53 protein-coding genes are annotated in these 93,383 nt (G+C 73.1%); 16 read left to right on the top strand and 37 right to left on the bottom strand.

The annotated features are described in order from the left end of the window. Positions 1-107: 107 nt before the first annotated feature. The 12 genes from ACZ5ON_RS26840 to ACZ5ON_RS26785 all read right to left on the bottom strand — a co-directional run bounded on the left by ACZ5ON_RS26840 (position 108) and on the right by ACZ5ON_RS26785 (position 14,988). Positions 108-1,565: an MFS transporter gene (locus tag ACZ5ON_RS26840; protein ID WP_465597838.1), complete on the bottom strand. Its 1,458-nt coding sequence runs from the start codon at positions 1,563-1,565 to the stop codon at positions 108-110. A 66-nt stretch (positions 1,566-1,631) separates the two neighbouring features. After that, positions 1,632-2,069 (bottom strand): nuclear transport factor 2 family protein, encoded by a 438-nt coding sequence (locus tag ACZ5ON_RS26835; protein WP_465597835.1) that lies wholly within the window; start codon positions 2,067-2,069, stop codon positions 1,632-1,634. Between the two features lie 205 nt (positions 2,070-2,274). Further along, a complete protein-coding gene (locus tag ACZ5ON_RS26830; RefSeq protein ID WP_465597832.1) occupies positions 2,275-2,709 on the bottom strand; it encodes a VOC family protein in 435 nt (144 codons plus the stop codon). After that, on the bottom strand, positions 2,709-3,407 hold the full coding sequence (locus ACZ5ON_RS26825; protein ID WP_465597829.1) for a putative quinol monooxygenase: 699 nt from the start codon (positions 3,405-3,407) through the stop codon (positions 2,709-2,711). Before ACZ5ON_RS26825 ends, ACZ5ON_RS26830 begins: the two co-directional genes overlap by 1 nt. A gap of 55 nt (positions 3,408-3,462) precedes the next feature. Continuing rightward, positions 3,463-4,272 (bottom strand): ester cyclase, encoded by an 810-nt coding sequence (locus tag ACZ5ON_RS26820; RefSeq protein WP_465597826.1) that lies wholly within the window; start codon positions 4,270-4,272, stop codon positions 3,463-3,465. A gap of 27 nt (positions 4,273-4,299) precedes the next feature. Next, entirely contained in the window at positions 4,300-5,871 is a 1,572-nt protein-coding gene (locus ACZ5ON_RS26815) for a GMC family oxidoreductase (RefSeq protein WP_465597823.1), read from the bottom strand. A 132-nt stretch (positions 5,872-6,003) separates the two neighbouring features. After that, positions 6,004-7,167: a low temperature requirement protein A gene (locus ACZ5ON_RS26810; protein WP_465597820.1), complete on the bottom strand. Its 1,164-nt coding sequence runs from the start codon at positions 7,165-7,167 to the stop codon at positions 6,004-6,006. Between the two features lie 117 nt (positions 7,168-7,284). Further along, positions 7,285-8,484, bottom strand: coding sequence for an IS701 family transposase (locus tag ACZ5ON_RS26805; RefSeq protein WP_465597859.1), 1,200 nt, complete (start codon positions 8,482-8,484; stop codon positions 7,285-7,287). Between the two features lie 57 nt (positions 8,485-8,541). After that, positions 8,542-10,698: an AGE family epimerase/isomerase gene (locus tag ACZ5ON_RS26800; protein ID WP_465597817.1), complete on the bottom strand. Its 2,157-nt coding sequence runs from the start codon at positions 10,696-10,698 to the stop codon at positions 8,542-8,544. Continuing rightward, positions 10,698-12,794: a glycogen debranching protein GlgX gene (glgX, locus tag ACZ5ON_RS26795; protein ID WP_465597814.1), complete on the bottom strand. Its 2,097-nt coding sequence runs from the start codon at positions 12,792-12,794 to the stop codon at positions 10,698-10,700. The genes ACZ5ON_RS26800 and glgX overlap by 1 nt, the downstream gene beginning before the upstream one ends. A 76-nt stretch (positions 12,795-12,870) precedes the next feature. After that, positions 12,871-13,563, bottom strand: coding sequence for an NAD(P)H-binding protein (locus tag ACZ5ON_RS26790; RefSeq protein WP_465597811.1), 693 nt, complete (start codon positions 13,561-13,563; stop codon positions 12,871-12,873). 84 nt (positions 13,564-13,647) lie between these two features. After that, complete coding sequence (locus tag ACZ5ON_RS26785) at positions 13,648-14,988, bottom strand: sugar phosphate nucleotidyltransferase (RefSeq protein WP_465597808.1); 1,341 nt, start codon at positions 14,986-14,988, stop codon at positions 13,648-13,650. A 347-nt stretch (positions 14,989-15,335) separates the two neighbouring features. On the opposite strand from ACZ5ON_RS26785, the gene ACZ5ON_RS26780 reads away from it, so the two are divergent. The 3 genes from ACZ5ON_RS26780 (at position 15,336) to ACZ5ON_RS26770 (ending at position 19,955) form a co-directional block, all read left to right on the top strand. Then, entirely contained in the window at positions 15,336-15,800 is a 465-nt protein-coding gene (locus ACZ5ON_RS26780; protein WP_465597805.1) for an HAD family hydrolase, read from the top strand. A gap of 423 nt (positions 15,801-16,223) precedes the next feature. Next, positions 16,224-18,905, top strand: a complete 2,682-nt coding sequence (locus tag ACZ5ON_RS26775; protein WP_465597856.1) for a SpoIIE family protein phosphatase — start codon at positions 16,224-16,226, stop codon at positions 18,903-18,905. A 366-nt stretch (positions 18,906-19,271) separates the two neighbouring features. Continuing rightward, on the top strand, positions 19,272-19,955 hold the full coding sequence (locus tag ACZ5ON_RS26770) for a Crp/Fnr family transcriptional regulator (protein ID WP_465597802.1): 684 nt from the start codon (positions 19,272-19,274) through the stop codon (positions 19,953-19,955). A 38-nt stretch (positions 19,956-19,993) separates the two neighbouring features. Here ACZ5ON_RS26770 and ACZ5ON_RS26765 read toward each other — a convergent pair whose 3' ends face one another. From ACZ5ON_RS26765 to ACZ5ON_RS26755, 3 genes are read right to left on the bottom strand one after another with little or no spacing between them, the layout of a single operon-like run. Continuing rightward, a complete protein-coding gene (locus ACZ5ON_RS26765; RefSeq protein WP_465597799.1) occupies positions 19,994-22,423 on the bottom strand; it encodes an ABC transporter ATP-binding protein/permease in 2,430 nt (809 codons plus the stop codon). Further along, positions 22,420-23,427: an ABC transporter permease gene (locus ACZ5ON_RS26760; RefSeq protein ID WP_465597796.1), complete on the bottom strand. Its 1,008-nt coding sequence runs from the start codon at positions 23,425-23,427 to the stop codon at positions 22,420-22,422. Before ACZ5ON_RS26760 ends, ACZ5ON_RS26765 begins: the two co-directional genes overlap by 4 nt. Next, entirely contained in the window at positions 23,424-25,001 is a 1,578-nt protein-coding gene (locus ACZ5ON_RS26755) for an ABC transporter substrate-binding protein (protein ID WP_465597793.1), read from the bottom strand. Before ACZ5ON_RS26755 ends, ACZ5ON_RS26760 begins: the two co-directional genes overlap by 4 nt. Before the next feature lie 160 nt (positions 25,002-25,161). Between ACZ5ON_RS26755 and ACZ5ON_RS26750 the strand changes: the two genes are divergently transcribed. Further along, positions 25,162-25,878 (top strand): PIG-L deacetylase family protein, encoded by a 717-nt coding sequence (locus ACZ5ON_RS26750; protein WP_465597790.1) that lies wholly within the window; start codon positions 25,162-25,164, stop codon positions 25,876-25,878. Positions 25,879-25,986: 108 nt separating this feature from the next. Continuing rightward, a complete protein-coding gene (locus tag ACZ5ON_RS26745; protein ID WP_465597787.1) occupies positions 25,987-26,367 on the top strand; it encodes a VOC family protein in 381 nt (126 codons plus the stop codon). 72 nt (positions 26,368-26,439) lie between these two features. Here the strand turns inward: ACZ5ON_RS26745 and ACZ5ON_RS26740 are convergent, their stop codons facing one another. The 20 genes from ACZ5ON_RS26740 to ACZ5ON_RS26645 all read right to left on the bottom strand — a co-directional run bounded on the left by ACZ5ON_RS26740 (position 26,440) and on the right by ACZ5ON_RS26645 (position 78,363). Beyond that, positions 26,440-27,675 carry a cytochrome P450 gene (locus tag ACZ5ON_RS26740; protein ID WP_465597784.1) on the bottom strand — a complete coding sequence of 412 codons (1,236 nt, stop codon included), beginning with the start codon at positions 27,673-27,675 and terminating at the stop codon, positions 26,440-26,442. A gap of 63 nt (positions 27,676-27,738) precedes the next feature. Beyond that, positions 27,739-28,926, bottom strand: a complete 1,188-nt coding sequence (locus tag ACZ5ON_RS26735; protein WP_465597781.1) for a cytochrome P450 — start codon at positions 28,924-28,926, stop codon at positions 27,739-27,741. Between the two features lie 112 nt (positions 28,927-29,038). Continuing rightward, entirely contained in the window at positions 29,039-29,440 is a 402-nt protein-coding gene (locus tag ACZ5ON_RS26730; RefSeq protein ID WP_465597778.1) for a DUF3224 domain-containing protein, read from the bottom strand. A 57-nt stretch (positions 29,441-29,497) separates the two neighbouring features. After that, positions 29,498-29,887, bottom strand: a complete 390-nt coding sequence (locus ACZ5ON_RS26725) for a nuclear transport factor 2 family protein (protein ID WP_344639758.1) — start codon at positions 29,885-29,887, stop codon at positions 29,498-29,500. 145 nt (positions 29,888-30,032) lie between these two features. Further along, positions 30,033-30,782: a thioesterase II family protein gene (locus ACZ5ON_RS26720; RefSeq protein WP_465597775.1), complete on the bottom strand. Its 750-nt coding sequence runs from the start codon at positions 30,780-30,782 to the stop codon at positions 30,033-30,035. 34 nt (positions 30,783-30,816) lie between these two features. After that, a complete protein-coding gene (locus ACZ5ON_RS26715) occupies positions 30,817-32,076 on the bottom strand; it encodes a beta-ketoacyl synthase N-terminal-like domain-containing protein (RefSeq protein WP_465597772.1) in 1,260 nt (419 codons plus the stop codon). Continuing rightward, the gene (locus ACZ5ON_RS26710) at positions 32,073-32,315 is read right to left on the bottom strand and encodes a phosphopantetheine-binding protein (protein WP_465597769.1); all 243 of its coding nucleotides are present in this window, start codon (positions 32,313-32,315) and stop codon (positions 32,073-32,075) included. The genes ACZ5ON_RS26715 and ACZ5ON_RS26710 overlap by 4 nt, the downstream gene beginning before the upstream one ends. A gap of 22 nt (positions 32,316-32,337) precedes the next feature. Continuing rightward, positions 32,338-33,567 carry a hydroxymethylglutaryl-CoA synthase family protein gene (locus ACZ5ON_RS26705; protein WP_465597766.1) on the bottom strand — a complete coding sequence of 410 codons (1,230 nt, stop codon included), beginning with the start codon at positions 33,565-33,567 and terminating at the stop codon, positions 32,338-32,340. Continuing rightward, positions 33,564-33,830: an acyl carrier protein gene (locus tag ACZ5ON_RS26700; RefSeq protein WP_465597763.1), complete on the bottom strand. Its 267-nt coding sequence runs from the start codon at positions 33,828-33,830 to the stop codon at positions 33,564-33,566. Before ACZ5ON_RS26700 ends, ACZ5ON_RS26705 begins: the two co-directional genes overlap by 4 nt. Beyond that, on the bottom strand, positions 33,827-34,801 hold the full coding sequence (locus ACZ5ON_RS26695) for an LnmK family bifunctional acyltransferase/decarboxylase (protein ID WP_465597760.1): 975 nt from the start codon (positions 34,799-34,801) through the stop codon (positions 33,827-33,829). The genes ACZ5ON_RS26700 and ACZ5ON_RS26695 overlap by 4 nt, the downstream gene beginning before the upstream one ends. Further along, positions 34,798-54,924, bottom strand: coding sequence for an SDR family NAD(P)-dependent oxidoreductase (locus ACZ5ON_RS26690; RefSeq protein ID WP_465597757.1), 20,127 nt, complete (start codon positions 54,922-54,924; stop codon positions 34,798-34,800). Before ACZ5ON_RS26690 ends, ACZ5ON_RS26695 begins: the two co-directional genes overlap by 4 nt. An 11-nt stretch (positions 54,925-54,935) precedes the next feature. Then, on the bottom strand, positions 54,936-67,712 hold the full coding sequence (locus ACZ5ON_RS26685) for an amino acid adenylation domain-containing protein (RefSeq protein ID WP_465597754.1): 12,777 nt from the start codon (positions 67,710-67,712) through the stop codon (positions 54,936-54,938). Positions 67,713-67,941: 229 nt separating this feature from the next. Beyond that, complete coding sequence (locus ACZ5ON_RS26680; protein ID WP_465597751.1) at positions 67,942-69,159, bottom strand: alpha/beta fold hydrolase; 1,218 nt, start codon at positions 69,157-69,159, stop codon at positions 67,942-67,944. Further along, positions 69,140-70,087, bottom strand: a complete 948-nt coding sequence (locus tag ACZ5ON_RS26675; RefSeq protein ID WP_465597748.1) for a chlorinating enzyme — start codon at positions 70,085-70,087, stop codon at positions 69,140-69,142. The genes ACZ5ON_RS26680 and ACZ5ON_RS26675 overlap by 20 nt, the downstream gene beginning before the upstream one ends. A gap of 55 nt (positions 70,088-70,142) precedes the next feature. Continuing rightward, positions 70,143-71,948, bottom strand: a complete 1,806-nt coding sequence (locus ACZ5ON_RS26670) for an amino acid adenylation domain-containing protein (protein ID WP_465597745.1) — start codon at positions 71,946-71,948, stop codon at positions 70,143-70,145. A gap of 30 nt (positions 71,949-71,978) precedes the next feature. Then, positions 71,979-72,920, bottom strand: coding sequence for a DUF6039 family protein (locus tag ACZ5ON_RS26665; protein WP_465597742.1), 942 nt, complete (start codon positions 72,918-72,920; stop codon positions 71,979-71,981). An 87-nt stretch (positions 72,921-73,007) separates the two neighbouring features. After that, positions 73,008-75,461, bottom strand: a complete 2,454-nt coding sequence (gene fabD, locus ACZ5ON_RS26660; RefSeq protein WP_465597739.1) for an ACP S-malonyltransferase — start codon at positions 75,459-75,461, stop codon at positions 73,008-73,010. A gap of 11 nt (positions 75,462-75,472) precedes the next feature. After that, on the bottom strand, positions 75,473-76,258 hold the full coding sequence (locus ACZ5ON_RS26655; RefSeq protein ID WP_465597736.1) for an enoyl-CoA hydratase-related protein: 786 nt from the start codon (positions 76,256-76,258) through the stop codon (positions 75,473-75,475). Continuing rightward, positions 76,249-77,484, bottom strand: coding sequence for a hydroxymethylglutaryl-CoA synthase family protein (locus ACZ5ON_RS26650; RefSeq protein ID WP_465597733.1), 1,236 nt, complete (start codon positions 77,482-77,484; stop codon positions 76,249-76,251). Before ACZ5ON_RS26650 ends, ACZ5ON_RS26655 begins: the two co-directional genes overlap by 10 nt. Further along, a complete protein-coding gene (locus ACZ5ON_RS26645) occupies positions 77,485-78,363 on the bottom strand; it encodes a DUF6039 family protein (RefSeq protein ID WP_465597731.1) in 879 nt (292 codons plus the stop codon). Positions 78,364-78,592: 229 nt separating this feature from the next. Between ACZ5ON_RS26645 and ACZ5ON_RS26640 the strand changes: the two genes are divergently transcribed. The 5 genes from ACZ5ON_RS26640 (at position 78,593) to ACZ5ON_RS26620 (ending at position 83,494) form a co-directional block, all read left to right on the top strand. Further along, a complete protein-coding gene (locus tag ACZ5ON_RS26640) occupies positions 78,593-79,351 on the top strand; it encodes a class I SAM-dependent methyltransferase (RefSeq protein ID WP_465597728.1) in 759 nt (252 codons plus the stop codon). 21 nt (positions 79,352-79,372) lie between these two features. Beyond that, positions 79,373-80,881 carry a class I adenylate-forming enzyme family protein gene (locus ACZ5ON_RS26635; RefSeq protein ID WP_465597725.1) on the top strand — a complete coding sequence of 503 codons (1,509 nt, stop codon included), beginning with the start codon at positions 79,373-79,375 and terminating at the stop codon, positions 80,879-80,881. 40 nt (positions 80,882-80,921) lie between these two features. Then, positions 80,922-81,089 carry a Trm112 family protein gene (locus ACZ5ON_RS26630; protein WP_465597722.1) on the top strand — a complete coding sequence of 56 codons (168 nt, stop codon included), beginning with the start codon at positions 80,922-80,924 and terminating at the stop codon, positions 81,087-81,089. Positions 81,090-81,255: 166 nt separating this feature from the next. Beyond that, the gene (locus ACZ5ON_RS26625) at positions 81,256-81,909 is read left to right on the top strand and encodes a TetR/AcrR family transcriptional regulator (protein WP_465597719.1); all 654 of its coding nucleotides are present in this window, start codon (positions 81,256-81,258) and stop codon (positions 81,907-81,909) included. Positions 81,910-82,003: 94 nt separating this feature from the next. Further along, the gene (locus ACZ5ON_RS26620) at positions 82,004-83,494 is read left to right on the top strand and encodes an MFS transporter (protein ID WP_465597715.1); all 1,491 of its coding nucleotides are present in this window, start codon (positions 82,004-82,006) and stop codon (positions 83,492-83,494) included. 106 nt (positions 83,495-83,600) lie between these two features. On the opposite strand, the gene ACZ5ON_RS26615 is transcribed toward ACZ5ON_RS26620, so the two are convergent. After that, a complete protein-coding gene (locus tag ACZ5ON_RS26615) occupies positions 83,601-84,809 on the bottom strand; it encodes a glycosyltransferase (RefSeq protein WP_465597712.1) in 1,209 nt (402 codons plus the stop codon). A gap of 85 nt (positions 84,810-84,894) precedes the next feature. Then, on the bottom strand, positions 84,895-86,037 hold the full coding sequence (locus ACZ5ON_RS26610) for a winged helix DNA-binding domain-containing protein (RefSeq protein WP_465597709.1): 1,143 nt from the start codon (positions 86,035-86,037) through the stop codon (positions 84,895-84,897). A gap of 176 nt (positions 86,038-86,213) precedes the next feature. Here ACZ5ON_RS26610 and ACZ5ON_RS26605 point away from each other — a divergent pair, with 176 nt between their 5' ends. The 6 genes from ACZ5ON_RS26605 to ACZ5ON_RS26580 are packed head-to-tail and all read left to right on the top strand — an operon-like array spanning position 86,214 to position 93,144. Then, the gene (locus ACZ5ON_RS26605; protein WP_465597706.1) at positions 86,214-87,674 is read left to right on the top strand and encodes a cation:proton antiporter; all 1,461 of its coding nucleotides are present in this window, start codon (positions 86,214-86,216) and stop codon (positions 87,672-87,674) included. 46 nt (positions 87,675-87,720) lie between these two features. Next, positions 87,721-89,145 carry an NDP-hexose 2,3-dehydratase family protein gene (locus ACZ5ON_RS26600; RefSeq protein ID WP_465597703.1) on the top strand — a complete coding sequence of 475 codons (1,425 nt, stop codon included), beginning with the start codon at positions 87,721-87,723 and terminating at the stop codon, positions 89,143-89,145. Between the two features lie 25 nt (positions 89,146-89,170). Further along, on the top strand, positions 89,171-90,319 hold the full coding sequence (locus ACZ5ON_RS26595) for an acyltransferase family protein (protein WP_465597700.1): 1,149 nt from the start codon (positions 89,171-89,173) through the stop codon (positions 90,317-90,319). Beyond that, complete coding sequence (locus ACZ5ON_RS26590) at positions 90,316-91,305, top strand: NAD-dependent epimerase/dehydratase family protein (protein WP_465597697.1); 990 nt, start codon at positions 90,316-90,318, stop codon at positions 91,303-91,305. The genes ACZ5ON_RS26595 and ACZ5ON_RS26590 overlap by 4 nt, the downstream gene beginning before the upstream one ends. A 58-nt stretch (positions 91,306-91,363) precedes the next feature. Then, a complete protein-coding gene (locus ACZ5ON_RS26585; protein WP_465597694.1) occupies positions 91,364-92,473 on the top strand; it encodes a DegT/DnrJ/EryC1/StrS family aminotransferase in 1,110 nt (369 codons plus the stop codon). A gap of 59 nt (positions 92,474-92,532) precedes the next feature. Beyond that, positions 92,533-93,144: a dTDP-4-dehydrorhamnose 3,5-epimerase family protein gene (locus tag ACZ5ON_RS26580; RefSeq protein ID WP_465597691.1), complete on the top strand. Its 612-nt coding sequence runs from the start codon at positions 92,533-92,535 to the stop codon at positions 93,142-93,144. The last annotated feature ends 239 nt before the right edge of the window (positions 93,145-93,383 follow it).

Genomic DNA, 93,383 nt, shown 5'->3' with positions numbered 1-93,383 from the left:
TGCCCCCCCCACCCACCCCCCCCCCCCCCCCCCCCCCTCCCCCCCTACCCCCCCCCCCCCCCCCCCCCCCCCCCCCCCCCCCCCCCCCCCCCCCCCCCCCGGCCGGATCAGTGCTGGTGCGTGCCCCACCAGCGGCGCGGCGTCGTGATGACGGCCGTGATCAGGGCCAGCACCAGGGTGTAGGCGAGGCTCGCGGCGAAGGCCCGGCCGTAGTGGCCGGAGGATCCGGCGCTGCCGAGCGTGCCGTAGAAGATGATCCCGATCAGGGCCACGCCCAGCGCACCCGCCATCTGCTGGGTGGTGGAGAGGACACCGGACGCGGAGCCGGCGTGCTCACCGGGTACGCCGAGCAGCACCTGGGCGATCAGCGGCGGGCCCATCGCGCCCATCCCGGCCCCGATCACCAGCATGAGCAGGGCCAGCACTGCGGTGCTCGGGTGGCTGCCGGCCCGGAGCGCGATCAGTGCCATGGCGATCTCACCGATGCCGAGGATCACCGCGCCGAGGGCCAGGGTCCGGTGGGCCAGCGCGCGGACGAGCCGGGGCGAGCCCATCGAGAGAGCGAAGAAGCCGACGCCGCAGGGCAGGCAGACCAGCCCGGACTTGAGCGCCGAGAAGCCCAGCCCCTCCTGCAGGTACAGCGCGAACACCAGGAAGAAGGAGGCCATCCCGGCGTACACGGTGAACATCGTCAGCAGTCCGGTCAGGAAGCTCCTGCTCTTGAAGAGCACCGGCTCGACCAGCGGAGTGCCGCCGCGCTGGGAGAGCTGCCGCTGGTGCCGGGCGAAGGCGCCGAGCACCACCACACTGGCCGCCAGGCACATCCACGACCACAACGGCCAACCGGCCTGTCGGCCCTCGACCAGCGGGATCAGCAGCAGCAACAGACCGGGGGTGACGATGGCGAACCCGACCAGGTCGAGACCGCGGGCGGTGGCCGAACGGCTCTCCGGCACCAGGGACGGAACGAGCGCCAGCACGGCCAGGCCCACCGGGACGTTGACCAGGAAGCAGCTGCGCCAGCCCAGGCCGAGGACGTCCGCCTGGATCAGCAGACCGCCGATCACCTGGCCGCTGACCGAGGCCAGACCGATCGTCATGCCGAAGCCCATGAAGGCCTTCGGCCGGTCCTCGCCGGTGTAGGTGACGTTGATGATCGACAGCACCTGCGGGAAGAGCAGGGCCGCGGCCACACCCTGCGCCATCCGGGCGAGGATCAGTAAGTTGGCGCTGGTGGCCAGACCGCAGCCGGCCGAGGCCAGCGTGAACAGGGTCAGGCCGATGACGAACAGCCGCCGCCTGCCGTACAGGTCACCGAGCCGACCGCCGGTGATCAGCCCGGCCGCGTAGGCCACTCCGTAACCGGCCACCACCAGCTGGATCTGCGCGCCGCTGGCGTGCAGGTCCGACTGGGCCGACGGGATGGCGACGTTGACGATGAAGAAGTCCAGGATCGTCATGAACGTGCCGACGAGGATCACGGGAAGGGCCAGCCAACGGCGTCCGGCCGACCCGGCCGTGGGCGGGGCGAGTGCTCCGGGTGTTTCGGAGACGGTATTGCTCATTGGAGATCACTCCGTTGCTGTGCGAGGGAAACGAGCCCGGCGACGGCCGGACGGTCGGCTGGGCAGCTACAGCGCCGCGGAGCCCGGCATCGGCGCCAGGTCCTCGACGATGTACTCGGAGATCTTCGGTTCGCCGTCGCGGAGGACCACGGTCCAGGTCTGGGTGGCGTCGAAGCCGAGCCACTCGCTCCTGGCGGCCGGCGGATTCCACACCCTGGCCTGCCAGTTGACCACGACCTGGATGTCGGCCCGGCCGTCGGTGTTGGTGCGCACCTCGACCGACTTGACCTCGTGGACCTCGTCGAAGAACCGGTTGGTGACGGCGGCGTACCAGTCATGGAAGTCCGCCGGACCGCGCAGGGTCGCCTCGGGGAACACCATGACCAGGCCGTCCTCGGCCAGGAACGGGGTCACCTGCTCGACGGCGTCGTGCCGGTCGAGCGCCTCGTACCACTCTCGGACGATCTCCTCGATCTGCCCGGTGGTCAACTCCTGCTTCCCCATGGGGATTTCCTTTCCGGAATGGGTGGACAGCGAGCCGCCCGGGCAGTTCCTCTGCCTCAGGCAGCCAGGCTCCCGCACCGTCACCGCCTCACCACGGCGGATGCGGGCACTGCGTGCGCATCTGAGCAGGTTCGCGCTCGTACTACGTCAAGTCGCCGACCGGGCGGGAGTGCACGGCGGCCCGCGCACTCCCGTCGGCCGCGGATCAGGCCAGTTCGGTCGGGTCCTGGTCGACGTACCCCTGGCTGACCTCGACCACCACACCGTCGGGGTCGGTCACCCAGACCGTGCGCCAGCCGGGGATGTACTCGTCGAAGCCCAGCGGTCCGAGGGAGACGTCGAAGCTCCCGTCGGCCGCCGCCAGGAAGGCGTCGAGGTCGTCCACCTGGAACGCCAGGTGGCGTACCGAGCCCGGGTTCTGCGGGCCGTCCCCGCCGGCCCTGGCTGCGGGCTCCGCCTGGGCCGGGAACAGCTCCAGGCAGGCGGCGTCGTTGCGCAGGAAGACCACCCGGACGTCCGGCGTCTCGACCACCCGCGCCCGGCGGAAGCCGAACCAGCGGGTGTAGAACTCCTCGGTGCGCTGCTGGTCCTGGCAGTTGAGGCCGACGTGGGCCCAGCGCAGGCCGTTGGCTCCCGCCATCACGCCACCTTCTCCAGCGATCGGACCCGGTAGGTGACGATCTCCAGCCGGCCGGTCCGGAAGGACCGCCGCACCTGCCAGGACTGCAACCCGCGGAAGGCCGAGCGGGATCCGTCGGCCCGCGCGGTGGACTTCCAGATGACCGCGAGGTCCACGTCCACCGCGCCCGCGAGGTCGCCGGGGGTGACCTTGAGGTGCTCCAGGTCGTGGGTGTGCTCGTGGAAGGTCGCCATGACCGTGGCGTACCACTCGCGCACGTCCTCGACGCTGGTCAGGGTCCCCTCGGGGAAGTCCATCCTCAGCCCGGCCGGGCTGAGGAAGCCCAGCAGCGTCTCGACCGGCGCCTCCGCGGTGATGGCGCCGAACCAGGAGGTGGCGAAGGCCAGCACCTCGTCGGCGCTCGGCCTGGTCGCCAACGGGACCACCTGGCGCAGCAGTTCGGAGCGGGGTTCGTCCGCCAGCGCCGGCAGGAAGGACTCCCACAGCGACTGGTCCTGCGCGAGGTGGGCGTCCAGGTGCTCCTGGCTCTCCCACTGCTCGACCAGCGTGAACCGGTAGGGGTCGGCGTCGTGCTGGAACCAGGTGAACTGCAGGCAGCCGGCGTCCCGCAGCGAGCGGCGTTCGATCGCGCCGAGCGTCTCCAGCGCCTGCTGCTCGTGGCCCGGCTTCACGGTGATGTGCAGTGCGTAGGCGAGCATCGGTACTCCTCTCTCTCGGTGGTCAGGTCGTTCCCGGGTCGGCCCTCGGCCGTCGTCACGGCAGGGTGACGCCGAGCTGCTTCATCAGGCCGGTGGTGTCGGCCTGCACCCAGCGCTCGACGATCTTGCGGTTCTCGATCCGGAACACCTCGATGCTGGTCCACTGGACCTCCTTGCCGGTCGGCTGCACGCCGAAGAACTCCCCGACGTGGCGCCCGGTGAAGGTGAGGTGGATGACGACCTTCCCGCCCTCGGCGGGGTAGATCAGGTCCTGCTGGGAGGTGAACTCCAGCGCGGCCTTGGCGACCTTGAGCAGTTCCTTGAGCTCGGCCACGCCGGTCACGCTCCAGGCCGGGTTGCGGTCCACGAACGACTCGTCGAACAGCTCGTCCATGTCGTCGTAGCGCCGCTCGTTCACCACGTCGTTGAGGCGGCGGATCAGCTCGACGTTCTCCGCGTCCGGCGACAGCTGGTTGCGCAGGCCGAGCAGGTCGTCCTCGGCCCAGCGCTCGACCAGCATGCCGTCGGCGACCCGCCAGATCTCGGTGGTGGTCCAGGAGACCGCCTTCCCGGTGGGTGCGAAGCCCAGCACCGGTCCGACGTGACGGCCGGTCAGCGCGACCCGGGCGATGATCCGGTCGCCGGTGGTCAGGATCTCCTCCAGCTCGGCCCGGATCCGGAGGGTCTGCGCGACCCCGCGCAGCGCCTCCTGGTACTGGGCCACGCCGTGCACCTCGAAGCCCGGGTGGTGGTCCTCGAAGTCGGACGCCATCACCTGGGCGATCCCCTCGTAGTCGCCGTCGTTCAGCGCCTTGAGGAAGCGGTTGTACAGGTCGACACCGGCCTGTTCGGCAGCGGTTGCCATGATCGGCTCCTTGGGTTCGAAGGGTACTCAGCTGTCGGTGGTGCGGATCAGGTCGGCGGCTTTCTCGCCGATCATCACGGTGGGTGCGTTGGTGTTGCCGGACACGATCACCGGCATGATCGAGGCGTCGGCGATCCTCAGGCCCGGGACGCCGCGGACCCGCAGCTGCGGATCCACCACCGCGTCACTTCCGGTGCCCATCCGGCAGGTTCCGACCGGGTGCCACAGCGTGGTGGCCTCGGCCGCGACGTAGCCCCGCAGCTCCTGGCCGGTCCCGAGGGCCGGTCCGGGGGCCAGCTCCTCGCCCCGGAAGGCGTCGAAGACCGGGGTGTGCGCCAGCTCCCGGGCCAGTTCCACGCCCTCCACCAGTACGTCCACGTCGGCCTGCTCACCGAGGTAGCCGGCCCGGACGACGGCCGGCTCGTGCGGGTCCGCGCTGCGCAGGCTGACCCGGCCCCGGCTGCGCGGGGTGAGCAGGATCGGGGCGAAGGTGAAGCCGTGGCCCTCCCCCGCCCGCGCCGGCGCACTCGCGGGCAGGAACTTGACCGTGCCGAAGGTGAACTGCAGGTCCGGCGGCGCGTCCGCCGGTGTGAGCCGGCTGCGGGTGAACAGGCCCGCCTCGGAGATGAGTTCCGCCGACGGATGGGTCTGCAGGGACTGGTAGCAGACCGGTACGAAGACGTGGTCCTGCAGGTTGCCGCCGACGCCCGGGAGGTTCTGGACGCAGCGGATGCCGTGCCGCTCCAGGTCCGCCGCCGGGCCGATGCCGGAGAGCATCAGCAGCTTGGGGGTCTCGAAGGCGCCGGCGCTGAGCACGATCTCGCCCTCGGCCGTCGCCGTGCGCAGCCGGCCCTCGTGCAGGTGCTCCAGACCGGCCGCGCGGCCGTCGCGGAGCACGATCCGGGTGGCGTGCGCACCGGTGCGGATGGCCAGGTTCGGCCGGTCCGCGGCCGGCCGCAGGTAGCCGGTGGCGCAGCAGCAGCGCTCGCCCTCGGCGGTCCGGTTGGTCTGGTAGAGGAATCCGAAGCCGTCCTGCCGGGGGCCGTTGTAGTCCGCCTCGGGTGCGGCGTAGCCCAGGTGCTCAGCCGCGGCCACGAAGGCCTGCGCCACCGGGGTCGGGTCTCGGTGGTCCTGCACGCTGATCGGGCCCGAACTGCCGCGGTCCTGGGCGCCGGTGGGGTAGGACTCGGCCCGGATGAAGTACGGCAGCACCTCCTCGAAGGACCAGCCGGTGTTCCCGAGGGCGCTCCACCGCTCGTAGTCGAGCCGGTTGCCGCGCACCCACATCAGCGCGTTCACCGAGCTGCAGCCGCCGACTCCCTTGCCGCGGGCGATCGGTATGCTCCGCCCCTCGAGGTGCGGCTCCTGCTCGGTGGTGTAGCCCCAGTCGATTCCGCGGCCCCAGGGCTCCGTCCAGAGCGCCGTCAGCGAGGGCACGTCCACCCGGTTGATCTCCGGCCGGGTGTGCCAGTCGCCCGCCTCCACGAGCAGGACCGAGCAGGAGGGGTCCGCACTGAGCCGGCTGGCCACCGCACAGCCCGAGGAACCGGCGCCGACCACGATGTAATCGAAATTGTCGACGGATCGTTCTGCTGACATGGCGTGATCCCCCTTTTCGACTCTTCCGACGCTACCGCCGGAGGAATTCCGCTCGGGACTTCTGCGTTCCGGGATCGGGTGCTTCGCGAACTCCGATCCGACATTGCGTCAGATTCGTTCGCCGGCAAGGGTTCAGAGGAGATCCACGGCCCGGCGGAAGAACAGCGGGATGGTCCTTCCGGTGGTGAGCATCCAGTACTCGATGCCGTTGACCGCGATCAGCACGGCGGCGGTGACGGCCAGGGTGACCAGGCCGGGGACGAGCGGTGCGGCCGGCGCGGCCAGCAGCAGGCACAGGCCCGCGATCACCCTGGTCGAGGAGGCCCCGCCGAACATCCGCCAGCGGGTGTAGCCGAAGGTGAGGGTGAACAGGCCGGCTCCGATCGGCACGAGTGCGCCGATTCCGGTGTGTGGCGCGGCGGTCGGTTCGGACACGATCCGGCTGGTGCCGACGGCGACCAGCAGCAGCCCGACGACCAGGATGAAATGGCCGTAGCTCAGGACGTCGCGGACCACCACGGCCTGCGTCCGGTGGGTGCGCAGCGCGTGCTCCACCGCCGGGGCCACGTAGTGGAAGTAGAGCCACCACAGGGCGCAGCCGGTGACGAAGCTCAGCACCACCGCGCACATCCCGGCGAGGTCGAGGTGCGAGGTCGCGGCGCGCAGACCGGCCGAGAGCACGCACTCGCCCAGCGCGATGATGATGAACAGGCCGAACCGCTCCGGGAGATGGCTGGGTCCGAAGGTCATCCGGTGCAGCCGGTCCCGGTGGACGACCGGCGCGGCGATCTCCGCGAGCACGCCGGTCGCCCACACCAGGCCGCGGATTCCGGCGGGCAGCAGGGCGCCCGCGACGAGTATCGTCGCGCAGACCCAGCCGACGTTGTGGTGGTTGATGCTGTGTGAGATGGCCCGGGTGCACCGGACGCACTGCGCCATCAGCACCCGCAGGCCCAGGTAGGAGCCGGCGAACAGGAGTGCCGCGCCGCGGTGTTCCAGCGCCAGCGGGGCGCTGACGCCCATGGTGAAGGTGGCGAGTCCGGCCGCGAACAGCAGCAGGCGCTGGGTGTTGGTCTCGCTGACCGCGTTCAGCGCGAGCGTCATGCTGACCCACGCCCACCACAGCGGCAGCAGGACCAGCAGGGCCTGGGCCATGCCGCCCCAGCTGGGGGCCTCGGCCAGGATGTGCGCGGCCTGGCCGATGCCGAAGACGAGCACGAGGTCGTAGAAGAGTTCGGCCCAGGTGGCACGGTCACGGGTCGGCGCCGAGGACGTGGTGGCCGGGTTGGCTGTCATGGCGTTGTCCCTCGCTAGGTCGGAGCGGTGAACAGGGTTCGGTGACCGACCCGGCGGCGGGTCGGCGTGCCTCGTCCAAGGTGGTGCGGTCCTTTCGGGAGAGGGGGTGGTGGCGGCCTATCCGAGGCTCACGGGCCGGTCCGGCTCGCCGGGTCGCGACAGCTGCTGCAGGGCGTGGAATCCCCTCGCTGCGGAGACCAGCGTCACGTGGTGGTGCCAGCCGGGGAACGACCGGCCCTCGAAGTCGCCGAGGCCGTAGTCCTGGTGGAGCTGTTCGCAGCACCGGCTGGACTGGTGGCGGAGTTCGGCGAGTGCGACCAGCTCGTTCAGCCGGTCGCCGCGCAGGTTGGTCACCAGGTAGGTGCGCGGCTGCGGACGGCCGAACGGCCACTCCACCACCAGCTGGCGCGGTGCCGACGAGCGGCCGGCGGCGCCGGTGGTGAGCGGGACGAGCATGAACTGCGAGTGCTGGTACCGGCTGTCGGGCCGGTCCCGCCAGGCCGCCACCGACCTGTCGGTGCGCAGCGCGGGGTCGCGGGCGACGGCCGCGGCCGTCCAGCGCCTGGCGGAGGTGCTGCGCTCGGTGCTGGGGTACGAGTGGACCGGCCGGCCGGGCAGCTGGGTGGTGGCGCCGACCTCGACAAGGTAGCCGACGCCGCGCTGTTCGAGTCCGAGCAGCAGCGGTTCGACCTCCGATTCGAAGCTCCAGTTCGCGAGTACCGGTGCCGGGGGCAGGTCCCAGTCCTGGAGCATCTCGTCCACCGAGTCCAGCAGGTAGCGCCATCTCGGCCGGTGCCGCTCCTCGTCGGGCACCCGGGCCTGGGTGCGCAGGTCCTCGTCCGCGTCCCAGTGCCGGGGCATCAGCAGCCGCCAGTTGACCGGCAGGCTGGCCTCCTGGCTCACCAGTGAAGCAGCCAGCGCCAGCTGGCAGTTGACCATCCGGCCCTCGGCCGGCACGAACTGGCGGGCGACGCCGACCGAGCGGGTGCCGTTCTTGCGGAAGACCACCTCGTCGAAGGCCCAGGCCTGCGGCTGGGTGGCCGCGCAGAGCCGTTCGGCGAGGTGCCGCCGCAGTTCCGTCGGGTCCCAGGTGCTCTGGTTGACGAACTGCTGGATGGGCTGGGTGGCCGGCCGGCCGAGCACGTGCTCGGCGATGTTCCGCGGGGTCCTGCGGCCGCTGGCGTGCAGCAGCCCGCTCAGGTAGACCTCGCCCCAGCGGCGCTGGTCGGCCCGCCCCAGCAGTGCGAAGAGCTCCTTGCAGTAGGCGGAGAAGCCGTCCGGCGCCTCGGCCGCTTTCGCCGGACGGACTTGCAGCATCGTGGACACATCGATCCTTCGGGGAGTCGTGACGCCTGGTCAGCCGTGACGCGGCGGTCAGTAGTCGTCGCAGGGGGCGGTGGGGTCGAGCAGGAAGGCGTCGGTGGCCACCAGCGCCTGGGCGACCTCGGGCAGGGCACAGCCGACGATCACGAAGTCGACGTCCAGCCCGATCTTGGTGCGCTGGAAGAGCAGTTCGTTGATCACGGGCCGGGCGAGCTCGGTGACCTTGCACAGGTGGAACTCCACCCGTCGCGGCTCGCAGGACAGCGCCTCCGTGAGGGACCGGCGGAACTTCTCCAGCTCCTCCAGGTCGATCACGCCCTCGCAGTGGATGTGGGCGGTGCGGCCGTCGAAGTCGCTGGAGATCCGCAGCCGCATGTCGGCCGGTTCCAGTTCGACCCGGACCCGCACGGGCCGGCTGGTGACCGGGAGTTTGACCGTCAGGGCCTTGGCGTCGAAGTCCTCGTACGGCTCGTCGTCGATCCACACCCGGCCGATCTGGACCGACCCGGTGGGCAGCAGGTCGGGGGCGACCCGCAGGATCCGGTCCGGGTACGCCTCGGGCCGCGGCCGGAAGTGCAGGGTGAGCGGCGCGGAGTCGTTCAGCAGGCCGGTGTAGACGGCGGCCAGGTAGCACAGCTCCAGGGCGTGGTAGCCGGCCATCGAGTGGCTGCCCTTGAGGCGCTCGGTGCCCACCAGGTAGGGCATGCCGTCGGCGAGCACGTTGAAGTAGACGCCGCCGTCGTCGTAGTCGAGGAAGAACGCGTTGTAGAACGAGGCGGCCTCGCGGGCCAGCCGGCGGTGCTCCGGGTCGCCGGAGACACCGGCCAGGATGAGGTAGGCGAGGATCGCCTGCTCCTGCTGCCACCAGGCCTTGCGGTCGTGCCAGACCAGGCGGTGGGTGCCGCTGTCGGGGTCCGCCTTCCGGTCCACCACGTCGTACCAGCCGCCGCGCTGCTGGTCACTGCCGACCGGCGGCATGATCTCCGCGATCCGCTCGGCCAGGGCGGCGTACTCGGGCTTGTCGTGCAGGGCGCGGATCCGGGTGAGGTTCCAGGCGATCTTCAGGTTGTGTCCGACCACCGCGCGGTCCTGCTGCCAGCCCCAGGTCCGGTCCGGGCTCCAGTCCTCGTGGAAGCGCTCCTGGACGAAGGGGCTGTCGGGCTCGTCCGGGAAGTACCGGACGATGGTGTCGGCGGTCTCCTCCAGCAGGTCGGCGAAGTCCTGGCGCTCGGTGGCCAGGTAGGCGTTGATCAGGTAGGCCGGTGCGTGGTCGCCGATGGAGTTCCAGTTCTTGCGGGCCCGGTTGCGGCCGAGCGCGTCCGAGCGCGGGTCCATGGTGATCGGGTCGAGGTGGGAGAAGAACCCGCCCTTGTCCTCGTCCTTGAAGTACCGGTGGAACAGCTCGACGGTGCGGTCGATGTCCGACATGATCCGCGGGTCGCCGGTGATCCGGTAGGTCTGGGTCGGGCCGGCCAGCGCGTAGATCTGCTCGTACATCGGGACGGCGTCGTAGTCGTCGCCGAACTCCGAGGCGAACACCTTGCGCTGGCCGCTCTCGGCGATGTCGATGCCGTGGTACCAGTAGACGATGCCCTCGCGCTCGTCGGCGACCTGCATGTGCTCGCGCAGGTACTCGGTGCCGGACTCGGCGGCCTGCAGGAAGCGCTCCTCGCCGGTCAGCAGGTAGGCGGTGGCCAGGCCGTAGACCAGCCGGGAGATGGTGTCGGTCTCCTGGCGCACGTCCTCCCCGGTGTCCGGGACGTGGGTGCCGTGCAGGGTCAGCTTGGTGCGGAAGTTGCGCCAGTCGTACACGCCGTCCGGGAAGTGGCCGCGCAGGTAGAAGTCGGCGATCTCGGCGGCCTGCTGGACCCACCAGCCCGGCTTCTCGAAGACGTACGCGCCGCGGCTCTCCTCCGGGAAGGTGATCTGCCGGGCCTCGATCCGCTCCCCGCCCTCCCACTGGTAGAACAGCCCGTGCACGAAGACGTACCGGCCCTCGGCCAGCATGTCCCGGGTGGCGGCGGTGGTGTCGCGGTAGTCGTCGCCGAGGTTGCGGACGATCTGCGAGCCGAGGAAGCCGTCCAGGTGGATGGTGAACTCGCGGCCGTCACAGGTGCGCAGGCCGAAGCGGTCGCGGGTCGGCTCGTACGAGGTCACGTAGCCGGCGATGCAGTCGGAGTAGGTGCGCCGGGTGTCGGGAGTGCTCATCACAGGGTGCCTCCGTCGTCGGGCAGAGCCGTCAGGATGACGATGCTGCGGCCGTGGGCGTGGTAAGTGCGGCCGTGGACCCGCTCTTCGCTTCCGGGCGCGAGGAGGTCCAGCGGGGAGTCCTGGGCGGTGTCCGCGACGCGGTGCCAGGGCCGGCCGGGGATGTGCGGCAGCTCGAAGTCCAGGCCCAGGTGGAACATGTTGAGGATCACGTGCAGGTCGGGTTCCTCACCGAAGCCGGCCAGCGTGAACGACAGCACGCGCGCTCCGGTGTCCTCCCAGCCGGGCTGTTCCAGCTTGGTGCCGTGCCAGGTGACGTCCGGCAGGCCGCGGTCGTTGTGGCGGCCGGTGAAGAAGTGCGGGTCACGCAGGGAGCGGTGGCGCTTGCGCAGCGCGATCATGCCCTGGAAGAAGTGGCGGACCTCGGTCTCCTTCTCGGCCTGGTCCCAGTCCAGCCAGGTGATCGGATTGTTCTGGCAGTAGGCGTTGTTGTTGCCGCCCTGGGTGTTGCGGAACTCGTCGCCCGCCAGGATCATCGGGACCCCGCGGCTGAGCAGCAGCAGGGCGGCGAAGTTCTTTATCTGACGGATCCTCAGCTGCTCGATCTCGGGCGAGTCGCTCGGACCCTCCACGCCGCAGTTCCAGCTGAAGTTCTCGTTCGCCCCGTCCGCATTGGACTCGCCGTTGGCGCTGTTGCGCTTGTGCCCGTAGCTGACCAGGTCGTTGAGGGTGAAGCCGTCGTGGCAGGTGATGAAGTTGATGCTGTTGGTGGGCAGTTCGCCGTCCTTGCCGAACAGGTCGCGGGAGCCGCCGATACGGGTCGCGATGGTGCCGACCAGGCCGGCGTCGCCGCGCACGAAGCGCCGTACGTCGTCGCGGAACGGCCCGTTCCACTGTGCCCAGCGCCGCCCGGGGAACCGGCCGACCTGGTACAGCCCGCCGCCGTCCCAGGGCTCAGCAATGATCTTGGTGTCGGACAGGATGCCCGACAGCTCGATGCCCCAGAGCACCGGCGGCACCTCCATCTCGTAGCCCTCGGCGCCGCGCGAGAGCTCGGAGGCCAGGTCGAAGCGGAAGCCGTCGACGTGGTGCTCGGTGACCCAGTACTCCAGGCACTCGATGATGAACTTGGCCACCGCCGGGTGGTTGGCGTTGATCGCGTTGCCGCAGCCGGTGAAGTCCATGTAGTGCCGGCGGTCCTGCGGCCAGAGGTGGTAGTAGATCTCGTTGGCCTGGCCGCGGAAACTGATCGTGGGGCCGTGCTCGTTGCCCTCGGACGTGTGGTTGAAGACGACGTCCAGGATCACCTCGATGCCGGCCCGGTGCAGCGCCTTGACCATGTCCCGGAACTCGGTGATGTGGGCGCACTGGCAGGGGTTGGAGCAGTACCCGGTGTGCGGGGCGAAGAACCCGAACGGGTCGTACCCCCAGTAGTTGTAGAGCGGGACGCCGTGCGGCCCCATCCGCAGCAGCTGCCGCTCGTCGAAGTCGAAGACCGGGAGTAACTCGACCGCGGTGACGCCGAGTTCCTTGAGGTAGGGGATCTTCTCCACCACCGCCGAGAAGGTCCCCGGGTGGGTGACGCCCGAGCTCGGCGAGGCGGTCAGGCCCCCGACGTGCATCTCGTAGATCACGGTGTCGGCCAGCGGCGTGCGCAGCGGCTCGTCCTCCTCCCAGTCGTAACCGGACAGGTCGACCACCATGCTGCGCATCGAGTAGGCGCAGTTGTCCTCGGGGCCGATCGCCCGGCTGCGGTCCCAGAGGGTGTTGATGTTCGCCCGCGAGTAGGGGTCGAGCAGGACCTTGCGGCGGTTGAACCGGGCACCGGTGGCCCGGGTGTGGTTCGGCCCGTCCATCCGGTAGGCGTAGGTCTGGCCCGCCTTCAGACCGCTCACGTGGCAGTGCCAGAAGTGGTAGCTGCGGTGGTGGTCCGGGTCCAGGTCGATGGTCCTGGTCGGCACCAGGTCGTCGTAGTTGTCGAACAGCAACAGCTGGACGTGGGTGGCGTGTTCGGAGAAGACCGAGAAGTTGACCCCGTTGGCGTCCAGCGTGGCGCCCAGTGGCTGCGAGCGTCCGGGAGTGACCTCTGCAAGCACGACAGGCGACGGCGTTGTGTGACTCACTGTCATTCCCTCATCGTTGTGATCGGCGCGGCTCGAAGGCGGTGCCCGGTCAGGCGACGGCCACCCGGTCGGGCTCCAGCTCGGAAAACGCCCGATCCCAGTCGGACAGCGGCGCTCCCGGCTCGTTGAACAGCTCGAAGGTCACGCCCCTGGCCGCCTCGGTGTAGAGGGCGCGGACACAGGACTCGGCCGCGTCCGTGCGGGAGACCAGGCCGATCCCGCGGTCTCCCTGCTCCAGGCGCACCCGGTCGCCCGCGGACTGGTCGTCGACCAGCCAGCCCGGCCGCACCACGGTGTAGGGCAGCCCGGAGCCGCGGACCGCCTCCTCGCCCGCCCGCCGCCAGTCGAGCAGCCGGCCGTAGGCGTTCAACGGGTGGCCGCGGTGGGTGACATGGAGCTGGCTGACCAGGACCACGTGCGGCCGCCCGCCGTCCGCGGTCGCGGCGGCGAGGACGTTCCGGACACCTTGGTACATGGTGGTCTCCGGCCGGTTCGGGCCGTCCTCGTCCGTCCCGGGCTCGACGCAGTACACCAGCGCCGAGCAACTGCCGAGCGGTCCGGCCAGGGTGTGCGGCACCCGCACGTCGCCCTGGCTGAATCCGGTACCGGGCGGCAGCGGCAAGTGGTCCGACCGGTCGGTACGGCCGATCGCCCACACCCGCTCGCCGCGGTCGAGCAGGCGCTGCACGATGAGCCGGCCGACCCGGCCTGCGCCGCCGACCACCACTATGGGGTTATCCATCGTTCCTCCTCCATTGCCTCGGACTCGTCGCCTTGCTGCTGTTTGCCGCTGGGCACGCCGCCGCCGGCCGGGCCCGGCCGGCGGTCAGACCCAGCGGAGAATGTCGTCGGAGCTGGTGAGAGTGGTCCCGGCCGGAAGACCGGCGATCGCCGGGACGTTGAGCCGGGGGTAGACGCTGACCCCGGAGAGCCGGGCGCCGGCGAAGACCCGCGCACCGTCGCCGACCGCCGAGTAGCCGTCCAGCCGGGCCGGCCGCACCCGGGCCGAGCGGATCTCCGCCATCGGCCCGACGTAACTGTCGCTGATCTCGGCGTACGGCCCGATCACCGCCGAGTCGCCGCAGGAGGCGCCGCTGAGCCTGGCGCCCTCGCACACCTCGGCGCCGTCGCCGATGTCGGTGTACTCCAGGCGGACGTCGGCGCCGATGCTGACGTGCCGTCCGATCCGGACCCCGGGGCCGATCTGCACACTGCCCTCGGCGATCTTGTCGGCCAGGGTGGTGCCCGTGAGGTCGTCCCGGGCCGCCAGGCTCGACTCGTGGATCCAGTACCGCGGATCATCGCTCTGCGGCCGCGGCATCAGCTGGTTCATCCCCAGGTAGTCGCCCGACAGGACGTCGCGCAGGGTCACCAGGTAGTCCTCGACGTTGCCCAGGTCGCCGAGGCGGCCGATCCGGTGCGCGGCCACCCGGTGTCCGTGGCGCACCAGCCAGGGCAGCAGTTCACCGCCCCAGTCCAGCCGCCGCTGGGCCTGGCGCATCAGCGCCGGCTCCCGGGCGGCCCGGCGCAGCCGGGCGCAGTCGACCAGGTACATCCCGGCGTTGGTCGGGATCACGGCCTCGCCGTCGGCCGCGCCCGGGAACAAGCCGTGCAGCCGGTCGAGCGCGGGCTTCTCGACGAAGCCGGTGACCAGACCGTCCGCCCCGGTCTGGATGGCGCCGTACTTCCCGGCGACCTCCCGCGGGCTGCGGGCCACCGAAGCCACGGTCACCACCGCGTCGGCCGCGTCGTGCGCGGCCTCCAGACCGGCCAGCGAGAAGTCGAAGACGGAGTCGACCGGCAGGACCAGCGCCCGCTCGGCGAGGTCCCACTGCTCCAGGTTGTGCAGCGTGGCCGCACCGGAGCCGACGTTGTAGCGGTCGAAGCTCGACCGCGAGTAGCGGACGTCGACGCCGTAGCGCTCGCCGTGGCCGAGCACCAGCTTGATCTGGCTCCGGTTCTCCAGGCCCTGCGCGACCACGTGGAAACGGCGGATGCCCTGCTCCCGGCAGGCGTCGACCACCCACTCGATCAGCCGGCGGCCGGCGAACGGGAGCAGGGCCTTGCTGCGGATGTAGTCGGCGGACTCCAGGGTGAGGGGCTTGGCCCGCTCCCCGCGCCCTCCGGCCAGGATGATCCCGACCGTGCTGGACTCTCCCCCGGTCATGGCGTTCCTCCCCTAGGCAACCTGTCGACAAGATTCAACAGCGGCTGTCAATTCTTGTCAAACAGTTCTGTCAATCTTCCCGTCCGCCCAAGTCGAGCCCTACGGCACCAGTGTCCGATTTATTAACCTTTCCACCTATTTACTATTCAAGATTCGACGGTTTTCATGAGCACGACATAAGCCTTTCAGCCAATTCGCGACCGGGGATTCTCTGAGGATCCGGCCCATGGCTGGCCAATGACCTCGTACGCTACGGTCGGTCCGACAGAAGTGACTGTTGGTGTCAATGAGTCGGTGAAGTCAACCGCCGGACACGCGCGCTCAGGCGAACAGGATGGACGGGGGCCATGGAGACGGAATTACGCCGCGCTGCCTTTTTCGACCTGGGTTCCTGCTGCAGATCCGTGGCCGGCGCGGTGGTCAGCGCGGTCGAGACGCACAGACGTGCCGGAGACCTGCTGATCCTCGTGCTCCCTGACGACGGCATCCCGCCGCACCCCTACCAGCTCCGACTGCGGATGGATCTGGTGGTCTACGCCAGAAGCGCCCGCACCCCGGAGGACATCAACCAGCCGAGCAGCCTCGACAGCGCCAAACTGCAGATCGTCGTGGAGACCATGGCCAGGCTCGGACTGGACGCCTCACGCTGCTTCGCCTACGGCCACCGTTCCAGCGGGCTCGGCACCCTCACCGTGGTGGGCAACCCCCGGGTGATCGCCCCCGATCCGGAACTCACCCGGCATGCACGCTCCCGGGGCTGGCCGTTGATCGACGCGCCGCGGGTGAGCCCGGAGACGCCCTCGTCCTGCTGACCGGACCGCGCCGCCGTGCCGCCGACCCTCCTCCCGCACAGGGCACGTGCACCATCACGGCAGGACCCTGTGCGGCGGAGCCGGTCGAGCCGGCCTCCAGGGCGGCCCGGGCAGACGGGAGAACGCGCCGCACCGGGCCGAGAACCCCTCGAACGGCCCAGTTCCCGGTGGGATGTGCCCGCCACGTGATCGACCGCCGGACGGCCGTTCCCCGGCGGCCCGGCCGCTCCGGACCGGCCCGACCGGCGCACTCCCGCAGGCGTGGCGCGTCAGCACTCGAAGCAGAATCGGGCTAAAACAGGCATATGGCCCGAGTTCTGGGCCGCTGCCTTCGGCTGCCCCCAGCGCCGACCGGGTGGCCGCCGCGGGCGGCGACAGCCGTGCCCACTTCGGAGGGAGCCGTCAGTGAGGCGTCTGCGGTCGATGGCGAGCATCCGCAGCGTCGCCGGGCAGATGTTCCTGCTGCAGGTGCTGATCGTGCTGCTGCTCGTGGTGTCCGCGGTGACCACGCTGGTGCTCAAGGCACGGACCGACAGGTTCCAGTCAGCCCGCAGCCGTTCGCTCGCCGTCGCCGCGACCTTCGCCCAGGGCCCGACCCTGGCGGACATCCTGAAGGGCCCCGACCCCGCCGCGCACCTCCAGCCCTACGCCCAGGCCGCCCAGATGCAGAGCGGAGTCGACTTCGTCGTGGTGATGAACCGGGACGGCATCCGCTACACCGCCCCCAGGCCGGAGGAGATCGGGAAGAAGTTCATCGGCACCATCGGCCCCTCACTGGCCGGCGGCATCACCGTGGAGACCGTCAGCGGCGTGAGCGGCCAGGACGTGCAGGCGGTGGTCCCGGTGACCGATGCCAGCGGGACGGTGGTGGGCCTGGTGTCGTCCGGGCTCACGGTCAGCCAGGTGAGCGGTGTGATCAACCGTCAGCTGCCGGTCATCCTCGGCGCCGGCGCGGCCGCGCTGGCGCTGGCGACGGCCGGTACGGCGCTGGTGACCGGCCGGCTACGGCGGCAGACGCACGGCCTCGGCCCGGCCGAGATGACCCGGATGTACGAACACCACGACGCGGTACTGCACGCGGTGCGCGAGGGTGTGGTCATCGTCGGCGGCGATGGCCGGGTCCTGCTGGTCAACGACGAGGCGCGCCGCCTGCTCGGCCTGCCCCCGGAGTCGGAGGGCCGGCTCGTCGACGGGCTCGGCCTGGACCCCCGGATGGCCGAGCTACTGGGCTCGCGCCGGGTCGCCACCGACGAGGTGCTACCACTCGGAGACCGGCTGCTGGCGGTGAACAACCGGCCCATCGAGCGGGTCGGCGGGCCTCCCAGCAGCGTCGCCACCCTGCGGGACTCCACCGAGCTGCGCGCCCTCGCGGGGAAGGCCGAGGTGGCCCAGAGCCGGCTGCGGCTGCTGTACGACGCGAGCGTCGCCATCGGCACCACCCTCGACGTCCAGCGCACCGCCGAGGAGCTCGCCCAGGTGGCGATCGGCCGGTTCGCCGACCATGTCACCGTCGACCTCGCCGAGTCCGTCCTGCGCGGCGAGGAGCCGCCGACCGGCGTCTACGACGAGGCGCCGGAGCTGCGGCGGGTGGCCCTCGCCGGTGTCCGGGACGACCACCCGCTGTACCGGCAGGGCGGGGTGCACCGCTACCCGCCGGCCACCCCGATGGCGGTCGGCTTCGTCACCGGCCGCCCGGTGCTGGTGCCGGACCTGCGGGCGTCCCTCGACGCGCAGACGCCGGGCGGCGACCGTGCCCAGGTGATGCTGGACCACGGCCTGCGCTCACTGATCACCGTCCCGCTGCGGGCCCGGGGGGTGCTGATGGGGATCGCCAACTTCTGGCGCCGCGAGGGGAGCGAGCCCTTCGACGAGGACGACCTGTCGCTGGCCGAGGAGCTGGCGGCCCGCGCCGCCGTGTCCATCGACAACGCCCGCCGCTTCACCCGCGAGCACGCCATGGCCGTCACCCTGCAGCACAGTCTGCTGCCGCGCGGCCTGCCCGAGCAGAACGCCCTGGAGATCGCCTACCGCTACCTGCCGGCCCAGGCCGGCGTCGGCGGCGACTGGTTCGACGTCATCCCGCTGCCCGGCACCCGGGTCGCCCTGGTGGTCGGCGACGTGGTGGGGCACGGTCTGCACGCCGCCGCGACCATGGGGCGGCTGCGCACCGCCGTGCAGAACTTCTCCACCCTCGACCTGCCGCCGGACGAACTCCTCGGCCATCTGGACGAACTCGTCACCCGGATCGACCAGGAGGCCGCCTCCGCGGAGGGGGAGACCGCGATCACCGGCGCCACCTGCGTGTACGCCATCTACGACCCCACCACCGGCCGGTGCGCTCTGGCCCGGGCGGGCCACCCGCTGCCCGCCCTGGTCCACCCCGACGGCAGCACGGAGTTCCTCGAACTCCCCGCGGGACCACCGCTCGGCCTGGGCAGCCTGCCCTTCGAGGCGGTCGAGCTGGCCCTGCCCGAGGGCAGCAGCCTGGTGCTCTACACCGACGGCCTGGTCGAGGACCGCACCCGCGACATCAGCACCGGCCTGGAGATCCTCACCGACACGCTGGCCCACCCCGGCCGCACCCCGCAGGAGACCTGCGACGCGGTCCTCGACGCGCTGCTGCCCGCACGTCAGACCGACGACATCGCCCTGCTCGTCGCCCGCACCCGGCTGCTGGACCCCGAGCGGATCGCCGAGTGGGACGTACCCTCCGACCCGTCGGCGGTGGCCGGGGTACGGGCCGAGGTCACCCGGCAGCTGACCCGGTGGGACCTGGACGAGGCCGCGTTCGTCACCGAACTGGTGCTCAGCGAGCTGATCACCAACGCCATCCGCTACGGAACTCCACCGATCACGGTGCGGATGCTCTACGACCGCACCCTGATCTGCGAAGTCTCCGACACCAGCAGCACCGCACCCCATCTGCGCTACGCGGCCGCCGAGGACGAAGGCGGCCGCGGGCTGTTTCTCATCGCCCAGCTCGCCGAGCGCTGGGGTACCCGGTACACCCCCGACGGCAAGATCATCTGGGCCGAGCAGCTCCTCCCCGGCGTCGCGGGCGCCGAGATCGTCCTACCCGGTCTCGACCTGGACAACTTGTTCTGATCGCACTGGAGTTGACGATCGAGCGGGGCCGCAGGCCGGCCCCCCTAGGTCGTACGCGGCGCCCCGGAGGCCGCATCCGGTCCGTTCCTCGGCCACCCGTACCGGCACCGGCCGACGCGCTTCGGCTCCGATCACTCCGAACCGAAGGCCGATGCCGCGGCAATCCTCGACAAACCCAAATCCAGGGGGTATAAAACCAGCCACTTACGGCCACAATCGATCAACGATTCGACCCTTGACAAATGTTTCACATGTCCTAATCTCTACATTATACCTTCGTAGACACAGGGGGGAGGAGGGGGCGCACTGGCCGCGGCCTCCGCCGCCGCCTTTCAGTGCGCACGCCCCGCGTTTCTTATGAATCAATTGCAAGACGTCCTGAATTTCACCGACCGCATCGTCGACCGTATTCGATCCGAAGACCGCATCATGCCGACCGTCACCGTCTCGCGGGGGGACCACATCTACAACTGCACCGAGCGGGACCGCAGCGTCTATCTGATCAAGTCCGGGCAGGTCAAAACGGTGATGGTAACGTCCAGCGGCAAGCGATGTCTGCTCGACCTCTACATCACCGGGGATATCTTCGGCGAACTCTGCATGACGGATCCATGTCGTGTCGAAACCGCCATAGCGATGGCCGACACCGAAATCACGAAAATCCCGCGCCGGCGTCTCCTGACAATTCTCGAGGAGGAGGACCTCTTCGAGGGATTCGCGGAGCACCTCACCAGCCGGCTCTCCGAACAGCAACGGATAATCGTCAATCTGGTAACGATGGAGAGCGAATTGCGGCTGGCTGCTAGATTACTCCAGCTGTCGCATCGTTTCGGCCAGATCCACCAGAGCGGGTCCACCATCGGCGCCCGGCTCACCCAGGAGGAACTCGCCGAGATGGTCGGGACGACCCGGTCCCGGGTGGGCTTCTTCCTCAAGCGGTTCCGGGAGGCCGGCCTGCTGGAGTCCAGCCGGGGCTGGATCACGATCCGCAATGAGGCGAGCCTGGCCGACTACATCGACGAGCGCATGGGACTCAGCACCGCCTTCTGACCTCCTCTCCCCCCACTGTGTGGCACCACCCGGGCCGGTCAGGCCGGCCCGGTCACCACGGTGTGCACCAGGCGGCCGTGGGCCACCTCCGCGAGTTCGCCGCCGAGTTGCTCCACCACCAGATGGTCATGGGTCACCACCACCAGGGCGACGCCGAGCTCCTGGCTGATCCGGTCGAGCACCTGCAGCACGGCCAGTGCGGTGGAGCGGTCCAGCGCGCTGGTGATCTCGTCGCAAAGCAGGACGTCCGGCCGAGCCGCCAACGCCCGTGCCAGCGCTACTCGTTGACGCTCACCCCCCGACAACGCCACTGGCCTACAGGATAGATGACTTTCCGCCAGACCGATCCGGCGGACCAGATCCAGTGTCTCTTCGGCAACCCGGTCGGGCGGCACCAGGGCGAACTGCCGCATCGGGCGCCCCACGATCCGGGCCACGGTGTGCCGCGGGTTGAGCGAGTCGTACGGGTTCTGCGGGACCAGCTGGAGCCTCCGGCGCTGGAGTGCCGTACGCTCCCCCACGCTGGCTGCCAACACCTGGCCGGCCAGGGCGACTTGGCCCTCGGTCGGCTGCACCAGCCCGGCCATCGCCCGCAGCAGGGTGCTCTTGCCGCTGCCGGAGGGGCCGACGACGCAGAGCCGGCCGCCGGCCGGAACGCTCAGCTCCACCCCGGCGAGGACCTGCCCGGCCCCCGGCCGCTCCACCGTGAGTCCGGCCACCGACAGGCGGGCGGCACCGGCCGGTTCCGCCGCCAGCAGACCGGGCACCGGCTCCACTGGTCCGGCCTTCTCCTCGTCCACACCGGTGGTGCCCGGCTCGGCCGGACCCCGTCCGGCCGGCCCGGTCTCGGCCAGCACCTCGGCCGCCGGACCCGTCCGCATCACCCGTCCCTCGCGCACCATCACCACCGTGTCGGCGCTGCGGGCCACCGCGGCGAGGTCGTGCGAGATCAGCAGCACCGCGGTCCCGGCCTTGCGGCAGAGTTCGACCACCTCGACCAGTAGCCTGGCGGTGTTCTCCGGATCCAGCGCACTGGTGGGCTCGTCCAGCACCAGCAGGCGCGGGTCGCGGGCCAACGCGACCGCCACGGCGAGCCGCTGGAGCTGGCCGCCGGAGAGCTGGAACGGGCGCCTGGCGAGGAAGGCCGCATCGTACGGGAGGGCGACCCGGCGCAGCGCCTCCTCGGCGCGCGGGCGCCGTTCGGCGGCGGGCACACCGGCCGCGCGCAGTTGCTCGGTGATCTGCTCCGCCACGCAGAGGTTCATCGGCAGCGAGGTCCTGGGGTCCTGGGCGACGTACCCGACGGTCCGCGCGCGGTGGCGGGCCAGTTCGCGGCGCGACAGCCCGTCCAGCACGGTACCGAAGAGGTGCGCCGTTCCGGCGACGCGCTCCAGGCCTGGGGCGGTGTGGCCGAGCAGGGCCAGCGCGGTGCTGGTCTTGCCGCTACCGGAGTCGCCGATCAGGGCCACCACCGTTCCCTGACGGACGGTCAGATCGATGCCCCGGACGGTCTCCCGGCCGGACTCGGTGACCCGCAGGCGCAGATCGCGGACGGCCGCCACGGTGTCCGGGGCCGCACCGCGCCCGGTTGGCGCGGCCCGCCCGGGTGCCGGCTTCCGCACCGCGGTGCGGAGCGCGCGCCGGGGCGCGCGCTCCGCGAGGCCGAGGCTGTCGGCCAGCCGCCCGGCGGCCAGCAGCAGAACCAGCAGCATCGCCGCGGGTGCCAGCACGGCGAGGGGCTGGAGACTCAGACCGCCCTGGTTCTCCATGATCATCAGACCCCAGTCGGGCGTGGGCGGCTGCGCCCCGAGTCCCAGGAAGCCGGCGGTGGCGACCGCGTAGGCGGCGCCGGCGAAGCGCACCGACGCGTCGGCGGCCAGCGTCAGCACCAGGTTCGGCAGCACCTCGCGGAAGAGCACGGCGGCGGTGGACTCACCGCGGGCCACCGCGACCTCGACGTAGTCGTGGGCCAGGATCTGGACGGTGGCGGCCCGGACGACCCGGGTGATGTCCGGCAGCATCACCGCGACCACCGAGATCGCCACCCCGGTCACGCCGGGTCCGGTACCGGTCGCGATCACCGCGATCAGCACCAGCGGCGGCAGGCCCATCAGCACGTCCGCCGACCGCATCGTCAGGGTGGCCACCCAGCCGCCGCGGAAGGCGGCGAGCATCCCGGCCGCGGTGCCCAGCAGGTAGGCGGCCGCCAGGATCACCACGGAGAGCAGGACCAAGGTCCGGCCGCCGGCCAGCACCCGGCTGAGAACATCGGCCCCGAGGTGGTCGGTGCCCAGCAGATGGGCGCCGTCGGCCGGGGCGAACGGCACTCCGACGCCCACCAGCGGGTTCTCGGGAGCCAGCCACGGCCCGCACAGCGTCAGCAGCACCAGCAGGACGAGGACCACCGCGGCCACCGGCCTGCGACGGCCGGACCGGGTCGGGGGCTGCACGGCGTCGGTGGCCTTCACTGCGGCATTCTCCTCAGGGGGTCGACCAGTACGCCCAGCAGATCGCCGAGCAGGTTCACCAGTACGGTCACCGCGGCGACGGTCAGCGCGGCCGCCTGCACGGTGGGCACGTCCCGCCCGGCGGACGCCTGCACCAACATCGAGGCCAGCCCGGGGTAGCCGAACAGCGTCTCGGCCACCAGGGCACCGCCGACGAGCAGCGACAGGTACCGCGCCAGCAGCGGGATCACCGGCGGGATCGCGGCCGGCAGCACGTACCGCAGCACCACCCGGTGCTCGGGTACACCGTTGAGCCGCGCCGTGGCCACCGCGTCGCCCGCGCTCACCGCAACCACGCCCGCGCGCACCAGCCTGGCGTTGTGGGCGATGCACGCCACCAGCAGGGTCGCCACCGGCAGCACCAGGATCTGCGGCCGGTCGGCCAGTTGCTGGTCAGGGCCGAGCACCGAGACGGCCGGCAGCCAGTCCAGCTCGACCGCGAGCAGCAGCACCAGGACCGTCCCGGTGACGAACTCCGGCAACGACACCAGGCTCAGGGTGACCAGTGCGATGACCCGGTCGGCGAGGCCGCCGGCCCGCAGGCCCGCCCAGACCCCGAGACCGAGCGAGACGGGTATCAGCAGGGCGACCGTGACCCCGGCGAGCACCAGCGAGTTCCCGGCCCGTGCCCAGAGCAGGTCGGCGACGGGTGTGCCGGAGACGTAGGAGCGCCCCAGGTCGCCGTGAAGAACGCCGAGCAGCCACCCGCCGTAGCGGACCAACGCGGGCCGGTCCAGGCCCAGTTCGGCCCGGCGGTTGGCGATGGCGGCCGGGTCGGCCTCCCCGCCGAGGGAGACCGACGCGGCGTCGCCGGCGGCGGCCTCGGTGGCCGCGAAGACGATCGCCGAGACCGCCAGCAGCACCAGAGCGCCGGACAGCAGCCGGCGCAGCACGAACCGCCACGGCGTCCACCGGCCGCCACCCGCGGTCGCGGTGGCGGTCGCCGTCGGATGGGTGGCCGTCATGCGAGGTAGGCGTCCTTGAAGCTGGGGAAGGTCGGGTAGCCGAGCGACTTGACGCCCTGTACCCGCGGCGAGGCCGCGGCGAGCACCGGCGCCTTCGCCCACACCAGGTCGCCGCCCTCCTCGTGGAGCAGCTGCTGGATGTCGGCGAGCGAGCTGCGCCGCTGCTCGTCGGTGACGGCGGAGCGGACCTTGGTCACCAGGTCGTCCACCTTCGGGCCGGCCAGCCCGGTGAACGGCAGCAGCGCGTCGCTGCCGTAGAAGAACAGCACGTCCAGCGGCAGCGGCCGGGGTTTGCGGTTGGCGGACTGGAACTTGGCGCCGATGAAGACCTTGGGGTCGGCGAAGAAGTCGCCGGCCGGCACCTTGTCCAGGTTGATGGTGATGCCGGCCTTCTTCGCCTGCTCGGCGAGGACGACCGCGCCCTCGGTCAGACCGTACTCGTAGTCGCTGGTGCGGATGGTCAGCGAGAGGTTGCCGGCGCCCGCCCCGGCCAGCAGCTGCTTCGCCCGCTCCGGGTCGTACTGGGTCTGCGGCAGGTCGTCGGCGTAGAACGGGAGGTGCTTGCCGAACAGGTCGTTGGCCACCTCGCCGAAGCCGAGGGTGACCCGGTCGACCATCTGCTGCCGGTCGACCGCGTACTTGAGCGCCTGGGCCACCCGCGGGTCGGTGAACGGTGCCTGGCTGCGCTTGAGCATCGCGCCGAAGTTGGGCCACTCCCACTTCGGCGGGGTGATCAACTGCAGTTTGCCGTTGGCCCGTTCGGCCTTGCCGGCCACCAGCGAGATGCTCGCGGCGTAGTCGACCTGACCGGCCTTGAGCGCGTTCAGCCGGGCCGTGCCGTCGGCGATGGAGACCAGTTCCAGCTCGTCCAGGTAGGGGCCGTCCGGCCCCCAGTAGTCGGGGTTGCGCTTGAGCAGCGCGCCCTGGCCGACCTTGTGCTGGGTCAGGATGTACGGGCCGCTGCCGGGCACCGCGGTGAAGTCCTTGGTGCCGTCCGGGATGACGAAGATTCCCTGGGTGAGGATCAGGTCCAGGCAGCCGTTCGGACGCTTCATCGGCAGCAGGAGGGTGCGGTCGTCCTTGCGCTGGGCGCCCGCGAGGTCGATGTCGGCGAGCAGCGGGGACTGGTTGGCCTTGGCGTCCAGGTAGGTGCGCAGGGTGAACAGCACGTCGGCGGCGGTGAGTCTGCGGCCGTCGGTGAAGTGGACTCCGTCGCGCACCCGGAGGGTCCAGGCGGTGCCGTCGGCGTTGGGCTCGACGCTCTCGGCGAGCTGCATCTGGGTGCGGCCGTCGGGGCCGATGACGCACAGCTCGTCGTAGACGACCCGGGCACGGACGTAGTCGATCGGCGTGTTGGCGGCCTTCGTCACGTCGCCGGTCTCGTTGCTGCCGCCGATGAACGCCGCCCGCATCCGGCCGCCCTTCCTCGGTGTGGCACTCGCACTGCTCGCCGCGACGGGCTTCGCGTCCGATCCGCAGGCGGTGAGCAGCGCGGCTCCCGCGGCACCCGCCGAGATGCCCGCCGCGGCTCGCAGCAGTGTCCTTCTCGACACCGCGCGCCCTGAATCAGTCATGGATCCTCCTCTGTTCCCCGGCCGCGACTCATGGACCGTGACGGCGCGAGGAACGTATCCACCTGAAGCTGGTGGGATCTGCGCAGCTTTGAGCATCCCGGGCACCGCCTGCGCTCAGCAGTGAGCATACGTGCCGGACCGCAGCTGCCAGCCTGACCACATGGGCAATCAACTGACAGAACTGCCAAGCGACTTCGAGCGGGTGCTGTGCGTGGTCGCGCACCCGGACGACCTGGAGTTCGGCTCGGCCGGCGCGGTCGCCGCCTGGACGGCGGCCGGCAAGCGGGTGGCCTACCTGCTGCTGACCCGGGGCGAGGCCGGCATCGACTCGATGGCCCCGACCGAGGCGGCCGGGGTACGGGAGGAGGAGCAGCGCCGCAGCGCCGAGGTGGTCGGGGTGGACAGCGTGGAGTTCCTCGACCACCGGGACGGCACGGTGGAGTACGGCCCGGCGCTGCGCCGGGACATCGCGGCGGCGATCCGCCGGCACCGGCCGGAGCTGGTGGTGGGCTACAACCACCGGGAGAACACGTACACGGGCAAGTGGAACACCCCGGACCACCGCAACTGCGGGCTGGCGTTGCTGGACGCGGTCGGCGACGCGGGGAACCGCTGGATCTTCCCGGAGGCCGGCGAGCCATGGGGCGGGGTGCGGTACGCGGCGATGGCGAGCTCCCCGGCGCCGACGCACGCCGTCGACGTCACGGACTCGGTGGACAAGGCGGTGGCCTCGCTGGAGGCCCACGGCAGCTATCTGGCCGCGCTGGGCGGCGGGCGGGCGGTGGACGTGCGCACCCCGCTGACCGGCCTGTTCCGGGCCACCGGCGAGCGGTTCGGCGGCCGGCTGTCGGTCGGCTTCGAGCTGGTGGTCGGCTGAGCGACGGTCACCTGGCCGGATGCGCATGGCGGCGTACGGCTCCGCATCGGCGGGCCGGATGCGCAATCTTGGCCAGGCACGGCGGCCCGCGGTCCCTAGGGTCGTCCCATGGCTGCTATCCCATACACGAAGTACGAGGACGTGGCACGGGCCCTGGAGTGGCTGACCGAGGCGTTCGGGTTCACCGAGCGGGAGCGGTTCGCCAACCCCGACGGGTCCGTGTTCCACGCGGAGATGCTGACCCCGGCCGGCGACCCGGTGTTCCTGGCCGGACCGGGCGGTGACTACCGTGCGCCGGCGAACACCGGGTACCGCAGCGCGATGGTCTCGGTGGAAGTGCCGGACGTCGACGCCCAGTTCGCGCGGGCCGAGGCGGCTGGCGCCAAGCCGGTGTTCCCGCCGACCGACACCCCGCAGGGCATGCGGGTCTGCAAGGTGGAGGACCTCGAGGGCCACGAGTGGTTCTTCACCCGGCGCTCGGCCGGCTGAGGCCGGGTCGGATCCGGTACGACCGGGCGGGCCGGGGAGTCTCCCCGGCCCGCTCCATCGTCGTGCGGTGCCTCACCAGGTGATCGGGAGGGCCTCCAGGCTGTGGATGACCACGTTCTTCTTCCACACCAGCTCGGTCTCGGGCACCGCCAGCCGCAATCCGGGGAACCGGCGGGTCAGCGAGGCGATGCCGATCTGCATCTCCAGCCTGGCGAGTTGGGCTCCCACGCAGTGGTGGATGCCGTGTCCGAAGCTGGTGTGGGCGCCCGGCTTGCGGGTGATGTCGAAGGTGTCCGGGGCGTCCCAGACCTCGGCGTCGCGGTTGGCCGAGTTGGTGACGGCGATGACGCCCTCGCCGGCCCGGATCGCCTCCCCGCCGATCTTGACGTCCTCGGTGGCGACCCGGATCAGTCCGCCGGCCGCGCCGCCGGGGATGTAGCGCAACAGTTCCTCGACCGCGTCGCCGATGCGTTCCGGCTCGGCCCGCAGCAGTGCCAGCTGCCCGGGGTTGCGCAGCAGCACCAGGACGGCGTTGGCCAGGCGGTTGGCGGTGGTCTCGTAGCCGGCCACGATCAGCCCGCCGGCGAAGGAGATCAACTCGCGCTCGGTGAGCCGATCCTCGTTGTCGCGGGCCGCGATCAGCACGCCGAGCAGGTCGTCGGTGGGGTCGGCCCGGCGCTGCTCGACCATGCCGGCCAGGTAGCCGATCAGCGCGTTGCGCGCGGCGACCGCGGCCTCCAGGGCGTCCGGGGAGGTCCGGAACATCAGGTCGGACCACTCCCGGAAGCGCGCCTGGTCGTGCTGCGGCACGCCGAGCAGGTCGCAGATGGTGGTGATGGGCAGCGGCCCGGCCAGACCCGAGACCACGTCCGCCTCGGTGCCGCCGTCCGCCATGGCGTCCAGCAGCCGGTCGACGGTGCGCTGGACACCCGGGCGCATCCCCTCGATACGGCGGGCGGTGAAGGCCGGGGCGACCAGCTTGCGCAGCCGGGTGTGGTCGGGCGCGTCCTTGCTGACGATCGACTCCGGATCGCCCTCGACGCCGGGCATGAACCGCGGCGCCCCGGGCCGGGTGGCGGCCCGCCGGCTGAACCGCGGGTCGCTGAAGACCGTCCGGACGTCCTCGTAGCGGGTCACGATCCAGGCCTGGTCGCCGCTGGGCAGGGTCACCCGGACGGCAGGCTGCTCGGCCCGCAGCCGGGCGTACTCCGGCGACGGGTCGAGGGCCGACAGGATGGGGAACGGGAACTGCCGCGGGGTCTCCTGGTACGGGTCGGCAGGGCCCAGGTCCGAGTCAGGCCGGGTCACTCCGGCTCCTTTCGTTGGTCGGCGGTGCTCCGTTGCGGGTGGTGGTCGCGGCGATGGGTGCGGTCACCAGGTGACCGGCAGCGCGTGCACGCCGTGGACGAACATGTCGGTGCGGAAGGGCACTTCGGCCAGCGGGACGGCCAGCCGCAGCGTGGGCACCCTGGTGAACAGGGTGGACCAGAGCACCTGGAGCTGCAGCCGCGCCAGCAGCTGGCCCAGGCACTGGTGGAGTCCGAAGCCGAAGGCCAGGTGCTCGTTGCCCGCGCGGGTGAGGTCCAGCCGGTCGGGGTCCGGGAAGACGCTCTCGTCCCGGTTGGCCGAGGAGAGCACCACGACCACGCCCTCACCGGCCTTGACGGTCCGTCCGCCGATCTCGACGTCCTCCAGCGCCGCGCGGCGCAGGCCGTAGTCGATGACCGTCTGGTGGCGCAGCAGTTCCTCCACCGCGGCCGGCAGCAGGTCCGGGTCGGCGCGAAGCGCGGCGAGCTGCTCGGGGTGCTGGAGCAGGGTGAGCGTGCCGATGCCGATCTGGTTGGCGATGGTCTCGAAGCCGGCGATCATCAACAGGGTGGCGATACCGACCAGTTCGTCGTGGTCGATGCCGTCCTCGGCCATCCGGGCCGCGGCCCGGCTGAGCAGGTCGTCGGCGGGCTCCTGCTGCTTGCTGGTCACCAGGCGGTCCAGATAGCCGCGCAGTTCGTCGCGGACGACCTCGCGGCGGGCCGGCGGGGCCTGCTGGTCGCCGATCACCTGGGTGCAGCTCTGGAAGAACTCCCGGTCCTGGTAGGGGACTCCGAGGAGTTCGCAGATCACCAGGGTGGGCAGCGGCAGGGCGAGGGCCTGGACCAGGTCGGCGGTGGGCCCCGCGGCGAGCATCTCGTCGACCAGCCCGTCCACGATCCCCTGGATCGCGGGCCTCAGCCGCTCCAGCCGCTTGAGCCGGAACTCGCCCACTACGGTGCGCCGGAGCCGCCCGTGGTCCGGCGGATCCATCCGGATGAAGGTTCCCGGGCCGGGCGGCCGTACGGTCATCCGGGCCGGGAACCCCTCACGGGAGAAGTCCGAGCTGAACCTCGGGTCCGCCAGTACCGCGCAGGCGTCGGCGTGCCGGGTGACCAGCCACACCTCGTTGCCGTCGAAGTCCAGGGTGGCCCTGGTGATCGGCTGCTCGCGCAGCCGGTGGTAGTCGGGCGCCGGATCCATCGGGCAGGTTCGCGGGATGGGGTACGACGACGGGCTCGTGGTGTCCAAGGGTCGCGTCCTGTTCGTCCGACGGGCGGCTGCCGGGCGGGTTGCCCGGCAGCCATCCTCACCGCCGTCCGGTGACGCGTCTGCTCAACTTTGTGCTGGTGGCAGGCACGCTCTACCGGAAGTCGTAGTCGAGCCGGTAGGTCGCGTTGCCGGCCTCCTCGTGCGTGGCGGTGAAGCCGCCGCTGCCGGTGAGGCCGGCCAGCTCGCCGGTTCCGGAACCGGGCACCACCGTCCAGGTGACCTCGGCGGTCGTGCCGGTCAGCTCTCCGGTGTGCTGGAGCACGAAGCTGCCCGAGCGGCCGCCGAGCCGACCCGTGATCTGCTCCAGGCCGACGAAGGTCGTCGACGTCTCGGACCGGTAGAACATCACGTACTCCTGCACCCCCTGGCCCTCGATGTCGCCGCTGTAGGAGTACTCGACGGCCGACCTGGTCAGCTTGCGGCCGTCGGCCTCGGTGAAGTCCTGCTCCTCCCAACTCTTGAGCGTGCGCGTACCGGTGGCGTTCGTGCTCATGGGTAGTCCTCTCCTTGACCTGATGTCGCGGGCGCACCCGTGCCGGGTGCCGTGCGCTCAACCAGCATGCCCCGCAGAGCCGTTGTCCGCGAACCAGTCGCGCATTCCGCCCTCGATCCCCGCGACGTGGCGCCAGACCAGGCCGTCCTTGAGGACGTATGCGCCGAAGCCGAGCTCGCGTTCGCCGCGCACGCTCATCACGGCGCGCACGAAGATGGTGTCCTCGCTGTGGGTGTACTCCAGCAGCCGCTCGTAGCGGGCGTCGATGTCCATGTACCGGCCGAAGGTCTCACCGATCTCCTTGATGCCGTTCAGGATGCCCTGGAACCGGACCACCACCGCGTCCGGGTGGTAGGTCTCGATCAGCGCGGCGATGTCCTTGGTCTCCAGGCACTCGATCTGGCGGACGAAGATCGGGTGACAGGCCGACAGGTCCAGCTCCGACATGGTGACTCCTTCGTGGTCGGTGGTGCTGACAGGGATGTGCGGTTGACCGGGTGGTGCCGGCCCGGCCCGGCAGGATCGGCCGGGCCCAGGTCCTGTCGCCAAACCCCCTTCGTTCGCCGAGCAGAAGGGGGTTTGACGACAGGTCCTAGGGGTGTGCGGGCACACCCAGCCGGTCACGGACCAGCGCGAGCAGCTCACGCGGGTCCTGTCTCAGGTAGAAGTGGTCGCCGTCCAGCACCCGCAGCTCGAACGGTCCTCTGGTGGTGTCCCGCCAGCCGGCCATCTCGTCCGCGCCCACCTGCGGGTCGGCGCGGCCCACCACGGCGGACACCGGGCAGCCCAACAGGCCACCGGACAGCGGGACATACGTCTCGTTCAGCTCGAAGTCCGCCCGCAGGAGAGGGCCGAAGGCCCGCAGCAGCCCGGGATGGGACAGCACCTCGGGCGGGGTGCCGCCCATCCGTCCGACGGCGGTGAGGAACTGCTCCTCCGGCAGCCGGTGCAGCGGATCCAGCCGGGCCGGCAGGTGCGGGGCGCGGCGGGCCGAGACGAACAGCTGCCGCGGCTCCCCCCAGCCCCGGGCGCCGAGTTCCCGGGCCGTCTCGTACGCGAGCACGGCGCCCAGGCTGTGCCCGAACAGCGCGAAGGGCCGGTCCAGCAGCGGAAGCAGCCCGTCGCAGAGCCGGCCGACCACGTCGGCCACCCGGCGCAGCGGCCGCTCGCGGGAGCGGCTCTCCCGGCCGGGCAGCAGGATCGGCGCGACGTCCAGGTCAGGTCCCAGTTTCCGCTGCCAGGAGCGGAATCCGGCGGGTCCGCCGCCGGCGTGCGCGAAGCAGAACAGCCGGGTGCCGGCGTCGGGGGCCCCTGGCCCGCCCGCCGTCCACGGTCCGGTCACGGTGCTCCTCAATCCTCTCCTCCGCCGGTCGGCCTCAGCAGCCGGCCAGCAGGATGCTGGTCTCGATGCCCCCGAAGCCGAAGCCGTTGGAGAGCGCGTACCGGATGGCGGCGTGCTGCGCCGAGCGCCCGGCGAACCGCAGTCCGGCGTCGACGGGCCGGTACAGGTTGACGTTCGGGTGGACGAAGCCCGCCCGTATCTGGAGCACGGTGGCCACCGCCTCGATCACGCCGGCGGCGTGCAGGGTGTGGCCGGTCAGCGCCTTGGTGGCGTTGATCCACGGCCCGTCGGGCCGCTCTCCGAACACCGCGCGCAGCGCCTCGGCCTCGATGCGGTCGCCCAGTTCGGAGGCGGTGCCGTGCGCGTTGACGTAACCGACCTGCTCGGGTTCGAGGCCGGCCGTTCGCAGGGCGGCGGTCATCACCGCGCTCTCACCGTGCCGGTCGGGGTCGGCCTGGCTGTTGCCGTCCAGCCCGATCCCGTAGCCGGCCAGCCGGGCGAGCGGCCGCGCACCGCGCCGCCGGACCGACTCCGTGCTCTCCAGCACCAGTGCGCCGCAGCCCTGTCCGAGCACGAAGCCGGCGCGCTCCGCGTCGAAGGGCCGGCAGACCTCGGCCGGGTCCTCGCGGGCCCTGCCGTCGGCCATCGCACCCAGGTTGAACAGCGCCTGCCGTTCCAGCTCGGAGAGTTCGGCGCAGGCGCCGACCACCAGGCAGGCGTCGACCGCGTCCAGCGCGAGCAGCCGTGCCGCGGTGATGATGCCGACGTTGCCGCTGGCCGAGGCTCCGCCGACGGTGCAGCCCTCACCGGTGATGCCCAGCACCTCGCTCAACACGCCCAGGTGGTCGCTGTCCAGCAGGTGCAGCGCCGCCCGGGCCGGGACGTGGGAGCGGCCGCGCCGCAGTCTCGGGTACAGGCTCTCGGCGTAGCCGGCGGTGAGGTTGTGGCCGGCCACCACCAGGCCGATCCGCTCCGGTGGCGGGCCGCCGGTGCCCAGGCCGGCCTGCTGCCAGGCGGCGAGTGCGGTGAGCAACGCCGTCCGCACCCCCATCGGTGCCCGGGCCGCCGTCCGCACCGCCCTGGCGCGCCACCCCGGCACGAGGCCGGGCAGCGCGTCGAGTTCCACCGGCAGGTCCGGGGTCGTCAGCCGGGCGGCGACGGTGCTCTGGCCGGCCTGGGCGGACGGCAGCCGGGTGATGCCGCTGCGCCCGGCCCGCAGCGCCTCGGTGAAGCCGGCCAGGTCGGTGGCGAGGGCGGTGCGCACCGCCATGCCGGTGATGACGGCGGGCTTCACGGGCGGTGTGCCCGGAGCAGCTCGACCAGGGCGCCGATGTGCGGCAGGCCGTGGAACTCGGGCACCGGGACGTCGATGCCCAGTTCCTCCAGGACCAGGGTGACCACCTCGGCCCGGTCGATGCTGTTGCAGCCGAGATCGGCCATCGACACCTCGGGGGTGACCTCGGCCGGGTCGATCTCGGGCACCACCGCGACGATGTGCCGCCGTACCGTCTCGAAGAGCAGCTGTTCGTCCATCGCTCGTCCTCTCGGCGCCCGGTCAGCGCCAGTCGTAGCGCCGGTGGTGGTTCTCCACCCCGGTGAGCACCAGCAGTTCGCCGGGGTGTGCGGCCCGGTCCGCGAAGTCCCACCAGTCCTCGGGGTCCACCCGGCGGTCGCGCTCGGGGACGAGGCAGCGCCGGGTCTCCTTCAGCAGACGGGTGTACTCCTCGAAGCCGACCGCCCGGCGGGCCGCCAGCCGTTCGGCGATCCGCATCCGGCCGAGCTCCGGCCCGGCCTCCGGAGCCACCACGCCGCTCAGGAACTCGGACGCGCAGCCGGAGCCGTACGAGAACAGGCCGACCCGCTCGGGCCGTTGGACGGGGGCCCGGTCGATCGTGGAGGCCAGCGCCAGGTAGACCGACCCGGAGCAGAGGTTGCCGACCACCCTCGGGTAGGCCAGCGAAGGCGCGACCCGCCGGGCGAAGTCGGCCTCGACGGCCTCGACGCCGGCCGTGGTGTGCTCGCGCATCATCTTGCGGTGCCCGGCCTTCACCAGGCCGGCGAACGGGGTGTGCAGCACCAGCCGGTCGAAGGTGGTGGCGAAGTCGGCGCCCTCCACCCGGTCCGCGTAGTCGGCGAAGCTCCGGGTGAGGCAGTCCAGGTAGGCGAAGAGCGAGCGGTCGGCGTCGGCGATGTCCAGGGTCGGCTCGGGCCGCGCCGAGTCCAGGGTCTCGTAGCTGTGCAAGCCGTACGCCCCGGGGTCGATGGCCAGGATCCGCGGCTGGTCGCCGAGCAGTACGGCGGCCGCCCCGTGGCCGGTGGCGGCCTCGGCGTACTGCGCGTACTCGTCGACCACCGCGACGTCGGTGGCGATCACCAGCGCCCTCGCCCCGGGCGAGTGGCCGGACGCCAGCCAGCCGGCGGCGAGTTGCACCATGCCGGTGGCGGCGTAGCAGGCCTGCTTGGCCTCCAGCACCCGGCAGCTGCGGGACAGGCCCAGGTGCTCGTGCACGTAGGAGGCGACCGACTTGCTGTAGTCGACCCCGGACTCGGTGGAGGTGACGAGCAGTTCGATCCGGGCGCGCTCGTCCGGGGTCAGGGCGTCCACCAGGGGCTTGGCGGCGTTGACGGCGTTGGTGACCGGATCCTCGAACGGCAGGCCGACGGAGCGGCGCTCCATCATCAGGTTGGCGAGGCGGTCGTGGTCGAGTCCCCGGCCGTCGAACAGCTCGGTGAGCGCGATACCGGCCAGCCCGGCGTACACGTTGAGCGACTCGATGCCGATCATGCGCGCCTCGCCCGGGCCAGGTGGTCGACCAGGTGGTCGATGTCCGGGATGGCGCTGAAGGCCGACATCGGCTCGTCGATGCCCAGCCGGCGGGTGACGGTCAGGATGATCTCGACCCGGTCGACCGAGTCGGCGCCCAGGTCCCGCAGGTGGCGGTTGCCGGTGATCTCCGCCGCCGGGAGGGCCGGCAGGATCTCCCCGATCGCCTCCCGCAGCGCCAGTTCGGCCGCTGCCCTGGCCTCGCGGCCCACGGTGTCGTTCACTGCCCCTCCTCGGGCTGCCGGTACACCCGCTGGGTGCTGACGGCGATCAGACTTCCGGTCGTCGCGTCCCGGATCACGACGTCGAACAACTCCTCGGCCCTGTCGGCCGTCCGGGCCCTTACGGTCACGCCGAGCTCCAACTCGGTGTCCGGGTCGGCGTTCTGGGCGTAGCACAGCTGCTGGTCGACCACCCGGCGGCGCAGGAAGGCGCCGTCGTCCCGCCCGAGCGCACGCCACTGGCGCAGCACCGCCTGGTCCACGAAGGAGAAGTAGGAGGCGAAGTAGACGAGTCCGACGCCGTTGAGGTCGCGGGTGATGTCGATCCGGTAGCGGGTGGTGAAGCCCTCGGCGACGGGGGTGTACTCCTCGGGCGGCTCGTCGCAGAAGCTGAGGGTCTGCCGGGCCCGGCCGTACGCCCGGCGCGGCGAGTACTCCTCCGGCAGCGCCGGCAGCCGGCGGTGTCCGAAGTCCGCCGGAGAGGCCGGCACCAGGCCCTGGTTGGAGTCGGCCCGGCGGCGGCTGACCCAACGGTTGAAGTTCTCCACGTACAGCTCCCCGGGGGAGGGGCCCCGGTAGAACTCCGCCGCGGTGAGCGGGCGCCCGGGGTCGGCGGCCGACGCGGCCGCGATCCGGTGGATCGTCAGTACCGACTCGCTGCCGAAGTCGAACGAGCGCGAGGTGACGTCCAGCACGTCGCCGAAGCTGACGCTGCGCAGGTGGAAGTCCCTGCTGCCGCGCACCCGGTAGTAGTAGAAGGCCAGGTAGGCGGGGCTGCCGTCGGCGCCGCGGGCGCCGAGGACGTCGGTCCCGCAGAGCGTGCCGACCGTCTCCCAGGTCCAGTCGCCGATCTGGCCGAGGAAGAGCGAGTTGTGTCCGCACATCGCGGGGCTGACGGTGACCCGGCGGCGGAGCGTGCCCGCGTCCGGTGGCTGCGGGCCGGTGCCGTCGGCCGGGGTGGTCCGGTGAGTCATCGGTCCTCCTGCCGGCCGGTCTCGTCGATCTCCGCCAGGAAGTCGGCGAGGACCCGGTTGAACCGCTCGGCCGAGGTGAGGCTGGGGAAGTGGCCGGCGTCCTCGAACTCGGCGTAGCGGACGTCGGGGAGCGTGCCGTGCAGCAGGTGGCCGGTCCGCAGCGGGACGACGGTGTCGTGCCTGCCGTGCACGATCAGGGCCGGCACGGCCAGGGTGGCGAGCTGCGGCAGCAGGTCCCGCGAGGCGTCGAACTCGTCCAGGTAGCGCAGACCGGTCCGGGCGTCCAGGCTCTCGCACCGCAGCAGCAGTTCCTCGAACTTGCCGCGTGACGCCGCCAGTTGCTCGTTCCCGGTCCGGGTCAGCAGGTGGTCGAAGTCCTCCCGGGCCACCAGTGCCAGCCGGTTCATCTCGCCCCGGCGGTTGCCCACCTTGTACGAGCCGCCGATCAGGGTCACCGAGGCGACCTCGCGCGGGTGCCGCAGCGCCAGCGTGAGCGCGGGCAGCGTGCCGAACGAGGCGCCGGCCAGGTGCACCGGTTCCCGCACGTCCAGCGCGTCCAGGGTGCGGCGCAGCAGTTCGGCCATGCCCTCCACGGACAGGTCGGCGGCGGCCGTGGTGGCCCCGACACCCGAGTGGTGCACCGAGATCACCCGGTGCCGGCCGGCCAGGCCCGCGAACTGCGGGCCGAAGAAGCCCGCCCCGATGTTGAACGGGTGCACCAGGACCAGCGGGGTGCCCTCGCCCGCCTCGAACACCTCGACCTCGCCGTCGCTGAACCCGAGCAGGCGGCGCCGGACGGCCGGCTGGTGCTCGGTCAGCACCGCGTGGTTCTGGCTCAGCGGCCGGTGTCCCTCGTCCATCGCGGCCCGGACGTCGGCCGGGATGGCGGCGGCGGGATGGTAGGCGGCGGTCGCCGGGTGGTGCGCGGCCCGGGTGTCGACCGGGACCAGCTCGGGGGCCGGACCGGCGTCCCGCAGGCAGGCCGCCAGCCGGCGCCCGGCCTCCTCGGCCCGGCGGACCCCCAGGCCCACCGGCACCGCGAACCGGATCAGCCCCTGGCTCTCCGGGCCGGCCGCCAGGTGGGGCGCACCGCGGACACCGGTGTGCCGGTAGATCCACGCGAGCCAGCCGGCCACCCGGTGCGGTCGTCCCGCCTCACCCGGCAGCCGGGCGGTGTCGAGCAGGACGCAGTGGCCGCCCGACGCGGACACCGGCAGACCGGCCGCCGCGAGCGGCGCGTACAGGGCCTGGACGGCCGCCATCCGCTCGGTGACTCCGGCGGCGGCCCGCTCGCGGTCGGCCAGCGCGGTGGCGATCAGCCGGCGCTGGGTCAGGCCCGGTTCGGCGCCCCGCTGGAGGACGTCCTCGGCCAGCCGCTCGGCCAGCTCGGGATCGTCGGTGGCCACCACGCCGCCGGCGTCGATGCCGAAGTCCTTGGAGAGACCGAGGGTGACGGTGTCGGCGAGGGAGAGGATCTCCTCAGCCACCTCCCACAGGCCTCGGCCCGTCTCAGCGGCCTCGGACTCGGCGACGAAGGCCGCGTTCTCCAGTACCCGGGTGGCGTCCAGGACCAGCGGTACGCCGTGGGCGTCCGCGCTCTGCCTGATCAGTCGCAGGTTGGCGAGCGAGATCGGGCGGCCGCCGAGTGCGTTGGTGCTGGTCTCCACGCAGACGAAGGACACCTTGCCCGGGTTGGCGGCGAGCGTCCGCGCCAGTGCCTCGACGTCCAGGTCGCCCCAGGACGGCTCCCGGCCGTCCACCACGTCGGCGGCCGGTACCGGCAGCGGGGTGAACCCGTGGTCGAGCTGGCTGATCGCCCAGGTGGGGAACAGGGCGTTCTGCACCACGAATCCGCGCCGTCGCGGCCACGCCCGGCAGAGCATCGCCTCGGCCGACCGTCCGCGCACGGTCGCCACCGCGTACCGGAACGGCAGCAGGGCCGCGAGGTCCGGCTCCGTACCCGAGGCGGCGTCGGTCCGGGCGCGCAGGGCCGCCATGCCCTCGGCGACGAACGGTGCGTCGAGTTCCGTCCAGGAGTCGGTGACCAGGTCGAAGTCGGCCTCGACGGGCGGGAGCAACAGCGGGTTGTGGCCGGTGGCGGCCAGCCGCCGCTCTCGCGCGCGAACGGCGTCGGAGGTGGTGGGGGTTGTGGGTGTAGTGGGTGTAGTGGGAATGGTGGGTGTGGTGGTGCCTGTCGGCATGGTGGGCGTTGCCGTGGCGTCGGGTTCGGTGGACTGTGGCTGCGGCACCTCGGGGTTGGCGATCATCAGGATGATCTCGCCGACGTCCGTCGGTTCGCCGTCGGCCGGTCGGCACAGGTAGATCGGCAGGTTGACGGGCCGGAACTTGTTCTTGAAGCGGAAGTTCCCCTCCCCGGTGAAGACCCCGGTGGAGCGCAGCTCCGCGAGTGCCCGCTCGGCCACCGGATCGGCGTTGGCCGAGGCGCCGAGCCGCACGCCCAGGCTCGCCCCGAAGCTGAACAGGGTGCAGCCCTCGTCCGCGAGCAGCCGGACGATCCGGGTGATCGTGTACTCGAGTCCGCCCATCGGCAGGTCCCCGGCGTAGAACTCCAGGTCCAGCAGGTACCCGGGCTCGGAGGGGATGCGTGTCACGATCACCGCGCAGCGCAGTTCCTCGCCGGTGCGGGTCAGGAACATCCGGTGCCGCTCACCGAGCACCCCGCGCCGGATCTCCTCCCGGACGGTGGACACGTACGGGTTCACCATGTCCTTGGTGGCGCACCAGCGGTCGATCAGCTCCGCGATCCGGGCGTCGGTGGCCGGGTCGGAGCCCACCCGGTACTCGGCCGTTCCCGCTCCGGGCACCCGCTCGAACCGCTGCACCATGTAGCGGAGCTTCTGCTTCCGGGCACCCGCGAGGGTGAAGTCCTGGATGTTCTCCATCCGTTGGACGGCCCCGAACGGCGTGGCCGAGTAGGGCCGGCCGTCCACCTCCGTCAGCCGGACCATCGACAGCAGGTTGGGCCGCAGTCCGTGGCGGGCGGCGTGCTCGCCGTACTCGCGGGTCAGCCCGGGCAGGTCCGCCTCGGATCCGACGTAGCTCCAAGCCAGGACCGAGCCCGCTCGCTGGGAGAAGTTGAAGTACGCGGTGCGGGCCGAACCCAGGAAGACCAGGGGTGCGATGTCCCGACCCGGCAGGCCGCCCTCCTTGGCGTGGCGGAGGTCCAACTCGGCCAGCACCGCGGCGATTTCGGGCTGCTCTCCGAGTTCGCGCTTGCGTACCACCAGCGGGCCCGGCTGGTCGACGCCGACCGGCCGGCCGGCGGCGAGGTCCGGGGCCGGGGGTGCCGCCTCCGCCGGGTCGGCCGCCGCCTCGGCCGCCAGCAGCTCGGCGGTACCGGGACCGTGGAGTGCGACCAGGTGCCCGGCGAGCGCGCTGACCGTGGGGTGGTCGAACAGCAGGGTTTTGCGCTGTGCGCCGAACCGGCGTTCCAGCACCGCGACCACCCGCAGCATGTCGAAGGAGGTGAAGCCCTGGTCGGCGAAGTCCGAGCCGGGCTCGACGGACCGGCCCACGGTCCGCCCGATCAGCCTGCTGAGCGCCTCGGCCTCCGGCTCCGGCCCGCCGGCCGGGAGGGGGCCTGCGGGCGCGGCCGACGCCACCGGTGGAGCCGGGGACGGTGCGGGTGCCGGTGCCGCTGCCGCTGTGGAGGCCTGAGGGAGCGCCGCACCGAGGGCCGCGGCCACATGGGCCGTCAGACGGTCGACGGAGTCCTGTTCGTAGAGCTCCGCCGCTTTCAGGTCCAGGCCGTAGGTCTCGTTGAGCCTGTGGACCAGGTCCATCCGGAAGATCGAGTCCAGCCCGAGGTCGCCGAACGGCCGGTCGTACGACAGTTCCCGCTCCGGGGTGCCGAGGATCTCGGAGAGACCGGCGAGCACGGTACGGCGGACCTCGGCCACCAGGCCGTCCCCCCACTCGTGCACGATCGCGGTTGCTTCGGTCACGGAAAACGTAGTTGACGCCACGTCGGACAGCGGCTGCACGGGGGTCGGCACGGTCGGCAGGCCGTCGAGCTGGGCCAGCCTCACCCGCTCCCGTTGCCGCTGCGGCGCGGGAGTCCGCGTCGCGCGGACGGTTGATGGCGCTTCGATGGTGACCTCCGGGTCGGGTGCCGGTGCGCCGGGGGCGAACCAGTGGCGGGTTTTGTTGAGCGGGATGCCGGGCAGCGGGGTGCGCCGCGGCGGCCGGCCGGTCCACAGCCGCGCCCAGTCGACGGAGCGGCCGCCGACCCACTCGCGGGCCAGTCCGTCCAGATCGCCGTAGGCCGTGGCCGGCCCGTCCGCGCGCCCGGTGCCGAGGTGACCGCCGGGCACCGACTCGCCCCGGGCCAGCGAGGCCAGCGCGCGGACCAGCTCCGCCCGGTCCTCGACCACCACCGCGAACCGCTCCGGCCACTCCTCGCGGCCGACCTGGAGGGTGCGGGCGACCTCCGCCAGGCCGGACGCCCCGCGCTCCAGGTGCCGGGCGAGCCGGGCGGCGTAGCCGGCCAGCTGTTCGCGCGTCGGTGCCGACACGGCCACCAGCTGCGGACCGTGGCCCTCCACCGCGGGCTGCGGGCGGTAGGACTCCAGCACCACGTGTGCGTTCGTCCCGCCGAAGCCGAAGGAACTGACGCCCGCGCAGCGCGACTTCACACCGTCGGCCCCGGCTGGGGCCTCCCAGTCGGCGAGTTCGGTGCCGATCCGCAGCGGTGTGCCGTCCAGCCTGATGTGCGGGTTCGGACTTTCGAGGTGGAGGTGCGGGGGAAGTTGGCCGTGTTCCATGCCGAGCAGCACCTTGAGCACCCCCGCGATGCCCGCGGCGGCCTCCAGATGGCCGATGTTGGTCTTCACCGAGCCGAGCACGGTGTGCGGCCGGTCCGGCAACTCCCGGCCCAGGTCGGCGTAGAGGGTGGTGAGGGCGCGCTTGACACCCTCGACCTCCACCGGGTCGCCCAGCCTGGTACCGGTGCCGTGCGCCTCCAGGTAGCCCAGCCGGTCCGGGTCGGTGCCCGCCGAGCGGTGCGCCTGGACCAGGACCCGCGCCTGCGCCTCCGGGTTGGGCGCGGTAAGGGAGTTGGCGCGCCCGCCGTGGCCCACGGCCGTTCCGGTGACGAGCCCGTACACGTGGTCGCCGTCGGCCAGCGCGCGGTCGAGCGGCTTCAGCAGCACCACCCCGCAGCCCTCGCCCCGGACGTATCCGTCGGCGGCCGCGTCGAAGGTCCGGCAGCGGCCGTCGGCACTGAGCATCCCGGACTGCTGGAAGGCGGTGAACAGGGCCGGGCTGAGCAGCACGCTGACCCCGCCCGCGAGGGCCTGCTCGCACTCCCCCGCGGCCAGCGCGCGCACCGCGCGGTGGATGGCGACCAGCGAGCTCGAACACGCGGTGTCCACCGACTCGCTGGGCCCGCGCAGATCCATCAGGTACGAGACCCGGTTGGCCAGCACGGCGTGGGCGACGCCGGTCGCGGTATGGGCCTCGACCCGGGCGCCGTCCCTGCCGAGCAGGTCGGCGTAGTCGGAGGTGGACACGCCCGCGAACAGGCCGGTGACCGTGCCTGCCAGGTCGGCGGGACGGTAGCCGGCGTCCCAGACCGCCCGCCACGCGGTCTCCAGGAACAGCCGCTGCTGCGGGTCCATCATGGCGGCCTCGCGCGGGGCGATACCGAAGAACCCCGCGTCGAAGCGGTCGATCCCGGTCAGGAAGCCGCCGTGGAATCCCTCCGCCCCGGCGGCGGCCCGCAGTTCGGTCCGGTCCTCGGGCACCGCCGTCACCAGGTCGTGCCCGGCGGCGAGGTGCTCCCAGAACTCCTCGGTGTCGGCGGACCCGGGCAGCACCCCGGCCATCCCCACCACGGCGACCTCGAACCGCCCGGAGCGCACCGCCGACGCCCGGTGGCCGGGCGTCTGCCCGGGCTGTTCGGTCCGGTGGACGGTCGGCTCGGTCTGCTGACCTTCGGCGGGTGCGGGCTCGGAGTCCGCCGCAGGCTCGGGCGCCGCCGACGGACTGTGCCGCGCCGCCACCTGGGCGGCGTGGTGCCGGCCGAGGTAGGCCGCGAAAGAGACCAGGTCCGGGCACTCGAACAGGACGGTGGGCAACAGGTCCAGGCCGTAGTGCTCGTTGACCTTGATGATCAACTCGGTCAGCGTGATCGAGTCGAACCCCAGCTCGAGCAACTGCTCACCGGGGTCGACCTCGGCGGGGTCGACCAGCAGGAACTCCGCTGCCATGGCACGGAGTTCACGCTCCACCGCCTCGATGTCCGGCGTTGCCAAGCCGGTTGGATCCCCGGCCGTCCCGGCGGTACTTCCCGCTCCCCCGGCCGTCCCGGCGGTACTTCCCGCTCCCCCGGGCGTTCCGGCGGTACTTCCCGCTCGCCCGGGCGCGGCCGCCTCCCCGGGCGCGGCCGCCTCCCCGGGCGCGGCCGTCTCCCCGGGCGCGGCCGCCTCCCCGAGTACCTCGGTCGGCTCGGGCAGGACCGCCTCGCCCCCGGCCGGACGAGCAGCCCGCTGCACCACCGAGACCCGGGTCTGCGGCCCCGCCGCCAGCAGCTCGAAGGCCCGCAGACCGCCGGCCGTGCTCAACGGGACCATGCCCCAACGCCGCTCCAGGAGTTGCCTCGTCGCGCCGTCGACGGTGATGCCGCCCTCCTCCCACAGCGGCCAGCCGATCGAGACGGTTCGGCCGGAGCAGAGGCCGGCCTGCTGCCGCTGCGCCCGCAGCTCGGCGAACTCGTCGAGGAAGGCGTTGGCATAGGCGTAGTCCACCTGGCCCGGGTTGCCACTGCGGGCCACCACCGAGGAGAACAGCACGAAGAAGTCCAGCGGCTGGTCCGCCGTCAGTTCGTCCAGGGCCATCGATCCGAACGCCTTGGGCGCGAGCACCGCGTCGAGGCCGGCCCGGCGCTTGGTGACCGCGCGGGCGTCCCTGGTGACGCCCGCCGCGTGCACCAGCCCGCTCAGCGGCCCGTGCTCGTCCGTGACGGCGGCGACGAGCTCGCGGACCTCCTGAGGCCGGGAGACGTCGGCGCGCAGGTAGCGGACGGTGCTACCGTCCCGGGACAGCTCGGCCAGCAGCGCGAGTTGCCCGGAGTCCGGTTCCGAACGGCCGGTCAGGACCACGGTGACCGGACCGGCCTGGACCAGTCGGCGGGCCACCAGCAGGCCCAGCGCGCCGAGCCCGCCGGTGACCAGGTAGGTGCCGCCGGGCCGCAGCCGCAGGGGCTCGGTCCCGTCCGGCGTGAACTCGGCCATCCTGACGAGTTGCCGCTCACCGGAGCGGTAGCGGACGTCCTCGGCCGTGCCGGGACGGCAGGAGAGCAGCTCGCCGGCCAACCGGTCGGCGAGCAGCAGCGGTTCGGCCAGGGCCTCGGCACCCTCGAAGGCGACCCGGGCCGCGCCCAGCCGGCTGTGCTCCAGGGCCAGGCTGCGCAGGGCGGCACCGAGCGCGGCATCGACCGGGCGGGAGACCGGGGTGGGTGCCGGATAGCCGTACACCACCCGGAGGTCGCGCGGGCCCGTCTCCCGGCCCAGCAGCGCGGTCAGCAGGGTGAACGGTGCGTGGAACCCGGCGTCGAGGTCGGCCGGGAGCGCGGCCGTGCCGTACTCCGCGGCACCCTCGGAGGCGTACCAGACCACGGCATCGGGCGCGCCTGCACCGTCCGCGAGCTCGGCCGCCAGCCGGGCGCACTGCTCGGGGTCGGTGAGCGCCAGCCGGTAGCCGCCGGTGGCGGTACGGCCGAAGACCGTTCCCGGGACGACCGGGATGACCACCGGGACGACCGCGGCCGAATGCTCGGCCAGCCGCTCCATCAGCCCCTCGGCCAGTTCGGCGGCCGATGCGGTGTCCTCCGCGACCAGGAGGACGGTGCGCGGGGCCGCGCCCTCCGGCACCGGCAGCGGGGCCGCCTCCCAGACCGGCCGGGAGTACTCGACCCGGGCCGACTCCTGCTCCGGCACCGGCTCCTGCTCCTGCTCCTGCTCCTGCTCCGGCACCGGCTGCGCGGCGGCCGGCCTGGCGGAGCCCGGGAGCCAGTGCCGGGTGCGGTCGAACGGGTAGGTGGGGAAGGCCGCCCGGCGCGGGCGCGGGCCCTGCCACAGCCGTCGCCAGTCCACCGCGGCGCCGGTCACCCAGGCGCGGGCGGCCTCGATCGGGTCGTCGCCCTCCCAGGACGGCGCATCTTGGCGCCGTGCGGTGCCGCGCAGCAGCCCGTCCGGCTGCCCGCCGTCGGCGAAGGCCCGCAGGGACGCGGCGAGTTGGTCCGTTCCGGCGGCCGGCACGGCCAGCCGCTCGGTCATCTCCCGCCGCCCGGTCTGGCTGGTCCACGCCAGCTCGCGCGGCGTGGCGCCGTCCGGGGCCTCCGCCAGCCGGTCCGCGATCCGCCCGGCGAGGACGGCGAGCCGTTCGGGGGTCCGCGCGGAGAGCAGGAACACGTGCCGGCCGTCGGCCGGCTCACCCGCCGGCTCCGGCTCGCGCCGGTCCCGGTACTCCTCCAGCACCAGGTGGACGTTGGCACCCCCGGCGCCGAACGAGCTGACGCCGGCCCGGCGCGGACACTCGGTCAGGGCACCGTCCTGCTCCAGTGTGGGCCGGTGCCACGGGGCCAACGCGGTCTGCGGCCGGAACGGCGACTTCTCGAAGCCGATCCTCGGGTTGGCCCGGTCGAGGTTGACGCTCGGGTACAGCCGGCCCTCCTTCAGCTGGAGCAGCACCTTGGTCAGCCCGGCGATGCCGGCCGCGCCCTCCAGATGGCCGATGTTGGACTTCACCGAGCCGACCGGGACCGTCCGCCCTGCGATGCCGTCCTCCGTGGCGCCGCCGAACGCCCGGGTGAGGCCGGCGATCTCGATCGGGTCGCCTAGGCCCGTTCCGGTGCCGTGCGCCTCGACGTAGGAGACGGTCCGGGGGTCCACGCCGGCGCGGCGCAGCGACTCACCGATCAGTTCGGCCTGGGCGTTGGGGTTGGGCACCGTGTATCCGCTGGTCCTGCCGCCCGCGTTCGTCCAGCCGCCCCGGATGACGGCCCAGATCCGGTCACCGTCGCGCTCGGCGTCCGCCAGCGGTTTCAGCAGCACCGCGCCGACGCCCTCACCCGGCACGTAGCCGTCGGCATCGGCGTCGAACGGACGGCAGCCGGGCCCGCCGGCCAACATGTTCCGGCTGGACAACGCCACCAGGTGCGCCGGATGGAGGATCAGGTTCACCCCGCCTGCGATGGCCATCCGGCACTCGCCGCGGCGGATGCTCTCGCAGGCCAGGTGGACGGCCATCAGCGAGGAGGAGCAGGCCGAGTCGACGGCCATGCTCGGACCGGTCAGATCGAACACATGGCTGACCCGGTTGGCCACCGACCAGTACGCCGAGTGGGCGCCGGTGAACTCGCCCCGGCTCCACCCCTCGGCGGCGAGCTGGCCGTACGACCCGTACATCAGGCCGGCGAAGACGCCGGTCTCCGGCACCCTGGTGTGCTCGCCGAGGTGGCCGCTCTCCTCAAGCAGGTTCCAGCAGGTCTCCAGGAAGAGCCGTTCCTGCGGGTCGATCGAGCCCGCCTCTCGCGGCAGGATGCCGAAGAGCTGGGGGTCGAAGGCGTCGACGTCCGCCAGGAAGCCCGCCCATCGGCCGTAGCTGCGGTTGGGCCGGCCGCGGCGGGCGTCGAAGTACTCGCGCCAGTCCCAGCGGTCGGCGGGCACCTCGGTGACGCAGTTGACCCCGGCCGCCAGGTTGCGGGCGAAGGCGGCCAGGTCCGGCGAGCCCGGGTAGCGGCCGGCGACCCCCACGACGGCAATTCTGGCTCCGGCGGGCACCGGCTCGACCGCCGTGACGGAGGCGGCCGTGACGGAGGCGGCCGTGGTCGTGGGCTCCGCGGAGGCAGCCGTGGTCGTGGGCTCCGCGGAGGCGGCCGGCACCGTCGAAGTGGTCGGCATCGCCGAGGCGGTGGCGTGCTCCGGGCCTGTGGCCTCCTCCGGGTCGGCGGCCGTGAGCGGGGCGATCCGGTCGCCGTGCACGGCCGTCAGGTGTTCGGCGAGCCGTTCGATCGTCAGGTGTTCGAAGAGCAGGGTCGCCGGGAGTTCGCCCAGGTCCCGGGAGAGCCGATCGACGATCTCCGCACCGATCAGCGAGTCGACACCGAAGGTCTCGAACGTCTCGCGGTCGGTCAGCTCGTCCTCCGCGCACTTGAGCACCTCGGCGAAGATCCGCCGCAGGTAGCGGCGGGTACCGGGCCGCGCGTCCGGGGTATGCTCCGGGACCCCGGCGGCGCACGGAACGCCAGTGACCTCCCCGGCGGCGCACGGAACGCCGGTGACCTCCCCGGCAGCGAGCGGAATGTCGGTGAGCGGCATGCCGTGCTCGGCCAGGCGGGCCGGGTCCGCCTTGATGACCAGCAGCTGGCCGAGGCCGGAGGAGATCGCGCGGGCCAGGGCGGGCACGCCTTCCTGCGGCTCGATCGAACCGACGCCGAGCCCGGCGAAGGACCGGTGGTAGCGCTCCCGGGCGACGGCGCCGACGCTCCCCCAGAAGCCCCAGTTCACCACCGACACCGGGAAGTCGTACCGCCGCCGCGCGTTCCAGGCGAGGGCGTCCTCGAGGGTAGCCGCCGCCGCGTAGTTGGCCTGGCCCGGCGAGGCGACGAAGGACGCGGCGGAGGAGAAGAACACGCAGAAGTCCGGCCGCTCCCCCACCAGGGCGTCGAGCAGCGCCGCCGCACCGGCCGACTTCGGCGTGACCACCCGGCCGAACTCGTGCTCGGTCATCCGCGCGAACGGCACGTCGTACAGCTCGCCCGCCGCGTGCAGGACCCCGTGCAGCGCGCCGAAGGACTCCCTGGCCTGCGCCACCGCGGCCCGGACGGCCACCGGATCGGCGGTGTCACCGGACACGTACCGGATCTCGCCGCCGAGCCGGGCGATCTCCGCCAGCCCCTCGGCCACCTCGGGGTGGTCGGCCGGTCGGCGGCCGAGCCAGACCAGCCCGGCCCGGTGGTCGGCGGCCAACCGCCGGCTCACCGCCCGGCCCAGGCCACCGCTCCCGCCGACCACCAGATAGCTGCCGCCGTCCCGGAAGGGGGTCGGCCCGTCCTGCTCGGGAATGGGCCGGAAGCGCCGGATGTAGCGCCGGCCCTCCCGCCAGGCCACCACCGGGTGCCCGGCGTCCTCGACCACGATCCGGTCTGCCTGGGTCGTGACGTCCTCCGGGTCGGCGACACCGAGGTCGAGGCAACCGACCTCCCAGTGCGGGTACTCCGCGGCCAGGCTCCGGAACAGACCCGGCAGGCCCGCGCCGTGCGTTTCGACCTCGTCCGCCTCCCGCACCGGCAGCACTCCGTGAACGACTTGACGAACCGTCAGCTCGCGATCCGACTGCCCGGCCCGGATCAGCTGCTTGAGCAGGCGGAAGGCGGCCGTGGTGACCGGATCGCCGGCAGGGCCGGCGGTGACCGGCCCTGCCGGCGGACCGGCCAGGACGTAGAGCACGTCGAAAGGCCCGGGCGCGCGCTCGGCGCCGTCCAACGGGATGCGGACCACCTCGTCGGCGGTGTGCCTGGCCGCCAGCGCGTCGGCCAGCGGACCTGCGGTAGCCGTGTGGGCTAGCGCCACCCGGCGGCCGCCGACGGCGGACGCACGCGGGGCGGACGCACGCGGGGCGGACGCACGCGGGGCCGGCGGGTCGGTCTCCTGCCATTCTGGCCGGCAGACCAGCAGCCGGGGTGCCCCGGTACCGCCCGCGTCCGGTCGGGGCCCGAGCGGCATCTCGGCCCGGGCGGCCGGCACCGGGATGGTACGGCCGGCGCCGGTGATCCAGTGCGAGGTACGGGCGAAGGGGTGGCCGGGCAGCGGGACGTGGCGGGCGACCCGGTCCCGGTGCAGCGCCTGCCAGTCGACTTCCCCGCCGGCCAGGAAGTCCTCGGCGAGCTGGTGCAGCCGGGCACCGCACCGGTCGAGGGCGGGCGGCTCGCCCGCCGACAGCAGTCCGGCCTGCTCCCGCAGCTCCGCGAGGTCACGCACCACGAACGCGGCCCGCACCGGGAAGTGCGCCCGGCGAAGGCTCAGCGTCCGGGCGACGTCGCCCAGGTCGTGCTCCTCGGTCAGCTGCCCGACCAGCTCCCGGACCAGCGTGTGCAGCGCGTCCGGCGTCCGGGCCGAGAGCGGCAGCAGTACGGCCTCCGCTCTTCCGAACCGCTCCGCCGCGGCGGGGCGGGCGGGCGCCTCTGCCAGCACGGCGTGCGCGTTGGTCCCGCTGAAGCCGAAGCTGCTCACGGTGCCGATCCGGACGCCCGAAGGTCCCGGTCGCCAGGGTGTGGGCTCGGTGACGACGCGGATCGGCACCGCCGGGTCGATCTCCGGGTTGGCCTCGCGGTAGTTCAGCGACGGGGGTATCTCGCCGTGGTGGAGGCCGAGCACCACCTTGATGAAACCGGCGATGCCCGCCGCCAGTGTGGCGTGGCCGATGTTGGACTTCACCGAGCCGACCGGACAGGGGTCCGCGACGGGCCGACCGCGCAGGATCTGGCCGAGTGCCTTGGCCTCGATCGGGTCGCCGAGCTGGGTCCCGGTGCCGTGCGCCTCGATGTAACCGATGTCCCGGGCGCTGACTCCGGCCCGGCGGTGGACCTCGGCCAGCAGGGCGGCCTGGGAGTCTGCGCTGGGCGCGGTGATGCCGTTGGTCCGCCCGTCGCCGTTGGTGCCGGTGGCCCTGACCACGGCGTACACCGTGTCGCCGTCGGCGAGGGCCCGGTCGAGCGGCTTGAGCACCACCGCTCCGACCCCCTCGCCGAGGACCATCCCGTCGGCCGAGGCGTCGAACGGCGCGCAGCGGCCCGAGGGGGAGAGCATGCCCGTGCGGCTGGTCCAGACGTGCATGCGCGGCGTGAGCATCACCGCGACCCCGCCCGCGACGGCCAGGTCGCACTCGCCCGCGCGGATGGCGGTCACCGCCTGGTGGACGGCGACCAGCGAGGACGAGCAGGCGGTGTCGACGGCGACGGTGGGCCCGCCGAGGTTGAGGTGGTAGGCGATCCTGGCGGCCAGGATCGACGGGGAGTTGCCGAGGAAGGCCTGCCCGGAGTCGTCCTGGCCGGCCTCCTCCAGCAGCCGGAGGTAGTCGCCCTGGCCGGTCCCGACGAAAACTCCGCAGCGAGCCCGCTCCGGACCCGGAACGGCGTACCCGGCGTGCTCCAGCGCCGACCACGCCTCCTGGAGGAACAGTCGCTGCTGAGGATCCATCAACTCGGCTTCCATCGGTGAGAGATGGAAGAACGCGGCGTCGAACCGGTCCACGTCGGTGAGCAGCGCGGCCCAGCGGCTGTAGGTGCGGCCCGGCGCACGCGGGTCGGGGTCGAAGTACCGGTCTACGTCCCAGCGTTCCGCGGGCACCTCGCGGATGCTGCTGCGGCCGGCCATCAGGTTGTCCCAGAAGGCCTCCGCCGTCGGGGCGTCGGGGAAGCGCGCGGCCAGCCCGATCACCGCGATGTCCACCGGCTCGGTGGCGCCGCCGCCCGTCCCCGTCGACACCGGCCCCGGATCGACGGCGGAGGGTACGGGATCGGTGGGCCCCACCGCAGGTGGCAAAGCCACACGCGGTTCGGTCGCCGGCGGTTCGGTCGCTCGCGTTTCAGCCCCTGCCGGTAGGGGATCGGCGGGCCCGGTGCGCCCGGGCACCGGGGCCAGGACGACCGGTCCCGGACGGGCCGGTGTCGAACGGACCGGTGTCGAACAGGCCTGCCCGGCAGCGGGATTGAGCAGCATCAGGGTGGGGGGCAGCGGGCGCTGCGGGGCTGCTGTCGGGGGTTCCGCCGGGACCGGAGAGGAGGGGGCGGGCGCGGGCGCGGCAGGGGCGGGCGCGGCCGGGGACGGGACCGGTGCGCTGGGGACGGCGCCGGCCTCGACCGCCAGGGCGGCGGCGTGCAGGGCGTGCGCCCGGCCTGCCTCGGCCACGGTGAAGTCGGCGAGGCGGTCCAGCGTCGGGTGGTCGTACACCGCGACCGAGTCCATGGTCAGGCCGAAGCGCTCGTTCAGGTCCCGGACGATCTCGACCACACCCAGTGAGTCGACGCCCATCTCACTGAAGGTCAGTCGCGGGTCGATCTCGTCCCGGTCCAGGTAGAGGTGGTCGCTGAGGGTCTCGATGACCACGGAGACCACGGTGTCGCGGTCGGGCCCGGCAGGTACGGAAGTCCCGACAGGCCCAGCGAACGGTTCGGCGACGGGGTCGCCGACCGGAGCGGTCACGGTGTCCGGAGCCGTCACGGTGTCCGGAGCGGTCACGGTGTCCGGAGCCGTCATGGTGTCCGGAGCATCGGCGGGGGCCGCGAGCGCCGGCCGCGGTGCCTCCTCGACCGGTGCCGCCGCGTGCGGTCCGGGGGTTCGGTAGCCGGCCACCCGGGCGGTGTGGGCGTGTACCCGGTCCACCGCGTCGCGGCCGAGCACCCGTCCGTGCAGTTCGGCCTCGCGGGCCACCACACCGGACAGCTCGGCCAGTGTCCGTCCGGCCAGTTCGCGCTTGAGCTCTCGGACGGCCCCGGCCGGGCGGGCGGCGACGGACCGGGCGAGGTCGAGCGCGGCGGGCAGCACATCGACACGCGGAAGCACGGTCAACTGGGCTCCCCGGCGGGCCAGTTCGGCACCGCTCAGCGGGCTGCCGGTGTAGAACATCTCGGCGGCCAGCGAGCGGCCGAGTCGCCGTTCCAGGATGTACGTGGATCCGAGCCCGGGAGTGAACCCGTAGCGCAGAAAGCTGGCTGAGTACATCGCCTCGCGGGCCAGCAGCACGACGTCCGCGTGCAGGCCGAAGGTCAGACCGCCGCCGGAGGCGTGCCCGGAGATCGCGGCGATCACGGGGCGGTCGCAGCGCAGCAGGCCCTCATAGAGGAACGGGACGTCGGTGAAGCTGCCCCGGCCGCCGGCCAGCCGCTCCAGCGCCTCGGGGGTGCCGCCCATGCTGAAGGCTGGACCCGAGCTGGTCAGCACCACGACCTTCACCGCGTCGTCGGCCGACAGCTCGGCGAACGCCGCCTCCAGCCCGCGCACCGTCTCCTCGGTGAACATGTTGCTCTCGCCCCGCATGGTGACCAGGGCGATACCCGGGTCGAGCACCCGCAGTTCGACGGCGGGAGCGTCGTCCGCGCCGGGCCGTTCGGCGGAACGCTCCGGTTCCGCCCGGCGCGCCACCGGCCGCGTCTCGGCCGCTGTTGCCTCCCACGGCTGCTGATCCAACGGGCGACCGACCCGGTCCAGCACGGGGCCGTCCAGCACGCGGCGGTCCGGCACGGAGCGGTCTGGCACGGAGCGGTCCGGCTCGCCGGTGTCGGGGGGCGCCGCGCTGCGCCAGCGGCCGAGCCAGCAGGGTTCCTCGCTCAACGGATGGGCGGGCAGCGGGATCCGCCGCCCGGCGGGCCGCCCTGCCGCGTCCCGCGCCGCCGGCCAGCGCACCTCGGCACCCCGGACCCAGGCGGCGGCCAGTTCGCGAAGCCGGCCCGCCCGGAACAGCTCGGCGCAGTCGGCAGCCGTCGGACCGGCCGGACTGGTCGGACCGGAACCGGCCCGGCCGGACAGGTAGTTCGCGCCATCCGCCGGTTCGCCGCGCAGGTAGGCATCCAGACCGGCCATCAGGCGGGCGATCCCGTCGGCCGGGTCGTCGGCGACCACGGCCAGCCGGTGGGCCCGGTCGGTGCGCCCGACCTGCAGGGTGTGCGCCACGTCGGCGGCGAAGCGCCCGCTCCCCGGAGCGGATCGGCCGATCGCCCGCAGGGTTCCGTCCAGGGTGAGCGCATCCGGCGGGATTTCCCGTCCGAGCAACTCGCATGCCTGGCGGACCAGTTCGAGCAGACTGGAGCCGTCCAGGCCCAGTTCGCCGAGCGGTGCGTCCTGGTCGATCTGGTCGGGCCGCACACCGAGGATTCCGGCGGCCAGCCGGGCGAGCTCGGTGCCGCCCTCGGAGACCGTGCCCTGGGAGGACGCGGCCCGCGAGGACGTGGCCCGGAAGGCCGGATCCAGGGTGGCCCGCAGCGCGCCGGCGTAGCCGCGCAGTGAGGTCTCGTCGGGTGCGGAGAGGACGAAGAGCAGCCCTGTGTCCGGCTCGGGCGCCGGGGCCGACCGGCCGTGGTCGTACTCCTCCACCAGCACATGCACATTGGCGCCGCCCGCGCCGAACGCGCTCACCCCGGCGCGGCGCACCGAGCCGTCGGCGCCTCTGGCCCACACGCTCTGCCCGCGCTGCACGCGCAGCTGGGAGTCCGCGAGGTCCAGGTGCGGATTGAGCCGCTCGGTGTGCAGGGAGGGGACGAGCCGGCCGTGGCGCAGTTGCAGCAGCACCTTGGTGAGTCCGGCGATCCCGGCGGCGCTCTCCAGGTGGCCGATGTTGGACTTGACCGAGCCGACGGCGCAGCCGCCGCCGGCCGGGTCGGCGTCGGCGAAGGCGCGCCGCAACCCTTCGATCTCGACCGGGTCGCCGAGCGCGGTGCCGGTGCCGTGCGCTTCGACGTAGCCGACCGTGCCGGGGTCGACGCCGGCACGGTCCAGGGCGCTGCGGATGAGCGCCGCCTGCGAGTCGGGGCTCGGCACGGTGAAACCGCTGGTCCGTCCGGTGTGGTTGGCGGAGGTGGCGCGGATGACACCGTGGATGTGGTCGCCGTCGGCCACCGCCCGGCGCAGCGGCTTCAGCAGGACGGCGCCGACGCCCTCGCCGGGCACGTAGCCGGTGGCGTCCGCGCCGAAGCTGCGGCAGCGGCCGTCCTCCGCGAGGAACTGGCCCTGGGCGAGCTGGAGGTACTTCTGCGGGTGCAGGGTGAGGTTGACGCCGCCGGCCAGCGCGAGGGTGCACTCGCCCCTGCGGATGCTCTCCACCGCGAGGTGGACGGCGGTCAGCGAGGAGGAGCAGGCCGTGTCCACGGCCATGCTCGGCCCGGTCAGGTCGAAGGTGTAGGAGACCCGGTTGGCGACGGCCGCGTGCATGGCGGTGGGGGCCACGCCCTGGTCCTGGAACAGCTGGTAGTGGTTCCACATCACGCCGACGAACACGCCGACCGTCTCGCCGGCCAGGGCCGGCGCGGGGTAGCCGGCGTTCTCCAGGGTCTGCCAGCAGGTGGTGAGGAAGAGCCGCTCCTGCGGGTCCATCCGCTCCGCGTCCCGGCGGGAGATGCCGAAGAACGCGTGGTCGAAGCGGTCCGCCCCGTCGAGGAAGCCGCCCCACCTGCTGTAGGTCGAACCGGGCCGACCCTTTTCCGGGGCGAAGTAGCGGCTGTGGTCCCAGCGGTCCGCCGGGATCTCGGTGACGCTGTCCCGGCCGGCTGCGAGGTTGTGCCAGAAGGTGTCCGGGTCGGGGGCGTCCGGGTAGCGGCCCGCCAGTCCGACCACCGCGATCAACCCGTCCGGTCCGGACGATCCGTCTGATCCGGTCGAGCCATCCGGTCCGACCGCGGGTCGGTCCGAGCCGGCCTCGGTGCCGACCGGTGCCGCGGGCATCGGGAGCGGTGCCTCCGGCAGCAGCTCCGTGATCCGTTCCGGTGCGCCGTGGACGGCCACCACCGTGCCCTCGGCGCCGCGCAGCACCTGCTCCAGCAGCGCGAGACCGTCGGGGGCTGGCATCGGCCAAGTCCCCTCGATGCGACGGGAGTTCGCGACGGCCTCCGGGGTGAGCCGCATGCCGCCGTCGGCCCACATCGGCCAGCCGATGGCGTAGGTCCGGCCGGGCCGATCGGCGCGCCCCGACCTGGCCTCGGCGAAGTGCTCCAGATAGGCGTTGGCGAAGGCGTAGTCGCTCTGACCCGGTACCGCCCGGGAGGCCGACAGCGAGGAGTACAGCACGAAGAGGTCGAGCGGGTCGCGCGTCGTCACCTCGTCCAGGTGCAGTGCGCCGATCGTCTTGGGGGCGGCCACCACCGCCGGAGCGTCGTCCGGTTTGTTCTGGAACAGCGAGTCGGCGGTGGTGCCGGCGAGGTGGAAGACCCCGTTGATCGGCCCGAACTCCCGGCGGACGTGGGCCAGGGCCGCCTCCACCTCCGGTCTGCTGGTCACATCCGCGGTGAGCCGCAGCACCCGGGCCCCCGCCGCACTGCGCCTGGCGTCCTCGTCCGCTGCCGCACCGCCCGCCGGACGGCGGCCGATCAGCGCGATCCGGGCCCGGTAGCGCTCCGCGAGATGGTCGGCGAGCACTCCGGCCAATCCGCCCGAACCGCCGGTGACCACGTAGACGCCGTGTTCCCGCAACGGTCCGCGCGCGTCCGGGGCGTGGGGCGGCTCCGGCCGGAAGGCCCGCAGCTCACGGGTGCCGCTCCGGTAGCGGGCCGCGGGGCTGCGGCCACCGTCGCGCAGCTCGGTGAGGATCGCCGCCGCCACCTCCTCGGCCGTCCAGCGGTCCACTTCGACGGCCCGGCAGCCGATCGCGGGCGCCTCGGCGGTCACGCAGCGGGCCAGGGCGCCCAGCGCCGGAAGCTCGGGGACCGATCGTCCGAGCCGGCCCGGGTGGACGGCGAGCAGCCGGCGGGCCTCACCCGGGCGGTGGCGGACGAGCGAACGCGCGACGCGGAGCAACTCGGTGGCCGGGGCGACGGGTTCGACCGGCCGCTCGGCGATGAGGAGGACCAGGGCGCCCGGCCGGACGCCCCTGGCCGCGAGGTCCGGCCAGAGCCGGTCGAACCGCGCGGGATCGGCCGGGTCGAGACCGATCCGGTGCTCACCGTCGCCAGCGGGCCCGGGTCCGGCCAGCAGCACCCGGCGGCCGGGCAGGCGTTCGCCCAACTCCCTTACCAGGCCCGGAGGTTCACTGCCGGATAGCAGGACGACCAGGTCACCCTCGGGAAGTGCTCCGTCCTCGGCGCGGGCCGGGTACCAGACGGGGCGCAGTAGTGCGGTGGCGGCCGCCGGCAACGCGCCTTCCGGTGCCGGCGGGGTGGTCACGGCGCCGGCGGGCCGGCGGTACTCGTGGTGCTCGGCCAGATGGGCGGCCAGGCTGTCGATGTCGGTGTACTCGAAGAGCAGGGTTGGGTAGAGCGTCCCGGCCACCACCTCCTCCAGTCGCTCGCTGATGCGCACCATGTCGCCGGAGTCCAGGCCGAGTTCGTAGAATCCGGTGGCACCGCTGACCTCGGCCGGCCGCTGCCCGAGCGCCTCGCCGACCAGCTCGCGCAGCCGGGCGTTGAACGCCTCCAGCGCGTCCGGCCCCGACTCCTCGACCGAGACGTCCGCCGAACTTCCGGTCGCTACGGAGGCGTTGGCGGAGGAGGCCTCCCCGCCATCGAACGCCCCGGTCGCGGTGGGATCGTGCGCTGCGGTGGAATCCAGGCCGTCGAGCAGCCGGGTGATCAGCCCGGCCCGGCGGATCCGTTTGCAGATCAGCGCGCCGAACTCGGCGAGAAGACGGCCCTGTTCGTCGTAGAGCCCGTAGTCGCTGGTGATCACGTCCCGGGTGTCGGCGAGCCGCTCCGGGGCCGGGGCGTAGAGGTGCACCCGCCGGCCGAGGGCCCCTGGCGCGCGGAACCGATCGATGTAGACCGGGATGAAGGGTTCCCGGGAGACGGCCTCCGTCTGCCCGTAGGCGGCGATGGTGGAGGCGTCCAGCAGCGCGGGGTGCAGATGGAAGGCGTCGGCCTCGGGGGCGGTGGCGTCGAGGTTGAGTTCGGCGAGCAGGTATCCGTCGCCGACGTGCAGCGGACCGTGGCAAGCCATGGCGGCCCCGTGCCGGATGTTCTCCTCCCGGGCGCGGGCGTACAGTTCGGCCAGCTCGTAGCGGCGCACCGCGCCGGCCCTGAGTGCGGCCGGGTCGATCCTGGCGTCGGCGGCCAGGTCGCCGTCGAAGCCGAGCACGGCCCGCATGTTCTCCCGCCAGGGCGAGCCGGGGACTCCCGCCCAGCGGCTCTCGGCCGTCACCGTCCGGGTGCCGTCCGGTCCGGCCTGCGCGATGGTGATCCGGATCTCGCGGTCCGCGCCGTCGGTGGTGGCGATCGCCTCGGTGAACAGGATCTTGCGGAGTACGGCCCGCTCGTGGTCCAGGCCCCGGCTGCGCAGGATCCGGAAGAGGATGTCGAGGAAGGTCACCCCGGGCATCACCGACACGCCGTGCACGTGGTGGTTGCGCATGATGAAGTCGCTGTCGGCCAGCACCACGCGACACTCGATCCGTTGCTCCGTCACGGTACTTCCCTTCAGCCATGCCTGCGGGCGGTCGATGCGGTGTCATCGGTGAAGCGGAGGTCGAGGATCGAGACGGCCCGGGGCGCGGGCGGTTCGGGTACAGGCGCCAGGGGTGTCTCCGGTCCCGAGGGCGGCACGTCCGGATGGTCCAGCCAGTGGCGGCGGCGTTTGAACCCCGGGGCGGGCAGCGCCTTCCGCACCGGGCGGTAGCGGTCGTGCCACTCCGGCCGGAGCTCGCCGACGATCGCATGGGCGTTGGTGCCGCCCAGGCCGAAGGCGCTGACGCCCGCGACCCGGCGTCCCCGATCCGGCCAGCCGACCGGTTCCGCGGTCACCCGGAACGGTGAACTCCCCAGGTCGAACCGGGGGTTGGGCCGTTCACAGCCGACCGTGGGCGGGATCGTCCCGTGCCGTACCGCGAGCACCGCCTTGATCAGGCCGGCTATCCCCGCCGCGCTGAGCAGGTGCCCGATGTTGGACTTCACGCTGCCGATCACACAGCCGCCGCCGTCGGTCTGGTCGCGGAACGCCTCGGTCAGCGCCCGGAGTTCGATCGGATCGCCGATCACCGTACCGGTGCCGTGCGCCTCGATCATCCCGATCTCCGACGCCCGCAGCCCGGCCTCGGCCAGGGCCCGGCGCACCAGAGCGGACTGCGCCTTGGGATTGGGGGTGGTCAGGCCCATCGTGCGCCCGTCGTTGTTGACGGCGACGGCGTCGATCACGGCGTGCACCACGTCCCCGTCGCGCACGGCCGCCTCGAGCCGCTTGAGCAGCAGCACCCCGCAGCCCTCGCCCGGGACGAACCCGTCGGCCCGCTCGTCGAAGGTCCGGCAGCGACCGGACGGGGAGAGCGCCCGCGCGGCGCTGAACTCCAGGTACGGCTCCTCGTCCAGGAGCACCTCCACAGCGCCGGCCACGGCGAGTTCGGACTCGCCCGCCAACAGGCTGCGGCAGGCCAGCTGTACCGCCACCAGGGCCGAGGAGCAGGCGCTGTCGACCACCATCGCCGGGCCGTGCAGGTCGTAGTGGTGCGACACCTGGGCGGCGATGAAGTTCTGGGCGCCGCCGAGGCCCAGCGAGCGGCCGTGCACCCCGACGCGGCGCCGGTAGCCCGACATCCGCGCGCCGGCGAAGACGCCTACCGGACGGCCCGCCAGCTCCGCGTCCAGGTAGCCGGCGTCGCGCAGCGCGGTCTCCGTCCCCTCCAGGAAGAGCCGTACGGCGGGGTCCAGTGCGGCGGCCTCCGGCTCGGTCATGCCGAAGTAGTCCGGGTCGAACTCCTCGATGCCGTCGAGGAATCCGCCCCACCTGCCGATGCTGTGCCCGGGCACCGGCTCGGCCCGGTAGAGCCGGGCGGTGTCCCAGCGCCCGGGCGGGACCTCGGTGACCGCGTCGCGGCCGGCTGTCAGCTGCTCCCAGAACGCAGCCGTGTCGGGCGCGCCGGGGAACCGGCAGGCCATCCCGATGACGGCGATCGCGCCCGTACCGGCGGCGGTCAGCGGTTGCGGCTGCCCCGGCCGCTCGACCGTCCCGCCGTCGCCGGGCGCCGTGCCGACGGTGGGACTCCCGCTCGCCGTACCGTCGACCACGGCGTCCCCGAGCGGGGCGGCGACGACGTGGGTCCCGGCGACCTTGGCCCCGGTGGTCGCCGCACCGTCGGCCGCCAGCCGCCGGGCCAACTCCCCCGGAGTGGGGTGATCCAGCAGCACCGTGGGCTCCAGCGGCCGCCCGGTGCGCTGTTCGATCCGTACCACCAGCTCGGCCAGCATCACGGACTCCACGCCGAGTTCGGCGAAGGAGGCGGCGGGCTCCAGTTCGGCCGACGGGATACCGACGACCTCCTCGAAGACCTCGGCCAGCCAGCCGGGCACCTCTTCCACGGTGACGGCCGGGGCGTCCGCACGCCCGGCTCCGTCGGGGACAGCGGGTATCTGCGACGGCCCCGCGTGTGACGGCCCAGCGACCACCGGCGCGAGCTCGGATGCCGTCACGACGGGTACCGACCGGGGAACCTCCGTACGGCCGGCCGGGAGTGCTCCCGGGGCGGGCAGTACGACGGCCGGCCCGTCGGCGGTCGCGGCCCAGTCGAGGACCGCCAGCCCCTGTGCGTCGGTCAGGGTGCCGACACCCGCGCGGACGCAGGCGTCCAGGGCCGCCGGCCCGGCCGAGCCGCTCTGCGACCAGGCCGGCCACTGCACGGCACGGAACCGGCCGTGCCCCAACCGGGACCAATGGCGCGCGAGGAAGTCCGCGTTGGCGTTGGCCGCCGCGTACTCGCTGACGCCGGCGGCGAGTTGCGGCAGCGCCGCGGAGACCGAGGAGAAGACCACGAAGAAGTCGGGACGGTCCCCTGCGACCAGTTCGGCCAGCGTCTCCAGGCCCTCGGCCTTCGGCTCCAGCACCTCGCGCATGCCCTCGACGCTCTTGTGCGCGAACGCGGCCGGGCCGCCCGCGCCGACACCGGCGCAGTGGACCACGCCGCCGATCGGCCCGAGGCCGCCGCGCACCTCGGCGAGGAAGGCCGCCAGCCGGGACCGCTCGGACAGCCGACCACCGAACAGCATGACGCGCACGCCGTCGCGCTCCAGCCCCCGGACCGTCCGGATCGCCTCGGCGCTCTCCGGGCCGAGCGCCGTACCGTCCCACTGCTCGCGCGGCGGCAGGCCGCGCAGCCCGGTCAGCACGACCCGGCGGGCACCGCGCTCGGCCAGGTGACGGGCCGCCAGCGCGCCCAGGCCACGGGTTCCCCCGGTCACCAGGTAGACGCGTCGGGGATCGGCCTGCAGCGGGGGGGCGGCCGGAGCGGCGATCGTCGTCCAGCCCGGCACCAGCCGCCGGCCGTCCCGGTGGCAGACCTCGGCGGGGGCGTCGGCGGCCGCCCACTCGGCCACGAGGTCGGCCGCCGAGGGGCGGTCGGTGTCCAGCTGGGTCGCCCGGATGCGCGGGTACTCCGCGCCGAGCATGCGGACGAATCCGGCCACGCGGGCACCGGCCAGTGAGGGCCGGACCCCCGGCGCGTCCTGGAGGCCCGAGGTGACCTGGAGCAGGCGGAGCGGCCCGTGCCCGCCCCGGATCAGCTCCTGCAGGAGCGCGACCCGGGCCTGCCAGGGCCCCTGGCCGTCGTCCGGCCGCCGCAGGTCGGTCAGGTCCAACATCCCGCCGACCCCTGCGAGGTCCACCCGCTCGAAGCCGTCCGCCGTCTCGTGCACTACCCGGGTCCGCTCGTCTCCGAGCGCGGCGGCGACCTGCGCAGCGAGCTCACCGCTGCCCGGTCCGGCCAGGACCAGGACGGGTCCCGCGCCCGGGACGCCCACCGCGTCCGGCCGGACGGCCGGCGTCCAGAGCCGCTCACGCAACGGGACGCCGAGCGGCTCGGGTGCTACGACGGACGCCTCGGGCGTTACGGCCGACGTCCCCGCATCCGGCACCGCCTCCACACCCGGCGCCGCTCCGGTGCGGTCCGGCCCGTCCTCCGGCAGCCAGCAGCGGCGGCGGTCGAACGGATACCGGGGCAGCGGAACGATCCGGCGCGCTTCACCCCGGTGCCAGGCCGCCCAGTCCCAGGCCGTACCCGCCACCCAGCGGCGGCCGATCTCCTCGGGCTCGTCCCCGCTCGGGTCGGCCGGGTCCGGTGCCCCGGTGTACCAGGCCGGTCCGGTGGCCCGTCCGCGCAGCTCCTCGGTGCCGCCTCCCGCGAACTCGTCGAGCCGGTCCGCGAGTTCGGGCAAGCTGCGGACGACCAGGGCCAACCGCTCGCGCAGCGCCTCCCGCCCGACCTGGGTGGTGTACGCGAGGTCCGCGAGGGTTCCGGCAGCGGGCCCGCCGGCGTGCAGGTGGGCGGCGAGCCGCCCGGCGAGCGTGCGCAGCGCCTGGTCGGTGCGGGCGGAAAGCACCACCAGCCGGGGCTGCCCGCCGTCCGCCCCGACGACCCCCTCCGACGACTGCTCCTGGTGTGCCGCCGGCAGGTACTCCTCCACCACCAGGTGCGCGTTGGCGCCACCGGCCCCGAACGAGCTGAGGCCGGCCCGCCTGGGCAGTCCGGCACCGGGGCTGGGCCAGTCGGCCACCGAACGCTGCACCCGGAACGGCGAGGCGGCCCAGTCGATCCCCGGGTTCAACTCCTCGGTGTGCAGCGAGGGTACGAGCCGGCGGTGCCGTAGCTGGAGCAGCACCTTGGTCAGCCCGGCGATCCCGGCGGCCGCCTCCAGGTGCCCGATGTTGGACTTGACCGTGCCCAACGCGACCGATCCTGCCGGTAGTTCGCCGTAGCCCGCGCACAGGCCGGCGATCTCCACCGGATCGCCGAGCGCGGTACCGGTGCCGTGCGCCTCGAGGTAGCCGACCGTCTGGGCCGCCACACCGGCCACGCGCAGCGCCTCGGCCACCACCCGCCCCTGTGCCACCGGGTCGGGCACCGTGTAGCCGTTGGTCCGGCCGCCGTGGTTCACCGCCGTCCCCTTGATCACCCCGAGGATCCGGTCGCCGTCGGCCCGCGCCGCCGCCAGCGGCTTGAGCAGCACCGCCCCGACGCCCTCCCCGGGTACGAAGCCGTCCCCGCCCGCGCCGAATCCCCGGCAGCGGTGGTCGGTCGAGGTCATCCCCAGATCCCGCTGCTGCAGGTACTTGTTGGGGTGCAGCGAGAGGTTGACCCCGGCGGCCAGTGCGACTCGGCACTCGCCGGCCTGCAGGCTCCGGACGGCGAGGTGGACGGCGGTCAGCGAGGAGGAGCACATGGTGTCGACCGTGAGGCTCGGCCCGTGCGCGTCCAGCACGTAGGAGACCCGGTTGGCGATTCCGGCCGGGGTGCCGCCGGTGGCCACCGGGCGGCCGGTCAGCGAGCGTTCCACGCCGAAGTACGGGTACTCGTTGTGCATCGACCCGACGAAGACGCCGACCATGCGGTCATGGGCGCGGCGCAGCCGCTCGCGCGGGTAGCCCGCGTCCTCCAGGGTCTCCCACACCACTTCCAGCAGCAGCCGCTCCTGGGGGTCCATCAGATCGGCGTCGTTGGGGGCGATGCCGAACAGCAGCGGGTCGAAGCGGTCCACGTGGTCGAGGAATCCGCCCCACATCAGCTCCTCGCCGGCCCGTCCGCGCCGCCGGTCCGCGGGCAGTGCGGTGACCAGGTCGCGGCCCGCCGTCAGGTGCTCCCACAGGGCGTCCGGCGTGGGCGAGCCGGGGTAGCGGCCGGCGAGGCCGATCACGGCGACGTCGGTGTCGCGCGGCGCCTCGGGCCTCGGGTCCGGCGAGGAGTCAGCCACCGGCCGTGGGACGGACCGGCCGACCACCGCCCGGGCGATTCCCGCCAGGTCACGGTGTTCGAAGAACAGCGTGGTCGGGACGGTGCCGAAGTCGTCCCGCAGTCGGGCGGTCAGCCGGGCGACCAGATAGGAGGTCAGACCGAGTTCCTCCAGCGGGGTGCGCGGATCCAGTCGGTCGGCCGGCAGACCGGACACCTCGGCGAAGACCTCGACGAGCCGCCGCGCCGCCTCTTCACCGGCCGGGTGGTCCTGGGCTGCGACGGCGTCCGGGGCCGGCTGCTCCCGGCCGGGCTGGAGGCGGGCCGCCGGGAAGCGGCGGGCGGGCAGCGGAATCCGGCGGGCGGGCCGGGACCAGCGGACGGCCCAGTCGACGTCCTCCCCGGCGAGCCACCGGACGGCCGCCTCGTCGGCCGGCGACGCCGGCGGCAGACCGGCCAGGTGGTCGGCCAGCTCGGCCCGTAGCACGGCCAGGTCCGCGCAGGCCGCCGCGAAGCGGTGGCTGTGCGGTATCCGACCCGTCTGCAGGGTGAAGGCGAGATCCGCCGGGTCGGGGTCGGCGCCGGCCAGGTACTCGGCCAACTGCGAGGCTGCGGACCGCAGTTCATCCTCCGACCGGCCGGAGAGTACTGCCGTCCTCGGCCCGTCGGGCGCCGCTTGGCCGGCCGGACGCAGGTCGTCCGCGGTGGCCGAGCGCAGCACCGCGTGGGCGAGCGAGCCGGTCGCCCCGACCGCGTTGACCAGGGTCCACAGCGGCGCGCCGGACGACGTCCGCCAGTCCCGGGCCCGGTCGGCGAGGCGCAGCGGTACCCCCTCCCAGTCGATCAGCGGGCTGAGTCGTTCGGCCACCGGGGTCGGGGCGATCCGACGGTGGCGAAGCTGGAGCAGGGCCTTGGTGAGCTGGGCGAGGCCGGAGGCGGCCTCCAGGTGGCCGATGCCGGCCTTGAGGGTGCCGATCGGCACCGGGTCCTCGGCGCGGCCGTGGAACAGCCGGCCCAGCGCCTCGATCTCGGCGGCGTCGGCGAGGGCGGCGCCGGTGGCCGCGCACTCGACGTAGGAGATGTCGTCGGCGGTGACGCCGGCGCGCCGGAGCGCCCGGGCCATCGAGTCGTGCAGGGCGGACACGTCGGGTGCGCCGAACTGGTCGGAGTTGCCGGCGAAGTCCACCCAGGTGCCCTCGACCACCCCGTGCACGTGGTCGCCGTCGCGCCGGGCGTCGTCGGCCCGGCGCAGCAGCAGCGCACCGACGCCCTCGCCGGGCGACCAGCCGCTCGCGGCGGCGTCGAACGCGCCCCGCACGCCGTGCTGGACGACCAGTCCGAAGCCGTCCAGGACCGCCGTGTGGTACGGGTGGGCGATCAGGTTGGCCGCGCCGACGACGGCGGCGTCGCACTCCCCCCGTTCCAGCGACTCCACCGCCAGGTGGAGTGCGGTGAGCGAGGACGAGCAGGAGGTGTTGACCGCGAGGCTCGGACCGCGGAACCCGAAGGCGTGCGAGATCCGGTTCGGGATGTCCGACGCGACGCCGGACACCTCGGCCCGGCCGGTGCGCTCCCACTCCCGGGCACCGACGTGCTGGTGGTCGTTCCACATCGTGGCGGTGAACACGCCGGTACGGGGAGCGGCGCGGCGCAGTGACTCCGGGGTGTGTCCGGCGTCCTCCAGGCACTGCAGGACGCTCTGCAGCAGCAGGCGCAGCTGCGGGTCGAGCGAGCGGGCCTCGGCCGGGGAGAGCCGGAAGAACGCACGGTCGAATCCGTCGATGTCGGCGAGGTACCCGCCCGGGGTCGCTCCGGTCTCGGCCGCGCGGGCGGCCGGCGGAACGCCGATCGAGCGCCGGCCGGCGACGAGGTTGCGCCACAGTTCGTCGGGGGTGGCCGCGTCGGGGTAGCTGCCTGCCAGCCCGATGACGGCCGCTCCGCCGTGCGGATCCGCCCGGTGCGGGTCCACCCGGTCCGAGTCCGTCCGGTGCCGGTCCGCCTTCTGCAGGTGCGCCGGCCGGCCCTCCGGGGCCGGCACGCGGTCGGCGAGACCGCCGCCGAGGAAGGCGTGCAGGAAGCGGTGGCCCTCGTCGAGGCGCAGCTCGGCGCGGACCGCGTCGAAGGCGAGGCTGCCGATCGGGCACAGGGCGACCCCGGTCTCCTGTTGGGCGGCCATCAGGTTCTGCCCCAGGTAGCCGGCCTCCAGCAGCAGGAAGCGTTCGGCGTCCGGACCGTACAGCGGCTCGATACCCCGGGTCTGGCCGATCAGGTAGATCTCGAAGGCGGCGTGGTCGAACACCGGCCGGTTGTAGAAGAAGTGCGCCGAGCGGTCGACGGCGGGGTCCGGATTGACCAGTCGCAGCCGGTGCCCGTACGGGTCGTAGTAGTGGATTCCGGCGGCCAGTTGCTCGACACCGCCGGGGCGCACGTGCAGGTAGGTCTGGACGGCGTAGGTGTCCCCGGCGGACGGGTAGGCCCGCCGCTCCCGGCCGCCGACGGTGCTGACCCGCAGCCGGGCCAGCAGGGCGGCGAGCGCGGAAACCGGGAGCGGCCCCCGGGTGAAGGTCCGCCGGGTCGCGCGGGCGGTGAACCAGCCGGGCGAGTCCTCCGGGATCGGCAGCGGCAGGGCCGGCTCGGCGGGCGTGTCGGCTCGCAGGTTCCAGCGGGCGGCCTTGAACGCGGCCTGCTGCTCGGGAGAGAGCAGGTCCACCGGCTCGGGGGCGGCCGGGCGGGCATCGGCAGCCGAAGACGCTTCCGCGACCGAAGGGGCGTCGGTTACCGAAGGGGCGTCGGCGACCGGGACGGCCAACCGCTGGGTGGGGGCTGCCAGTTGATCGGACGGTTGCCCGGCCGGCTGCCCGGCGAGGGCGCGGGCGATCCCGGCGACGGTGGGCGAGTCCAGCAGCACGCTGACCGGGATGCGTACCCCGTGGCGCTTCTGGAGCGCCTGCGAGATCCGCACCACGGTGAACGAGGTGGCGCCCTGGTCCCAGAGGTCCTGGTCGGGGTCGACCGGCTGACCGTCGAGCAGGCCGGTGACGATCGCGGTGATCTCCTCGGTCAGCCGGGCGGCGTCGGCCCGCACGGCGGCTTCGGCGGGCGCAGCGGCATCGCCGGGCGTCGCACCCTGCTCGGCCGGGGCCGGCGGGGGCCAGGGCAGCGCGGCCCGGTCCAGCTTGCCGTTGGCGGTGGCCGGCAGCGAGGTCAGGAAGATCAGGTGGTTGGGGACCATGTAGTCGGGCAGGGTCCGTGCGGCGTACCCGCGCAGCTCCGGTACGGACGGGGCGGCGCCGTCGGGGATGAGGTAGCCGACCACCTTCTGGTCGCCCGCGGAGTCGGTGCGGATCTGGATCACCGCCTCCTTGACCCCGGGATGGCTGCGCAGGCGGTGTTCGATCTCTCCCAGCTCGACCCGGTGTCCGCGGATCTTGACCTGGGTGTCGGCCCGGCCGAGGAAGGTGATCACACCGTCCGGTCCGAAGGCGGCCCGGTCCCCGGTCCGGTACATCCGCTGGCTTGGTTCGACAACGAACGGGTCGGCCAGGAAGCGTTCGGCGGTGAGCTCGGGCCGGTTGTGGTAGCCGACGGCCAGGCAGTTGCCGGCGATGAACAGTTCGCCCTCCGCCCCGACCGGGCAGGGCTCCAGGGACTCGTCGAGGATGTAGTAGCGCGAGTTGTCGATCGGCCGGCCGTACGGGATGCTCCGCCAGGCCGGATCGACGGCGTCCACCCGGTGGTAGTTGGACCAGACGGTGGCCTCGGTGGCGCCGCCGAGGCTGACCAGCTCGGCGCGGCGGAAGATGGCGCGCAGCTCGTCAGGCAGCGACAGCGGTGTGTAGTCGCCGCTGAGGAAGACCAGTCGCAGGTCGTCGGCGCCCGGCCGGCCGGCGGCCCGGTCGGCCAGCAGCGGCATCAGCTGGGCGAGCGTGGTCGGGGCCGAGTTCCAGAAGGTGATCGGCTGTTCCAGCAGGAGGCCGAGCAGGAGTTCGGGGTCCTTCTGCTGGCGTTCGTCGGCCAGGTAGAGCGCGGCGCCGCTGCCGAGCAGGCCGAAGATGTCGAAGACGGACAGGTCGAAGCCGAGCGAGGTGACCATCAGTCCCAGGTCGCCCGGCCCGAAGGAGAAGGTCCGCCAGCACCAGTGCAGCAGGTTGCGCACCGAGCGGTGGGCGACGGCGACGCCCTTGGGCCGGCCGGTGCTGCCGGAGGTGAAGATCACGTAGGCGATGGAGTCCGCGTCGGCGGTCGGCGGCGGTGGAGTGTCGCAGGGCACGATGCCCCGGTCGATCTCGGCCACGGTGATCCCGGCCGGCGCGGGCCCGCGCTCGGTGTCGGAGGTGGTGAGCAGCAGCCGGGCGCCGGCGTCCGCCAGCATCGCGGCAGCACGGTCCACCGGCGCCGAGGGCTCGATCGGCAGATAGGCGGCGCCGGCCTTGAGTACGCCTAGCACGGCGGCGATCATGGCGGGCCCGCGCCGGGCGGAGACGGCCACCACCTGGTCCGGGCCGGCGCCGAGGGCGCGCAGCCGGCGGGCGATGCCGTTGGCGGTGCGGTCGAGGTCCCGGTAGCGGACCGTGCCGCCGGAGTGGACCAGTGCGACGGCGTCCGGGTCCTCCCGTGCCCGGTCCTCGAAGAACAGGTGGACCGGCCGCTCGTCGGGGAGCGGTACGGCGGTGTCGTTCCACCGGTACAGCACCAGGTCGCGCTCGGCCGGGCCGGCACCCTTGACCACCGGGCCGGTACCCTGCACCGGTCCCTCGGCCAGGTCGGCGCCGAGGCCGCCCAGCAGCCGCCGGTACGCGGCGAACATCGCCTCCAGGTCCCCGTCGGCGAAGTCGGCGGGCACCGCGTCCCAGTGGTAGTGCAGTTCGTCGCCCTGCTCGACGCAGATGGCGTCCAGCGATACGTCGGGGGTGTACGTCATCCACCGGCCGAGCCGGACGCCGGGCGGCGGGGCGTGCTCGGTGAGTTCGAGCAGACCGGTGTGGACGACCGGGAGGGCGAAGGCGCGGCCGGCCCGTTCCTTCATGACCACCCGGCGCAGGGCGGCGAGTCCGTCCGCAGCGGCCCCGGACGCGTCGTCCCGGTCGAACTGGGCCTGGTGGGCCGCTGCCCGTTCGGCGAGCGGGAGTCCGGCCGACCCGTGGGTGATCCAGCTGAGCCCGGTGTACTCCCCGGGCCGCCGCTGCTCGTCACCCGGCAGCCAGCGGACGGCGGGCACCGTGAAGTCGCCTTCGGTGCGGGTGGCGACGGCTTCGGTGAGGACGGCCAGCAGGACGGCGTCCGGGCTCAGCCCGCGCCGCTCGGCGGCGGCCCGGACCTCCCGCCAGCCGGTGAGCACCCCGGAGCGTCGACTCCGCCGGCGGTCGGTGCCGGCTCGCAGCACCGGCCCCGGGGGCATGCCGGTGAACCGCTCGCGCCAGTACGCGGCGCAGGCCGCACGCTCCTCGGCGGTCGGCGCCGGCGGGGGGTCGCCGGCCGGCGACGGGCGTGCCGGTGCGGTGGGCGCCGCGTATTCGCGCACGAGTTCGCGCAGCATCAGATGGAGGCTGCGGCCGTCCGCGATGGTCAGGTCGATCGCGCAGTGCACGGTGGCACCGCCGTATCCGTGTCTGGTCACCCGGAGGTCGGCCTGCGGCCAGTGGCCGAGCGGGAAGGCGGTGCCGGCCATGGCGTCGCGCAACGCGTCCAGGGTGGCCGACTCCTCCTGCGGGGTGGCCGTGGACAGGTCGATGACGGGGATCCGGCGGCGCGGGCCGGCCGTTCGGCGCACCTGCAGCTCACCGCCCCGGGTGACGTGACTGCGCAGGCACTCGTACCGCTCGGTCAGGGCGTGCCAGGCGTCCTCCAGCCGGCCGGTGTCCAACTCGTCCACCTCGAAGGCGTGGTAGACCTGGCAGCCGTCCCAGGGCGTGCGGCCCTGCGCGCGGGCGACGTAGTACGCCTGCTGGAGCTGGTTGAGCGGGCGCAGCTCGTGGTCGTCGGCCTCGGGCGCGGCCAGTTCGCGCAGTGTGTTGCCGAGGCTGGTGAACAGGGTGTCGGCGGCTCCGGGGGCGAGCAGGCCGTCGGCGACGTCCCAGCGGTAGTGCAGGGCGCCGTCGGCCTCCCACATCTGGTGGTCGAGGCCGATCCCGGAGGTGCGGCTGGTGGCGTGCACCAGGTGGCGGGTGAACCCGTCGGTGCCGCCGGTGCCGGTGTCGAGCAGGCTGGTGAAGACCACCGGCAGGGCGGGCGGTTCGGCGCCGTGCTCCCGGGCCCGCAGCTCCCGCAGCACCTCCACGCCACAGGCTCCGCCGTGTTCGAGGCCCCGCCACAGCTCCCGGTGCAGGACCTGGGCGGACTCGTCGAAGGAGTGCTCCGGATCCGGTACGACCGGTAGGACGGCGGTGGAGGTGAACGGGCCGACCAGCCGGTCCGTCCCGTGGGGCAGCCGGACCCGGTCGCTGGTGGTGAGCACCAGCGCGAACGGCCGGCCGGGCGCCGGGGCGGTCATCACCTCGACGAAGGCGGCCAGCACCAGTGCCGTCGGCGACACGCCGAGCGCGGCCGCCCGGGTCCGCAGTGCCGACCACTGGGCGGGGGTGAGCGCCGCGGCGAGGGAGCGGCGCGGGTGGCCGCCGGGGCGCTCGGCCGGGCGTTCCGCGGCGGCGGCCGGGGCACCCGTCCGCCCGGCCAGCCGCTCCAGCCAGTACTCGAGGTCGACGCGGTGCTCCGGGTCGCGCCGCCGGGCGTGCAGCGCCAGGACGGCCTCGCGCACGGTGACCGCGGCCTCGGCCGGTTCGTACCCCGGGTCCCGGTAGCACTGCCACCAGTCCTCCAGCAGCACCGCCAGGCCGTGGCCGTCGGTGAGCATGCCGTCGATGTCCAGATGGACGACGCCACAGTCGCCCGGGCCGAGCGAGACCTCCACCCGGTGCGGCGGTCCTCCCGGCTCCGGGGCGGTCAGCCGGCGCCGGACGGCCAGCAGATGCTGCTCGAACTCTGCCGGGTCGGCGTCGGTGAGCCGGTGCACGGGTACGGCGTCGTCGGCCGGGCGGGGTGCGATCAGCTGGCGGCCGAGCTCGTCGAGCTCCATCCGCAGCATGTCGTGGTGGCCGACCGTCCGTCGCCAGGCCGCGGCCATCCGCTCGCCGTCCAGCGCGGGCACCGCGAACTCCCGGTAGTGCCGGCAGCCGACCGGGTCGGCGGCCAGGTCCGGGTCGCGGCCGACCAGGTAGGCCTGCTGGACCGGGGTCAGCGGGAACGGCTCGTGCCGGTTCGCCTGATCCGGCTGCGCCGGGGCCGGACCCGGCCGCACCGCCGGTGTGTCCGCCTCGGCCAGCAGACCGGTGACCCGCTCGATCAGCCACCGGGTGTCCGCGCCGCCCGCCAGCCAGTCGGTGCCCACCCTGACGCCCAGCTCGGCCTGGAGCTTCACCGTGAGCCGGGTCACCGCGAGCGAGGCCAGCCCGTAGTCGCGCAGCGGGGTGTCCAGGGACAGATCCGAGCCGGCGGGCAGGACGCCGCCGACGATCCGCACCACCGTCTCGGCGGCCTGATGCTGGTCCATGTCTTCTCCTTCACGGCGCCGGTACGGCGGGCCGGGCCGGGGCAGGCGGGCCGGGCCGGGGCAGGCGGGCGGCCTTCACGAGCGGGACGGAAGCGGAGGGGCGGAGGAGCGGGGCGGTGTCACGACCCGGCGTCACGACTCCCGGGGCCGGGGCAGACGGACCGACCGGACGGGCACCGGAACGCGCGTCGCACCGGATCGCGCGCCCCGCCCCCGCCCGCCGTCGGTGTCACGGCAGGCCGGATCCGCTGGGCCGGGCCTGGGCGTGCTGGTCGGCGAGGAACCGGGCCAGCGCCCCGAGCAGGTCCGGACCACCCCGGAACAGCGAGAGGTGGTCGCCGTGCGGACGGATCAGCAGCCTCGCCCCGGCGAGTGCTCCGGCGACCCGCGCGGACCCCTCCGGGTGCGCGGTGCCGTCGTCCTCGCTGGTGACCACCAGCGCCGGGGCGGTGACCCGGGCGAGCTCGGGGCGCAGGTCCGTCCCCATCACCGCGCTGTTCAACTCGCAATAACGGGCGAACAGTTCGATCGTCGCATACGGGTAGAGCACCAGCGGCGCGAGCTCGGCCGGCACATCGCCGCCGATCGCCTCGAGCAGTGTCGCGTGGATCGCCTCGGCCGAGGACCGGTCGAGGGCGGCCAGCTCCATCAGCGCCTGGAGGTTGCGCTGGTGGTCGGTCTTGGGGCTGTCCGGGCCGAGGTCGAAGTCGCCGTGCCAGAGGCTGAGCGAGGCGATCCGGTCCGGGCACCGGGCCGCGGCGGCGACCGCGAGCACGGCCCCGCCGCAGAGTCCGGCCACATGGGCCTGCCGTACTCCCGCCCGGTCCATCGCCGCCACCAGGTCGCCGGCCTGGGCCGGCACCCCGTAGTCCGCGGGCGGCGGCGCGGCGAGGTCGCCGAACAGGCCGCGGCTCTCCCAGGTCACCACGTGGTGCTCGCGGGCGAGTTCACGGATCCAGTGCTCGGCGAGCCGGGCCGGCATTCCGGGGGCGAGGACCAGGACGACGGCCCGGTCGGCGGGATCGCCTGCGGTGTGCACGCGCAGCGGGACGCCGTCCGGTGAGACGGCCTCCAACCGGGTGGTGAAGCGGTCGAAGTCGGCGGCGAGCGCCGCCCTCGCGGCCGCGTCGGTCCGCTCCACCGGATCCGGGTCGTCGATGGGCAGGTCCGCCAGGCCGAGGCACTCGCCGACCACCCGGTCGAAGGTGGCCTTCGTCCCGCCGGGCCGCACCTCGATCCGGGGCAGCCCCAGCAGGTCGGTCGTCCGGTGCAGCACCCGCTGCGCGGCCTCGGCCCGCGTCCCGCCGTCCACCGATACCGGGCCGGGCAGTACGTCGAGCAGCGGCCGCAGCGACAGCACCGCCCGGGCGAGGCGGTCGGGCCACGGGGCGGCCGTGGCGGGCACGGTGGCCACCCCGGCGGCCGGCTCAGCGGACCGGGAAGACATGGCCCCGCGTGGTGCGGTCCGTCAGCCGGTTGTGTCCGTGGGTGTCCCGGCCGGAGACCAGCACGGCGCCGTAGCGGCCCAGCGAGACCGTGCCGCCGTACTCCTCGATGGCCTCGGTGTCCGGGTAGACGCGCACGGAGGTCGGCACGTAGCGGGAGGCGAAGCCGAGCCGCATCGGGCCGGTGCCGCTGTGCGGGTGCGAGGCGTGCATCAGGGTGGACCAGAACATGATGGCCTCTCCGGGGCGCATCACCATCGAGACGGCCCGGGACTCGTCAGGCTCGAAGTCCGGGTCCTTCTGGAGCTCCCGGTAGTCGTAGCCGAAGAAGCCACGCCGGGTGCCCTGCTTGTCCTGACGGTTGATCCGGTCCGGGTCGTAGTGCATCTTCTTGGTCTCGTCGTAGTTCATCTGCTCGTGCGATCCGGGGATGAACTGGAGGCAACCGTTGTCGACACTCGCCTCGGTGAACGCGGTCCAGACGGTGATGGTGCCGCCGAACTCCTTGAACTCGTCCGGCCAGAGGATCTGCGGGGTGCCGGAGGCGTTCGCGAAGGTGTCGGCCTGGTGCCAGTCGGTGCCCTCGTCGCCCGGGTACTTGGGGAAGAACTCGGTCCGCCAGCAGAGCACGTCCGGGCCGAGGACGCTGGTGACCCGGTCGACGATCCGCTCCTGGCAGATGTGGTCGGCCAGGAAGCCGGAGTCGAGGTGGCGGTCGTAGTTGGAGATGTTGGTGTTGCCGGAGGCGGCGGCCTCGTCGCCGTACACGGCCATCGAGCGGTCCATCAGGCTGAGCCGCTCGCGCCGCCAGGTGCCGGTCATCTCCGCCGGCTCGTAGACCTTGAAGGGACCGAAGAAGCCGTTGGTGCGGAAGCTCTCCAGCTCCTCGGGGGACAGTGCGAACGCACGTCCCGCTCCGGTCGCGGTCATGTCTGTGCTCCTTCACGCGGGTGGTGTCGTGGGCCGCCGGAATTCCGACGGTGCGTCAGGCGGTCTGCCGGGCAACGCAGTCGGCCAGCCGGGCGATGGTGGCCTCGCCCATCAGCTCGCTGCCGGTGAGCCGGAGCCCGTAGTGGCGGTTGACCTGGGCGATGATCCGGACGAACGCCAGTGAGGTGGCGCCGAGGTCGAACAGGTCCGCCTCAGCGGGCGGCGGCTCGGTACCGCGCAGCACCTCGTGGACGATCGAGGTCAGCTGCGCCCGGGTGTCGCCGGGCGGCACCGCCCGCGGCGTGGGGGCCGGTTCCTCGTCCAGCAGCCGGCGCAGCGCCGCGCGGTCGGTCTTGCCCTGCGGGGTCAGCGGCAGCCGGTCCAGCACCCGGTGCACCGCGGGTCTCAAGTGGTCGGGGAGCGCGGCGGTGGCGTGCGCGGCCAGCCGGGCCGGCAGGCCGTCCCGCTCGGCGCCGGCCGTGGGCACGGTGAACGCCGCGAGGCGCCGGTCGCCGTCGTGGTCGTGCGCGACCACCACGGCGGCCGCCACCTCCGGGTGGCCGAGCAGGCACTCCTCGATCTCGCGCGGCTCGATCCTGAAGCCCCGGACCTTCAACTGGTCGTCGATGCGGCCGAGGTAGCACAGTCCGCCGTCGGCCGCCCGGACCGCCAGGTCGCCGGAGCGGTAGTGGCGGACGGGCCCGGCGCCGTCGAGGTCCCGGGTCACGAAGCGCTCCTCGGTCAGCTCCGGGCGGCCCAGGTAGCCCCGGGCCAGGCCGGGGCCGGACACCCAGATCTCACCGGGCGTGCCGTCCGCGACGGGCTTCCCGTCCTCGCCGACCAGCCGTACCGCGAGGTCGGGCAGCGGGACGCCGATCGGGCTCTCCCCGGGCCGCTCCAGGTCGCCCCGGAGGATCGGCCGGTAGGTGACGTGCACGCAGGTCTCGGTGATGCCGTACATGTTGACGAGCCGGGGGTGCTGGTCGCCGTGCCGCTCCAACCAGCCCGCGAGATCCCGGAGTTCCAGCCGTTCGCCGCCGAACACCACCAGCCGCAGGGCGAGTTCGTCCGCACCGCCCGCTTCCGCGTCGGCCGCCGCGAGCTGACGGAAGGCGGAAGGGGTCTGGTTGAGCACGGTGACGCGTTCGGCGCGCAGCAGCGCATGCAGTTCGGCCGGAAGACGCAGCATCCGCTTGGGCACCACGACCAGCCGGCCGCCGTGCAGCAGCGCGCCCCAGATCTCCCAGACCGAGAAGTCGAAGGAGGCCGAGTGGAACACCGTCCAGACGTCGTCGGCTCCGAAGCCGAACCCGTCCCGGGTGGCGGTGAACAGCCGGACCACCTGCCGGTGTTCGACCAGGACGCCCTTGGGCCGGCCGGTGGAGCCGGAGGTGTGGATGACGTAGGCGGGGCTGTCGTCGGGCACCGCCACCCGCTCGGCGGCGGACGGCGGGCCGTCGGTGGGCTCCGGGCCTTCCGCGGTGACCGGCAGCACCTGGACCTGCGCACCGGGCGGCAGCGCGGCCGCGGCCTCGACCGTCGCGGCCACCAGGCGGACCCCGGTGTCCGCCAGTAGCTCGCCGAGCCGGGCAGCCGGGTAGTCGGGGTCCAGCGGGACGTACGCGCCACCGGACTTGAGGATGCCCAGCATCCCGATGACGAGCTCGGCACCGCGGTGCGCGCAGAGCCCGACCAGGGTGCCGGGGCGCACCCCGAGCGCGGTCAGTCTGGCAGCCAACTCGCCAGCTCTCCAGTCGAGTTCGCGGTAGGTCAGCCGGCTGTCCGGCGCGGTGACGGCGATCCGGTCGGGTGCTTCCCGGACTCGCTCCTCGAAGATCTCGTGCAGACTGCGGCCGTTCATGGCCGGCACCTCCTGGTCGTGGCGCAAGGGTCAGCCCGCCGGCGGGACGTCCGTGGCGTACAGGCCCCAGTGATGCGGGGTGAGGGCGACGTCCTGGAAGCTGCCCTGGACGAACATCCGGGCCCAGGTGCCGGGCCCCTTCTCCGGAGCGCGCTCGCGGAAGAAGATCTCCCGCACGCTCTCGTTCTGGACGTGCAGTTGGAGCAGTCGCTGGTAGGTGCCGAGCGAGCGCATGTGGATCAGCCAGTGGATCCGGTCCGCCTGGCCGAAGGCGTCCTCGTACAGCAGCACGGTGGCCTCGCCGGCCAGGTTGTCGTTGATCGCGTCGGCGGCCTCGCGGGCGAACTGCCGGGCCTCGGAGCGGAAGTCGTAGATGATCTGGGCGGTGCGGTGGATCATGATGCCCGCGTTGGCGGAGTGCAGCAGTTGCCAGTCCGGCTGGCGGGTCTGGTGGCGGGCGGGCGGGAGCACCACGGTGTCGGTCCGCTCGCGGTAGACCCGGCTCTCGCGTTCCAGCCTGCCGTCCACGGCGGTGCCGTACATGCCCCAGAACTGCGGCAGCAGCACGGTCTCCTGCAGCGAGCCGTCGAGGAACATCCGGGTCCAGCCGCCGCCACCCTTGGCGTCGGGGATCCGGGCCTTGCCGAAGAGCGAGCGGTAGCCCTCGTCCTCGCGGCCCATGGCGACCATCGTCTCGTAGTGGTCCATGGACTTGAGGTGGATCAGCCAGTGCACCAGGTCCTTGGTGCCGAACGTCTCCTCGTAGACGAAGACGCTGGCGATGCCCTGCTGGGTGGTGTTGATGTGCTCGGCGAGCTCCCGGGCGAACTCCCGCGACTCGGAGTGGAATTCGCTACGGGCCTGGGCGACGCGTTCGACGATCATTCCGGAGTTCCCGGAGTGCAGGATCTCCTCCGGCGCGAGCACCGTCTGGCGATTGGCAGACGGAATACCCGGTTCTGGTGTTCCCACGAGACCTCCTCATCGAATTCCGGCGTACGCCGGACGTGTTCCGGAAATCCTCGGCAAACCCTATTCAGGCCGCCTGTGGAATCCTGCTCAGTTTTGCGCACGGGTCATGGCGAGAAGACGATCCGTCAGGACCTCGGCCGCGCCGGCCATCAACCAGTCGGCGATGACGTCCACGTGGCGGTGCCGCCAGTCGGCCAGCTCGGTGCCGGCCACGAAGCGGTTGAACGCGCCCATCGCCGGCCCGCAGTGGATCTGGTAGTTGATCCGGCCCTCCGGCTCGCCGCGCATGGCCAGGCGGGTGGAGTGCGCGAAGTACCAACGGAAGACCAGCGCCATCCGGTGCCGGGGCGAGCGCTCCGCCCTGGCCAGCTCCTCGGGGTCGGTCCGCCGCAGGCGCTCCGCGGTCTCCTGCCAGACCTCGTCGATCGGCCGGCCGAAGCACTGCTCCTCCAGCGACCGCCGGGTGGGCGCGTCCAGTTCCTCCAGCGATTCGTGGCTGCGGTACAGCTGGTAGAGCCGGTTCGCCCGGGCCGGGAACATCGTGCCCTTGCGCACCACCTGCACCCGGGCACCCAGTTCGAACATGTCGCCGGCCGGCGCGTAGGTGGTGTCCTGGACGTCCAGCCCGGCCAGCATCTCCTTCACCTCGGGGGCGGTCCCGGCCTCCCGCGAGCACTGGTTGACCGACCCGGTGAGCACGAAGTCCGCCCCGAGCAGGAAGGCCGCCGCCACCGCCTCCGGGGTGCCGAGCCCGCCGGCCGCGCCCACCCGGATCCGCCGCGGGTAACCACGGGCGGCCCCGGCCGCGTCGCGCAACCGCGCGATGCTGGGCAGCAGGGCGAGCGCCACGCCGCCGTCGGTGTGCCCACCGGAGTCCGACTCCACGCACAGGTCGCCGCTGACCGGGAGTTCACCCGCGATGGCGGCCTCCTCCACGGTGAGTGCGCCGGCCGCCACCAGCCGCTCCAGCAGCGGGGCCGGCGCCGGGGCGAGGAACGCCTCGGCGACCTCGGGCCGGGACACCTTGGCCACCACGTGCCGCCCGGCCACCGGAAGGCCGCGCGGATCGCGGGTCGCCCCGTGGTAGCGCAGCCGCACCAGGGCCGGGGTGATCCGGGTGAATCCGGCCGCCTCGACACAGCGCACGCCGTACCGCAGGAACAGCGACACCAGCGCCTCCTCCCGGGCCGGGTCGCCGGGCGTGTGCAACAGGTTGACGCCGTAAGGACGTTCGCCGCCCGACTCGCGGGCGAGCAGGGCCACGGCCTGCTCGATCCGATCGAGGGGCAGCCCGCCGGTACCGAAGAAGCCCAGCAGTCCCGCCCGGCCCATCCGCAGCACCAGGTCGGTCGAGGAGATGCCCCGGTACATCGATCCGGCCAGATAGGCGGCCCGGACCCGGTAGTCGCGGCGGAACTCGGGACAGCCCAGGTTCTCGGCCCGCACCCGAGGCAGCGCAGCGGACACGAACGGCCCGGCCGCGGGTACGGACGGCCCGGCCGCAGGTACGGACGGCCCGGCCGCGGGTACGGACGGCCCGGCCGCAGGTACGGACGGCCCGGCGGAGGGTGCGGACGGCCCGGCGGAGGGCCGAGCGCCCGAATCTGACTTAATGTCAGATTCACTATTTGAAACGGCAGTTCGCGTCGACGGGACGTCATCGTCCGGCGCCGCCCCGGAACCTGCTCGGCGCCCGCTCGCGGCCTCCCGCCACAGGCCGGTCAGTGTGCTGCCCGGCCCCAGCTCGGTCACCTCGGTCACACCCAGCTCGCGCAGCCTCGCCATGCACTCCGCCCACCGGACGGGCTCGGCGATCTGCCGGGCCAGCAGCTCGGCCACCGCCGCGCCGTCCGCGCCGTGGGGTTCCGCGGTGGTGTTGGCGATCACCGGCACCGCCGGCGGCCGCAGCGGCACACCGGCGAGGAACTCCCGGAACTCCGCTGCGGCGGGCCGCATGTAGCGCGAGTGGAACGGTGCGCTCACCGCCAGCGGCACCGTCCGCGCCAGACCGTCGGCGCGCAGCCGCCGGGCCACCTCGGCCAGCTCGTCGGCCGGCCCGGCGAGGACGGTCTGGATGGCGGAGTTGTGGTTGGCGATGTCCAGCGAGTGCGCCCCGTACCGCGCCAGGATCCCGGCGAGTTGCTCGGCCGTCGGGCCGATGACGGCGCACATGCCGCCTCCGCCGCTGCGGGCCATCAGCTCGCCCCGGCGCCGAAGCAGCCGCACCCCGGTCTCGAAGTCGAAACACCCGGCCGCGAACAGCGCCGCGTACTCGCCGAGACTGTGCCCGGCCAGCAAGGCGGGCGGCGGAGCGCCGTCGGCGCGGGCGGCCAGTACGGACAGCGCCTCGACCACGAACAGTGCGGGCTGGGCGTAGCGGGTGTCCCGCAGCCGGTTGCCGGGATCGGTCGAGCAGAGTTCGGCGACGGAGAGTCCGAGCAGCCGGTCGGCGGCCGCGACCAGTTCCGGGAAGCGGGCGAGCACCTCGCCGCCCATGCCCCGTCGCTGTGCCCCCTGCCCGGGGAAGATCCAGCCCTGCACGGGTGTGCTCCTTAGGGTCTGGGGCCGGTGAGGCCCTGTCCGGCGGCGAAGCCGGCGATCCGCCGGCGGACCCGATCCGAGCCCATCAGCCGGACGAACTCGTCGACGGCCGACCGCTCGGTGGCCTCGTCGAGGATCCACAGCCGTCGCAGATAGCTCTTCAGGTCCGCCACGGTGGCCGGATCGAGCTTGGAGGCGCGGAACAGCAGCCGGCGCCGGGCCGGCCCCGGGTCGTCGGCGAGATCGTCCACCAGCCGGCAGCGCTCCGCCCGATCGGCGTCGACCGGCAGGGTGCTGAGGGCCATCGCGTACGCCTGCTGGAAGCCGACCCGGCGGATCAGGAACGGTAGCACCGAGCACGGCAGCAGGCCCCACAGCGCCTCGGGGAGGCTGAACCGGCTGCGTGCGGTGGCGTGCACGAGGTCACTGGCGGCCACCAGGCCCACTCCCCCGCCGACCACCTCGCCGTCGACCTCGCTCACCACGATCCGGCCGATCGTGGTGAGCCGCCGCAGCAGCGCGAAGTACTCCGCCCCACCGCGTTCGGCCCCGTCCGCGGAAGTGCCGTCCGCCGCGGCCACGCCCGCCAGGTCCATGCCGCTGCAGAAGGTGTCGCCCTCCGCGCGCAGCACCACCACTCGGCACCGGGGCGAGTGTTCGGCCAGGTCGAGGGCGGCGCCGAGCTCGGCCAGCAGGTCCGCGGTGATGCTGTTGCGCTCGGCGGGCCGGTTCAGGGTGACGGTGAGCAGGGCGCGTTCGGCCTCCACCCGGAGGGTGCGGTACCCGGTCAGCTCCACCGGTACCTCCGCCGGAAGCCCCGGATCTCGTCCAGGACGAGCAGGCCGCGGCCCTCGAACCGGCTCCGGTACACGTCCCCGTACTCCGCCGCATCGAAGCGCTGGTCGCGTACGCCCGCCATCCGCTGGGCGGCGCCGTCGGCCAGGGCCTCGTACTCGGGCATGGTCAGCGGGTGGCGGGTGGCGATGGCACCGGCGATGTCCAGCTCCGCCAGTTGCTCGGCGGCGCCCTCCGGGACGATCCCGCTGTAGAACTCCGAGGCGCAGCCCGATCCGTAGGAGAACAGCCCGATCCGCCGGGCCCCGGCGTCGGGCCCGTCCTGGTCGATCAGCGAGCACAGGGCGAGGTAGAGCGCGGCCGAGTAGACGTTGCCGACCTGGGTGCAGTAGGCGAGCGAGGCGGCGGTGCGCCGGTCGAAGTCCGCCTCGATCTCGGCCGTACCGAGGTCCTTGAGCTTGCGCAGCAGGGTGCGGTGGGCGCCCTTGACCATGCCGGCGAAGGGGGTGTGCAGCACCAGGCGGTCGAAGGTGGAGACGATGTCGGCGCCGAGGACCCGCTGCGCGTAGTGCTGGTAGCTGTTCTCCAGGCAGGCCAGGTAGGAGAGCAGGGACAGGTCCGAGTCACCCGCCTCCAGGTCGGGCCGGGGCCGTAGGGTGTCCATCACCTGGTAGCTGTGGAAGCCGCTGGCCCCGGCGTCCAGGGCCAGGATGCGCGGCTGCGCTCCGACGATCATCGCGACCGCCCCGGCCCCCTGGGACGGTTCCCAGTAGGTGCCCCGCGCGGCGGCGCCGGACGCGTCGGCGGCGATCACCAGTGCCTTGGCGTCCGGGTCGGCCCCGGCCGCGAGGATGCCCGCGGCGCTGCGCAGCGCCGCGGTGCCGCCGTAGCAGGCGTGCTTGGTCTCGAAGGACCGGCAGCGCCGGCCCAGTCCGAGCGCCTCGTGCACATAGGTGCTCAGCGGCTTGCCGAAGTCCACACCGGACTCGCTGCCGACGACGACCAGTTCGATCCGCTCGCGCTCGGCGGGGGTGAGCGCCTCGACGAGCGGCCGGGCGGCGTTGACGGCGTTGGTGACGGCGTCCTCGCAGGGCAGGTTGACGGACTTGCGGCGCATCATCAGGTTGTCGAACCTGCGGACGTCCAGACCGCGCGCCTCGAAGAGGGTCCGGACGTCCAGCGAGGCCCTGCCGACATAGGCGTTGACCGCCTCGATGCCGACGTCCATTCAGCTGCCGTCCGCGCCGGGGTGGTGCGGGACGAGTACGGTCTCGCGCAGGCTGCCGTCCAGGAACATCCGCCCCCAGGTGCCGCCGCCGCGGTGTGCCGGGACGCGCTCGCCGGTCAGCAGTTCGCGCAACTCGGCGTCCTCCGCCTCTAGTTCGACGATCCGGCGGTAGTCGTCGAGGGTCTTCAGGTGGATCAGCCAGTGCACCCGGTCCTGGACGCCCCACTGCTCCTCGTAGAGGAATACGGTGGCGTGCCCGGCGAGCGCCTCGTTGATCCGGCTGAGCCAGGCGAGCGCGAACTTGCGCGCCTCCTTGCGGAATTCGAACCTCACCTGGCCCGCCCGGTGGATGACCACGCCGGCGTTGGCGCTGTGCAGCATCTGCTCGGCCGACTGCCGGGTCTGGCAGCGGGCCGGTGCGGCGAACAGGCCGCCCAGGTCCTCCTCGTCGGCGTGGGTGAGCCCGTGCTGGGGGACGATCACCCGCTCCTGGAACGAGCCCTGGACGAACATCTTCTCCCAGTTGCCGCCGCCCTTCTCGGTGAGCCGGTCGGAGGTGGTGACCTCCTCGAAGTCCTTGTCGTGGTCCACCATGTCGAGCAGCCGGGCGTAGTCGTTGGGGGCCCGCATGTGGATCAGCCAGTGCATCCGGTCCTGGACGCCGAACAGTTCCTCGTACACCAGGGTGGTGGCGTACGGATGGAGTCCCTGGTTGGTGAAGAACTGCAGATCCCTGGCGAACGACCGGCCCTCGGCGCGGAGTTCGTATGCGAGCTGTCCGACCCGGTGGATGATGAGTCCGGAATTCGCGGAGTGCATCAACTCGTCGGCGGGTACGGCGACCTGTTCCCCCGCCGGCTGACTGAACGACCACGCCATGTTGGGAATTCCCTTCCTGCCACGTTCCGCGGATTCCCTCGGCGGCGGTGCGCACCGGTCCGCGGTGCGGCCACGCTAACCGGGGGCCGAAAGCGGCCTCTGCTCAATGTTGGGCAACGCCCCCCGAGGGGCCGTCGACTACCCTCGACAGGGAAGCGGACCACATGGTCCACTTAGGGTCGGGGCAGCACCAACACGCCCCGGCCGCCTCACGATTGGAGAGCTTCCGATGCCCCGCGTGACCCCCGAGTCCCTCCGGTTCGACCAGGCGGCGGACGACTACGACGCGTACCACGGCGGCCTGGAACGCGGCCGCAAGGCCGCCGCGGACCTCTCACCCCATCTGCTCCCTGGCACGGTGCTGGACATCGGCCTGGGCACCGGCCTGGTCGACGTGGGCCTGGCCGAACTGGGCCACCGCGTGCTCGGGGTCGACCTGGCCCCGGAGATGGTCGGCCGCGCCCACCGCCGGCTCGGCGGCCGGGTGGTGATCGGCGACGCGCACGCGCTGCCGTTCGCGAGCGGCTCGCTGCCCAACGTGGTGATGGTGCACGTGCTGCACGTGGTGCACGACATGGCCGGGGTGCTCGACGAGGTCGGCCGGGTGCTCGCGAGCGGCGGACGGCTGGTCACCGTGCACGGCGTCCCGATGGCCGAGCCGGACGACCTGGTGGCGGCCGAGTCCCCGCTGGCGGTGCTCAAGCCCGAGGTGCCCGACACCCCCGAGCGGCTGGCCGCTGCCGCCGCCAAGGCGGGGCTGCGGGTGGTCGAGGAGGCAGCGGTCAATCCGTACGAGATCGATCTGACACCCGACCAGTACGCGGACAGCATCGCGAACCGGGTCTGGTCCTACCTCAAGAACGTCGACGACCAGGACTGGCAGCGGCTGGTCGTGCCGGCCGTCGCCGCCCTGCGCGCGCTGCCCGAGCCGGACCGCGAGCGGCACCAGGTGTGGCGGGTGCCGCTCACCGTACTGGTCAAGAACTGACCTACCGGACAGGGGGATGACATGACGTCAACCACGGACACCAGGCCGACCGAGCCAGCGACCTCGCTGACCGAGCTGCTGCGCGAACGCGCGGCGGGCGAACCGGACGCCGCCGCGATCACCGTGGACGGCCTCGCCCCGCTCACCTTCGAGGACTGGAACGACCGCGCCGACGCGGCCGCGCACGGCCTGCTGGCCTTCGGCGAGGGCCGGCTGCGGCGGATCGCCCTGTACTTCGGCGGGCTCGACTGGGTCGGCTACGCCGTGGCGTACCACGCCGCCCAGCGGGTCGGCGCCACCACCCTGCACCTCAACGACACCATGCCGGCCGAGGAGGTGGCGTACCGGCTGGCCGAATGCGGTGTCAACGGCATCCTGCACGGCAACGGGCTCACCCCGCCGGTCGACTTCAGCGGCTGGACGGCCCCGCTCGGCGAGCTCGAAGGCGGCCTGCAGCGGCCCCCGGTCCGGCCGGTCCGGCCGGATGCGGTGGCCGACATCCTCTACACCTCGGGCACCACGGGCCGGGCGAAGGCCATCACCGTCACCCACGCCAACATGATGTTCGGGCGCGCCAAGCCGACCATCGACACCCTGGGCGTCTCCGACCACCTGCTCGCCGCGATGCCGCTGGGCACCTCGTCCAGCCAGGGCACCGCCTCGTTCCCCCTGCTCTCGCGCAGCACGCTGCTGGTCGCCCCGCCCGACGCGGCCGAGCGAATAGCCGAGCTGGTCGTCCGCTACGGGGTCGGCTCGATGATGATCACCCCGGCCACCGCGCTCGCCCTGGTCCGGGCGAAGGTCCACGAGCGCCACGACCTCGGCAGCCTGCACACCGTCACCACCGCGTCCTCCGCCTTCCCCCCGGCCGTCGCCCGGGACCTGCTCGCCATGCTGCCTGGGGCCACCCTGGCCATGGCGTACACCTCCCTGGAGGCCGCCCCGGCCGTCACGCTCAACGTCTTCGACCCGGCCAGGCCCCTCTCGGTCGGCCGGCCCGCCCACGGGACCGAGGTCCGGATAACCGACGACCTGGACCGCCCGCTGCCGGCCGGCGAGGTCGGCGAGATCTGGCTGCGCAGCGCCGCCCCCAAACGCCGCTACCTCGACACCGACCTCGACAAGAAGTTCAACGTCGGCGAGTGGACCAGGATGACCGACCTCGGCCGGCTCGGCGAGGACGGCGAACTGACCTTCTTCGACCGCTCCGCGGACGCGGTCCGCACCGGCGGCACCCTGGTGTCCAGCATCGCGGTGGAGGCCGGGCTCTACGAACACCCCGCCGTCCGCGAGGTGGCCGTGATCGGCACCCCGGACCGGGCGCTGGGTCAGGTGGTCACCGCCGTGGTCGTGCTGACCTCCCCGGAGCGGCTCGCGGACGTGCGGGCCTTCGCCGAGGAACGGCTGCCCGCCGCCGAGCGGCCGGCCCGCTACGTGGTCGCCGACACCCTGCCGCGCAGCTTCCTGGGCAAGGTGCTCAAGCGCGAACTGCGCCAGCGGTTCGGCGCCGCCGACCTCTCCCGGTCCTGATCCGCGGACCACCGACCGAACCACGCCAAGGAGTCGCCCGATGTCCCTCGAACCCGACCTTCTCGACGTCCTCGGCTGCCCCGGGCACCCGGACGCCGGCCTCCGGTACGACCCGGCCGCGGCCACCCTGACCTGCGGCGAGTGCGGCCACGCCTACCCGGTGGTCGACGGCGTGCCGATCCTGCTGGCGCCGGCCGCCCGAGGCTGAGGCGTCCCGACCGGGGCTGACGTTCGCCCGAGGCGCCGGCCGATCCATCCGATCGGCCGTCACATCGGCGGCGGAGCACTCCGGGTGCGGCACCATGATGCCGGGCCACTGCCAGTGCCCAGGCCGGTCCGCCGGCCGCCGTCCCCTCCCGGAGGATTCCCGCACCGTGACCACCACCCCGCCGGCCCCCCGCTCCCGCGCCGACGCCGTCCGCAACCAGCAGCTGCTGGTCGCGGCGGCGGCCCGTGCCTTCGCCGAGAGCGGCCTGGGCATCCCGGTCTCGCAGATCGTCCGGGACGCCGGACTCGGCAAGGGCACCGCGTTCCGCTGCTTCCCGTCCAAGGACCACCTGGTGGCGGCGATCGTCCGCGAGCGGTTGGACGAACTCACCACCCGGGCGGTCGAGTTGGCCGCGGATGAGGACGCCGGCGCGGCCCTGTACGCCTTCCTGCGCGCCGCCGCGGCGCGCTACGCCGACGACCGCGGCTTCTTCGAGGCGCTCTCGCTGCCGCCGCGCGCCCATCCCGAGGTGCGCGGTTCGGAGGAGCGGCTGATCGACGCGGTGGACCGGCTGGTCCACCGCGCCCAGCGGCAGGGCTCGGTGCGCGAGGACGTCACCACGGTGGACGTCCTGCTGCTGCTCGGCGGCGTCCGGCAGGCCGCCGCGCCGCTGCACTCGGCCCGGACCGACCTCTGGCAGCGCTACCTCGACCTGGTCTTCGACGGGCTGCGCGCCGGCCAGGGCCGACCGCCCGCCGGCCCGGCCCCGACCCGTACCGACTACCGGCGGGCCGCCGAGTCCCTCGCCACCGGGGGTTAGGCCCCGCCCACCACCGGCCGGACGGAAGTCCGGCCGGGACGCCACCGCCCGCGCGAGCGAGCTCGCCGGGCCCGTCCTCCCGTCAGGAGTGCCTGTGACCCACTCATCCACCAACGCCGGCCCGGCGGCCCCGACCGAGCCGGGCACCGGGCCGGGCCGGCCCGCACTGGTTCTCCTGTTCCTCTGCCTCGCCGACCTGATGGTGGTGCTGGACGCCACCATCGTCAACGTCGCCCTCCCCTCGATGGAGAGCGGGCTCGGGATGTCCCAGAACAGCCTCCAGTGGGTGGTGAACGTCTACGCCCTGCTGTTCGGCGGCTTCCTCATCCTGGGCGGTCGACTCGGCGACGTCTTCGGCCGCAAGCGCCTGCTGCTCGCCGGCGTGGTCGTGTTCACCGCCGCGTCGGTGCTCAACGGACTGGCCACCGACGCCTGGGTGCTGATCGTGGGCCGCGGGCTCCAGGGCCTGGGCGGCGCGATGATCGCCCCGGCCGGACTCTCCATCATCAACACCTCCTTCCAGGACACCTCGATGCGGACCAAGGCGCTCGCCGCCTGGAGCAGCATCGCCGCCGCCGGCGGCGCGCTCGGCCTGCTGCTCGGCGGTCTGCTCACCACCACGCTGTCCTGGCACTGGATCTTCTTCGTCAACATCCCGATCGGCGTGACGGTACTGCTCGGCTCACGGCTCATCCCTGACTCCCGCACCGAAACGGGCGACCGGTCGGTGGACGTGTTCGGCGCCACCACGGTGACCGGCGGACTGGTGCTGCTGGTCCTCATGCTGAGCAACGGCGACTCCTGGGGCTGGAGTTCGGCGCGCACCCTGGGCGTCGCCGGCGCGGCCGCCGTACTGCTGGCGGCGTTCGTGGTCTCCTCGCTGCGCGGCCGCGCGCCCATCGTGCCGTTCGGCATCTTCCGGATCCGCTCACTGGCGGTCGCCGACCTGGTGCTCCTGATGCTCACCTCGGGCATCTTCTCGATGTTCTTCTTCTCCGCGCTCTACCTCCAACACATCCTCGACTACAGCCCGCTGCGGGCCGGCCTGGCCTTCCTCCCGGCCGCGGTCGGCGTGATGGCCGGCGCGGGCCTGGCGCAGCCGGTGATGGGCAGGCTGGGTCCGGTCCCGGTCGGCACCGCCGGCCTCGGCCTGGGCGCGGTGGGCATGGTGCTGCTCTCCCGGCTGCCCAGCGCCGGCAGCTACGCCGGCGACCTGCTGCCCGGCCTGCTGACGCTCTCGGTCGGCCTGGGTGTCGCGTTCGTGCCGATCACCCTGCTGGCCACCTCGGGAGTGCCCCAGCGGGACGCCGGGCTGGCGTCCGGCCTGTACCAGACCGTTCAGCAGCTCGGCGGCGCGCTCGGCCTCGCGGTGCTCTCCACACTGGCGGTGCGCAGGGCCGCCGATGATCTCGGGAACGGCGGCGCGGCCGCGGCGGCCCAGGTCGCCGGGTTCCGCTCGGCGTTCGCCGGCGGCGCGGTGATCCTGGCCCTCGGCGCCGTGCTGTTCGTCGCGCTCCTGCGCAAGCGCCATGTCGAACCCGTGCTCCAGCAGGCGGCCCCGGCCCCGGCCGACGCCACCGGCTGAGCGGAGCCGGCGCCACTCGATGACACCAGGGCCAGGGGCCCGCGACCGCTCGGCGCGGTGCGCGGGCCCCTGGTGTCGTCGACCGGCTCCTGACCGGCCGCCGCGGTCAGTCGGCCACGGACCGGCCCGCCGCCAGGCGTTCCAGCAGCCCGACCGCCTCGGCGGGGCCCGGCAGAGCGTGCAACTCGGCCCGCAGCCGCTGGACGTTGCCCCGGTAGTCAGGATCGGTCAGCACCTCGGACACGGCCTCCCGCACCGCCTCCGGGGTGAGCGTCCACGGGTCGATCGTCCGGCCGATCCGCAGTTCGGCGCAGCGGCGCGCGTTGTCCAGGTGGTCGCCGAGGAACGGCACCACCACGTGCGGGATCCCGGCGTCCAGCGCGCCCACCACGGTGTTGAAGCCGCCGTGGGTGACCGCGACGGCGCAGTGCGGCAGCAGCAGACTCTGCGGGATGTAGCGCTCCACCCGGATGTGCGGTGGCAGCGGCCCGAGTTCGGCCGGGTCGCTGTCCCGGTCCACGGTGGCGACGACGTTGACCGGCTCGTCCTCGAAGGCGGCCAGCACCTTGCGGAACAGCTGCGGGAAGGCACCGGGCACCCAGCGGTTGGTGATGGTGCCGAAGGTGACGTAGACGATCGGCCGGTCCGGCAGCCCGGCGAACCACTCGGGCAGCTCCTCCCCCTCGAAACGGTCGAACGGCATCGGACGCAGCGCCCGCAGGGTGGCCGGCCTGGTGCCGGCGGGATCCAGGTAGCCGGGCGGGGCGCAGCACAAGTAGAGGTGCCGGTGCAGCATCAGCTGCTCCGGGTCGGGCGCCAGCCCGGCCTCCCGCCGGTCCTGTTCGAGCTCTGCCCGGATGTCCTCCGCCAGCGGGCCCAGGTCGTACAGCGGGGTGGTGTCCAGCGCCGCGTGCGGCACCCCGAGCACCTCGGCGGCGAGCGCGCCACCCACCTCGTAGCTGTCGCGCACGATCACGTCCGGGCGCCAGCCCTCCGCCAGCCGTACCAGGTCGGGTGCCATCCGGCGGGCGCGTACGCCGTACATGATGCGGGCGATGGCGATCCGGTCCATCTCCACGCCGTGCGGCGGCAGGCCGCGGGCCTGCTCCTTGATCTTCAGGAACTCCTCGTCGCCGTCGCCGGAGCGGCCGAGGCCGGCGGCGAAGCCACGGAAGCCCATGGCCTCGATCGCGGGCAGCAGCGAGGCCCCGCTGGCGAAGGCCACCTCGTGGCCGGCCGTACGTGCGGCGGCGGCGAGCGGTACCAGCGGGTGGAAGTGTCCTGGGGCCGGTGTCGCGGTGAACAGCACACGCATCGATGGGCTCCTCAACGGTCGGTTGGGAGTTGTCTAACGCCCACGAACCGCCCACCGCTGCTCAGTTGTGGCCAGTACCGGGCAGTCAGTCGGCGAACGACACCTGGTGGCCGGCCGCCTCCGGCGCGCAGACCGGCAGCAACCGCTCGGCCTCCGCGACGAGTTGCCGGCGGACGGGGGCGGACAGCTCGGCCAGCGGGGTGAGGGTGAGCACCGCCTGACGGCGTTTGACGTCCAGCGACCACATCCCGGCCACCAGCCCGTCCACCAGGAAGGTGGGGCGGAGCTGCAGATTGGCCTTGGCGTACACCGCGTCCTTGTACTCCTCCGGGAGGATGCGCGCGCGACGCTTGGGCGCGTACGCCAGCAGGGTGCTGTCGAACCAGGGCAACAGCCGGACGGGGGCCGGCTGGTCCTCGTCCGGGCGCGGCGCCTGCGGCAGGTCGTACAGCACCCGGCCGCCCTCGTCCGTGAACTCCGCCAGCTCCGGCGCCAGTTCCTTCAGGACCGCCTTGACCTGGGTGACCTTCCCGCCGATCCACTGGGCGACGTCGTCGGCACCGGCCGGGCCGAACGCCCGCAGATGCCGCCGGACCACCTCGCGCAGCGCCTGGGCGGGCTCGGGCGGGCCGCCGGCCGGGCGCGGCGCGGCCCGCAACGCCTCGGGGACCTTGGTGCTCCAGCCGCCCTGCGCCGGGGTCCGGACCAGGGCCGTGGTCGAGCGGAACGGGCGCCACTTGTAACGGCGTTGGAACTCCAGCTCGGCCGGGTCGACGGCGTCCGGCCGCGCCGCCACCCACTCCTCCAGCCAGTCGGCGATCTCCTCGGGCGACCGAGCGCCCTGAGCGGCGAACTCCGCCAGCTCGGCCCGCCGGCGCTCGGCCTCGGCGGTCGGCTCGCCGCCGGTCCGCCGCCAGGTGTCGTCGCCGACGGCCACCACCGCGGCGGCGTAGGCCGCGTGCTCGCGCGCGGTGACCAGGTGGAGCGTACGGCGCAGCAGCGTACCGACCACCAGCTCGCCGCGGTCCAGCGCCTCGTGCACCGTGCGCGCGCCGACGCCCTCGACCCGGGACCACAGCGCCACCGGCAGGGCCGGGCCGTACTGGGCCTGGACGGCCCCGATCGCCTCGACGGCCTCCGGCAGTGGTGCCGTCATCCGTTCCAGCAGTCCCTGCCGGGCCAGCAGTGCCCGGTTGAGCGCGCGGTCGGTCAGCTTCTCCTGGTGCACGGCCCACCCCTGTCCTCGCGACGGCCTATCCGCCGCAGCGTAGCCGACCCGGCCGGCCCGACAACGTCCGAATCCCCGTGCGGGAATGCGCAATTGTGCCTATCACCGCCCGGCCGGCCGCTCCTAGGTTCTCGATCGAACTCACGTACCCGGCCCCGCGACGAAGAGACGGACAGATGCCCGCACCCTCCCCCGAACCCCGCACGGACCGCCGGCGAGCCCTGGTCTGGGCGTCCGCCGGGCTGCTCGTGGTTCCGCTCGCGGTCAGCGCCTTCGCGCTTCGCAAGCTCGGCGCGGGCGGCTCCGGCGGGGACTGGGCGGCCGCCGCGCACCAGCCGGACCTGACCGCGCGGTTCCTGGTCGCCGTCGTGGTGGTGCTCGGCACCGCACGGCTGGCCGGCCGGCTCGTGGCGCTGATCGGCCAGCCTCCGGTGGTCGGCGAGATCTGCGCCGGCATCGTGCTCGGGCCCTCGCTGCTCGGCCGGCTCTCCCCGGAGCTGGCCGAGCGACTGATCCCGCCGGCCGTCCTGCCGATGCTCAACGCACTGGCCCAACTCGGCCTGGCGCTCTTCATGTTCGGGGTCGGTCGGGAGCTGTCCACGGTCCGACTGCGGGAGGCCGGCAGCCGCGCCCTGCTGGTCACCCAGTCCTCGCTGGCCGTCCCGTTCGCGGCGGGCACGGTGGTCGCGCTGGGCCTGGGCACCCACTACCTCGGCCCGGCCGGCAACCGGCTCGCCTTCGGCGTCTTCCTGGGCTGCGCGCTGAGCATCACGGCCTTCCCGGTGCTCGCCCGGATCCTCGACGAACTGGGGCTGACCCGCAGCAGGATCGGGCGGCTGAGCCTGCTGGCGGCCGCCGTCGGTGACGCCGGGGCGTGGCTGGCGCTGGCCGCGGCGGTCGCGCTGGTCCAGGGCCCGGGTGCGGTCGGCACCGGCTTCACGCTGTCGGCGGGCCTGGTGACGGCACTGCTCTACCTCGGGCCGCTGCGCCGTCTCCTCGCCCTGCTCGCGGCCCGCTGGGCGGCCCGGCCAGCGAGTGGCGGCGCAGCCCTGCCCGCCGTCATGCCGGTCTGCCTCACCGGCGCCTCCGCCGCGCTCACCGCGGCGATCGGCCTGCACGCCGCGATCGGCGCGTTCCTGGCGGGGGTGGTGTACCCGGGCGGCTCCGAGCGGCTCGGGGCGGCGGCCGACCGGCTGACCGGCCTGTCGGCCGGCCTGCTGCTGCCGTTCTTCTTCCTTGGCTTCGGCCTCTCGGTCGACCTCGGCGCACTGCCGCTCACCACGGGAACGCTGTGGACCGGCACCGTCCTGCTGCTGGTCGCGGTGGCCACCAAGCTACTCGGGCCCGGTCTGTGCGCCCGACTGACCGGCATGTCCTGGCGGGACTCGATCGGTCTCGGCGTCCTGCTGAACGCCCGCGGCCTGACCGAGCTGGTGGTCCTGGGGATCGGCCGCCAGGCGGGCATCATCGACACGCGGATGTTCGCGATCCTCACCCTGGTCACCTTGGTCACCACGGTGCTCCCGGTGCCGGTCCTCAGACTGCTCGGCCACCACGCCGGCCGCGCCCCGGACGCCGCACCGGACGACCCGTCCGAGGCGCCGGCCGAGCCCGCCGGTGCGGCCAGGAGCCACTGACCTCGCCCCCGTCGCCGTTCAACGGCCCCGATTACGCGGAGAATTGATGGACCATCGCCAACCGGCCCTGGTGGGCGGCCGCGCGCTGCCCGACGCCACCCCACCGTCGATCGGCCGGCGCTTCATGCTCTCGCTCCAGGCAGAGGACAGCCCGAGGTTCCCCACCAGCGGCTTCCGGCGCTGGTTCGCCGAGCAGCGCAGGCGCGCCTTCACGGTCTCCCGCATCCCCTTCGCCGAGCTGGACCAGTGGTACTTCGAGGCGGACGGCGGCAACCTGCGCCACCGTACCGGGCGGTTCTTCTCGATCGAGGGACTGCGGCTGGAGGACGGCGACCGCAGCGGCCCCGACCCGGCCAGGCCGATCATCGTCCAGCCGGAGATCGGCACCCTGGGCATCCTGGTCAAGGAGTTCGACGGCATCCTGCACTGCCTGATGCAGGCCAAGATGGAGCCCGGCAACATCGGGTCCGTCCAGCTGTCCCCCACCGTCCAGGCCACCCGCAGCAACTACCGGCGGGCGCACGGTGGTTCGCAGGTGCGCCACCTGGAGCACTTCACCCGCCCGGGGCACCCCGACGTCCTGGTGGACCTGCTCCAGTCGGAGCACGGCTCGTACTTCCTGCACAAGCGCAACCGGCACATGGTGGTCGAGACCGCCGCCGACGTACCCGAGCACGAGGACTTCCACTGGCTGACGCTCGGCCAGATCAGCCGGCTGCTGCGGCAGGAGCACGTGGTCAACATGGACGCCCGAACCGTCCTGTCGTGCATACCGCTGGAGCCGGCCGCCGAACCGGACGGCGCCGGCTTCCCGGACGCGGTGCTGCACTCGCTCGGCCCGCGGGCCGTCCCCCGGCACTCGGACGCCGAACTGACCGGCTGGCTCACCTCGGCCCGGGCCGGGGCGGACGGTTCGGTGCGCCGGGTCCCGTTGGCCGTCACCGAGGCGGACGGCTGGATCCGCGGGCCCGGCTCGATCACCCGCCGGGGCGGCGCCGACTTCACCGTGATCGCGGTGCGGGCCGAGGCGGACAACCGCGAAGTCCCGTCCTGGACACAGCCGTTGGTGGAACTGACCGGCCCCGCGGTGCACGCCTTCATCGCCAGGCGCCTCGACGGGATGCTGCACGTCCTGGTGCGGGCGAGCGCGGAGCGCGGCTCACTGAACGGCCCCGAGCTGGCGCCCACCGTCCAGTGCCCGCCCGGCGGCACGGCCCGCTACCTCGACCAGGTGCTCCAGGCGCCGCCCGACCGGGTGCACTTCGACGTGGCGCAGTCCGAGGAGGGCGGCCGCTTCCACCTCGCGCGGACCCGCAACCTGATCGTGGAGGCCGAGGACGGCTTCCCGGTGGACCAGCCGGAGGAGTACCGCTGGATGACGCTCGACCAACTGGCCCGGATGACCCGGCTCGGACAGCACGTCAACATCCAAGCGCGCACGCTGCTCGCCTGCGCCCCCTCCGTCTGGTGACGGCGTCATGGAAACGGACCGGAACATGAGAGAGCGTCGGGCCTGGCTCCCGATCGACAACTCCCGACCGGACAGACTCGACACCCTCACCGGCCTCAGGTTCATCGCCGCGCTGCTGGTCTTCCTCTACCACTCCTTCCGCGAGCAGCACCTCGTCACGGGCCCCACCGGCAACTGGCTGGCCTCGGTGGTGGACCGGGGCGGCAGCTACGGGGTGGGCTTCTTCTTCGTACTCAGCGGCACCGTGCTGACCTGGAGCTTCAGGCCCGGCACACCGAGCTGGCTGTTCCTGCGCCGGCGGCTCGGCAAGATCTTCCCCAACCACCTGGTCACCCTCGTCGCCGCCCTGGCGCTCGCCGCCACCGGCTCCGCGGCGCTGACCACCACCGACTGGCTGCCCAGCCTGGGACTGCTCCAGTCCTGGTGGGCGGACCCGGTGGTGACCTCCGCGGGCAACCCGGTGAGCTGGTCGCTCTCCTGCGAACTCTTCTTCTACCTCTGCTTCCCGCTGCTACTGCCGCTGATCACCCGGATTCCGCCGCGCCTGCTGTGGACCGCGACCGCCGTGGTGGCCGGGCTCTGCGCGGCCCTCGCACTCACCGCCCGCTACCTCGTCACCGACCAACCCCCGCTGCCCTACCCGGGCTTCGAGTCCATGTCGTTCGATCAGGTATGGGTGGTCTACTACTTCCCGCCCAGCCGGCTGCTGGAGTTCGTGCTCGGCATCCTTCTCGCCCGGCTGGTGCTGACCGGCCGGTGGGTCCGGATCGGCATGCTGCCCGCCGTCGCCCTCGCCCTGGTGGGGTACGCGGTCTCCTCCGAGTCCGCGTACCTACTGGGCGTGGGCGGCCTGGCCACGCTCTGGGTCGCACCGCTGATCGCCGAGGCGGCGACGGCCGACCTGCTCGGCAGCCCCTCCGCGCTGCGCGGGCGGGTCTGGCGCAGGCTCGGTGAACTGTCCTTCGCCTTCTACATGGTGCACTACCTGGTCCTGACCGAGCTGCGCCAGGCACTGGGCGAGCAGTGGACGGCCCCGGCACCGGTCGAACTCCTGGTGGCGCTGCTCGCGCTGGCCGTCTCGCTCGCTCTCGCCTGGGTGCTCTACCAGGCGGTCGAGCGCCCGGTGACCGCCCGGGTGGGCCGCCGCTTCCGGCCGGCCGGAGCGCTGACGTGACCCGGCGGCCCGACGCTGCCGCAGCACCCCTGGTGACGGTGCTCGGCGCCTCCGGCTTCGTCGGCTCCGCGGTCACCGCGGCCTTCGCCGACCGCCCGGTACGGCTGCGCGCGGTGGCCCGCCGGCCCAGCACGGTGCCGGCCGGCTCGGCGCAAGTCGAGTTGGTCACGGCCGATCTGACGGATCGTCATCAACTCACTGAGGCGGTGGACGGCTCGGACGCGGTGCTCTCCCTGGTGATGCACTCCGGCGGCTGGCGCACGGCCGGGGCCGACGGGCCCGAGGCGGTCAACGTCGGCGTGATGCGCGAGCTGGTCCAGGTGCTGCGGAGTGCCGAACGCCCGCCCCTGGTGCTGTACTCAGGCGCGGCCTCCCAGGTCGGCGTCCCGCCCGCGGAGCCGATCGACGGCAGCGAGCCGGACCACCCCGCGACCGAGTACGACCGGCAGAAGCTCGCCGCCGAGACCCTCCTGCTGGACGCCACCGCGGCCGGCCTGCTCCAGGGCGTCAGCCTGCGCCTGCCCACCGTCTTCGGCCCCGCCACCGCGCCGGGGGCCGACGACCGGGGCGTGGTCTCCTTCATGGCCCGGCGCGCGCTGGCCGGCGAACCGCTGACGCTCTGGCACGACGGGACGGTCCGCCGCGACCTGGTGCACGTCCACGACATCGCGCGGGCCTTCCTGGCGGCCTACGACCACCCCGGCCGCCTGGTCGGCGGCCGCTGGCTGCTCGGCTCCGGCCAGGGCACCCCGCTCGGCGAGGTCTTCCGCACGCTCGCCCGGCTCGCCGCCGAACACACCGGCCGCCCTCCGGTGCCGGTCCACTCGGTCGAACCACCCGCGCACGCACCGCTCACCGACTTCGCCGGCGTGACCATCGACTCGTCCGCGTTCCGCGCCGCCACCGGCTGGGCGCCCGAGGTGCCGCTGGAGGAGGCGCTGCGGCACACCGTCGCCGCCCTGGCCGACCGGGCCGCGCGCCCCTGAACTCCCCGACCCCGGGCCCGATCCACGCCCGGAGCCCGCCCCGACCGAACGGAGATCCATGACCATCCGCGTGTGGGACTACCTGCTGGAGTACGAGAACGAGCGGGACGACATCCTCGACGCCGTCGACTCGGTCTTCCGCTCCGGGCAACTGGTGTTCGGCGCCAGCACGCGCGCCTTCGAGGAGGAGTTCGCCGCCTACCACGGCGTCCGCCACGGCATCGGCGTCGACAACGGCACCAACGCGATCAAGCTCGCGCTGCAGGCCCTCGGCATCGGCCCCGGCGACGAGGTGATCACCGTGTCCAACACGGCGGCGCCCACCGTGGTCGCCATCGACGCGGTGGGCGCCACCGCGGTCTTCGTCGACGTCCACCCCGACACCTACCTGATGGACACCGAGCAGGTCGCCGCCGCCGTCACCGACCGCACCAGGGCACTGCTCCCGGTCCACCTATACGGCCAGTGCGCCGACCTGACCGCGCTGGAGCCGATCGCCGCCCGCCACGGGCTGGCCCTGCTGGAGGACTGCGCCCAGGCCCACGGCGCCCGCCACCACGGCCGGGTGGCGGGTTCCACCGGAGACGCCGCGGCGTTCTCCTTCTACCCGACCAAGGTGCTCGGAGCGTACGGCGACGGCGGCGCCGTGCTCACCCGTGACGACGAGGTCGCCGCCCGGCTGCGCAGGCTGCGCTACTACGGCATGGCGGACCGCTACTACGTGGTCGAGACGCCGGGGCACAACTCCCGCCTGGACGAGGTGCACGCCGAGATCCTGCGGCGCAAGCTCCGCCGCCTGGACGGCTACGTGGCAGCCCGCCAGGCCGTCGCCCGGCGCTACGCCGAGGCGCTGGCCGACACCGAACTGGTGCTGCCGGTCACGGCCCGGGGCAACACCCACGTCCACTACGTCTACGTGGTCCGCCACCCCCGGCGGGACGCCATCCTCGAAGCGCTCAGGGAACGGGACATCGCGCTCAACATCAGCTACCCCTGGCCGGTCCACACCATGAGCGGCTTCGCCCACCTCGGCGTCGCCCGGGGCTCGCTGCCGGTCACCGAGGCGCTGGCCGAGGAGATCTTCTCGCTGCCCGTGTACCCCTCACTGCCGGCCGACCAGCAGGACCGGGTGATCGAGGCGCTCCGTGACGCCCTGCTCAAGGTCTGAGCGCCCCCGCCAACACCCCGAACCCGGCGTCAGTACCCAACCCGGCCCAGGAGGACCCAGTGCAGGCACGCCCTCTCGCCGTCGACGGCGCGTTCGAGTTCATCCCCCGGGTGTTCCCCGACGACCGCGGACTGTTCGTCTCCCCTTTCCAGGAGGCCGCCTTCGTCGAAGCCACCGGCCGGCCGCTGTTCCCGGTCGCCCAGACCAACCACAGCCGCTCCCGGCGCGGCGTGGTGCGCGGCGTGCACTTCACCACCACACCGCCCGGCACGGCCAAGTACGTCCACTGCGCCCGGGGCGCGATCATCGACATCGTCGTGGACATCCGGGTCGGCTCGCCCACCTTCGGCAAGTGGGACTCCGTCCGCCTCGACCCGGAGGACTTCCGCTCGGTCTACTTCCCCGTGGGCGTCGGGCACGCCTTCGTCGCGCTCGAGGACGACTCCGTCGCCTCCTATCTGCTCTCCAGCCCGTATGTCGCGGAGCACGAACTCGCGCTGTCCGTCCTGGATCCCGAGCTCGGCCTGCCGGTCCCGACCGGCATCGACCCGCTGCTCTCTGACCGTGACCGCAGGGCCCCGACGCTCCGGGAGGCGCAGGCCGCCGGCCTGCTGCCGCGCTACGAGGAGTGCCTCGCCATCGAGGCGGCAGGGCGCGACCGGCGCTCCTGACCCGCCACCCCGATCCGTTGCTCCGCCCGTGGCCCGGGCCGCATTGCTTTCGGTGATCCGGGTGCCTTCCGTGGCCCGGTCGCTCCTTTTCCTGTGGTCCGGGCCACATTCCGGCGGAGGCTTCCGAGGCCTTAAAGCCACCCAAAAAGGGGGAAATCGGGCAAATAGGTTTAAGTTGCCCGTGACGGTGGCCACATGCGGCCGACGGTCCACTACCCCGCATAGTGCCCCACCCCCAC

The organism is Kitasatospora sp. NPDC032150, assembly GCF_055579945.1.
The sequence above is the reverse complement of the archived record's forward strand: the minus strand, read 5'-3'. Positions and strand labels throughout refer to the sequence as shown.

Coding starts and splice junctions, on each gene's coding strand:
- ACZ5ON_RS26840 (WP_465597838.1), bottom strand. CDS start 1,565: ATGAGCAATACCGTCTCCGAAACACCCGGAGCACTCGCCCCGCCCACG.
- ACZ5ON_RS26835 (WP_465597835.1), bottom strand. CDS start 2,069: ATGGGGAAGCAGGAGTTGACCACCGGGCAGATCGAGGAGATCGTCCGA.
- ACZ5ON_RS26830 (WP_465597832.1), bottom strand. CDS start 2,709: ATGGCGGGAGCCAACGGCCTGCGCTGGGCCCACGTCGGCCTCAACTGC.
- ACZ5ON_RS26825 (WP_465597829.1), bottom strand. CDS start 3,407: ATGCTCGCCTACGCACTGCACATCACCGTGAAGCCGGGCCACGAGCAG.
- ACZ5ON_RS26820 (WP_465597826.1), bottom strand. CDS start 4,272: ATGGCAACCGCTGCCGAACAGGCCGGTGTCGACCTGTACAACCGCTTC.
- ACZ5ON_RS26815 (WP_465597823.1), bottom strand. CDS start 5,871: ATGTCAGCAGAACGATCCGTCGACAATTTCGATTACATCGTGGTCGGC.
- ACZ5ON_RS26810 (WP_465597820.1), bottom strand. CDS start 7,167: ATGACAGCCAACCCGGCCACCACGTCCTCGGCGCCGACCCGTGACCGT.
- ACZ5ON_RS26805 (WP_465597859.1), bottom strand. CDS start 8,484: ATGCTGCAAGTCCGTCCGGCGAAAGCGGCCGAGGCGCCGGACGGCTTC.
- ACZ5ON_RS26800 (WP_465597817.1), bottom strand. CDS start 10,698: ATGAGCACTCCCGACACCCGGCGCACCTACTCCGACTGCATCGCCGGC.
- ACZ5ON_RS26790 (WP_465597811.1), bottom strand. CDS start 13,563: ATGGATAACCCCATAGTGGTGGTCGGCGGCGCAGGCCGGGTCGGCCGG.
- ACZ5ON_RS26785 (WP_465597808.1), bottom strand. CDS start 14,988: ATGACCGGGGGAGAGTCCAGCACGGTCGGGATCATCCTGGCCGGAGGG.
- ACZ5ON_RS26780 (WP_465597805.1), top strand. CDS start 15,336: ATGGAGACGGAATTACGCCGCGCTGCCTTTTTCGACCTGGGTTCCTGC.
- ACZ5ON_RS26775 (WP_465597856.1), top strand. CDS start 16,224: ATGGCGAGCATCCGCAGCGTCGCCGGGCAGATGTTCCTGCTGCAGGTG.
- ACZ5ON_RS26760 (WP_465597796.1), bottom strand. CDS start 23,427: ATGACGGCCACCCATCCGACGGCGACCGCCACCGCGACCGCGGGTGGC.
- ACZ5ON_RS26755 (WP_465597793.1), bottom strand. CDS start 25,001: ATGACTGATTCAGGGCGCGCGGTGTCGAGAAGGACACTGCTGCGAGCC.
- ACZ5ON_RS26750 (WP_465597790.1), top strand. CDS start 25,162: ATGGGCAATCAACTGACAGAACTGCCAAGCGACTTCGAGCGGGTGCTG.
- ACZ5ON_RS26745 (WP_465597787.1), top strand. CDS start 25,987: ATGGCTGCTATCCCATACACGAAGTACGAGGACGTGGCACGGGCCCTG.
- ACZ5ON_RS26730 (WP_465597778.1), bottom strand. CDS start 29,440: ATGAGCACGAACGCCACCGGTACGCGCACGCTCAAGAGTTGGGAGGAG.
- ACZ5ON_RS26725 (WP_344639758.1), bottom strand. CDS start 29,887: ATGTCGGAGCTGGACCTGTCGGCCTGTCACCCGATCTTCGTCCGCCAG.
- ACZ5ON_RS26710 (WP_465597769.1), bottom strand. CDS start 32,315: ATGGACGAACAGCTGCTCTTCGAGACGGTACGGCGGCACATCGTCGCG.
- ACZ5ON_RS26705 (WP_465597766.1), bottom strand. CDS start 33,567: ATGATCGGCATCGAGTCGCTCAACGTGTACGCCGGGCTGGCCGGTATC.
- ACZ5ON_RS26695 (WP_465597760.1), bottom strand. CDS start 34,801: ATGACTCACCGGACCACCCCGGCCGACGGCACCGGCCCGCAGCCACCG.
- ACZ5ON_RS26685 (WP_465597754.1), bottom strand. CDS start 67,712: ATGGACCAGCATCAGGCCGCCGAGACGGTGGTGCGGATCGTCGGCGGC.
- ACZ5ON_RS26680 (WP_465597751.1), bottom strand. CDS start 69,159: ATGTCTTCCCGGTCCGCTGAGCCGGCCGCCGGGGTGGCCACCGTGCCC.
- ACZ5ON_RS26675 (WP_465597748.1), bottom strand. CDS start 70,087: ATGACCGCGACCGGAGCGGGACGTGCGTTCGCACTGTCCCCCGAGGAG.
- ACZ5ON_RS26670 (WP_465597745.1), bottom strand. CDS start 71,948: ATGAACGGCCGCAGTCTGCACGAGATCTTCGAGGAGCGAGTCCGGGAA.
- ACZ5ON_RS26650 (WP_465597733.1), bottom strand. CDS start 77,484: ATGGACGTCGGCATCGAGGCGGTCAACGCCTATGTCGGCAGGGCCTCG.
- ACZ5ON_RS26645 (WP_465597731.1), bottom strand. CDS start 78,363: ATGGCGTGGTCGTTCAGTCAGCCGGCGGGGGAACAGGTCGCCGTACCC.
- ACZ5ON_RS26640 (WP_465597728.1), top strand. CDS start 78,593: ATGCCCCGCGTGACCCCCGAGTCCCTCCGGTTCGACCAGGCGGCGGAC.
- ACZ5ON_RS26635 (WP_465597725.1), top strand. CDS start 79,373: ATGACGTCAACCACGGACACCAGGCCGACCGAGCCAGCGACCTCGCTG.
- ACZ5ON_RS26630 (WP_465597722.1), top strand. CDS start 80,922: ATGTCCCTCGAACCCGACCTTCTCGACGTCCTCGGCTGCCCCGGGCAC.
- ACZ5ON_RS26615 (WP_465597712.1), bottom strand. CDS start 84,809: ATGCGTGTGCTGTTCACCGCGACACCGGCCCCAGGACACTTCCACCCG.
- ACZ5ON_RS26605 (WP_465597706.1), top strand. CDS start 86,214: ATGCCCGCACCCTCCCCCGAACCCCGCACGGACCGCCGGCGAGCCCTG.
- ACZ5ON_RS26600 (WP_465597703.1), top strand. CDS start 87,721: ATGGACCATCGCCAACCGGCCCTGGTGGGCGGCCGCGCGCTGCCCGAC.
- ACZ5ON_RS26595 (WP_465597700.1), top strand. CDS start 89,171: ATGAGAGAGCGTCGGGCCTGGCTCCCGATCGACAACTCCCGACCGGAC.
- ACZ5ON_RS26585 (WP_465597694.1), top strand. CDS start 91,364: ATGACCATCCGCGTGTGGGACTACCTGCTGGAGTACGAGAACGAGCGG.